The organism is Pseudomonas sp. B21-023 (assembly GCF_024749165.1).
In the GTDB taxonomy this organism is placed as follows: domain Bacteria; phylum Pseudomonadota; class Gammaproteobacteria; order Pseudomonadales; family Pseudomonadaceae; genus Aquipseudomonas.
The window spans coordinates 279692-389752 of the sequence record NZ_CP087190.1; the positions used below are offsets into that span (position 1 = coordinate 279692).

Here is a 110061-nt window from a genome sequence, read left to right on the forward strand (position 1 = left end):
CCCTCACCCCGGGCAAGCACACCCTGCAGCTGGTGCTGGGCGACAAGTACCACGTGCCGTTCAAACCGAGCGTCGAGTCGCAGAAGATCACCGTCACCGTCAAATGACGCTTGCTCTGTAGACGCACGCAACGAAAAAGGGAGGCCGCCAGGGCCTCCCTTTCTCATGCAGCTGTCCCGTCCTGAATAAGGTTTACACCTCCCATCCCGAATTTCCGGAGAGTCAGATGGATCAAGGTGTAAAGCGCACACAGCGTGATTACTCGCTGTCTTTTAAATTGGCAGTGGTCGATCAGATCGAAAAAGGCGAGCTGACCTGCACCCAGGCCCGGGAGCGGTACGGCATCCAAGGAAAATCTACGGTTCTGGTATGGTTGCGTAAGCACGGTCGGCAGGATTGGAGCCAGGGGGCCTCGATCCGCGACGAGAGGAGCTGCGCGATGTCTGACCCCAAAACGCTCACTCCAGAGCAGCGAATCAAAGAGCTTGAGCAGCAGCTTGAGCTGATGAGTCAGAAGGCTCAGTTCTTTGAGACGGTCGTTGATGTTCTGAAAAATGACTACGGTGTATCGGTCGTAAAAAAGCGATCCGGCAAGTCCTCACGCAAGGTCAAGTCGCAGGACTGAGCATTGCCAGGGCTTGTCAGTTTCTAGGCATCAGTCGACAGGCATACTACAAGCGCAACCAAGCCGCTGATGACAAAGAGCGCCAGACGGATCGAGTGGTTGAGTTCGTACAGCAAATCCGGATGCGCCAGCCTCGTCTGGGTACACGCAAGCTGCACTATCTGCTGCATTGCCAACCTGACAGACGAGTCCAGCTCGGCCGAGACAGGCTTTTCCAGGTCTTGGGTGAGCGCCGCTTGCTAGTGCTGCCTAAGCGGGCGTATCACAAGACAACGCAGAGCTTTCATCGCTTCTACCGTCATCCCAACTTACTTAAGCCCGGCCCAAGCCAAGTCGTACCGACAAGGCCAGAGCACGTCTGGGTTGCCGACATTACTTATCTGCCCGCACGTAACGGCCCGCTGTATCTGAGCCTGGTAACGGATGCGTACTCCAGGAAAATTGTTGGCCACCACGTCCATGAAAGCCTGCATGCCGAGTCAGTGGCGCAAGCCTTCAAGCAGGCCTTACGAAAGCGACGTCGTCGCCAGCCATTAGTCCATCATTCGGATCGAGGCATCCAATACTGCTCGACGCTGTACCAGTCACTGCACCAACGGCACGACGTTCAGTGCTCCATGACTGATGGGTATGACTGTTATCAGAACGCGCTGGCGGAGCGCATCAACGGAATCCTCAAGACGGAGCTGTTGTTGAGGATCCCTGAAGATCTTGAGCAGGCGAGGAAGATGGTTGATGAGGCAGTGCAGATCTACAACACAGAACGGTCTCATATGGCCCTGAAAAACAAAACGCCCGATGCGGTGCATCGGGCGTTTTGAGGTCTGTCGGCCTACCTGAACAGGTGTAAACCTATTTCAGGACTAGACAAGCCGGCAAACTTAGAACAGTACGCGCGAGCGAATAGTGCCCTTCACATGCTGCAGTTTTTCCTGGGCCAGATCGGAGTACTCGGCATCGACGTCGATGACCACGTAACCCACTTTCTCGTCGGTCTGCAGGAACTGACCGGAGATGTTGATACCGTTCTCGGCGAACACTTTGTTGATCTCGCTGAGTACGCCCGGGATGTTTTCGTGGATGTGCAGCAGGCGGTGCTTGCCTGGGTGGGCCGGCAGCGCGACTTCCGGGAAGTTGACCGACGACACCGAGGTACCGTTGTCGCTGTACTTGACCAGCTTCTCGGCCACTTCCAGGCCGATGTTGGCCTGGGCTTCGGCGGTGGAACCACCGATGTGCGGGGTCAGGATCACGTTGTCCAGGCCACGCAGCGGGCTTTCGAACTCTTCGTCGTTGGAGCGTGGCTCGACCGGGAACACGTCGATGGCGGCGCCGATCAGGTGCTTGTCCTTGATCGCGGCGGCCAGGTGGTCCAGCTCGACCACGGTGCCACGGGCGGCGTTGATCAGGATCGCGCCCTTCTTCATCGCGCGGATTTCCTTCTCGCCGATCATCCACTGGGTGGATGGCAGCTCGGGCACGTGCAGCGAGACGATGTCGGCCAGGCCCAGCAGCTCGTTCAGGCTGGTGACCTGGGTGGCGTTGCCCAGCGGCAGCTTGGTCAGCGGGTCGTAGAAGTAGACCTGCATGCCCAGGCTTTCGGCCAGCACCGACAGCTGGGTACCGATCGAGCCGTAGCCGACGATGCCCAGTTTCTTGCCGCGGATCTCGAAGGAGTTGGCCGCGCTCTTGATCCAGCCACCGCGGTGGCAGGAGGCGTTCTTCTCGGGGATGCCGCGCAGCAACAGGATGGCTTCGGCCAGCACCAGTTCGGCCACCGAACGGGTGTTGGAGTACGGCGCGTTGAACACCGCAATGCCGCGGTTGCGGGCCGCGCTCAGGTCGACCTGGTTGGTGCCGATGCAGAAACAGCCGACCGCGACCAGTTTCTTCGCACAGTCGAAGACCTCTTCGGTCAGCTGGGTGCGCGAGCGGATGCCGATGAAGTGGGCATCGGCGATCTTTTCCTTCAGCTCTGCATCCGGCAGCGAGCCGGTGAGGTACTCGATGTTGCTGTACCCGGCAGCCTTGAGGATATCCACCGCATTCTGGTGGACGCCTTCAAGAAGAAGGAACCTGATCTTGCTCTTGTCGAGAGAAGTCTTGCTCATCTGCGTAAACCTGTATCCCGGAGAAAAATGGCGAGGGGGGTGAAGCGGCGCGGCGTCGGCCTTAGCACGAACAGCGGGAGGGCTATGCTAGCATACGCGACACAATCTGAGCCCATCCCGACAGGTGAAGCGTGCTCAGGGTGACTATGAATAAGTCGAGAGTTCCAGCGATGACCCAGTCCGTGGTAATTGATGAACTGATGACCCTGGTCGACCCTGGCAAGGTCCTCACCGACCCTGCCTCGCTCGACGCCTACGGCAAGGACTGGACCAAGCACTACCCGCCTGCGCCAAGCGCGATCGTCTTCCCCAAAACCATCGATCAAGTCCAGGCCATCGTGCGCTGGGCCAACCGGCACAAGGTCGCCTTGGTGCCATCGGGCGGGCGTACAGGATTGTCGGGCGCTGCCGTGGCCGCCCATGGCGAGGTGGTGGTCGCCTTCGACTACATGAACCAGATCCTGGCCTTCAATGAGTTCGATCGAACCGTCGTGTGCCAGCCGGGCGTGGTGACCCGCCAGCTTCAGCAGTTCGCCGAGGACCAGGGGCTTTACTATCCGGTGGACTTCGCCTCCTCCGGCTCCAGCCAGATCGGCGGTAATATCGGCACCAATGCCGGCGGAATCAAGGTGATCCGCTACGGCATGACCCGCAACTGGGTGGCTGGGCTGAAGGTGGTCACCGGCAAGGGCGAGCTGCTCGAGCTGAACAAGGACCTGATCAAGAACGCCACCGGCTACGACCTGCGCCAACTGTTCATCGGCGCCGAAGGCACCCTGGGGTTCGTGGTGGAGGCGACCATGCGCCTGGACCGTGCGCCGCGCAACCTTACGGCGATGGTGCTGGGCACGCCTGACTTCGACGCGATCATGCCAGTGCTGCACGCTTTCCAGGGCAAGCTCGACCTCACCGCATTCGAGTTCTTTTCCGACAAGGGCCTGGCCAAGATCCTCGCCCGGGGCGATGTGCCCGCGCCATTTGAAACCGACTGCCCGTTCTATGCCCTGCTGGAGTTCGAAGCCAGCACCGAGGAGGTGGCCAACGAGGCGCTCGCCACCTTCGAGCACTGCGTCGAGCAGGGCTGGGTGCTGGACGGGGTGATGAGCCAGAGCGACACCCAGCTGAAGAACCTGTGGAAGCTGCGCGAGTACCTGTCCGAGACCATCTCCCACTGGACGCCCTACAAGAACGACATCTCTGTCACCGTCTCGAAAGTGCCGGCGTTTCTGCGCGACATCGATGCCATCGTCGGCGAGCACTATCCGGACTACGAGGTGGTCTGGTACGGCCATATCGGCGACGGCAACCTGCACCTGAACATCCTCAAGCCCGACCACATGAGCAAGGACGACTTCTTCGCCTCCTGCGCCAAGGTCAACAAGTGGGTGTTCGAGATCGTCGAGCGTTACAACGGCTCGATCTCCGCCGAGCACGGCGTGGGCATGACCAAACGCGATTACCTGGGCTACAGCCGCTCACCGGAAGAAATCGCCTGCATGAAGGCGATCAAGGCGGTGTTCGACCCGAACGGCATCATGAATCCGGGTAAGATCTTCGCTCCCGAATAAAAAAGCAGTGTTCACAGGAGTCGGCCATGAGTTACCAGCACCAGTACGTAGACGGCACGCGCATCCACTTCCCGCTGGGCAAGGTGGTGTGCATTGGCCGCAACTACGCCGAGCATGCCAAGGAACTGGACAACCCCATCCCCAGCGAGCCGCTGCTGTTTATCAAGCCCGGCAGTTGCGTGGTGCCCCTGGAAGGTGGCTTCAAGATTCCGACCGAGCGTGGCTCGGTGCACTACGAGGCGGAAATCGCGGTGTTGCTGGGCAAGCCGTTGTCGACCAAGCCGACCGAGGAAGAGGTGCTCGACGCCATTTCCGGCTATGCCCCGGCTTTGGACCTCACCCTGCGCGACCTGCAGAGCAAACTGAAGGAAAAGGGCCTGCCGTGGGAGCTGTGCAAAAGCTTCGATGGTGCTTGCGTGCTGCCGCCTTTTGTCTCGGCAGGCGCCTTCGAGGATGTGAAGGACATCGGTATACGCCTGACCATCAACGGCGAGGTGCGCCAGGACGGCAACAGCGCGATGATGCTCAACCCCATCGTGCCGATGATCCAGCATATGGCCGCGTGCTTCTCGTTGCTGGCGGGTGATGTGATCCTCACCGGCACTCCGGCGGGCGTGGGGCCGTTCAAGGTTGGCGACGAGCTGGTGCTGGAGCTTCCAGGCGTCAGCCGGTTCGAGAGCCGGGTGCTCTGAGCCGAAGGTTCGCGCCTTTCCTGGAAAAAGTGCAGAGACGTTTACCGTTTTTTCACACCCTTTGCGGATAATGCGCGAACCTACGCCTATCCTCAGGACCCTTGCATGCCCTCTCCCTCCCGCGCTTCCGTGTCTCCCAAGCGCCCCTTTTACCGGCGCTGGCCGTTCGGCCTGGCAGCAGCAGCGGTTATCGGCTATGGCGTCATATCTGCCATGCACTGGGACGACCGCGGCCTGCTGTGGATAAAGGAAGGTTTCGAAAGCCAGGCTGAACGCCAGGAAAGCATCTGGTTGCCCAGCTACGTGGTCGACATCGATGCCAAACCGTTGCCCGGCATGGAGCGTGACGAGGCGTCGGACCTGGCGTTCAACCCGCACACCCGGTCGTTGTTCGCAGTCATGGGCAAGCACCCGTTCCTGGTCGAGCTCACCCTGGATGGCGACGTGTTGCGCAAGATTCCCCTGGTGGGCTGGTCCAACCCGGAAGGTGTGGCGGTGCTTGAGGATGGCCAGATCGCCATCGTCGATGAGCGCAACCATGACCTGACGCTGGTCAAGGTGGATGCCGGCACCACGTCGCTGAACCGCGCCGACTACCAGCCCTACGACCTGGGCGACGCTGATGAAGGCAACAAGGGCTTCGAGGCCATTGCCTGGGACCTGATGCGCCAGCGCCTGGTCATAGGCGCCGAGCGGCCGCCCAGGATGTTCACCTGGAACACCGATGGGCGCAGCCCGCTCAAGGGCCAGAAGCAGCCGCTGGCCAGCGACGAACTGGATCTGCGCAACTTGTCCGCGCTGGGTATCGACCCGCGCACAGGGCATCTGCTGGCATTGTCGGCAGACTCCAACATGCTGCTCGAGCTTGACGAAAAGGGTGAGCAGGTCAGCTTCATGACCCTGCTGGGCGGCTTCAATGGCCTGGCTGACACCATTCCGCGGGCCGAGGGAGTGGCAATGGACGATCAGGGCAACCTGTACATGGTCAGCGAGCCGAATCTGTTCTATCGCTTCAAAAAGAACTGACCGATCAGCCATTTCTGATGATGGCATTAAGCTTTGCTTCAGTTGATAGTGGTTAGCTACGCGCTCCTATTGCCGAGTCTGCCCGCATGCGCCGCCACGTTCGCCTGATCTTCGCCCTCTTCGTGTTTGTCTGCCTGCTCGTGCTGGGGGCTGCCGGGCACGAGTTCCGCTTGTTCGAGCGGGGCTGGTTCAACCTCAAGACCTGGTGGCAGCCGGCTGAGCAGAGCATCGGCCTGGATCGTTACCAGGTGGTGCTCGAGGCCAGGCCTATCGAGGGCCTGGACGACGACATCTCGGCGTTGACCTACGACCCCGATCGCAAGAGCCTGTTCACCGTCACCAATGCTCGGTCGGAGCTGATCGAGTTGTCACTGGATGGCCGTATCCTGCGCCGTGTCCCGCTGACCGGCTTCGGCGACCCCGAGGCGGTGGAGTACATCGGGCCCAACAGCTACGTGATCACCGATGAGCGCCAGCAGCGGCTGATTCGTGTGCGCCTGGACGATGACACCCTGTTCCTCGACGCCAGCGATGCCGAGCAGCTGTCCCTGGGCATCGGCCTGAACGGCAACAAGGGGTTCGAGGGTCTGGCCTACGACTCGGCAGGCAAGCGCCTGTTCGTGGCCAAGGAACGGGACCCGATGATGATCTACGAGGTGCACGGCTTTCCCCACGACAATCCCGACAAACCCTACGCTGTGCATGTGGTGCAGGATCGCAAGCGCGACCGGCGGTTGTTCGTGAGGGATCTGTCGAGCCTGCAGTTCGACGAACGCAGCGGGCACCTGCTGGCGCTGTCCGACGAGTCGCGGCTGGTGCTGGAGCTTGATGTGAAGGGGCGGCCGCTGAGTACCCTGTCATTGCGCAAGGGTTTCCAGGGGTTGAAGCAGACCGTTCCACAAGCGGAGGGGATTGCGATGGACGATGCCGGGACCATCTATCTGGTCAGTGAGCCGAACCTGTTCTATGTGTTCAAGCAGCCTTGATGGGTAGAGGATGGCACCGGCTTCGCCGGTATTCGCTGGCAAGCCAGCTCCCACAGTGGGAGCTGGCTTGCCAGCGATTCGAGGGCGCAGCCCTCGCTGGCGATTACTCGGCCTTCAGGCTCTTCACGCCTTCAGCGGTCCCCAACAACAGCACATCCGCCGGCCGCGCCGCGAACAGACCATTGGTAACCACGCCGACGATCGCGTTGATCTGGCTTTCCAGCTCCACCGGGTTGGTGATCTGCAGGTTGTGCACGTCGAGGATGACGTTGCCGTTGTCGGTTACCACGCCTTCGCGATAGACCGGGTCGCCGCCCAGCTTGACCAGCTGGCGCGCCACGTGGCTGCGGGCCATCGGGATGACCTCGACCGGCAGAGGGAAGGCACCCAGCACCGGCACCAGCTTGCTGGCGTCGGCGATGCAGATGAAGGTCTTGGCCACTGCCGCGACGATCTTCTCGCGGGTCAGGGCCGCGCCGCCGCCCTTGATCAGGTTGAGATGGGCATCGCTCTCGTCGGCGCCGTCCACGTAGAACTCCAGCTCGCTGACGCTGTTCAGCTCGTAAACCGGGATGCCATGGCCCTTCAGGCGCTGTGCGGTGGCTTCGGAGCTGGCGACGGCGCCGTCGAAGGCGGTCTTGTGCTGGGCCAGGGCGTCGATGAAGAAGTTGGCGGTCGAGCCTGTGCCAACGCCGACGACGCTTTTCTCATCCAGTTTCGGCAGGATGAGGTCGACGGCGGCCTGGGCGACGGCCTGTTTGAGTTGGTCCTGGGTCATGCGGGCTCCGGGAGGGGCAGGGCGGATATCGAAAGTTGCCTAGTATAACGGCTCCCGCGGCTTTGCTGTGGTCGCCCGACGTGGCGCTGCGGTAGACTCCCAGCCCTTGTCCCGCGGCCCAGTGATGCTTTCCGATGCTCGAACAGTACGTCAAGAAGATCCTCACCTCGCGCGTCTACGACGTTGCTGTCGAAACCCCGCTGCACACTGCCGGGCAACTGAGCAAGCGCCTGGGCAACACGGTGCTGCTCAAGCGCGAGGACCTGCAGCCGGTGTTCTCGTTCAAGATCCGCGGGGCCTACAACAAGCTGGCGCAACTGAGCGCCGAGGAACTGGCCCGTGGGGTGGTCACCGCCTCCGCCGGCAACCACGCCCAGGGCCTGGCCCTGGCGGCGCGGGAGCTGGGTATCAAGGCGACCATCGTCATGCCCAAGACCACCCCGGAGATCAAGATCGAAGGCGTGCGCTCGCGGGGCGGCAAGGTGCTGTTGCATGGTGACAGCTTCCCCGAGGCGCTGGCCTACTCGCTGAAGCTGGTGGAGGAGAAAGGCTTCGTCTATATCCACCCCTACGATGATCCACACACAATTGCCGGACAGGGCACGGTGGCCATGGAAATCCTGCGCCAGCACCCGGGCCAGCTGGACGCGATCTTCGTGCCGGTCGGCGGCGGCGGTCTGATCGCCGGTATCGCTGCCTACGTGAAATACCTGCGCCCGGAAATCAAGGTCATCGGCGTCGAGCCAGACGATTCCAACTGCCTGCAGGCCGCGATGGCCGCCGGTGAGCGCGTGGTGCTGCCGCAGGTCGGGCTGTTCGCCGACGGCGTGGCGGTGGCGCAGATCGGCCAGCACACCTTCGATATCTGCCGTCATCATGTGGATGAAGTGATCACCGTCAGCACCGATGAGATCTGTGCAGCAATCAAGGATATCTACGACGATACCCGCTCGATCACCGAACCTGCCGGTGCTCTCGGTGTTGCCGGGATCAAGAAGTACGTCGAGCTCAAGGGTGTGGCCGGACAGACCCTGGTAGCCATCGACTCGGGCGCCAACGTCAACTTCGACCGCCTGCGGCATGTGGCCGAGCGCGCCGAGCTGGGCGAGAAGCGCGAGGCGATCATCGCCGTGACCATCCCCGAGCGCCCGGGCAGCTTCAAGGCCTTCTGCGAGGCTATCGGCAAGCGCCAGATCACTGAATTCAACTACCGCAAGCACACTTCTGACGAGGCGCACATCTTCGTCGGCGTGCAGACTCACCCGGAAACCGACCCGCGTGCGGCATTGGTACAACAGCTGACGGAGCAAGGTTTCCCAGTCACAGACCTGACCGACAACGAATTGGCCAAGCTGCATATCCGCCACATGGTGGGTGGCCATTCGGCCGGCGCCAGCGACGAAATGGTGCTGCGCTTCGAGTTTCCGGAGCGGCCCGGTGCCCTGTTCAATTTCCTCAACAAGCTGGGCGGGCGTTGGAACATCTCGATGTTCCACTACCGCAACCACGGCGCCGCCGACGGGCGCGTGGTCGCGGGCCTGCAGGTGCCGGAGGATGAGCGTCACCTGGTGCCGGCGGCCCTGGCCAAGATCGGCTATCCATACTGGGACGAGACCGAGAACCCGGCTTACCGGCTATTCTTGGGCTGAACACGCTTCACCTCGCGGGAGCAGGCTTGCCCCGCGATGAGGCCGAAAGCGAAAAAGCCTGCTGAAGGATGATTTTCACATGGAACACCTGACCACCCTCAAGACCCTGCACATCCTCGCCACGGCCCTGTTGCTGCTTGGCGCCCTGGGCCTGGCGGGCTGGACCTGGCATGCCCGGCGCAAGGGCGACGCCGAGGCCTATGCCAAGTTGTTGCGCCGCCCGCTGGTGTTCGTCTGGCTGCTGCTGGGGCTGTGCCTGCTGAGCATGCCGTTCACCGGCTGGTGGCTGGTGCATCTGGTCGGCTGGCCGCTGGGGCAGACCTGGGTGCTGGCCTCCAGCGTCATCTATACCCTTGGCGCGTTTGCCGTGTGGTGGCTGGTGGCGCGCCTCAACCGGCTGCGCAAGGCCGAAGCCGTCGGCTTGAAGTTCACCTTGGCGCTGGCGGTGTTCAGCGGTGTGTGCTTACTGTCCATCGCCGGCCTGATGGGCGCCAAGCCGGTCTGATGACACCCGCCAGCCCGCTCCCATTGGTAAACCTTGGGGGCGAGCGGGGCTCGCGAGGGGGTTAACGCAGTTGCGTCACCTTGCCTTCATGCAAACCCTGTATACCAGTGCCACGCCCGGTGTGGCGACGCTCGCTCAATACGCAGTCTTCACCTCGCCGCACATAAGCGTGGCGGGCGCGTTGCTGCGCGCTCAGGCTTTGTGGAACAATGCGGCGACATGCGTTTGCGAGGTTGCTGCCGTGATCGACCCGGATGGTTTTCGCCCCAATGTCGGGATCATTCTCACGAATGATGCCGGGCAGGTGCTATGGGCTCGGCGGATCAACCAGGATGCCTGGCAGTTTCCACAGGGGGGTATCAACCCTGACGAAACGCCGGAAGATGCCCTGTACCGCGAGCTGAACGAAGAAGTAGGCCTGGAACGCCAGGATGTGGAAATTCTTGCCTGCACCCGTGGCTGGTTGCGTTATCGTTTACCCCAGCGCCTGGTGCGCACCCACAGCCAGCCGTTGTGTATCGGCCAGAAACAGAAGTGGTTCCTGCTACGCCTGGTGAGCAATGAGCAACGGGTGCGCATGGACCTGACCGGCAAGCCGGAATTCGATGGCTGGCGCTGGGTCAGCTACTGGTATCCGCTGGGCCAGGTGGTGACATTCAAGCGCGAGGTATACCGCCGCGCCCTGAAAGAGCTAGCCCCGCGCCTGCTGACGCGCGACTGACGACGGAGTCCGACCCCGAGCCATGCTCAATACGCTGCGCAAGATCGTCCAGGAAGTGAACTCCGCCAAAGATCTCAAGACGGCGTTGGGGATCATTGTCTTGCGCGTCAAGGAGGCAATGGGCAGCCAGGTCTGCTCCGTCTACCTGCTCGACCCGGACACCAACCGCTTTGTGCTGATGGCCACCGAGGGCCTGAACAAGCGCTCCATCGGCAAGGTCAGCATGGCGCCCAACGAGGGCCTGGTCGGCCTGGTCGGCACCCGCGAGGAGCCGCTTAACCTCGAGAACGCCGCCGATCACCCCCGTTACCGCTACTTCGCCGAAACCGGCGAAGAGAAATTCGCCTCTTTCCTCGGCGCACCGATCATCCACCATCGTCGCGTGGTCGGCGTGCTGGTCATCCAGCAGAAGGAACGCCGCCAGTTCGACGAAGGCGAAGAGGCCTTCCTGGTCACCATGAGCGCGCAGCTCGCCGGGGTTATCGCCCACGCCGAGGCGACGGGTTCGATCCGTGGCCTGGGCCGTCAGGGCAAGGGCATCCAGGAAGCCCGTTTCGTCGGGGTGCCGGGTTCGCCGGGCGCGGCGGTCGGTCGATCGGTGGTGATGCTGCCGCCCGCCGACCTGGAAGTGGTGCCCGACCGCACTGTCGAGGACATCGACAACGAACTCAAGCTGTTCAACAACGCGCTCGAAGGCGTGCGCGAGGACATGCGCAAGCTGTCGGCCAAGCTCGCCACCCAGCTGCGCCCCGAAGAACGTGCGTTGTTCGACGTGTACCTGATGATGCTCGAGGACGCCGCCCTCGGTGGCGAGGTGGTCGAAGTCATCAAGACTGGCCAGTGGGCCCAGGGCGCCTTGCGCCAGGTGGTCGGCGAACACGTCAATCGCTTCGAGCTGATGGATGACGACTACCTGCGCGAGCGGGCATCGGACGTCAAGGACCTGGGTCGGCGCCTGCTGGCGTATCTGCAGGAGGCCCGTTCGCAGTCGCTGGTCTACCAGGACAATACCATTCTGGTCAGTGAAGAACTGACCCCCGCCATGCTCGGCGAGGTGCCGGAGGGCAAGCTGGTGGGCCTGGTTTCGGTACTCGGCTCGGGCAACTCCCACGTGGCGATCCTGGCCCGGGCCATGGGCATTCCCACGGTCATGGGGGTGGTCGACCTGCCTTACTCGAAGGCCGACGGCATCGAGATGATCGTCGACGGCTACAAGGGCGAAGTCTTCACCAACCCTGGCGAAGTGCTGCGCAAGCAGTACAGCGACGTGGTCGAGGAAGAGCGCCAGCTGGCCAAGGGGCTCGATGCCCTGCGCGAGCTGCCGTGCATCACCCCGGACGGCCACCGCATGCCGCTGTGGGTCAATACCGGCCTGCTCGCCGATGTGGCCCGCGCCCAGCAGCGCGGCGCCGAAGGTGTGGGCCTGTACCGTACCGAAGTGCCGTTCATGATCAACCAGCGCTTCCCCAGCGAAAAGGAGCAGCTGGCGATCTACCGTGAGCAGCTGCAGGCGTTTCATCCGCTGCCGGTGACCATGCGCAGCCTCGACATCGGCGGGGACAAGTCGCTGTCGTATTTCCCGATCAAGGAAGAGAACCCGTTCCTCGGCTGGCGCGGCATTCGCGTCACCCTCGACCACCCGGAAATCTTCCTGGTGCAGACCCGCGCCATGCTCAAGGCCAGCGAAGGGTTGAACAACCTGCGCATTCTGCTGCCGATGATTTCCGGCATCCACGAGCTCGAAGAAGCCCAGCACCTGATCCACCGCGCCTGGGGCGAAGTGCGCGACGAAGGCACCGATGTACCGATGCCGCCGGTCGGGGTGATGGTGGAGATCCCCGCCGCGGTGTACCAGACCCGCGAACTGGCGCGCCAGGTTGACTTCCTCTCGGTCGGTTCCAACGACCTCACGCAATACCTGCTGGCCGTCGACCGCAACAACCCGCGGGTCGCCGACCTCTACGACTACCTGCACCCGGCAGTGCTGCAAGCCCTGCAGACCGTGGTCAGCGTGGCCCACGAGGAAGGCAAGCCCGTCAGTATCTGCGGCGAGATGGCCGGTGACCCGGCCGCGGCAATCCTGCTCATGGCCATGGGCTTCGACAGTCTGTCGATGAACGCCACCAACCTGCCGAAGGTGAAGTGGATGCTGCGCCAGATCAACCTGAGCAAGGCCAGGGAGCTGCTGGCCGATGCCATGAGTCATGACAACCCGCAAGTTATCCACAGCTCGTTGCAGCTGGCGCTGAAGAATCTTGGGCTGGCGCGGATGATCGGGCCGAACAAGACTCTCTGATCGTCAGTTCCGACCTCATCGCGGCGCTTGCCCCGCGATGAGGTCAATTCAGATCTCCAGGCTAACCTCGCCCAGATGCCCCCCAAACGGCCCGAAACTGCGCTCGATCATGCGCCGACGGCCGTGGCCATCGACGATCAGCACCGTGCTCGCCCGCGTTCCGTAGTTCTGGCTGGCGATGAATACACTCGATAGCAGCCGCTCGGTGGCCAGCCCCACGCCGGTCTCGGGCAGTTCGCCGTCCGGCGCGGGCTGTGCATCACCCAGCAGCGTCAATAGTTGCTGTGGATCGGCGTTTTCGAGCAATTTCTCAAGCCCGCTGCGCGCTTTGATCAGCTTCGGCCATGGCGTATCCAAGCCGGCATTTGACAGCCCGTACACCCCCGATTCAAGCAGGCGTGGCGCCGGCTCACGGGCATGCAGGTAGCCCAAGCGCTTGTCATCGCCGACCAGCAGGTTGAACCCTGAATACTGGTCACTGCGGCTGGCTACCCGGTCCAGATAGGCCTCGACCCCCAGTTCGCCCTGCAGGTAGGCTGCCACCAGTTCACCGCGGGACCGCGGCCCCAAAGGCTGGCGTGGATCACGGATATTGGTCAGCGCCGCAAAACGCCCGTTCGGCCCGACACCCAGCCAGGTGCCACCGGCTTCCAGGTCACGCCCGGCGTGCACACCCGTCGCGTCCTCCCAGGCCTTCAAGGCCTGGGTCGGCCGCGCATAGAACTCATCGCGGTTGGCCGCGACGATCAGTGGCCGGGCTGTCCCCGGCCGCCAGGCGAATACGATCAGGCACATAGGTTGTCCCCTTGTGTATTGGGCCACTCTACCCGCGCCGCTGGCCGCTATCCATCTTCTGACACAGAGTTCACTAGAGCGCCGGGCGTGGGTTCCGTTACCATGCCGGATTGTTTTCCACTGGGGCCACGAATGGAATTCGCTCTCTATCTGCTGTTGGGCGCCTGCGCCGGCGTGCTGGCCGGGCTGTTCGGCGTCGGTGGCGGCATCATCATCGTGCCGGTGCTGGTGTTCAGCTTCACCTTGCAGGGCTTCGACCCTTCGGTGCTGACCCACCTGGCGGTCGGCACCTCGTTGGCGACCATCGTCTTCACCTCGATCAATGCCGTGCGCGAGCACCAGCGCAAGGGCGCCGTGCAATGGCCGATCTTCGCCTGGATGACCGTGGGCATCCTGCTCGGCGCGCTGGTCGGGGCCAAGACCGCCTCGCTGATACAGGGCCCGATGCTGCAGAAGATCATCGGTGTGTTCGCCCTGGTGATCGCCGCGCAGATGGCCCTGGACCTCAAGCCCAAGGCCAGCCGCGGCATTCCCGGCAAGCCCGGATTGACCGCCGCCGGTGGGGTGATCGGTTGGGCCTCGGCCATTTTCGGCATCGGCGGTGGCTCATTGACCGTGCCGTTCCTTACCTGGCGTAGCCTGCCCATGCAGCAGGCAGTGGCGACTTCGTCGGCCTGTGGCCTGCCGATCGCCCTGGCCAGTGCCCTGGGCTTCATGTGGCTGGGTTGGCATGAGGAGCATCTGCCGGCCCACAGCCTGGGCTACGTCTATCTTCCGGCGCTGGTCGGCATCGCTGCCACCAGCATGTTCTTCGCCCGCTACGGCGCGCGTCTGGCGCACAAGCTGTCGCCACGCGTGCTCAAGCGTCTGTTCGCCGCACTGCTGTTCTGCGTCGGACTCAGCTTCCTTATCTGAACCTAGAGGAAAGACAATGCTGCCTTACCCGCAGATCGACCCGGTGGCCGTGGCCCTCGGTCCACTGAAAATCCACTGGTACGGCCTGATGTACCTGATCGGCATCGGCGGCGCTTGGCTGCTGGCCTCGCGCCGATTGAACCGCTTCGACCCCACCTGGACCCGCGAGAAACTCTCCGACCTGGTGTTCTGGCTGTCGATGGGCGTGATCGTCGGCGGGCGCCTGGGTTACGTGCTGTTCTACGACCTGCACCAGTACCTGGCCAACCCGACGCTGATCTTCGAGGTATGGAAGGGCGGCATGTCGTTCCATGGAGGTTTCATCGGTGTGATGCTCGCCGCGCTGTGGTTCGGCAAACGCAACAACAAGTCGTTCTTCGAGCTGATGGACTTCGTCGCGCCGCTGGTGCCGATCGGCCTTGGCGCCGGGCGTATCGGCAACTTCATCAACGCCGAACTGTGGGGCAAGGCCACCGACGTGCCGTGGGCAATGATCTTCCCGCCGTTCAGCGACCCGGCGCAATTGCCGCGTCACCCGTCGCAGCTGTACCAGTTCGCCCTCGAAGGTGTGGCATTATTCGTCATCCTTTGGCTGTACTCGCGCAAGCCGCGCCCGACCATGGCCGTTTCCGGCATGTTCGCGCTGTTCTATGGCATCTTCCGCTTCATCGTGGAGTTCGTGCGCGTACCCGACGCCCAGCTTGGCTACATCGCCTTCGGCTGGTTGACCATGGGTCAGTTGCTCTGCGTGCCGATGATTCTCGGCGGCATCTTCCTGATCTGGTGGGCCTACAACCGCAAACCGTCGGCCAAGGCCACCGTCTGATTTCCACGGCAGGGGCGCTCCCCCTGCCGTTCTTGTTACAGGTAAGCCATGAAACAGTATCTAGATCTGGTCCGTGACGTCATCGACAACGGCACGCTGCAGGAAAACCGCACCGGTATCCGCACCATCAGCCTGCCGGGCGCGATGCTGCGTTTCGACCTGCAGAAGGGCTTCCCGGCCATCACCACGCGCAAGCTGGCGTTCAAGTCGGCGATCGGCGAGATGGTCGGCTTCCTGCGCGGCGTGAAGAACGCCGGCGAGTTCCGCGAGCTGGGCTGCAAGGTCTGGGACCAGAACGCCAACGAAAACGCCCAGTGGCTGGCCAACCCGTTCCGCCAGGGGCATGACGACCTCGGCGAAATCTACGGCGTGCAATGGCGCCAGTGGCCCGGCTACAAGCGCATACCGCTGAGCAACCCGGCCGCCATCGAGATGGCCGAGAAGGCCGGCTTCCGCCGTATCGCCCAGGACGAGGAGGACGGCCAGGCGTTCGTCATCCTCTACAAGGCCATCGACCAGGTGCGCCAGTGCCTGGACACCATCGCCAACGACCCGGGCAGCCGCCGCATCCTGTTCCACGGCTGGAACTGCGCCCAGCTCGACGAGATGGCCCTGCCACCGTGCCACTTGCTGTACCAGTTCCACCCGAATGTCGAAACCCGGGAAATTTCCCTGACCCTCTACATCCGCTCCAACGACCTGGGCCTGGGCACGCCGTTCAACCTCACCGAGGGCGCGGCGCTGCTGTCGCTGTTCGGCCGCCTGACCGGCTACACCCCGCGCTGGTTCACCTACTTCATCGGCGATGCCCATGTGTACGAGAACCACCTGGATATGCTGGGCGAGCAGATGAAGCGTGAACCGCTGGCGGCACCGAAGCTGGTGATCAGCGACCGCGTGCCGGCGTTCGCCGAGACCGGCAAGTACGAGCCGGAGTGGCTGGAGAAGATCGAGCCGAGCGACTTCTGGCTGGAAGGCTACGAGCACCATGCGCCGATGACGGCGCCGATGGCGGTCTAACTCAAGGAAGTCGGGGGCTGCTTCGCAGCCCATCGCCGGCAAGCCGGCTCCTACAGGGGGACGCGTGACTCTGTGGGAGCCGGCTTGCCGGCGATGGGCCGCAAAGCGGCCCCAAGTCTCTAATGCCCGTGGCTACGCCCCACGTGGGAATGCTCCAGCTCTGGCATGCTCACCGCCCCATTCGTCTCCAACTGCTGCAAGATCGCGCACTCCGCCCCCTGCGCATTGCACTGCTGCCGCAGTTCCACCAGCTGTGCCTGGAGCGCTACCAATCCATCGATCCTCGCCTGCACATGCTCGATATGCTCGTCGATCAGCGCGTTGACGCTGCCGCATGAGCCGTCGGGGCTGTCGCGCAGGTTCAACAGGCTGCGGATTTCGTCCAGGGTCATGTCCAGAGTGCGGCAGTTGCGGATGAAGGTCAGGCGCTCGACGTGGGCCTGGGTGTAGAGCCGGTAGTTACCGTCGCTGCGGGCAGGTTCCGGCAGCAGCTGTTCGCGCTCGTAGTAGCGGATGGTCTCCACGGCGCAGTCGGTGGCCTTGGCCAGTTCTCCGATCTTCATGGCAAATCTCCTGCAAAGGGCTTGACCCTATAGTGGCTACAGGGTGTTCACTTGGCAACAACCCACTCTGTGGATCTCTACAGAGGCCAGCGCTCAGTTAAGGATGATTCCATGAACCAGCCTGTCAGCCCCGACCACAAGCATGATCACGCCCATGACCTCGATCATGGCCTCGATCATGGCCTCGATCATGGCCACGCGCCCCACGCCCACGGCTGCTGCGCCAGCAAGGCCGCCCCGGCCCTGGTGCAGCTGACCGAAAAGGCCAGTGGCCAGGCGCAGCTCAGCCGCTTCCGCATCGAGGCCATGGACTGCCCTACCGAGCAGACCCTGATCCAGGACAAGCTGGGCAAGCTGGCCGGTATCGAGCAACTGGAATTCAACCTGATCAATCGTGTGCTCGGCGTGCGCCATACGCTCGAGGGCACCGCCGAGATCGAGCGGGCCATCGATAGCCTGGGCATGAAGGCCGAACCCATGGCCGCCGAGGATGATGGCGCCGCCAGCGCGCCCCAGGCCAGCAAGACACGCTGGTGGCCGCTGGCGCTGTCCGGTGTTGCGGCAATTGCCGCCGAAATCGTGCACTTCTCCGGCAAGGCACCGGAGTGGGTGGTCGCCGCGCTGGCCCTGGCGGCCATCCTCGGGTGCGGCCTCGGTACCTACAAGAAGGGCTGGATTGCCCTGAAAAACCGCAACCTCAATATCAATGCACTGATGAGTATTGCCGTGACCGGCGCCGTGCTGATCGGCCAATGGCCTGAAGCGGCCATGGTCATGGTGCTGTTCACCGTTGCCGAACTGATCGAAGCCCGTTCCCTGGACCGCGCGCGCAATGCCATCGGCGGGCTGATGCAGCTGGCCCCGGACATGGCCACCGTGCAACAGGCCGATGGTCAGTGGCGTGAGGTCGAAGTGCGCGAGGTCGCAATCGGCGCACGGGTGCGGGTGCGCCCGGGCGAGCGCATTGGCCTGGACGGCGAGGTGGTCGGTGGCCAGTCCAGTGTCGACCAGGCGCCGATCACCGGGGAAAGCCTGCCGGTCGAGAAGGCGGTCGGCGACAAGCTGTTCGCCGGCACCATCAACCAGGCCGGCGCGATGGAATACCGCGTCACGGCCGCCGCCGGTCAATCGACCCTGGCCCGCATCATCAAGGCCGTCGAAGAAGCCCAGGGCGCCCGTGCGCCGACCCAGCGCTTCGTCGACCAGTTCTCGCGCATCTACACCCCCGTGGTGTTCGCGGTAGCGCTCGCCGTGGCGCTCATCCCGCCGCTGTTCATGGCCGGTGCCTGGTTCGACTGGATCTATCGTGCCCTGGTGCTGCTGGTGGTGGCCTGCCCGTGCGCGCTGGTGATCTCCACTCCGGTGACCATCGTCAGCGGCCTGGCCGCGGCGGCACGCAAAGGCATCCTGATCAAGGGCGGTGTGTACCTGGAGGGCGGGCGCAAGCTGGACTTCCTGGCCCTGGACAAGACCGGCACCATCACCCACGGCAAGCCGGTGCAGACCGACAGCAAGGTGCTCGACCCACTGTTCGAAGGGCGCGCCCAGGCCCTGGCCGCGAGCCTGGCTGCCCGTTCCGACCACCCGGTGTCGGGTGCCATCGCCCTGTTCGCCAAGGGCCAGGATCTGGTTCTGAGCGAAGTCACCGAGTTCGCCGCCCTGGCCGGTCGCGGTGTGCGCGGTGATATCGAGGGTCAGACCTACCACTTGGGCAACCATCGCCTGGTGGAAGAGCTCGGCCTGTGCTCCCCAGAGCTGGAAGCGCAACTGGATGTGCTGGAGCGCCAGGGCAAGACCGTGGTGCTGCTGCTCGACCGCTCAGGTCCGCTGGCGTTGTTCGCCGTGGCCGACACGGTCAAGGACAGCAGCCGCCAGGCGATTGCCGAGCTGCACGCGCTGGGTATCAAGACGGTCATGTTGACCGGCGACAATCCCCACACCGCCCAGGCCATTGCGGCCCAGGTGGGGATCGACCGCGCCGAGGGAAACCTGCTGCCCGCGGACAAGCTCGCCAGCATCGAGAACCTGTACGCCCAGAGGCATCGTGTCGGCATGGTCGGCGATGGCATCAACGACGCGCCGGCCCTGGCCCGCGCCGAGATCGGCTTTGCCATGGCCGCCGCCGGTACCGACACCGCCATCGAGACCGCCGATGTGGCGTTGATGGACGACGACTTGCGCAAAATCCCGGCCTTCGTCAGGCTGTCGCGCCAAAGCGCGGCGATCCTCACCCAGAACATCGTGCTGGCCCTGGGGATCAAGGCAATCTTCCTGGCTATCACCTTCGCCGGCATGGCCACCATGTGGATGGCGGTATTCGCCGACATGGGCGTGAGCCTGCTGGTGGTGTTCAACGGTCTGCGCCTGTTGCGCAAATAACGCCTGCGGCGTGATAAAGAGGTCCTGCCAATGCTGAGCGCCGAGCTCAAAGCCTTCTACATGGTGGCCCGCCTGGGCAGCATCACCCTGGCGGCGAAGAAGCTCGGGCTCAGCCAGCCCACGGTGACCACGCAGATCCGCAACCTCGAGGGCCAGTACAACGTCGAGCTGTTCTACCGCGGCGGCCGGCGCCTGGTGTTGAGCGAGGAGGGCGTGCGCCTGCTGCCGATGGTCAAGGCGCTGCTGCAGCAGGAAGCCGACATCGAGTTCGAGTTGCGCAACAGCGGCCAGGCCCAGGGCAGCCTGCGCATCGCCGCCACCGCGCCGTACTACATCCTCGACCTGGTGAAGATCTTCCGCGAGCGCCTGCCGCAGGTGGAGGTGGCGGTGGAGATCGGCAACTCGCAGCAGGTGCTGGAAATGCTCGAGGACTACCGGGTGGATATCGCCGCCTCGTCGCAATTGCTCGAAGACGCACGCCTGGTACGCCGGGTGCTGGGCAGCGACCCGCTGGTACTGGCGGTGCACCGCAATCATCCCTTGGCGCAACGCCAGGCAGTGTCGATCGAGGTGGTGGCCGGGCATTGCCTGCTGATGCGCGAGAAGGGCTCGACCACCCGCAAGCTCACCGAGCAGATGATGCAGGACGCCGGGGTGAAGGCCGGGGCGCTGCTGGAGATCGGCAGCCGCGAGTCGATCCGCGAGGCGGTGCTGCGCAACATCGGGATCAGCATCATTGCTCGCCATGAGGTGCCGCATAATCCCGAGCTGCGGGTGCTGGCGCTGGACGACGCGCCGGTGATGCACGAGTACCTGTACTGCCTGAAGGAGCGGCGCCAGGCGCGGTTGCCGGCGGCGTTCCTGGGGGTGGCGCAGGAGGTGGTTGGATCGCAATTCTGACAGTTCTCTACTGGTTGCACCGGCCTCATCGCCGGCAAGCCGGCTCCCACAGGGTTGGCGCCGACTTGCTTTTGTGGGAGCTGGCTTGCCAGCGATAGGGCCCTCAAGGCCACTACAAAATCTGCCTATACCACTATCACCGGCTTTTGCCCCAACGCCACAGAACCTTCGCACAGCCTGCCTAGCATGGCCCCCATCGCTTCGATGAGGACCTGCCATGAACCACGTCACCCCGGGCGCACAGATGAAAGTGCGCGGCATCCACAAACGCTTTGGCGCTTTCGCCGCGCTCAACGACGTGTCCCTCGACATCGCCGCTGGCGAGCTGGTGTGCCTGCTCGGCCCCTCGGGCTGCGGCAAGACCACCCTGCTGCGCTGCATCGCCGGCCTGGAGCGCCAGGACCGCGGCACGCTGTACATCGGCGACCGCGATATCTCCGAGCTGCCGCCCCAGGCCCGTGACTACGGCATCCTGTTCCAGTCCTACGCGCTGTTCCCCAACCTCACCGTCGAAGCCAACATCGCCTATGGCCTGACCGGCAGCAACCGCGAGGCCTCGCGCCAGCGGGTGAGCGAGATGCTCGAGCTGGTGGGCCTGGCCGGCAGTGAGAAGAAATACCCCGGCCAGCTCTCCGGCGGCCAGCAGCAGCGCGTGGCCCTGGCCCGCGCCTTGGCGCCGTCGCCCTCGCTGCTGCTGCTCGACGAGCCCATGTCGGCCCTCGACGCCCGTGTTCGCGAGCACCTGTGCACCGAGCTGCGCCAGCTGCAACGCCAGCTGGGCATCACCACGCTGATGGTCACCCACAACCAGGACGAGGCCATGCTGATGGCTGACCGCATAGCCGTGATGAACAACGGCCAGGTCGAGCAATACGCCACGCCCCAGGAAATCTACGACCAGCCGGCCACACCCTTCGTCGCGGAGTTCGTCGGCCAGGGCAACTGGCTGCCGTTCCAGCGCAGCAGCAATAGCCACGCCCAGGTCGGTGGCATGCACATGCGCCTGGCCGACAACGCCAGCGCCGTCAGCAGCGGCCGACTGTTCTGCCGGCCCGAGGCGATCACCGTCAACCCGGTGGTGCACGAGGAAAACCTGTTCCCGGCCAAGGTTCGGGAAGTCACCTTCCTCGGCAACCGATGCCGCATGAGCTTCGAGCTCGAAGCCCTGCCGGGCCATGCGCTACTCGCGGAGCTTGCGCCCGAAGCCATGCCGCGCCTGGGTTCGCAGGACATCTGGGTGGCCCTGCCGCCGCAGAGCCTGCAGGTGTTCGCCTGAGATGGCCGCGCCCATGACCCTGCCGCTCACTCACGGCAACGACAGGCCACGCACCGGCGTCGCCCTGGGGGACCGACTGTTCGTCGTCGGTGGCAAGAGCCTGTTGCTGGGCCTGCTGGTGCTGGCGGTGCTGCTGCCGTTGCTGGCGATCTTCTGGCGTGGCTTCAGCGCTGAAGCCGGGCAGGGCGGGGGACTGCTGGCCGCCCGCGAACTGTTTGCCAGCGCGAACTTCCACTGGCTGCTCGGCAACAGCCTGTCGGTAGCCCTCACCGTTGCCGCCATCGTCGTGCCGCTCGCCTACCTGTTCGCCTATGCCCTGCAACGCACGCTGATCCCGGCCAAGGGGCTGTGGCGCGGCATTTCGCTGCTGCCGTTGTTGGCGCCGTCGATGCTGCCGGCGATCGCGCTGGTCTATCTGTTCGGTAACCAGGGCCTGCTGCGCGGGCTGCTCAGCGACAACATCTACGGCTTCTGGGGCATCGTGCTTGGCGAGGCCATCTACACCTTCCCCCATGCGTTGATGATCCTGCTCTCGGCGCTGTCACTGGCCGACGCACGGCTGTTCGATGCCGCTTCGAGCATGGGCGCGGGACCTGCCCGGGCATTCTTCAGCATCACCTGGCCGGCCACGCGCCAGGCGGTGTTCGCGGCGTTCTGCCTGGTGTTCACCCTGACCATCACCGACTTCGGCGTGCCGGTAGTGGTCGGTGGTGATTACCAGGTGCTGGCGCTGGAAGCCTACAAGGCGGTGGTCGGCCAGCAGCAGTTCGGCCGTGGTGCGCTGATCGGCATGGTGCTGCTGGTGCCGGCGCTGCTCAGTTTTACCGTGGATGCCTGGCTGCGCCGCCGCCAGGGCGAGGCCATGAGCGGCCGCGCCCAGGTGTTCGAGCCCAAGCCGTCGAGGCTGCGTGATGGCTGCTACCTGGCGATCGTGTTGCTGGTCTGCACGGCGCTGCTGGCGGTGATCGGCATGGCGGTGTACTCGTCGCTGGTCAAGTTCTGGCCGTACAACCTGTCGCTGTCGCTCAAGCACTACATGTTCGAAGACACTGCCGGCGGCGGCTGGCTGGCCTATCGCAACAGCGTGACCATGGCCATCGGCACCGCGCTGATCGGCAGCGTGGTGATCTTCACCGGTGCCTACCTGATGGAGAAGACCCAAGGCCAGCGCCTGCTCAATCAGCTGCTGCGCCTGCTCAGCTTCATCCCCATGGCGGTGCCCGGCCTGGTGCTGGGCCTGGGCTACGTGTTCTTCTTCAACCTCAACGGCAACCCGTTACACGTGTTCTACGGCAGCATGGCGCTGCTGGTGGTGTGTACCATCGCCCACTACCTGACCACCGCGCAGATGACCGCCACCACCGCCCTGCGCCAGCTCGACGGTGAGTTCGAAGCCGCCGCGCTGTCGCTCAAGGCGCCGCTGTACAAGCACTTCGTGCGGGTCACCGTGCCGATCTGCCTGCCCGCGCTGCTGGACATCATCCGCTACCTGTTCGTCTCGGCGATGACCACCGTGTCGGCGGCGATCTTCCTCTACAGCCCCGACACCATCCTCGCCGCCGTTGCCGTGCTGAACATGGATGACGCCGGCAACGTTGGCGGCGCCGCTGCCATGTCGACCCTGATCCTTTTGACCAGCGCCGCCGCCTCCCTGCTGTTGGCCGGCGCTTCGCGCGGCCTGCTGCGCCGCTCCCAGGCCTGGCGCCAACGCGCTCCCGGCCATTGACCGACTGCCCATACCAATAGGAACCGCATCATGTTCAAGCCCCTCGCACTTGCCGCTGCCGTATCCGCCGTGTTCAGCCTGCAGGCTTCGGCCGCGACCCAGCTGACCGTCTACACCGCCCTGGAGGCCGAGCAGCTCAAGAGCTACAAGCAGGCCTTCGAGAAGGCCAACCCGGACATCGAGATCAAATGGGTGCGCGACTCCACCGGCATCATCACGGCCAAGCTGCTGGCCGAAAAAGAGCGCCCACAGGCTGACGCCGTGTGGGGCCTGGCGGCCTCCAGCCTGGCCATCCTCGACCAGAACGGCATGCTTGAAGCCTATGCGCCGAAGGACCTGGGCAAGATCTCGCCCAACTACCGCGACGCCGCCAATCCACCGGCCTGGGTGGGCATGGACGTGTGGGCCGCGACGATCTGCTTCAACACTGTCGAAGCCGAGAAGCAGGGCCTGAGCAAGCCGGTGAGCTGGCAGGACCTGACCAAGCCTGAGTACAAGGGCGAGATCGTCATGCCCAACCCGGCCTCGTCCGGTACGGGCTTCCTCGATGTGAGCGCCTGGTTGCAAACCTTCGGCGAGCCTCAGGGCTGGGCCTACATGGACGCACTGCACCAGAACATCGGCCAGTATGTTCATTCCGGCTCCAAGCCATGCAAGCTGGCGGCGGCAGGTGAGTTCCCGATCGGCATCTCGTTCGAGTACCCGGCCGTGCAGCTCAAGCGCCAGGGCGCCCCGCTGGACATTGTCCTGCCCAAGGAGGGCCTGGGCTGGGAGATCGAGGCCACGGCGGTGATCAAGGGCTCGCCGAAAGCCGATGCCGCCAAGCGCCTGGCCGACTTCTCCGCCAGCCCTGCCGCCATGGAGCTGTACAAGGAGAACTTCGCGGTGCTCGCCGCCCCCGGCATCGCCAAGCCGCAGACCGAACTGCCGGCCGACTATGAGCAGCGCCTGATCAAGAACGACTTCGCCTGGGCCTCGAAGAACCGCGACCAGATTCTCGCTGAGTGGCGCAAGCGCTACGACGGCAAGTCGGAGAAAGTCGCCCAGCAGTAAGGCCCTCATCGCGGGGCAAGCCGGCTTCTACACTCAAGAAGCGGGCCTGCCCCGCGATAGCGTCAGCCCAGGCAACGCAGGAGTCCACGCAATGCCAACTTCTTCCCGGATCATCGACGACACCTTCGCCCTGTACGAGCGTCATGGCAGCGCCGACTACATCGGCGAGGCCATCACCCAGCTCGAGCACATGTCCCAGGCAGCCCAACTGGCCATGGCCGAAGGCTACGACGACGAAGTGATCCTAGCCGCCTTCTTCCACGACATCGGCCACCTGTGCGAGGGCGAGGACATGGGTGGTTATGGCGTCGTCAGCCATGAGCGCATTGGTGCCGAATATTTGCGCCGGTGTGGTTTCAGCGAGCGGCTGGCCAGGCTGGTGCAGTACCACGTCGAGGCCAAGCGCTACCTGACCTTGCGCCAGCCCGGATACTACGACCGTTTGAGTGAAGCCAGCCGACGCACCTTGGCGTACCAGGGTGGAGTGATGAACGATGCCGAAGCCGATGCGTTCGAGGCCGACCCGCTGTTCGGGGTCAGCCTGCGCCTGCGCGAGTGGGACGAGATGGCCAAGCAGGTCGGGGTGCCAGTGATGGATCTGCAAGTGTTGAAGGCAAAGGCATTGGCCGTGCTCTGAACAATCTGGCGATTCTCCCTGCTGCAAGATCCCGCATCACTTCTCCCGGTGTTTGCTCCGTTCCTCTCCCCATACTTCTCATCCTGGCAGCCCGCTTGTCGTAATGGTGGGTATGGTGTTGATAATTGTCTTTCGGTGGTTATACTAACCACCGATCGGCCGGCCCAAGGAATGGGTGAATGAACAGCCGTGAAATGATTGCTGTGATCGAGGCGGATGGCTGGTATCTGGTGCGCTCCAAAGGCAGCCACCATCATTTCAAGCATCCTGAAAAAGCCGGGCTGGTCACCATCCCGCATCCCAAGAAAGACCTGCTGCCCGCGACTGCGGCCAGCATTCTGCGCCAGGCACGCATCAGCTACGCCAGCTGACGAGGAGACCATCACCATGTTGTTCCCCATCGCGATCCTCCCCGGTGACGACCAGCACGCCTGGGGCGTGGAAGTCCCGGATATCCCCGGCTGCTTTTCGGCGGGCGAAGACCTCGACGACGCTATCGCCATGGCGCGTGAAGCGATCGAAGGCCACCTCGAACTGCTGGCCCAGGACCAGCAGGAAATCCCCAGGGCCAGCAAGGTCGGCGTGCATGCGGCCAATCCCGCCTATGCCGGCTGCACCTGGGCATTGATCGATATCGACATCACCCGCTACCTGGGCAAGGCCGAGAAGCTCAACATCACCTTGCCGGCGTACCTGCTCACCCGCATCGACAGCTACGTACAGAACCACCCGGAGCACAAGAGCCGTTCGGGCTTCCTGGCCGAAGCGGCGCTCAGGATCCTGCAGGGTGACGGCAAATGATCAGGCGATCTTGCCCTTGGGCAATCGCACGCTGACCCGCAACCCGCCCCCTTGCCGATTCACCAGCGTGAGTTCGCCGCCATGGCTGGAAACGATGCGCTGGGCGATGCTCAGCCCCAGCCCATAGCCGCCAGAGGCCTGGTTGCGTGAGCCCTCGCCGCGCACGAAAGGCTCGGTGACAGTCGCCAGCAAGCCCGGGTCGATGCCCGGGCCGCGATCGTCGATATGGATGTACCCATCGGTTGGCGTGCTTTCCAGCTCCACCGCGACCTCCCTGGCATAGCGCAGGGCATTGACCAGCAGGTTTTGCAGGCACCGTTGCAGCAGCAGGGCGTCTACCTGGGCCAGGCCCACCTGACCATGGATCGGCAAGGGCTCTTCGGCGCTGGCCAAATCCGCGCATTGGCGTGCCACCAGGCGGTCGAGGTCGACCGCTTGCAGGTTCTGCTGCTCGCCCGCCCGCAAGTAGTCGAGCACCTGGCCGATCATGCCGTCCATCTGCGCGATGTTCTGGCGCAGGCGTTCCTTGTGTTCGCTGTCCTCCAGCCGTTCCAGGCGCAGGCGCATGCGCGTCAGCGGTGTACGCAGGTCGTGGGACACGGCGGCGAGGAAGTAGGCCTTGTCGTTGAGCATGCGGATCAGCCGCTGCTGCATGGCGTTGAAGGCCTGGGCGGCGTGCCGCACTTCCTCGGGGCCGTCCAGCGGCAACGGCGCCTGTTCCAGATTGCCTCCCAGGCCACGGGCGGCATCGGCCAGGCGGCGCAGCGGGCGCAGGCACAGACGTACCGCCACCAGGCACACCACCAGCACGGCGGCGATGCGCAGGGCATAGACCCGCAGCAGGTAGTCGCTGATCAGCACCCACGCCGACTCGCCACTCCAGCCCTGCAACTCCTGGCCATCGATGACCAGCCAGTGGCCATCGGCGAGGGGTACGGCAAACTCGATATGCGCCTGGGCGGTGCGCAAGCCGAACAGGCTGCGCCAGACGATGGGCTGGCCCAGTTCGTCGGTGAGCCGGACCTTGAGCAACCTCGGCCGCGCATCGCCCCCCAGTTCGTAGGCCAGTGCCTGATGCAGCAACAGCTCGATGCGTCGCCAGCCTCGCCGTTGGTCATGCTCACCTTCGGGCGGCGCTTCGGCGCAACGTAGCTGGTAATGCTTCGGTACCTGGCGTGCCGCGCCATGGCACTCGGCCTGGGCGATCAGGGGGGCGCTGCGCGCCGCGATCAATCGCACCGGCGCTTCCAGCACCTGGGCGAAGCGAACGTCGAACCAGATGCTGCTGGACATCAGCTGGATCACCAGGGTGCCGCTGATCATGATCAGCAGCAGTTGGCCGAACAGCGTGCGCGGCCACAGCCGGCGAAGCAGCCGCACCTCAGGCGCCCAGCGCTTCGCGGGCCAGGCTCAGCAGATAGCCTTCGTTGCGGATGGTGAGGATCTGCGCGCCTTGGCCTGGCGCCCGGCGCAGTTGCTGGCGCAGGCGGCTGATGCACATGTCCACCGAGCGGTCGTCGGGCAGATGGTCGCGGCCGAACGCGCTGCGTGTCAGGTGGTCCCTCGAGACCACGCGGTTGTTGGCGTCCAGCAGTTCACGCAGCACACGGTAGTCGGAGCGTGGCAGGTTGAAGGCTTGGCCGTCCGGGTGAACGAGCAACCGTTTGACGTGATCGAGACGCAAGCCTGCAAACAGTTGTGCCTCGCTGGCCGACGTTTCGGGCTCTGCCTCCAGACGCTGGGGGCGGCGCAGCACAGCCTTGATCCGGGCGACCAGTTCGCGCGGCTCGAAGGGTTTGGCCAGGTAATCATCGGCGCCTACTTCCAGGCCGATGATGCGGTCCAGGGTGCTGCCCCTGGCCGACAGCATCACCACCGCCAAGCCCGGCTGCGCCTGCAACTGCCGGCACAGGCTCAGGCCGTCCTCGCCGGGCAGCATCAGGTCGAGTACCACCAGGTCGACCTTGTGCCGGGTCAACTGCGCGTGCATCTGCTCTCCATCGGCGGCTGCGATTACCTGGTAGCCGGCGTCTGTCAGGTAATCGCAGAGAAGTTCGCGGATCTCGTCGTCATCGTCGACGACCAGCAAGGTCGTGCTCATGGTTGTGGGGTACCTGTGCAAAGGGGAACCGTGAGGCTCATTACGTTCGATTACATCCCCGTACATCCCGTCCATGGAGCCGAAGGGGCAGATGCCTAGAATCGTAACAAAAAATCATCTGCGAATACGAAGCCTTCCCAAATGGTATGCAAGAGCATCATGACTGACACAACCCCCTGGGTCCGAGGCGGCAGTCGCCTCTCCCCGCTTGCCTTCTTCGTGGCCCTCGGGCTTAGCGGCACAGCCTTCGCTGACGGTCCGGTGCTGGAACTGGGCGCCACCAACATCGACAGCAGTGCGCTGCCACTGGCCGACGACAGCGGCCAGATCGGCTACACCGTGCAGAACACACGCAGCTCCACAGGCTTGCAGCTGACACCCCGGCAGACGCCGCAGTCGGTCACCAGCATCACCCGCCAGCAAATGGAAGACCGTGATATCCACACCCTCGAGCAGGCCCTGGACACCACGCCGGGCGTGAGCATGAGCAAGATGGAAGTGGGCGGGCGCACCGACTTCCGCGCCCGTGGCTACTCGATCAGCAACTGGAAGATCGACGGCTTGCAGTTCCCCGGCGGTTCGGACTTCAGTGGCGGCGGCAATGCGCTGAACATGGACCTGTACGAGCGCATCGACATCGTCCGTGGCGCCAACGGCCTGCTCGGTGGCACCGGCGACCCCTCGGCCACCGTCAACCTGATCCGCAAGGCGCCGACCCGGACCTTCGGCGGCAGCGCCTACGCCACCTACGGCAGCTGGGACAAGCGCCGCCTGGGTGCCGACCTGAACCTGCCGCTGTCCGAGGACGGCCGCCTGCGTTCGCGTCTGGTCATGACCCAGCAGGACGCCGGCTCGTTCCGCGACAACCAGTCCGAACGCTCCCGCGCGGCCCTGGCCAACTTCGAATTCGACCTGGACGATGCCACCACCCTGGGTGCGGGCTACCAGTACGAGTACAGCAAAGTGGTCGGCGGCGGCTGGGGCGCCAACATCCCGATCTGGTACGGCGACGGCAGCAAGACCGACCTGCCGCGCAGCACCAACGTGGTACCCAGCTGGAGCTTTGGCGAGTACATCACCCGCACCGCCTTCGGCTCGCTGGCGCACCGTTTCGACAACGACTGGAGTCTGGACCTGAAGGTTGCGCAGAGCAGTGGCGAGGCGCTCAACCACCGTGGCCTGGCCAAGGTCAACTCGTCCGGTCGCGGTGTCTACGGCGGCTACTGGAACCAGGACGGCAGCGGCGCTGTGCTCAACGGCCTGCACAGCTCCACCGACACCACCCAGCAATCGGCGCAGATCGACCTGTCCGGCCCATTCCAACTGTTCGGGCGCACCCATCAGGCGATGGTCGGCTACAACGACAGCCGCACCGTGGCCTGGTCACCGCAGTACACCTGCAGTATGGTTGGCGGCGGCAAGGCAGTGAACAGTGGCGTGGGTTGCCAGTACCGGGCGAACAATGGCCTGGGGCTGGGCAACTGGCTCGACGGCGTGGACGACGACTACGCCATGCTGGCCTCGAAAACCGGCCTGCACAGCAAGACCACCACCCGTCTGCAGGGCATGTATGCCGCCACCCGCCTGAGCGTCACCGACCCCCTGTCGCTCATCCTCGGTGTGCGCAGCACCGACTATTCGGCCACTACCGTCAGCGTCAACGGTGCGCGCAGCAACCAGCAGAACAATGGCATCGTCACCCCTTACCTGGGCGCGGTGTACGACCTGGACGACAACTACTCGCTGTACGCCAGCTACACCGACATCTTCAACCCGCAGAGCGAAGAGAGCGCCAGCGGCACCAAGGTCGAGCCGATCCGTGGCCAGAGCTACGAAACCGGGATCAAGGGTGAATGGTTCGATGGTCGCCTGAACGCGTCCGCGGCCTACTTCCGCACCAGGCAGGAAAACAAGGCGGTGATGGACGGCGACCTGCTGACGCCGACCGGCGCCACTGCCTACAAGGCCGGTTCCGGCCAGGAAACCGACGGTATCGACCTGGAAGTCGCCGGCGCCCTGACCCCGAACTGGAACGTCTATGCCGGCTACACCTACCTGCACTTCCGCCGCCTGGACAGCGACGGGCGCAGCGATCCTTCGCACCTGTTCAAGGCCTCGACCACCTATAGCCTGTCTGGCCCGCTGGACCGCCTGACCCTGGGCGCTGGCGTGAGTGCGCAAAGCAACATCCGCGCGGTGTCCACCCCTGCCGGGCAGCCGAGCAACGGCGTCAGCCGCAGCGCCACCGACGTCAACTGGTCGGGCTATGCGATCTGGAATGCCATGGCCAAGTACCAACTGACCGACGACACCAGCGTCAGCCTCAACGCCAACAACCTGTTCGACAAGCATTACTACACCCGTTACGGGTTCTATGCCGGGGCAATCTATGGCGACCCGCGCAACCTGGCGGTGACGGTGAGCACGGCGTTCTAGAACAGCTTTTGATACCGTTGATGCTGGTTGATTTTTGATCATGTTCCTTATACGTTACATTCATATAAATTTGTCACGTATAAAGAACATGGACCACTCATTGATCGTTGAGCGCCTGGGCGCGCAGGTTCGCACGCGAAGGCTTAACCGGGGATTGACCCAGCAGGCGCTCGCAACCTTGGCCGGTATCACCCGGCAAAAGATCATTGCCATGGAGAAAGGTAGCCTGTCAGTGGCCATCGGGGCATATGCACGTGCATTGGCGGCGCTCGGCTGCGAACTGCAGGTCATAGCGGCGGTGATGCCGACGCTTGACGAAATCGAGGGGATGTTCGAATGACGCCGCTGATAGTCGCGACACCCGAGGGTGACAGTGGAGCATTGCTGACCAGTGCAGGCGACTACCTCTTCCGCTATGGCCCGCACACCGTTGCTGATGCGGCGATCAGCCTGTTGATGCCGGTCCGCACCGAGGAATACAGGCATCGCGAGCTGCATCCGGTGTTCCAGATGAACTTGCCCGAAGGGTATGTGCTCGAGCAATTGCGCAACCGCCTGGCGAAGATCGTTCAGGTCGACCCCATGCTTCTCCTGGCGTTGTCCGGCAGCAGTTCGCCGATCGGGCGTGTGCATGTCAGTTCGCAGGTAGTGGACACATTGCTGCGGCGGCAGACGTTTCCGGGAGAGAAGCTGGCGAACATCCTTTCATGGGATGGGGGAGAGGATATCTTCGCCGATCTGGTGGATCGCTACATTCTGCGCGCAGTATCGTCGGAAATGGTGATGCCCACCTGAAAAATTTCGGGTTGTTGTACACCGATCCTCTTCGAGGCGATGCGCGCCTGGCTCCGGCGTACGACATCGTCAATACCACGGCTTACATACCGGAAGACGTGCTGGCGCTTTCGCTATCCGGCAACAAATCCTTGTTTGCGTCGCGGCAAGGCTTGCTGGACTTCGCACCGCTTTGCGACGTGAGCAACCCGGCTGAAGTCATTCGCAATCAGCTTGAAGCATTGGAGCGAACACTGGCCAGGGAGTCCGCGCTTTGCGATCAGGCACCCAAGGTGGTTGCCGCCATCAAGGCGAGCGCGGCGCCGTTCATTCAGACTTTTGGTTGAGCGGCGTTTCCTGTCCGGGCGCGGCATGCGAAGTGGCCATGGTCACATCCAGATGATCATCGAGCTGTTCCCAATCCTCGCCGAACAACTCCACCGGGTGCATGGTCCGGTCCGCGCCATTGCCGCAGGCCAGCGCCTTGGCTGGGCAGTACAGGTCGCAGCCCCAGCAGATCCGTTCGGGATGGCTGGGGTTCGTGGGAAATCGCTTGGCCATGGTCTCCCTCCATGAAGTGGATGCCTGCGCTCAGGCTATGCCGCGCATGGCCAAGGGGTTTGATCCGGATCAATACCGCTAGCGGATCGGCCCGGGCGCCTGCACCTGCTTCATCAAGTCGTCATTCCACTGCCCCTCCACCTGCACATGCGCGGCGGCGCCGAGCATCACCGCCTCGATCAGGTTGTGGTTGAGGTAGGTGTACACGCCGGGCTGGCGGAAGGTGTACAACGCCGCCCCCGCCGCGCCGCCGGGGATGAACCAGGTCTCCAGGTTGCGCTGCGGCGGGTTGGCGAACTTGCCCGAGGCCCAGACGTAGTCGCCGTGGCCGCCGATCAGGTGCGGGCGAGTATCACGGTTGGCCTGGGAATGGACGATCAGCACGGTCTCGCCCACCTTGGCGGTGAGCGCCTGCTTGCCGGTCAGGGCGCCGACGCTGCCGTTGAACACCACATGGCTGGGCACCAGCCCCTTCATCAGCTGGCTCATGTCACCGAAGCTGGCCATGGGGTTGGCGTAGCGCTTGTACTTGCCGTCCTTGTCGCGGGGGATGTAGTAGTCCTGCTCGCCGATATACCAGACCTTGTCGTACTGCAATGGGCGGCCCTCGGGGTCTTTCAGGCCGTCGCGGGGCAGCACCATGATCGCGCCGTTCATGCCGCACACCACATGCCAGGGAATCATCGCCCCGCCCGGCGCGCAGTGATACACGAACACCCCGGCACGGTCGGCCTTGAAGCGCAGCACCACCTGCTCGCCAGGCTTCACATGGGTCAGCTCACCGCCGCCGAGGGCGCCGGTGGAGGCGTGGAAGTCGATGTTGTGCATCATGCTGTTGCTGGCCGGGTTGACCAGCGTCAGCTCCACGTAGTCGCCTTCGTGCACCACCATCAGCGGGCCGGGCACCGAGCCGTTGAAGGTCATGGCGTGGATATAGGCACCGGCGCTGTCGACGGCCAGTTCCTTCTCCTCGATGACCATGCGGAACTCGACAATGCGCGGCTTGCCGGGAGCGCGCTGGCTGTGGGGGTGCACCTGTGGCGGTGCCACCAGTTCGACGCTCACCCGCTCCAGTTTCGCCAGGTCAGGCACCGGGCCGGCGGGGGGCGAAGCGGTCGCGGCCTGGGCCAGGCCACTGCCAAGCGCCGAGGCACCGACGCCCAGCAACACAGTGCCGGCCAGCATGCCACGCCGGGTCAGGGACACGCCTTCTTGCTCGTTCATGGGACTTCTCCTTAAGTCGACGAAAGTCGTCGGACGCAGGAATAGCCTTTTTGAGCGCAAGGTTTATTGAGCGAAAACAAAAAGAGAAGGGGCTGGACGATCTGTCGCACGGTGGGCGGTCCCCCGTAGCCATGGTATCCGACGGAAGAAGTGGCGATTCGCCTTGGCTTCCTGTAAAACCGCGCGAGCATTTCAAGGGCTTGAGTCGTTGTCGGGAGCGTAATGAGCATAATCAACAGACAGAGAGATGACATTCAAGGGCTCAGGGCCCTGGCTGTGCTCGCGGTAGTAATCTTTCACATCAACCATGGCTGGTTGCCAGGGGGATTCATCGGGGTAGACATATTTTTTGTCATTTCAGGCTACCTTATAACTGGCATCGTAATGGCGCAGAAGGAAAAAGGGACGTTCAGCTTCCTGTCGTTCTACAGTTCGCGCGTGCGACGTATAGCCCCGGCTTACTTCTTCTTATTGGCCGTTACCGCGATGGTCATGGCGGCGTTGCTCACGCCCAGAGATTTTAGCTCCTTCCATGACTCACTGAAGTCGGCAGCCTATTTCAACAGCAATAATTACTTCAGTCGCCAGAGTGATTATTTTGCCCCTTTGGCTCATGAGTTGCCGTTGCTTCATACCTGGTCTCTCGCCATAGAAATGCAGTTCTATCTTTTCTTGCCTGCATTGATCCTGCTGGTGCCGAGGCGTTATTTAAAAACTGTCCTTATCCTCTCCGTACTTGGGCTGTTCGGATACTCGGAGTTCCTCCTGCAGCAGGGCGAGCGGCAAGGTGTATATTTCTCCTTGTTGGCGCGTTTTCCTGAGTTCCTGATCGGCAGCCTACTGGCTACCTGGAGGGAGGCTGACAAATCCCGCAATCATGCCAACATAAGAGCAGGCGTTGGTCTGGCATTGCTATTGCTGGGCTTGGCTTTCATCTCCGAGGCCTCGCCTTTCCCTGGGTTGCTTGCATTATTGCCGTGCGTGGGCACTGCGCTGCTGATCAGAGCAAGGGGTAGTCTGGTCAACCGCTGGCTGTCAGGCAAAGCGATGGTCTTCATCGGTGGCTTGTCCTATTCGCTGTACCTTTGGCACTGGCCTGTACTGGCAGGGTTCCGCTACTTCTATGAGCGCTACGAGTTACCTTGGCTGGCACTGATGGTTTGCGCCATTCTGATCGTCGGTCTTTCCCTGATTTCTTATTACTGCGTAGAGCAGCCATTACGTCGGGCTTCAGGCCGACGGGGTGTTGTTAAACTGGTTGCCTGTTTCATTGTTGTCGTGGCATGTGTCCTGGGCGCCAAAGCGATAAATCCGCTGATCGTCGCGCCATTACCCGTTGAGCTTACGCGCTACGCACAACCTGAAACTATTTGCCATGGTCAGATCGTGGGCGAGTGCCTGCGTGGTGATCTGCAAGGTTCAACTGAAATTCTCTTGCTGGGCGACAGTCATGCCGCGCAGTTGAACAACTTCGCTGATGTGCTGGGGAAGTCGATTCATGCGCGAATCAGAGTCATCACAGCGAGTAGCTGTGTGCCGATAGCCGGATTCGACGAAGAGCGGATTTCAGAGTGGGCGAGAAAACCGTGTGCCAATCAGATCCTGCATGTCCAGAAACACTTGAACTCGGCCGATGCGGTAATTCTTGCGGGGATGTGGCAATACCATGCCTCCAGCGAGAAATTCATCAGTGCGCTTGAGCAATTCCTCGCAGATGCTGCGCTACGCGAGCAGCCGCTGATCGTGCTGGCACAAGTCCCAATGCTGACATCGAACGTGCAGCGAATGTATCGCTTCAACGAACTGGGCGCTTCAAGGGCAGCGCTTCTGGAGAAAACGTGGGCTCCCGCCAACGCGAAGATCAAGGAGTTGCTATCCAAGCACCCGGCCCAGGTTTTCTTTGAGCCGACAAAGCTCGCCTTGTTTGCCAGCCCGCCCTTTGCCAATGGGCAGTTGATCTATCAGGACGACCACCATTTGAACGAGGTCGGTTCCAAAGCCTATGGCGTGGCCGCGGCTGATGTGTTGGCCAAGGAACTGAGCCACCTCCAGCAGGTGGTCCAGCAGCAGAAACTCGCACGAGCACACCAGTAAGCCAAGCACTCACCAGTGCGGTGCAAGACACCGCACTGGTGGTGAGCCCGTGTGCCAAACGAGGGTAGAGCCCACTTTTCAGACGGGCAACAAAAAAGGCCTGCATCGCTGCAAGCCTTTGATTTATATGGTGCCGGCACCAGGAATCGAACCCGGGACCTACTGATTACAAGTCAGTTGCTCTACCATCTGAGCTATACCGGCACAGGGGCGTCATTATAGCGATGGATTCGGCGCTGTAAACCACTTCGTTGCATCCAGCGCACAAAACCCTAAGTCACCGAACTGAAAGGAGAATTTTCCTACCAGCCGCGGTGCATGGAGTTGACGCTTGGCTCGGGCTGGCCGGGGTTGAAGAACAGCTTGCCGTTGTCGCAGCCGCGCTTGCGGCAGCTGCCGTCGGCGTTGTGCAGGGGCAGGCCGCGGTCACCGCCCAGCTGCATGCCGGGCATGTTCCAGTTCAACGGGGCCGGCTTGCTGCTTGGCAGGCTGTTGGCGCAGCCGGTCATGGTCAGGGCGAGGGTCAGCAGGGCGAAAGGCTTGGTGTGTTTCACGATGTTCGAGTCCGTTCCGGGATCAGTCTTTGTTCAGGATGCGCTGGATGGTGCCGCCGCAGGCCATGTAGCAGGAGTCGTAGTCATTGCCGCAACTGTAGCTGCTCCCTGTGTTGAAGGGGTAGCTCGGGTAGTGGCAACTGTGACGCGCTTCCTTCTTGCTCTTGCCGTTCTGGCAGTACTGGTAGGCCCTCATCTCGGCCTGGTACAGCGCACGTTCGCTGTTGTCCTGCAGGCGGGCCATCTGCTGGCAGTGGTTGCGCTCCGTCGAACAGCTGTTGATGCAGTTCATGCCATGCGCGCTGGGCGGTGGCGAGTATCTATAGGTGTAGCTCGGGCCGCAGCCGGTCAGAGCCAGGGCCAGGCAGGCCAGCACGAGGGCGGCCAGACCATTGTGGAAAAGTGCCATGGGTGTTGCAGTCCTTGATCATTCGTCACTGAACTCCAGCAAATCGCCGGGCTGGCAGTTCAGGGCGCGACACAGCTTCTCCAGGGTCTCGATCTTGAAACCCTTGATCTTGCCGTTCTTCAGCAGCGACAGGTTCGCTTCCGTGATACCGATGATTTCCGCCAGGTCCTTGGAACGCATTTTGTTCCGGGCCATGACGACGTCGAGGCGGATGATTATCGGCATAGGAAGCAGTCAGACATAACAGTTGTGTTCATCGCTGATGGTCTTGGCGTCACGCATGAGCAGCGAGAAGGCACACAGCAGGATGCCTTTCATGATCTCGTAGACAGCCTGCGATGATACACCGATCGAGAAGCTGAAGCTCCTTTCGCCGGCCGGCAGGTCGATGGCCAGGGCCAGGCCCTGCAAGGTGTAGGTCACCGGCCACAGCAGCGGGGTGAAGATGCACAGCAGGCCGACCCACCACAGTAGCTTGATGTTGGCCGAGGTCCAGGTCTGCCCGCGCGAGAGGCGGTGGAAGAACAGGCCGGTCAGGCTGAGGGCCACAACGGAAATCAGCGTGGGAATCATGTCCACCGCCAGTACCAGGCCGATGGCCAGGGTGGATGCCTGGTAGCCGGGTTCGAGCAGCAGCGGCATCTGGTCGCCGTAGGCTTGCAGGTAGCCGTTGAAAATCTCGGGGAAGTCGAAGATGAAGAGCAAGGGCGTGATGGTCAGCTCGACGACCGCGGTTGTCCAGGCCAGGTAGGCGGCGAATGCGCCGATGGTGCGTAGGCGCGAACGCGCATAGGCCACGGATCTACTGTTCATGGGGTGCCTCCGTACAGTGATGAACGGAGCGGATTATTCTTGAATAATTATCGTAAAACAATAATTAATTTTGAGTTTGTCTCAATGGCGACGGTTTGTCGCAGGGGTGGCTTTGCTGGCTATTGCGGGGCAAACTGGCTCCTGCATGAACAGTGTGGGGATTATAATTTACGAAGCTTTCACCAAGCTTTACGGGGTCTTTCTTGTGAAGTCCATTTTCTCGAGAAATGATTAGTCTCAATCTATCATTTTGACTAAATCGATCAGCTAAGCTAATCTTGTGTTCATTATGTTGAACAGTAAAGCTTTCAAGCTCCTCTCCTCCTCCCGCCTGGTTTCCCGTGAACGTCACTGGACCGGCGACCTCTAGCGCCACCCTCCCTCTACAGCCGTAAACGTCTCTGTCTGGCGCCGATGCCTGTGCGCTCGGCCGCTGTCGCCCATGGGAGGGCACCATGCGTTCCTGGATCTACCTGATCGTCGCCATCACCTTCGAGGTGATCGGCACGGCGTCGATGAAACTCGCCGCCACTCATTTCCCCTTGATGGGGTATGCCGTCATGTACGTCATGATCTGTCTGTCGTATTTCTTCCTGGCCCTGGCGGTCAAGCGCGTGCCGGTGGGTGTGGCCTACGCGCTGTGGGAAGGGTTCGGTATCGTGCTGATCACCTTGATCAGTGTGCTCTGGCTCGGCGAAAACCTGGGCTGGACCAAGGCCCTGGGTCTGGCGGTGATGATCGCCGGCATCCTGCTGGTCAAGGCCGGTACCCGCGCCAAGCCCGTCGAGCGTGAAGGGGAGGCCGTGCCATGTTGATTCCATTTGCCTGGCTGGGCCTGGCCATCGTGCTGGAGGTATTGGCCAACCTGCTGCTCAAGTACTCCGACGGATTCCGCCGCAAGGGCTTGGGCCTGGCCTCGATCCTCTGCGTGCTGGCGGCGTTCACCGCCCTGGCGCAGGCGGTGAAGGACATCGACCTGTCGCTGGCCTACGCCATCTGGGGCGGTTTTGGCATCCTTGCCACCGTGGCCATGGGCTGGGCCTTGTTCGGTCAGCGTCTGGCCGGGCGTGGTTGGTTGGGTCTTGCGTTGCTGCTGGTAGGCATGGGCTTGCTCAAACTGGCTTGACAACTACCCCGCCAAAGCGCTTGGCAAAATTGCTTATGCACAAGTGGCATTGACCGCTTGCGCGAAAGGCATGCCGACAGGCGCTACCACCGGTCTTTGCGCAAAGGCCTGTTTTTACTGGCTTTGAGGCCCACGACGGAATAAGCAAAGCAGCGCAAATAGCCCAAGGATCCAAGATTTCGTGATTTTCATCACAAGCTTGTACACAGAGTTATCCACAGGCTGTCAACCGCGCTGCGGCGTTGCGTCGCGCTCACCCAGCAGCAACAGGTTGCGCGGGGTCAGCGGGTAATCGCAGAACACGCCTAGCCGTACCGAATAGCCTTGCTCCTGCAGGAACAGGGCGCGATCGAGCACCAGCCACATCTCCAGTGGGCGGCGGAACAGGTTGCGTACCTGTTCGAGGTTGCGTACCTGGGCCAGGCGTTGCTGGCCGGCTGCCTCCAGGGCAACCCAGTCGGGTTGGCCGTTGATCGTCAGCTGCTTGAGTTCGGCCAGGTCGCGACAGTAGTGCTCGAAAGGCTTTGCCAGCCAGCTGACCGGCAGCGAAGGGGTGGGCAGATATTCGTCCACGTCCCGTTGCTGGCGCTGCAGCAGGTCGAACCCGAGGCGGCGGGCCATGGACTGGTCGCGCTGGCGCCGAGTGCGCTGGCTGGAGGTGACCGCTTCGCTCAGTGGCAGGCCCAGGTCTTCCTGGGTCAATGCCAGGGCCGAGGCCTGGGCGGCACCGGAGAGCGGTTGATAGCGCTTGCCCTGGATGCGGTTGTAGCAGCAGGGCGCGACGGCGATCTGTCGGCATCCCTTCTGGCTTGCCAGTTGCAGCAGCCGCACATGCAGGTCGCCGCAGGCGTGCAGAGCGACCGCGCTCTTGTCGCCATCCAGATGCCGGGCGCTGTCCATGGCCATGACGTCCTGGTGGACATGGGTGGCAGCCAGGTGGTGATGCTCGCTCAGGGCCTTGCCGGCACTGACCAGCTCGGCATCGTACTCCAGGCAGGTCAGCTGCTGGCCGGGTTGCAGCAGGCGCCTGCCCAGGTGGCCTTTGCCGGAGCACCAGTCGAGCCAGTGCCGGGCAGGCTGGCTGAATGCCAGGCGGCGGCTGAAGGCTTCGATCTGCTGCCACTTGCGGCCAGGGACGTTGACGTCGAGACGGTGGCCAGCGGGGTGCAGGCCGGCATCGGGCAGCTCGCCGACGGTGGACAGGGCCAACGCTTGGGCCGCCAGTTGCGGAAATGGGGCTGGGGCTGCAGGTTGCTCGGGTGCTTCAGCTTGCTCAAGGGTACGTTGGCGCAGCCAGTGGGACAGCTCGACGTGCTTGTCTTCCCAGCCCAGGCGCAAGTGGTTGAACGGGCGCGGGCGCCACAACTGCTGGTGCTGGAGCAGGAAGTGGTCGAGGGCCTGGAAGCGCTCGAACAGGTGCTGGTCGTGGAGGTAAGGCGTGGTCGGCATGCAGGTACCGCAGCACTATCGATGGGGGCCGCCATGCGGCCCCGATGTTGTTTACAGCCTCAACGCCCTTGGCAGGCATCCACGCGCAGCCAGCGCTCCAGCACTTTGAAACCCTGAACCAGCACAAACGAGATCAACAGGTAGAACACCCCGGCGGCAAAGAAGATCTCCACCGGCAGGTAGGTGCGGGCAATGATGGTCCGTGCCATGCCGGTCAATTCCAGCAAGGTGACGGTACTGGCCAGCGCACTGGCCTTGAGCATCAGGATTACTTCGTTGCTGTAGGCCGGCAGGCCGATGCGCGCGGCGCGCGGCAGCATGATGTAGAGCAGCGTCTTGCCCCGTGACATGCCCAGCGCCCGGGCCGCTTCGATCTCGCCCTTGGGGATCGCCTGCAAAGCACCGCGCAGGATCTCGGCGATGTAGGCGGCGGTGTGCAGGGTCATGGTCAGCACCGTGCACCAGAACGGATCGCGCAGGTACGGCCACAGCGAGCTGTTGCGCACCACGTCGAACTGGGCCAGGCCGTAGTACACCAGGAACAGCTGCACCAGCAGCGGCGTGCCGCGGAAGAAGAAGATGTAACCGAAGGGCAGGGCGCGCACATACCAGTGTCGCGACGAGCGCGCCACGCCCAACGGTATGGCCAGGATCAGGCCGGCGATGACGGCGATGGCCACCAGCTCCAGGGTCAGGGTGGCACCCTGGGCCAGGCGTGGCAGCCACTTGATGATGACTTCCCAGTTCATTTATTCGGCCCTCATGAAGCCGCGAGCGGCGCGCTTTTCCAGGAAGTGCATGCCGGTCATGGCAATCACGGTCAGGCCCAGGTAGATGCAGGCGGCCACGGCGTAGAAGGTGAACGGCTCCTTGGTGACGGTCACGCCGATCTGCGCGTGGCGCATGATCTCTTCCAGGCCGATCACCGACACCAGCGCAGTGTCCTTCATCAGGATCATGAACAGGTTGCCCAGGCCCGGCAGGGCGATGCGCCACATCTGCGGCAGGATGATCCGCGACAGGATGCGACCCTTGGACAGGCCCAGGGCCAGGCCCGCTTCACGATGCCCCTTGGGGATGGCCAGGATCGCGCCGCGGAACACTTCCGTGGCGTAGGCGCCGAAGCACAGGCCGAGGGCGATCACGCCGGCAGTGAAGGCACTGAGCTCCAGGCCAGGCATGTTCAGCAGTTCGCCAAGGCTGTTCATCAGCCCGACGGTGCCGAAGTAGATGAGTAGCACCCAGAGCAGTTCGGGAACGCCGCGCACCAGTGTGGAATAAGTGCCGCCAAGCCATTGCAAGGGCTTGACCGGCGAGGTCTTGGCCAGGGCGCCGAGCAGGCCCAGGACCAGCCCCAGCAGCAAGGCGCAGAGCGCCAGTTTTACGGTCATCAGGGTACCGGCCATCATGGCCGGGCCGAATCCGTGCAGGTCGATATTCATGGGTAAGTTTGTTCAAGGGACAGGCACCGCCAAGGCGGCGATGCCTGTCGGGGCGAATCAATAGATGCTGAACGGGAAGTACTTGTCGTTGATCTTCTTGTAGGTGCCGTCGGCGACGATTTCCTTCAGTGCAGCGTTGAGCTTGTTGCGCAGCTCGTTGTCGCCTTTGCGTACTGCGATGCCGACCTTGTCGCTTTCGTTCACCGGGTCGCCTTTGAACTCGTAGTTCTTGCCGGCTTCGGATTTCAGCCAGTCGTAGTTGGCGTACTTGTCGGCGAGGATGGCATCGACGCGGCCGGAGGTCAGGTCGAGGTAGGCATTTTCCTGGCCGTCATACAGGTTGACCTTGAACTCGCCGTCCATGCCGCCGTTGTCGTCCAGCCAGGTAGCCGCCTGAGTGGCGCGCTGGGTGCCGATGGTCTTGCCCTTGAGCGAAGCACGGTCGGTCTTGAAGTCGACGTTTTTCGGTGCGATGAACTGCTGCTTGTTCGAGTAGTAGGGGTCGGTGAAGTCAACGGCCTGCTTGCGTTCGTCGGTGATCGACAGCGAGGAGATGATGAAATCGGACTTCTTGGCGTTCAGCGCTGGGATGATGCCGTCCCAGTCGGAAACGGCCACTTCGCACTCGACTTTCATCTTGGCGCACAGGGCGTCGCCGATGTCTTTGTCGAAGCCCACGACCTGGCCGCTGGCATCTTTGTTGTTGAACGGCGGGTAGGCCGCCTCGATGCCCATTTTCAGTTTCTCGGCTGCCATGGCATTGGCCGAGAACACCAGGGTGGCGGCAGCGGCCAGGAGGACTTTTTTATAGGTCTGCATTCGTGTTGCTCCGTTAGCGGTGGCTGGACATGAATTGCTTGCAACGCGCCGAGGTCGGGTTCTCGAAGACCTGCTGCGGCGATCCTTGCTCTTCGACCAGGCCCTGGTGCAGGAAGACCACTTCACTGGACACCTGGCGGGCAAAGTTCATCTCGTGCGTCACCAGCAGCATGGTACGGCCTTCGTCGGCCAATGCGCGGATGACGTTAAGCACTTCCTGGACCATTTCCGGATCGAGCGCCGAGGTTGGCTCGTCGAACAGGATGACCTTGGGTTTCATGGCCAGGGTACGGGCGATGGCGGCACGTTGCTGCTGGCCACCGGAAAGCTGGGCGGGATAGCTGTGGCGCTTGTCGAAGATGCCGACCTTGTTCAGCAGCGCCTCGGCATGCTCGATGGCCTCGGCCTTGCTCTGGCCAAGTACGCGGCGCGGCGCCTCGATGATGTTGTCGAGGATCGACATGTGCGGCCACAGGTTGAAATTCTGGAAGACAAAGCCGATCTCGCTGCGCAGGCGGTTGATCTGGCGGTTGTCGGCGGCGATCAGGTCGCCGTTTTTCTGCGCCTTGAGCTTGAGGGCTTCGCCGGCGATCAGGATCTCGCCCTGGTGCGGGTTCTCCAGCAGGTTGATGCAGCGCAGCAGGGTGGACTTGCCAGAGCCGGACGAGCCGAGGATGGAGATCACGTCACCGTCGCGCGCGGTCAGCGAAATGCCCTTGAGAATTTCCTGCTCGCCATAGCGTTTGTGCAGGTTGCGGATTTCCAGCGCGGGCGTGGCCTGAGCCATTTGCGGTCCTCATGTGTTCGGGTGCGTTCCCAGCTGTTGGCGGCCTTCCTGGCGAGCGCCACGCTAGCATAGCGGCGCAACGGCGGCCAACCGGGTCGCGGGGTGCTCGGGTCGCTGGTGGGACAGTTTGTCGCATCGCTGCAGTGGACTGTCGCCAGGATGTCCGCAATAGCGTTTTGCCCAGCACCGGAGCCTTGATGAAAAAAGGCGCGATGGTGCCAGCTTTGGCCCGGTCTGGGAAGCCGTTTTTAGCCGGGTGGCACTGTGTCGCGGACTTGGCGGGGGCAAGGTTGCGCCTGTTGGTTGCGCTTTTTGTTGCGCAAAATTCGTGCACAGGTGTTACCGAGGAGCACCTTTGGTGCATTTGTAAGTGGGTATTTCCGTAATCCAGACTTGGCATGGGGATTTGGCGACCTTTCGGTCAAAGCTTGGCACAATGCCCTGCAAGCCGCGCCGTTATTGGAGGCAGAAACATTTCAGACGAAAGTCATTCTCACCTGGCCCGCTTATTGCCCTCTGCAAACCACTGAATGCGGCGACGCCTATCCACACCTCGGCGCGCTGGCCAGTCATTCGTGTAGTCCACCTCCTTACAAAGGTAGTTTTATGAGCGGTAACAATTCCAATGACCTCGCTCAGGGGCTCAAGCAACGGCATGTGACCATGCTGTCCATCGCCGGCGTGATCGGTGCCGGGCTGTTCGTCGGCTCCGGCCACGCCATCGCCGCCGCCGGCCCCGCCGTGCTGCTGGCCTACGCCGCGGCCGGTACCCTGGTCGTTTTGGTGATGCGCATGCTCGGCGAAATGGCTGTCGCCTCGCCTGACACCGGTTCCTTCTCCACCTACGCCGACCGCGCCATCGGGCGCTGGGCCGGTTTCACCATCGGCTGGCTGTACTGGTGGTTCTGGGTGCTGGTGATTCCGCTGGAGGCCAACGCCGCCGCCGCCATCCTGCATGCCTGGTTCCCCTCGGTGGACCTGTGGGCGTTCTCGTTGATCATTACCCTGGCGCTGACCATCACCAACCTGTTCAGCGTGAAGAACTACGGTGAGTTCGAGTTCTGGTTCGCCCTGCTCAAGGTGCTGGCAATCATCGGCTTCATCGTTGTCGGCTGCGCGGCCATGTTCGGCATGGTGCCGAGCAGCCAGATCAGCGGCGTCAGCCACTTGTTCGATACCCAGGGCTTCATGCCCAATGGCCTGGGCGCCGTGCTGGCCGCCATGCTGACCACCATGTTCTCGTTCATGGGGACCGAGATCGTCACCATCGCCGCCGCCGAGTCGAAGGATCCGGGCAAGCAGATCAGCCGCGCCACCAACTCGGTGATCTGGCGTATCTGCCTGTTCTATCTGGTGTCGATCTTCCTGGTCGTGGCCATGGTGCCGTGGAACGATCCGACCCTGGCCGAGAAAGGCTCCTACCAGACTGTCCTCAGCCTGATCGGTGTGCCGAACGCCAAGCTGATCGTCGACATCGTCGTGCTGATCGCCGTGACCAGCTGCCTGAACTCGGCGCTTTACACCTCTTCGCGCATGCTCTTCTCCCTGAGCAAGCGTGGCGACGCCCCGGCCATTGCCCAGCGCACCACCAAGGCCGGCACCCCGCACTGGGCCGTGCTGTTGTCCACCGCCGCAGCCTTCCTGTGCGTGTTCGCCAACTTCCTGGCCCCGGCCGAGGTGTTCGAGTTCCTGCTGGCCAGCTCCGGCGCCATCGCCCTGCTGGTGTACCTGGTGATCGCCGTGTCGCAACTGCGCATGCGTGCCCAGCGTGAAGCCACGGGCGAGAAGATCTCGTTCAAGATGTGGATGTTCCCGGGCCTGACCTGGGCGACCATCGCCTTCATTATCGCCGTGCTGGCGGTGATGGCGCTGCGCGAAGATCACCGTGCCGAGATCATCGCCACGGCAATCCTGAGCATTGGTGTGGTGGCAGCTGGTCTGCTGGTACACCGCAAGCGTGGCGCTGCTGCGCGTGTGGCGCTGGATAGCTGATCCACAAGTGAACTGAAAAGGCCGCGTCCTGTGAAGGGCGCGGCCTTTTTGTTTGCCTTTGGGGCTGGTTGTGGGAGCGGCGGTGCGCCGTTGCGACTTGCCCCGCGATAGCGTCAGTGAATCCAGCAGCGCTTTCGCGGGGCAAGCCCACACACACACTGTTCGGTCAGCCGAACTGCTTCTGCTGTTGCTGCTGCTTGGCCACGACCTCCGAGGCGGTGACATAGGCGTCCTGGAACTCGTCGCTCTCCAGCCACGCCATGGTCGCGTCCTCGTCAATGCCGTCGAGCCATGCGCGGTAGGCGGTGAACACCATGACGATGTAGTCGGTGGCGTGCTCTTCCTTGTGGCCCTTGAGCACCAACGCCAGCAGCGGGTCGACCAGGAACACCGAGATCATCGGCACCAGGCCGTTTTCCTGGGCTTCCTTCATTTTTTCGAACAGGCTGTCGTAGCTGCCCGACTCCATGGCCTTGTTGAACACCTGCTCGACACTGGCACTGTCGCCAGCGCTGGCCTTGACCGCCTGGCCGCTGCGCACCATGCGATTCTGCTTGGCCTTGGTGGCGGCGCGCTTGGCGCGTTTCTGTTGCTTGGTGTTGGTGGCCATGGGTGGATCCTTGGGCTGACTGGTAAAGGCGCGTATTGAAGCGTAGTTGCGCGAGAAACCCAAGAGGCCGCCCAGCGGCCCCAAAGTATTCAGCTCACCAGCGCCTCCGGCTCATCTTCCTCGAACCCCCGCGACGCCCGCCCGACCAGCAATGGATCCGGCGCATGTGCCACGCTGTGGTCCTTGCCTGGATAATCCAGCGAGTGCAGGAAGTGACGAATGCAGTTGATCCGCGCGCGTTTCTTGTCGTCCGACTTGATCACCGTCCATGGCGCATCGGCCGTGTCGGTATGGAAGAACATCGCTTCCTTGGCAGCGGTGTAGTCCTCCCACTTGTCCAGCGACTTGATGTCGATAGGCGAGAGTTTCCAGTGCTTGAGCGGGTCGTCGCGGCGGGAGATGAAACGGCGCAGTTGCTCTTCGCGGTTCACCGAGAACCAGAACTTGAACAACAGGATGCCGCTGTTACACAGCATGCGTTCGAGGTCAGGTGCCTGGCGCATGAACTCCAGGTATTGCAGTGGCGAGCAGAAGTCCATCACCTTCTCGACCCCGGCGCGGTTGTACCAGGAGCGATCGAAGAACACCATTTCACCGGCGGTGGGAAGGTGTTGCACATAACGCTGGAAGTACCACTGGCCCTTTTCCTGCTCTGACGGTTTCTCCAGCGCCACGATCCGCGCGCCGCGCGGGTTCAGGTGTTCCATGAAGCGCTTGATGGTGCCACCTTTGCCAGCGGCGTCGCGCCCCTCGAACAGCACGACGATGCGCTGGCCGGTTTCCTTCACCCAGTTCTGCACCTTGAGTAGCTCGATCTGCAGGTCGTGCTTGGCCTTCTCGTAGTCCTGGCGGCGCATGCGCGTGCGGTAGGGGTAGCTGGCCGGCAGGCGTGCCGAGGTGCTGTCCTCGCTGCTGCCCTTGCGCGCGTTGGCCACTTCCAGGGCGGCGGGCTGCTGGCTGACCTGGGTGATGATCTCTGGCGCGGCGGCGCTGGCGGCCGGCTTGCGCTGGCGCGGACGGCGGGTACGAGGGGTGGGCTTGGCGCTGCTGCCGGTTTCGGCAGGCGACGGCAGGAGAAGGGTGGCGGATTCTTCGCTCATGGAGGTCCTTGCGGGGTCGTTCGAATGTCCACCTTCCATCCTATGAGCGCATGGCAAGTGGCTTTTTGATATCGATCAACCGGGCATGAAGGAGCTAGAAGAAAAATCGCAGGCAACAAAAAACCCGCACTAGGCGGGTTTCTTGTGTCGCTTCGGGTAACTTTGCAACCACCAGAAGCTGAAGGTGGTGCCCAGAGACGGAGTCGAACCGCCGACACGAGGATTTTCAATCCTCTGCTCTACCGACTGAGCTATCTGGGCGACGAGGTGCATTAAATAGATTTCCGAACCGATCGTCAACGACTTTTTTGAAAAAATTTAAATTAATTCCGTCGCTTACGGTTTTCGGGGTCAATTCGAGGGTGGCACGTAGCCTTCGGCCTGGGCGTAGTCTTGGCCTGCGAAGAACTTGTCCATCTCGGCCTGGATGAATTTGCGGTCCTCGGCATTCATCATGTTCAGGCGCTTCTCGTTGATCAGCATGGTCTGGTGGTCCTGCCACTCCTTCCAGGCTTTCTGCGAGATGTGCTCGAAGATGTCCTGGCCCCCGGCGCCCGGGTAGGGTGGGCGGTCGAGGCCTGGGAGCTCTTCGTTGTACTTGCGGCACTTCACGGTGCGGGTCATCGCTTCTCTCCTGCAATCAGTTCGTCGGCCGCGCGTTGCAGCAGCTTCTTGACCGGGGCGGCGAGGCCCAGGCGCGGCGGGGTGGCGAGGTTATACCAGAGCCAGTCGGGCTCGGCCACGTGCGCGCCGACGGGGTCGACACGCACCAGCCAAGGCTCGATGGCCAGCTGGAAATGGCTGAAGGTGTGGGTCAGGCCTGCCAGGGCCTGGCTGCCGGTCAGACGCAGGCCGTGCTGGTAGGCGAGGTCTTCGAGCTGCTCGAGGCTGTCCAGCTCTGGCAGGCTCCACAGGCCGCCCCACAGGCCGGTGGAGGGCCGACGATAGAGCAGGATCGCGCCTTCGTGGTTGGTCAGCAGCGGCATCAGGGTCTTGCGCTGGGGCAGGGCCTTGCGCGGCTTGGGCTCGGGGTAGCGGGTCTCCTCGCCGTGCAGGTGCGCTTCGCAACCGCGTTGCAACGGGCAGATCAGGCAGCTGGGCTTGCTGCGCGTGCACAGCGTCGCGCCCATGTCCATCATCGCCTGGGTGTAGTGGTTGGCCCGGGTCATCGGCGTGAAGCGCTCGGCGCTGGCCCACAGCTGGTTGGCCACCTTCGGCTCGCCTGGGTAGCCGGCCTGGGCGGTGAAGCGGGCCAGTACGCGCTTGACGTTGCCGTCGAGGATCGGCGCGCGGATGCCCATGCTGATGCTGGCGATGGCCCCGGCAGTGGAGCGGCCGATACCGGGCAGCTCGGTGAGCTGCTCGACGCTGCGCGGGAACTCGCCGCCATGCCGTTCGACGACGATCTTCGCGGCTTTCTGCAGGTTACGGGCACGGGTGTAGTAGCCCAGGCCCGTCCACAGGTGCAGCACCTCGTCCTCCGGCGCCTCGGCCAGCGCCTGCACGGTGGGCAGCGCCTGCATGAAGCGGTCGAAGTAGTTGAGCACGGTGCTGACCTGGGTCTGCTGCAGCATGATTTCCGACACCCACACCCGATACGGGGTGATGCCCTGTTGCCAGGGCAGGTCATGGCGACCGTGCTGGTCGTACCAGTCCAGCACGGCGCTGGAGAACTGCTGGGGTGTCATCGCTTGAACAGCCCCTTCAATGCATCTTTGAGTTCAGGGCTCACCTTGTCTCCGAGTTTCTCTTCGAGCTTTTCATCGATCTTGTCTTTCAGGCGATTGCCGGCCAGCTTCGCGGCCACCTTGCCCAGGCCGTCCTGGTCCAGGCGGCACGCCTTGGCGCCCAGCTCCAGCGGGCCGCGGCAGCGCAGCGGCACTTCGACGCCGACATAGCGCTCGTTGACCTGGCAGGCCGGGTCGGGCATGGCGCGCTGGTCGCCTTCGACGACCACGCCGACGTTGTAGTCCATGCCCAGCACGCGCAGGTCGAGGTCGCCGTGACCGTTGACGGTCAGGCCTGGGATGCGCACCTTGAGGTCCGGGTTGCTGGCCACGCCGTTACGCAATACCAAGCTGCCGCGCAACTCCTGGAACGGCGTGTCCTTGCCACGGGGCTCACCGCTGAGCTGCTTGCGGTTGAGGGTGGCGATGGCCTGGCAGAGTTGCTGTTCCAGGTTGGCGTTGACCAGCACGCCGTCGTTGATGGTGAAGCTGGCATTGCCATTGAGCGTATCGACCAGCGCCTTCTGGCTGTTGCCAGTGGCGGTAAGGTCGCTGTTCAGGGTCAGCAGGCCCTTGACCGGCGGCGCCTGCTCCGGGGATTCGCGCTTGATGAAGTGTTCCACTGGCACGCGGTTGATCTTGGTGTTCACGCCGATCTGCGGTACGGCAGGGCGCACATCCACGGTGCCCTTGGCCTCGAAGGTGCCGTTGTACAGGCCGCCGCGCAAGGTCTGCAGGGTGACCAGGCCGCCTTGGCCGCTGGCGGTCAGCTGTGCATCGCTGATCGGCAGCTTGTCCAGTGTCAGCGCGCCGAACGACAGGTCGGCCTGTAGATCGAGGGCGCGCAGGCGGTCGACCGGCAGCAGCTTGTCACTGCTCCAGGCAACTTGCGTCGGTGCGTCGGGTAGCGGCGTGGAGCCGGCGCCGGCGACGGCAGTGGCTTCCTGCTGCTTGACCTCGGCCTGGCGCGCTGCGGTGGCACCCTTGGCTTCCTCGCTCTTGGCCGGCAGGTAGCGGTCGGCGTCGAACTTGTCGCCCTTGAGGCGCACGCGCAGGGCCTGCTTGGCGAAATCTTCCACGGCGACACGGCCGGTGAAGGTGCTGTCGTCCAGCTTCACCGCCAGGTCTTCGAGGGCGAGGCTGTTCGGCGTGCCTTGCAGGCGGGTGACCAGTTCCAGCTTCTTGAACGCTGCCGCGTCCGCAGTGGCGAGCAGCGGGTGGCCGATACCGTCGAGGAAGGTGCGCAGGTCGAACTGGGCGATGGACAGGCCGCCGCTGACCTGCGGAGCCTTGTCGAGGTCGCGCACGTTCAGCTCGCCCAGGGCGCGCAACTGGTTGGCCGAGACCTTAAGGCCGCTCCAGGAGGCGACATTGGCCGCCAGGTCGACCAGCACCTGGCCTTGGGCGGCGAAGGTCATGGTCTTGCCGGCCAGTGGCTCGCCCGAGGTCTCGCCAGACAGGCGCATGTCCTCTAGGTTGTAGCGCTTGAGACGGCGATCGAAGCGCAGTTCGCCGGTCAACTCGGTACGCGCCTTCAGGTTCGGTTGGCTGGCGCTGAGGAAGGCGCTGGCCTTGAGCGGGATGTTCACGCCTTCGTGCACGGGGCCGGTGCTCAACTGAATGCTTTCGGCGCCGTAGGTCTGGCCGGCTTTCTCGTCGGTGTACAGCACCCGGGCGTTGTTGACGGTCAGGCTGTCGATGTCGAGCTTGACCGAGCGCTCGTTGCCTTGCGGTTTTTCCGCTTCGGCGGCTGCTGCTTCGCCCGGCGTGGCGGTCGGGGCATTGGCCACGGCCGGGTCGGGCAATGGCTTGCCGATGTCTTCCCAGTTGCCATGGCCGTTGGCATCGCGGGTCAGCGTCAGGTTGAGGCCTTCGACCCGCACGTCGCTCATCTGCACTTCACGGCGCAGCAGCGGCAGCACGCGTACCGACAGGCCGAGCATCTGCAGGTCGGCGAAAGGCACCTTGGGGTTGTTCAGCGTGGCGATGCTGGCCTCGTGCAGCTCCAGGCCCAGCCATGGGAACAGGCTCCAGCCGATATCGCCATTGAGGGTGAGCTCCACGTGGGCCTTGTCGCGGGCCAACTGGCGGATTTCTTCTTTGTAGTCGTTGGGATCGAAGAGGTGGGTCAGGGCGAAGCCCAGCGCCACGATGATCAGCAACAACCCGAGAAGCCCCAGCCCCAGGATTTTGCCGAACGCTTTCATGGGCGAGTCCTTGTAGTCCGATTATGAATTTCAGCGGCGAGTATAGCGCCGTGGGTATAGGCACTGCTTATCCGACATTTCGACAATGGGATTGACGGCAGTTCATTTGTTGCCTGCTCTGGCCTCATCGCGGGGCAAGTCGCAGCGGCGCACCGCCGCTCCCACGCAGATAGCACGCCTGCCTCGGCAATGCGTGGGAGCGGGCTTGCCCCGCGATGAGGCCAGAACAGGCGACACAACCTCACCTGAATACGCGAAATACCGATTCAGCTGACGAAAAAAACACGATATCAGATTGCTTCCATGTCACCCGCTGCTGGTAATCTTGCGCCCGCCCGTGGCGCCCCGCGACCCATTGTCGCGGGTGATGCCTGAAACGGCCGGGCTGCCTTGCGTGCAGCCATACAGAGCCGTCCACGCGCACAGCCCACCTACAAAAGGATCAATCCATGAACAGCAGTATCACGGCGGGAGCGGCGGCGAGCACGCCGGGCTTCCTGTCGAAGGAGCGCATCATCGCCCGCCCGGGCTTCAACCGCTGGCTGGTGCCGCCGGCGGCCCTGGCCATTCACCTGTGCATCGGCATGGCCTATGGCTTCTCGGTTTTCTGGCTGCCGCTGTCCCAGGCCCTGGGTGTCAGCGCTCCGGTGGCCTGCGCCGCCGACATGGGCTTCGTCGCCCGCCTGTTCAGCGCCGAGTGCGACTGGCCGATCTCCATGCTCAGCTGGATCTACACCCTGTTCTTCGTGTTCCTCGGCTGCTCTGCCGCGGTGCTCGGCGGCTGGCTGGAGCACGCCGGCCCGCGCAAGGCCGGCCTGGTCTCGGCATTGTGCTGGTGCGGCGGCCTGCTGATCTCGGCGATTGGCGTGAAAACCCACCAGCTGTGGTTGATGTGGCTGGGCTCGGGGGTGATCGGCGGGATCGGCCTGGGCCTGGGCTACATTTCGCCGGTCTCGACCCTGATCAAGTGGTTCCCGGACAAGCGCGGCATGGCAACCGGCATGGCGATCATGGGCTTTGGTGGAGGTGCCATGGTGGGCGCTCCTCTGGCCACCGCGCTCATGGGCCACTTCGGCAGCGCGACCGAGGTGGGTGTATGGCAGAGTTTTGTCGCCATGGCCGCGATCTACTTCGTGTTCATGACCGCGGGCGCCCTGGCCTACCGCGTGCCGCCGACCGGCTGGAAGCCCGAAGGCTGGACACCGCCGGCGAAGAAAGCCAACGCCATGGTTACCGACCGTCACGTGCATGTGAGCGTGGCCTGGAAAACCCCGCAGTTCGCCCTGGTGTGGCTGGTGCTGTGCCTGAACGTCTCGGCCGGTATCGGCATTCTCGGCATGGCTTCGCCACTGCTGCAGGAAGTGTTCGCCGGCAAGTTGCTGGGCAACGAGCTGACATTCAGTGAGCTGAATGCCGCGCAACTGGCGCAGATTGCCGCGATCGCCGCCGGTTTCACTGGTCTGCTGAGCCTGTTCAACATCGGCGGGCGCTTCTTCTGGGCGTCGTTCTCCGACTATATCGGCCGCAAGAATACCTACTTCGCCTTCTTCGCCCTGGGCGTGGGCCTCTACAGCCTGGTGCCGAACATGGGCCACATTGGCAACGTGGCGCTATTCGTGGCGGCGTTCTGCATCATCCTGTCGATGTATGGCGGCGGCTTCGCCACGGTGCCGGCATACTTGGCCGACCTGTTCGGCACGCAGATGGTCGGTGCCATCCATGGTCGTCTGCTGACTGCCTGGGCGGCGGCCGGCGTGCTCGGCCCGGTGCTGATCACCTACCTACGCGAAGCGCAGCTGGCGGCGGGCGTGGAGCGGGCCGCGGCCTACGACATGACCCTGTACATCCTGGCCGGCCTGCTGGTGCTGGGGTTTATCTGCAACATGCTGGTGCGCCCGGTGGCGGACAAGTACTTCATGAGCGACGCCGAACTGGCGGCCGAGCGCGCACTGAGCCATGACAAGGGCGCTGACTCCGCGCGTTCGCTGGAGTGGCACGCGGCACCGGGCAGCCTGCCGCTGGTGCTGGTGGCCTGGGCGGTGGTGGTGATTCCGCTGGCCTGGGGGGTGTGGATCACCCTGCAGAAGACGGCCGTTCTGTTCCATTGATATAGCTGTACTGGCCTCATCGCCGGCAAGCCGGCTCCCGCAGGTATTGCACTGCCGCGATCTCTGTGGGGGCCGGCTTGTCGTGGCGAAAGGGCTGCAAAGCAGCCCCAACTACACGCTTGTATAGACCTGTAAGCCTGTTATCCCCCCGTAATTGCTTGCCCTGCCATATGTCATCCGCGTTTCAAGCCGGCGCGTTCTGGGCCTATAATGGAGCCCTTTTCGCCCAATGATTTTGCGGAGCTGGTGATGGTCGAACGTAAGGCTTCCGTCGAGCGCAATACCCTGGAAACCCAGGTCAAGTGCTCGATCAACCTCGATGGCAGCGGCAAGGCCCGATTCGAAATCGGTGTGCCTTTCCTTGAACACATGCTCGACCAGATCGCCCGGCATGGGCTGATCGACCTGGATATCGAGTGCAAGGGCGACCTGCATATCGACGACCACCATACCGTCGAGGACGTCGGCATCACCCTGGGCATGGCGTTCGCCCAGGCCATCGGCGACAAGAAAGGCATCTTCCGCTACGGCCATGCCTATGTGCCGCTGGACGAGGCCCTGTCGCGGGTGGTCATCGACTTCTCCGGCCGTCCGGGCCTGCAGATGCATGTGCCGTATACCCGTGCCACCGTGGGCGGCTTCGATGTCGACCTGTTCCAGGAGTTCTTCCAGGGCTTCGTCAACCATGCCCTGGTGACGCTGCATATCGACAACCTGCGTGGCCACAACACCCACCACCAGATCGAGACCGTGTTCAAGGCGTTCGGCCGCGCGCTGCGCATGGCCGTTACCCTCGACGAGCGCATGGCCGGGCAGATGCCTTCCACCAAAGGGTGCCTGTAAATGCAGACGGTAGCCGTGATCGACTATGGCATGGGCAACCTGCACTCGGTGGCCAAGGCCCTGGAGCATGTGGGCGCCGGCAAGGTATTGGTGACCAGCGATGCCGCGGTGATTCGTGAAGCCGACCGCGTGGTGTTCCCAGGCGTCGGCGCGATCCGCGACTGCATGGCAGAGATTCGCCGCCTGGGCTTCGACAGCCTGGTGCGCGAAGTCAGCCAGGACCGCCCGTTTCTCGGCATCTGCGTAGGCATGCAGGCGCTGCTCGAGCGCAGCGAGGAGAACGACGGTGTCGACTGCATCGGCCTGTTCCCAGGCCAGGTGCGCTTCTTCGGTAAAGACCTGAAGGAAGACGGCGAGCACCTGAAGGTGCCGCACATGGGCTGGAACGAAGTCGGCCAGACCATCGACCACCCGCTGTGGCATGACATCCCCGACCGTGCGCGTTTCTACTTCGTGCACAGCTACTTCATCGAGGCCGGCAAGCCGGGCCAGGTGGTCGGTCGCGGCCACTACGGCGTCGATTTCGCCGCGGCGCTGGCCGAAGGCTCGCGTTTCGCCGTGCAGTTCCACCCGGAGAAGAGCCATACCCATGGCCTGCAACTGTTGCAGAACTTCGTCGCCTGGGACGGGCGCTGGTAAATGAGCAGGTCGCGGACCAAGGCGCCAGTCATCACCCTGGCCCCGGAGCAAGAGCGCGAGGCGCTCGATACGCTCAAGCGCTTTCTCGAAGACCGCTTCGAGCTGGAGCTGGGGTCGTTCGAGGTGGCCGAGGTCCTCGAGTTGTTCAGCAAAGAGATTGCACCGCACTACTACAACAGGGCGATTGCCGATGTTCAGCTGCACCTCAAGGAGCGGTTCGAGAGCATCGAAAGCGACCTGTGGGCGCTCGAGAAGCCCTGAATTCCAACGATTAGACAGGTTGCCAAGATGCTGATTATCCCCGCTATCGATCTGAAGGACGGCGCTTGCGTGCGCCTGCGCCAGGGCCGCATGGAAGACTCCACGGTATTCTCCGACGACCCGGTGAGCATGGCCGCCAAGTGGGTCGAGGGTGGTTGCCGCCGCCTGCACCTGGTCGACCTCAACGGCGCCTTCGAAGGCCAACCGGTCAACGGTGAAGTGGTCACCGCCATCGCCAGGCGCTACCCGAACCTGCCGATCCAGATCGGCGGTGGCATCCGTTCGCTGGAAACCATCGAGCACTATGTCAAGGCTGGCGTCAGCCACGTGATCATCGGCACCAAGGCAGTCAAGCAGCCGGAGTTCGTTGCCGAGGCGTGCAAGGCCTTCCCGGGCAAGATCATCGTTGGCCTGGACGCCAAGGACGGCTTCGTCGCCACCGACGGCTGGGCCGAAGTGAGCAGCGTGCAGGTCATCGACCTGGCCAAGCGTTTCGAGGCCGATGGCGTCTCGTCGATCGTCTACACCGACATTGCCAAGGACGGCATGATGCAGGGCTGCAACGTGCCCTTCACCAAGGCCCTGGCCGAAGCCACGCGCATTCCGGTGATCGCCTCGGGCGGCATCCACAACCTGGGCGACATCAAGGCCCTGCTGGACGCCAAGGCTCCGGGCATTATCGGCGCCATCACCGGCCGTGCCATCTACGAAGGCACCCTCGACGTCGCCGAGGCCCAGGCCTTCTGCGACAACTACCAAGGCTGAGGAGCGACCATGGCACTGGCCAAGCGCATCATCCCTTGCCTGGACGTGGACAACGGCCGGGTGGTCAAGGGCGTCAAGTTCGAGAACATCCGCGATGCCGGCGACCCGGTGGAGATCGCCCGGCGCTACGACGAACAGGGCGCCGACGAGATCACCTTCCTCGACATCACCGCCAGCGTCGATGGCCGGGACACCACCCTGCATACCGTCGAGCGCATGGCCAGCCAGGTGTTCATCCCGCTGACCGTGGGCGGTGGCGTGCGCACCGTGCAGGACATCCGCAACCTGCTCAACGCCGGTGCCGACAAGGTGTCGATCAACACCGCCGCGGTGTTCAACCCGGAGTTCGTCGGCGAGGCGGCTGACCGTTTCGGTTCGCAGTGCATCGTGGTTGCCATCGACGCCAAGAAAGTCTCTGGCCCCGGTGAAACGCCGCGCTGGGAGATCTTCACCCATGGCGGGCGCAAGCCCACCGGGCTGGATGCGGTGGAGTGGGCGAAGAAGATGGAAGGCCTGGGGGCTGGCGAGATCCTGCTGACCAGCATGGACCAGGACGGCATGAAGAATGGCTTCGACCTGGGCGTGACCCGCGCCATCAGCGATGCGCTGGGGATTCCGGTGATTGCTTCCGGTGGCGTGGGTAACCTGCAGCACCTGGCCGACGGCATCCTGGAAGGGCATGCCAGCGCGGTGCTGGCGGCGAGCATCTTCCACTTCGGCGAGTACACGGTGCCGGAAGCCAAGGCCTACATGGCTTCGCGGGGGATCGTCGTACGCTGAACCCCTGATTGGGGCTGCGTTGCAGCCCATCGCGGCTGAAGCAGCTCCTACAAGGATTACACGTTTCCTGTAGGAGCGGCTTCAGCCGCGATGGGCCGCAAGGCGGCCCCAGTTAAATCATCCGTGATTCTTGCCGAGCAACGCGTGATACAACTCGGTATCCCCGAGTATCCCCACCACCTTGTCGTTATCCTGCAGCACCAGCTTGTTGCCGGTCTGGTAACGAATCTGCAGCGCTTCGCGCATGCCGATATCGGCGTGTACCACGGTTGGCCTGCGCTCCAGCAAGCCGACGTCCTGCCCCGGCGCCCAGTTCTGCATGTCCAGGCCATTCTGGCCCTGGCGTGCGCGCTTGAGCGAACCGCCTTCGCCAAGGTCCAGCCATGAGTCGATGCCCGGGTCCAGGCACACCGAACCGTTGACTCGCCGGCAATTGTCCAGGCTGCGCATCAGGCTGCGGCCACACAGCACGTTGAGCGGGTTGGTGTGGGCGACGAAGGTGCGCACGTATTCGTCGGCCGGGTTGAGCACGATCTCTTCCGGCTTGCTGTACTGGATGATGCGCCCGTCCTTCATGATGGCGATGCGGCTGCCCAGTTTCAGCGCCTCGTCCAGGTCATGACTGACGAACACGATGGTCTTGCTGAGTTTGCTCTGCAGGGCCAGCAGTTCGTCCTGCAGGCCCTGGCGGATCAGCGGATCGAGGGCCGAGAACGGCTCGTCCATCAGCAGGATATCGGCGTCCATCGCCAGCGCCCGGGCCAGCCCCACGCGCTGCTGCATGCCACCGGAGAGTTCGTCCGGTTTCTTGTTGCGCCACTGGGTCAAGCCCACCAGCTCGAGCTTTTCATCCACCAGCTTGCGCCGTTCCTTCTCCGGCCGGCCCTGCATCTCCAGGCCGAAGCTGATGTTCTCGCGCACCGTCAGCCAGGGCATCAGGGCAAACTTCTGGAACACCATGGCGATGCGCTTGGTGCGCATCATCTTCAGCTCTGCCGGGGTGCAGTGGGCGATATCGATGTGCTTGCCTTCGTGCTCGACGAACAGCTTGCCGCGGCTCACGGTGTTGAGGCCGTTGATGCAGCGCAGCAGGCTGGATTTGCCCGAGCCGGACAGGCCCATGAGCACGCATATCTCGCCCTTGTTGATGTCCAGGTTGGCCTTTTCGACGCCGACCACCAGGCCCGTCTGCTTGAGGATCTGCTCGCGGGTCTGGCCTTGGTCGAGCAGGGCCAGCGCCTCGCGCGGCTTGCTGGAGAAGATGACGTCGACGTCTTCGAAACGAATGATGCTCATGCCTCACCCCTTACCGGCAGCTCCGGTTGCTTGCAGATACGGTCGAGCATGATCGCCAGCAGGACGATGGCCAGGCCCGCTTCGAAGCCCAGGGAGATATCGGCGGTGTTCAGTGCGTTGACCACGGGTTTGCCCAGGCCGTCGGCGCCGACCAGGGCGGCAATCACCACCATCGATAGCGACAGCATGATGCATTGCGTCACCCCGGCAGCGATGCTCGGCATGGCGTGTGGCAGTTCGATGCGGGTCAGCAGTTGGCGACGCGAGCAACCGAAGGCCTTGCCGGCGTCCATCAGCTCCTGCGGCACGTCGCAGATGCCCAGGTAAGTGAGGCGGATGGGTGCTGCGATGGCGAACACCACGGTGGAGATCAGCCCCGGCACCACGCCCAGGCCAAACAGGGTCAGGGTCGGGATCAGGTAGACGAAGGTGGGCACGGTCTGCATCAGGTCCAGCACCGGACGCATGGCGGTGTAGAACATCGGCTTGTGCGCGGCGGCGATGCCCAGCGGCACGCCGATGACCACGCAGACCACCGTGGCGAAAGTGACCTGCGCCAGGGTTTCCATGGTTTCCTGCCAGTAGCCCAGGTTGAGGATCAGCAGGAACGAAAGGGCGACGAAGACGGTGAGCGCCCACTTGCGCTGTATCAGGTGCGCGAGGCCGGCGAACAGGGCGATGAGTACGAATGGGTTGAACCAGGTCAGGGCGCTGGTGACCCCATGGATCATGAATTCCAGGCCTGCGGCGATGGCGTCGAAGTAGCTGGCGCCATTCTGGGTCAACCATTCGACGAATGAGGCGATGTACTGCCCCAGGGGTATTTTCTGATCGATAAGCATGATAGCGAGCTTCCACCTGCAAAGATTGAAATCAGTCCGGGGTGGGCACGGTCCCACCCCGCGGTGTTGCCATGGCGTCTTGCGTTATTGCGTCAGTTTGGCCTTGGCCGCCTCAAGGCCGGGTTTGCCGTCCACGGTGGTCACGCCGGCGAGCCAGGCTTCGAGCTTGCCGGGGTTGTCCTTCAGCCATTTTTTCGCGGCCGCCTCGGGCTTCATCTTGTCGTCCAGGACATAGCCCATCATGGTGCTTTCATCCTTGAGCTCGAACGACAGGTTCTTCAACAGCTGGCCAACGTTGCCGCATTCCTGGGCGTAGCCCTTGCGGGTGTTGGTCAGCACGGTGGCCTTGCCGAAGTCGGGACCGAAGTAGGCATCCCCACCGGTCAGGTACTGCATCTTGAAGCGGGTGTTCATCGGGTGCGGTTCCCAGCCGAGGAAGACGATCGCGTCTTCACGCTTCTGCGCCCGGTCGACCTGCGCCAGCATGCCCGCCTCACTGGACTGCACGATCTGGAAGCCGGCGTCCTTCAGGCCGAAGGCGTTGTCGTCGATCATCTTCTGGATGGTGCGGTTGCCATCGTTGCCCGGTTCGATGCCGTAGATCTTGCCCTTGAGATCCTGCTTGAACTTGGGAATGTCGGCGAAGTCCTTCAGGCCCTTGTCATACAGGGCCTGGGGCACGGCCAGCGTGTACTTGGCATTTTCCAGGTTGGCGCGCACGGTCTCGACGGTGCCGGCATCGCGGTACTGCTTGATGTCGTTCTCCATGGTCGGCATCCAGTTGCCGAGAAACACGTCCAGGTCCTTGCCGGTGGCCAGCGACTTGTAGGTCACCGGTACCGAGATCATGGTGGTGTGGGTCTTGTAGCCCAGGGCTTCGAGCACGACGCTGGTGGTCGCGGTGGTGACCGTGATGTCGGTCCAGCCGACATCGGAGAACCGTACCGTCTGGCACTGCTCGGGTTCGGCGGCCTGGGCCAACAGCGGAGCGGACAGCAACGCGACCAGCAACAGCGAGGGTGAACCTTTCATGGATGGACTCCTGTGATTTTATCTTCGGGTTCGCGTGGGTCGCCGAGCGTTCTCAGGGCTCCGGTCGACCAGGCCTGCAGAGGGCAGGATGCGAGGCCGTGCAATACGAGTCGCTTTCGATAATCCTCCAGCGTTCGGCAATCGCCTACTGGTGGCGTCGTATCCAGTACAGGACGGGTCGTATCCAGTACGGACAATGTCGCAACTGGGTTTTTCCACCCTCATACCTCGGTTTTTGCGTCGTCTTGCCGCTGGAAAACGGCGCACGAAGGGCCAGTTCAGCGGCGGCGCTGCTGGACAAAAGTACGTCGGTTGCAGACGGCGAGGGGCTGGGCAAAAGCCCGATGATGCGAGCATTCAAGGCGGCTCGACTGTTTCAGCCTAGCAGTTGCTCCGCCCTGCGCCCGGCGCGCAGAGACAAGCCCAGCAAGAGGTGATTCGACAATGGCCATCAGCGTGTTCGACCTGTTCAAGATCGGTGTCGGGCCCTCCAGCTCCCACACCGTCGGCCCCATGCGTGCTGGCGCGCTGTTCGTCCAGGGGCTGCGTGAGCGCGGCGAACTGGAGCAGGTGCGGCGTATCGAAGTGAGGCTGTATGGCTCGCTGTCGGCCACCGGCGTCGGCCACGGCACCGACAACGCAACGATCATGGGCCTGATGGGCGAATGGCCGGACGCCATCGACCCTGGCCAGATCACCCCACGTATCGCCGACCTGCGCGAAACCAACGTGCTCAGGCTCGACAACCGCCTGCCCATCGAGTTCGTCTGGGCCCGCGACATGCTGCTGCTGGACGAGAACCTGCCGTACCACCCCAATGCCATGACGCTGATTGCCGAAGGCGAGGCGGGCGAGCTGCACCGCGACACCTATTACTCGGTGGGCGGCGGTTTCGTGGTCGATGCCGCCCAGGCCGCCAGCGGCGTGCTGGACGCCGACCAGACCGTGCTGCCCTACGACTTCGACAGTGCCGCCGAACTGCTGCGCCTGTGCAGGCAAAACGACCTGCGCGTGTCGCAATTGATGCTGGAGAACGAAAAGGTCTGGCGCAGCGAAGCCGAGATCCGCGCCGGCCTGCTCAAGCTCTGGCAAGCCATGCAGGAGTGCGTGAACAACGGCCTCAAGCATGAAGGCATCCTGCCCGGCGGGCTCAATGTGCGCCGCCGCGCCGCCCGGCTGCACCGCAGCCTGCAGGAGCTGGGCAAGCCCAACGTGATCGGCTCGACCATGAGCGCCATGGAGTGGGTCAACCTGTTCGCCCTGGCGGTCAACGAAGAGAACGCCGCCGGCGGGCGCATGGTCACTGCGCCCACCAACGGCGCGGCGGGGATCATCCCGGCGGTGTTGCACTACTACATGCGTTTCTCCGACGCGGTGGACGAGTCCAATGTGGTGGACTTCTTCCTCGGCGCGGCGGCGGTGGGCATCCTGTGCAAGAAGAACGCCTCGATCTCCGGCGCCGAGGTTGGTTGCCAGGGCGAGGTCGGCTCGGCTTGCGCCATGGCCGCCGCAGGCTTGGCCGATGTCCTCGGCGCCACCCCGGCGCAGTTGGAAAACGCCGCCGAGATCGCCCTGGAACATAACCTCGGCCTGACCTGCGACCCGGTTGGTGGCCTGGTGCAGGTCCCGTGCATCGAGCGCAACGCCATCGCTGCGGTAAAGGCGATCAATGCTGTGCAGATGGCCCTGCGCGGTGATGGCGAACACTTCATCTCGTTGGACCAGGTGATCCGCACCATGCGCGACACCGGCGCCGACATGCACGACAAGTACAAGGAAACCTCCCGCGGAGGCCTGGCGGTCAGCGTCATCGAATGCTGATGCGCCGTTCTGGCCCGTGCGTGACCAATGCGCCACATTCTGGCGCATTGGTTGTCATCTACCGGCCGTCGCCTGTCGTTACCAGCAGGACCGTTGTCGGTGACACTTAAGTCTGTCGCATCTGGGCAAGCTTCCCACAAGTGCTACCGATTTGCTCAGGGGTGACGCGCAGAGGCGCTGGCTCGCCTGTTTGCGTTTGACGCAAGGCTGATTGCCCAGGCCGCTGGAAGGCGCGTGCCGACGTCGCTTTTGGGTTTTATTGGATGGGCGTTCAAATTCAGGCATGCCATTTGCGTTGAGATTGGCAAAGCCCCTGCATACGAAACGGGGCCATTACAAGAACAGTGCTCGCCTGAGGCACACCCTGCATTGTGTGAGGAGAAATCGCGATGACGTCGTACACCTCCGGGACCCCAACCCAGAACCGCACAGCACCCCAGTCCATCGGCTTTCTCCTGCTGGACAACTTCACCCTCATTTCCCTGGCGTCGGCGGTCGAACCGCTGCGCATGGCCAACCAGCTGTCCGGGCGCGAGCTGTATCGCTGGCACACCCTGACCGTCGACGGTGGCCAGGTGTGGGCCAGCGACGGCCTGCAGATTACCCCCGACGCGGCCATGCACAGTGCCCCGCCGATAGACACCGTGATCGTTTGCGGTGGCGTCGGCATCCAGCGCACCGTCACCCGTGAGCACGTCACCTGGCTGCAAGCCCAGGCCCGCCAGTCGCGTCGCCTTGGCGCGGTGTGTACCGGCAGCTGGGCGCTGGCCTGCGCCGGGTTGCTCGACGGCTTCGATTGCAGCGTGCACTGGGAATGCCTGGCGGCAATGCAGGAGGCCTACCCGCGGGTGAACATGAGCACCCGCCTGTTCACCCTCGACCGCAACCGCTTCACCAGCTCCGGCGGTACCGCGCCGCTGGACATGATGCTGCACCTGATCAGCCGCGATCACGGCCGCGAGCTGTCGGCGGCGATCTCCGAGATGTTCGTCTACGAGCGCATCCGCAACGAGCAGGACCACCAGCGCGTGCCGCTCAAGCACATGCTCGGCACCAACCAGCCGAAGTTGCAGGAAATCGTCGCGCTGATGGAAGCCAACCTCGAGGAGCCGATCGACCTCGACGAGCTGGCGGTCTATGTGGCGGTGTCGCGGCGCCAGCTCGAGCGCCTGTTCCAGAAGTACCTGCACTGCTCGCCGTCGCGCTACTACCTCAAGCTGCGGCTGATCCGCGCCCGGCAACTGCTCAAGCAGACGCCGATGTCGATCATCGAGGTGGCCTCTGTGTGCGGTTTCGTCTCCACGCCGCATTTCTCCAAGTGCTACCGCGAATACTTCGGCATTCCACCGCGTGACGAGCGGGTGGGTTCGAACACCACCCAGCAGGTGGCGATGATGCCCATCCCTCAGGCCATGGCCTTGTCGCCGCACAGCGGGCCGATGGCCTCCCTTAGTCAGGCGCGCAATGAGTCGACGTTCGCCAGTGTGAGGCTCTGAACGCGCGCCCTCTTCGCGGGATATCCGCGAGGAGGGCAGTCATAGAGTGGGGCTAATTGTAATTGCCCGGTCGCCTACAGCGGCTGGGCTTTTTGTTTTTACATACCTGGTAATTTTGCTAGTTGTGGAATGTGGTCGCTGCATGAAACATATATGCGGTGTGTTGAGTGAGGCTGCGTAAAGTGGGGATTTTTATTGATTTAATTAAAAGTTAGATTTTCGATGGAGGTGGAGAGTATGAAATTCAAGGTGTCTCGAGGTGTTCGAGGGTTTCTTTTGCTCGCGCCAGTACTGTGTTGTGCGATGCTTTCAGCCAAGGTGTCAGCGGCCGAGTTGCTTTATTCAATGAAGGTGATCACGTATACAGGTCGTTACTTTCAAGGAGAGAACTGCGCTACAATGGTGTATAAAAATGATTTTAGCGATATGTGTCGATCAACGAGGGACAAGGTAATTGGGGCGCTGAGACTGACAATGCTTCCCCAGGAACCTATTAGCATCGCTTTTCTGGTGGACCCTGGCGAAAATGGGGGGGGTGATTCGGGAGCTTATGCCATTAGCGGGTCGATGGAGGGGGATTCCCGAATTGAGAGAAGTATTATTGATATGCATAACCCTGTCGATGAAACTCTTCTCCCCTACCGGCTTCAGAGGCTCGGGGCCGGTGTTGACGGTAAGATTAGATGGTTGGTTGCTGGCACTCCTGGTGCTGCGGCGGTTCAGATGACGGCGAAGGGTGAAGCAGCTCCTGTCTGCCAATTTGTAGTTGAGAAAGAGAGTGAGGTTGAATTAGGAAAGGTGTGCCCTACTGTAGATTTCTCAAGGGAAGATTTGGGCGTGAAGGTAATCGGGCTAGGGTCAAGCCCCAGGCTGTGTTTTGAGGGGCGTACCGGATCGGATAGCAGTTGTTACAGCGCCAGTAGCATGGAATTTTTCGTACCGAAGTTAGGTGGGGCTGATGGGGCGGCTAATGTGACCGTGGAGAGTAAAGGTAATGTCAGAGGTAAAGTACAGAAGGTGAAGTACTACAGTGTGCACTGACGGCATGACGCTTTGCCCTGCACACGCTGCCCGCTGGTAAACATGCCCGCCGTGCAGTCAGTTCCCGCTGAGATCTTTTGAACTCACTGAGGGTGGGCTTGACCAGCGATTCCATATGAAGGGGTCGCTGGTCAAGCCACGTCTGAACGCCCCCTTCAGAAGTCGCTCAAGAAAGGGGATGCCTCATTCGATGATTTCAAGCGCGCTTGCTGTACTGTGCCAACGCCGGCAACAACTGCTTGTCGAGGGCCTCGCGCACTGCCGGCAGGATCGTCGCACTGCCGCTATACATTTGCTCCACCATGCCCTTGAGCGCCCGAACATTAGGTTCGGTCAGCCCTCGCACCACCACTTCGCAGGCCTGCTCGGGGTTGGCGTCGGCCGGAATGTCGAAGCCTCGCGAACGCAGCTGGCCCAGGAGATCGTCTTGGTCAATCAGGTCCGTATGCATCATGGTTGTACTCCTTCGCTTGGGGTGGGTTGCGATTGATTCTGTGACGGGGGCGCCAGGGCCGCAAGAACAGAAAACCACCATGGCCACTTTGGCTAAGAACAGGTCGTTTACGGCTAAATCGCCGAGCCAGAAAGCCGGCGCTGAGATCACTTACAGCATCGGGGGCTGGGTCTCACTTATTAAGCACTGGTAGATGTCGCCCATGCCTGATCCCGGATGCTCATGGCTTTCCGGTTTTTTATGGGGCGCGTTACCTGATAATTCTGTCAGTTGTCTTGTCGGTGTGGGGATGTAATTAATACCTCCTATTTTAAGGGAGGTGCATATGAAAGGCTCTATGTTTAGAGGTGTTGCATGGGCAACGGGAATTGTGTCGTTGTCATTGCTTTCATTGGCTAGCGCGTTTGCAGGGGAGATATCCCGCTTGGCTGAGCTTGAACCACCCGTAGACCGGCGGACGCTAGAGCAAGCCCAGTTTACTGGCAGGGAGGGGCTGAAAGTATTGCTGGATAACCCTGCGGGCCAAAGTATCCAGTTGATGCGTGCCCACCCAACGATCGTGAACGAGTCGACACAGCTACTCGCGATGCCACTGGCGGATGGGCGAGTGCTGAAGTTTCGGCTGCGCAACTACACCGCACCTGAACCGTCTGATAATAGTGGTGTTGCAGGGGGAGAGTATACACCTGCCGCATACTGGTTTGGCGAAGGGGTATTGGATGACGAGCCTCGCGCTACTGTGACGTCGAAAGACACCTTCGCTGCTTCGAACTTTATATTTTTAGCACGCCGCGGTGATTCACTCAGGGGGCGGATGGTTGTCAATGGGAAACTCTACTTGCTGGAGAATGCTGGTAATGGGCAGCATGGATTAATGGAGGTAAACGAAGCGCAGGGTTTGCCCTGTCTGCTAGTGGACGATGCAACGGTCAAGCAAGCAGACATTGCTAAAGCCAGTTTACCAAGGCCAGCTTCTCAAAGGGAACATGAGATCCATGTACTCCTTCTTACGACCTGGCGAACTAGCCAGATGACCAACCCATCGGCGTTTGACATTATGACGGACGAAATAATGTTTTTCAGTCAAGTGAGTGATCAAGGTGATGGCTTGTCTCTAAAGCTTAAAGTGGTTCATCGGCTTGCGACTAATGCGGCAGACGGTTTATTGAGTCAGGGTGAAAAAATTCTGGACGATTTTAGAAATGGAAAAACAGCAGCGACAAGCGGAGTGGCTCGTCTGCGTGAGCAGTACAAAGCTGACGTGGTAATTGTGGGTGGTGAATTTGTGCCGGCCAAGGCGGTGACGTATAAAAGTATAAGGCCCGAGAACGCGTACTATGTGTTTGCTATGCATGGGCCCCAGTATTTTTTGCATAGTTTCGGCCATCTGATGGGCCTTCGTGATGGGTGGAAGCCCGGCGGTCCGGGACTTATTCCTCCTTATCAATTCGGCTTCCTATCCAAAGAATATAACAGTAAGCAGTATGCCTCAATTGGCTTTGACCTGAAAGATTGTCCAGAGGAAGCAGAATGCGAAACTGTTTATCGGTGGTCTGACCCTGATGTTAACTTAGAGTTTGGGCGTTTCGGCGATCCCGAATATTCCAATGAAATTCGCCGCCTGAACGAACGGGCTGCTGAAATAAAGAACTATTACTAACCATGGAGCACGCCGCTAACGGCCCTGGGTGCCTGCGACATCCCAGGGCATTTGTGGTGAACAGCCATTTGGTCCTCAGCTATGCAACCGAATTGTCCGCCCTGCCATTTCTGGCGGTGGCTGATCGCGCTGTTGCTTTTCCAACGCCCCTAACAAAACGAGGGTGTGTTCGCCGAACGGTGCCGAGCGAGGACCCGAGACGTCGACATGCAGCAGCATCTGTTCACTGGCTGACAGTTCTCCGTCGAACCCATCGCTATGCAGGCTGTGATACAAATGCAGGCGTTTTTTATCGAAACCTATTATTTGTGTCTGCACCCACACATCGGCGTCAAGTTTCACTTCGTGCAGATAATTGATATGCGCCTCCAGGGTGAACAGCGAATGCCCGCTCTGGCCCCGTGCATCGGCATCCAGGCCGATGCGCTCCATCAAGGCATCGGTGGCATGGCTGAAGATCAGCAGGTAATAGGCGTCGCGCAGGTGGCCGTTATAGTCGACCCACTCCGGCAACACTCGGGTGCGGTAGGTGATCAGGGCGGGCATTGTTTTCTCCTTAGTCGCCGAAGGCCATACCGTGCTTGGCTTTGCTGGTTTTCACCGCTTCCAGTACCGCCAGCAGTGTGTCATCACGATAGCGCTCCAGAGCGGCAATGCTGTGCTCGCCCAATTGTTGCGAGGTGCCCTCGACCACGTCGTCAATCAGCTTGTCGGTCAGCTCAGGCGCAGGGAGGTAGGTCCAGGGCAGATTCAGCGCCGGCCCGAACTGGGCCATGAAGTGGCGCATGCCGGCATCGCCTCCAGCCAGGGTGTAGGTGAGGAAGGTGCCCATGAACGACCAGCGCAGCCCGGCGCCAAAGCGGATCGCATCGTCGATCTCGCCGGTGCTGGCCACACCGTCGTTGACCAGGTGCAGGGCTTCGCGCCATAGCGCTTCGAGCAGTCGGTCGGCGATGAAGCCGGGGACTTCCTTGCGCACATGCAACGGGCGCATGCCCAGGCTGGTGTAGATGCTTTTCGCAGCTTCGATGGCTTCAGGGCTGGTGTTGCGACCGCCGACGATTTCCACCAGTGGCAGCAGGTAGACCGGGTTGAACGGGTGCCCCACCACGCAGCGTTCGGGGTGGGTCGCCGACGCGTAGAACTCGCTGGGCAGCAGACCCGAGGTGCTGGAGCCGATGATTGCGTCGGGCTTGGCGGCGGCGCTGATCTTCGCGTGCAGGTCGAGCTTGAGGTCCAGTCGTTCGGGGGCGCTCTCCTGGATGAAATCGGCGTCGCGCACGCATTCCTTGATAGTGGTCACGAACCTCAGGCGATCCTGCGATGCGCCGGGCGTCAGGCCCTGTTTTTCCAGCGCTGGCCAGGCATTGGCGATGCGTTTGCGCAGTGCGGCCTCGGCACCGGGGGCCGGGTCCCAGGCAATCACGTCGAGGCCGTGGGCCAGGGCGCGGGCGACCCAGCCGCTGCCGATCACGCCGCTACCCAGCGCGGCGAAAGTCTTGATGTCGGTGATGAAAGGCATATCTGGCTCCTGCGGGGACATTAGCGACGCTTGAGGTTCATCTTTTCCCGGCCTTCGGCCGGGGTGAGCACACGGCCACCCATGCGGGTGATGATCTCTGCGGCCCGCTCGACCAGTTGGCCGTTGCTGGCCAGCACGCCACGGTCCAGGTACAGGTTGTCTTCCAGCCCGACCCGCACGTTGCCGCCAAGCAGCACCGCCTGGGCAGCCATCGGCATCTGCATGCGGCCGATGCCGAAACCGGCCCAGGTGACGTTGGCAGGCAGGTTGTCGACCATGGCCTTCATGGTGGTGGTGTCGGCCGGGGCGCCCCACGGGATGCCCAGGCACAGCTGGAACAGCGGGTCTTGCAGCAGGCCTTCCTTGATCATCTGTTTGGCGAACCACAGGTGACCGGTGTCGAAGATCTCCAGCTCGGCCTTCACGCCCAGCTCGGTGATGCGCTTGGCGCCGGCACGCAGTTGGGCGGGGGTGGAGACATAGATGGCGTTGCCATCGCCAAAGTTGAGGGTGCCGCAGTCCAGGGTGCAGATCTCCGGCAGCAGCGCTTCGACATGGGCCAGGCGCTCCAGCGGGCCGATCAGGTCGGTGCCCGGGCCGAATTCCATGGGTGATTCGCCTGGGCCGATCTCCAGGTCGCCGCCCATGCCTGCGGTGAGGTTGACGATGATGTCCACGTCAGCCTCGCGGATGCGTTCCATCACCTCGCGGTAGAGGTTGACATCGCGGCTGAAGCGGCCAGTTTGTGGATCGCGAACGTGGCAGTGGACCACCGTGGCGCCGGCCTTGGCGGCTTCGACGGCGGACTCGGCGATCTGTTTCGGCGTGACCGGGACCAGGTGGCTCTTGGCGACCGTGTCGCCGGCACCGGTGAGGGCGCAGGTGATGATGACGTCGTGGTTCATGGTGGGTTCCTTGTGTATCTGTCAGGTCGCTATCGCGGGGCAAGCCCGCTCCCACAGAGAGACCGTGTGCTGGCGTGGGAGCGGGCTTGCCCCGCGATGGAGGAATGTCAGTTGGCGGTGAGCTTGAGGTTGTCTGCGGCTGGCTTGCCGTCGAAAGTGGTCACCCCGTCAAGCCAGCGGGCCTTGTCCTCGGGGTGGTCCTTGAGCCACTGTCGCGCCGACTCCAGCGCGTCCTTGTGGTCGAGCAACGGCTGCATCATCCGGCTCTCGTCCTCGGCGCTGAAGCTGAGGTTGGCCAGCAGGCGATGGGCGTTGGGGCAGCGCTGGGCATAGTCCGGCGCGGTCACCGTCCACACCGTGGCACGGCCCTCGTCCGGGCCGAGGGCGTCCTGGCTGTCGCCGAGGTAGACCATGTCGATGTTCACGTTCATCGGGTGCGGCGCCCAGCCGAAGAACACCACCGCCTCCTTGCGCCGCACGGCGCGGTCGACGGCGGCGAGCATGCCGGCTTCGCTGGACTCGACCAACTGGAACTTGCCGAGGTCGAACTGGTTCTTGCTGATCATCGCCTTGATCTGGGTATTGGCGCCGGAACCGGGCTCGATGCCGTAGAGCTTGCCGCCCAGCTCCTTGTGGAACTTGTGGATGTCGGCAAACGTCTTCAGGCCCTTGTCGGCCAGGTATTTCGGCACGGCGAGGGTGGCGCGGGCGTCTTCCAGGCTGGGCTTGTCGAGCACCTTCACCTGGCCGGCCTGGACGAACGGGGTGATGGTCTGGGTCATGATCGGGTTCCAGTACCCGAGGAACATGTCCAGGCGCTTGTCGCGGATGCCGGCGAAGATGATCTGCTGCGAGGCGCTGGTCTGCTTGGTCTGGTAGCCCAGGCCGTCGAGCAGCACCTGGGCCATGGCGCTGGTGGCGATCACATCGGTCCAGTTGACCACGCCCAGGCGCACATCCTTGCAGGCGGCGGGTTCGGCGGCGAAAAGCGGCGTGGCTACGGTAGAGCTGAGCGCGAGGGACAACAGGCTGCGGCGGATAAAGCGATGCATGGTGGCTCTCCATCGGCAGTGCGTATTGTTATCGGATCCGGCCTCTGCGGGCCGTGAGAACACGCTACGCTGGCAGCAGGGTGGAAAATCGCACCCTGGCGACCAACACTTGCACGGAGGCGACCACCTTTGCCGCGGAGCACGCGATGCTGCAAACCATAGACTTCCTGTTGCTGCCAGGCTTCTCCGCCATGGGCTTCATCAGTGCCATCGAGCCGCTGCGCGTGGCCAATCGCTTCCGTGGCCCCCTGTACCGTTGGCGTGTGCTGAGCCTGGACGGTGGTGCGGTGCAGGCCAGCAATGGCATGTCGGTGAATGCCGACGGTGCGTTGGGGGAGGGTGAACACGGGCGACTGCTGCTGCTGGTGGCCGGTTTCGAGCCACTGGCGTGCTATGGGTTGAAGTTGCAGCACATGCTGCGTCGTCTCGACCACGAGGGCGTGGTGCTGGGCGGGATCGACACGGGCGCCATGGTACTGGCCGAGGCCGGCCTGCTCGATGGTCACCGGGCCACCCTGCATTGGGAAGCACTGGAGGCGTTCAAGGAACGTTATCCACGCCTGCAGGCGACCCAGGAGCTGTTCGAGATCGACCGCCGACGCATCACCTGTGCCGGCGGCACGGCTTCCATCGACCTGATGCTCGACCTGATCGCCCAGGCCCACGGCAGCGAACTGGCAGTGCAGGTGTCCGAGCAGTTCGTGCTCGGGCGCATCCGCCCGCGCCAGGATCACCAGCGCATGGAAATTGCCACGCGCTATGGGCTGCGCAACAAGAAGCTGGTGAAGGTGATCGGCGAGATGGAGCGCAATACCGAGCTGCCACTCAACACCCAGGTGCTGGCTGAAGGCGTGCAGGTGACCCGGAGGCAGCTGGAGAGGCTGTTTCGCCTGCACCTGGACGACACGTCCAGTGGCTTCTATCTGCGGCTGAGGCTGGACAAGGCACGGCAACTGCTGCGCCAGACCGACATGAGCGTACTGGAGGTGGGCGTCGCATGTGGCTTCGAATCGGCATCGTACTTCACCCGCTGTTATCGGGCACGGTTCGAGCGTTGTCCCAGGGAGGATCGGCGGCTGGCGGTGCCGTCATGATGCCTGGACCGGGTCGAGCCTCGGCAAGCCGGCTTCCACAGGTGCCGCGTAGCGCGAAACCTGTGGAAGCCTGTGAGGCTTAGCTGTTGGGCAGCAAGCGGCAGGTGATGCTCTTGATGTAGCGGGTCTCGGCGATGGCCGGGTGCACTGGGTGGTCCGGGCCCTGGCCGCCGCGCTCGAGCAGTTGCAGGTTGCGGTCCAGGTGGCGGGCGCTGGTCAGCAGGATGTTGTGCAGGTCGTCTTCGGGCAGGTGCATCGAGCACGAGGCGCTGACCAGGATGCCGTCCTTGGTCAGCATGCGCATGGCCTGTTCGTTGAGACGACGGTAGGCGGCCTCGCCGTTCTTCAGGTCTTTCTTGCGTTTGATGAAGGCGGGTGGGTCGGCGATGATCACGTCGAAGCGCTCTTCGGCGGCTTTCAGCTCGCGCAGGGCTTCAAACACGTCGCCTTCGATGCAGGTCAGTTTTTCGCCGATGCCATTGAGCGCGGCATTGCGCTCTACGCCGTCGAGGGCGAAGCCCGAGGCGTCCACGCAGAACACTTCGCTGGCGCCGAACGCGCCGGCCTGCACGCCCCAGCCACCGATGTAGCTGAACAGATCGAGCACGCGCTTGCCCTTGACGTAGGGGGCCAGGCGGGCGCGGTTCATGCGGTGGTCGTAGAACCAGCCGGTCTTCTGGCCTTCACGCACCGGGGCTTCGAACTTGACGCCGTTCTCTTCCAGCGCGACCCAGTCCGGCACTTCGCCGTAGACGGTCTCGACATAACGCTCCAGGCCTTCAGCATCGCGGGCGGCGGAGTCGTTCTTGAACAGGATGCCACTGGGTTTGAGCACCTGCACCAGCGCGGCGATCACCTCATCCTTGTGCGCTTCCATGGTGGCCGAGGCCAGCTGGACCACGAGGATGTCGAAGAAGCGGTCGACCACCAGGCCTGGGAGCAGGTCGGAGTCGCCATACACCAGGCGGTAGCACGGCTTGTCGAACAGGCGCTCACGCAGCGACAGGGCCACGTTCAGGCGGTGTACGAGCAGCGACTTGTCCAGCGGCAGCTTGGCATCGCGCGACAGCAGGCGGGCGCAGATCAGGTTGTTCGGGCTCATGGCCACAACCCCCAGCGGCTTGCCGTTGGCAGCTTCGAGAATGGCCTGCTGGCCGGCCTTCAGGCCTTGCAGCGGGGTCGCGGCAACATCGACTTCATTGCTGTAGACCCACAGGTGGCCGGCGCGCAGGCGGCGGTCGGCATTGGCTTTGAGGCGAAGGCTGGGCAGGGACATGACGTCGCTCCGGGAAAAAAGAGCGGGAGTATACCGTGTTGGCCCCAGATTCGCTGGTGGGTGCGACCAAGTGGTCTGCGCCAACGGCTAAAGAAATTCTGGGATCCAACGATCCACTGCTAGTTACCCTGCCGGCGTACAGGGTTAGAATCTCCCGTCCCCAGCGAGAATGCACGTATGTCCCAGGAACTCACCGCCGAACAGATCCAGCAAGCCCTGCAGGGCATCACCATCCCGCCACAGCCGCAGATCATGGTCGACCTGCAGTTCGAGCAGTACATGCCCGACCCGGACCTGGAGACCATCGCCAAGCTGATCGCGCAGGACCCGGGCCTGTCCGGCGCCCTGCTCAAGCTGGTCAATTCGGCGCAGTTCGGCCTGGCGAACAAGATCGGCTCGATCCAGCGCGCGGTAAACCTGCTGGGCAGCCGCTCGATCATCAACCTGATCAATGCCCAGTCGATCAAAGGCGAGATGAGCGACGAGACCATCGTCACCCTCAACCGTTTCTGGGACACCGCCCAGGACGTGGCCATGACCTGCCTCACCCTGGCCAAGCGCACCGGCATCCAGGCCGTGGACGAGGCCTACACCCTGGGCCTGTTCCACGATTGCGGCGTGCCGTTGATGCACAAGCGCTTCCCCAACTACATGGAGGTGCTGGAAGAGTCCTACGCCAAGGCCAATGACGAGATCCGCGTGGTGGACACCGAAAACCGCGTGTTCAACACCAACCATTCGGTAGTCGGCTACTTCACTGCCAAGTCCTGGCGCCTGCCGGAACACATCAGCGCGGCCATCGCCAACCACCACAACGCCCTGGCGGTGTTCCGCGACGAGTCTTCGCGCAATACCCAGACCCAACTGAAGAACCTGCTGGCGGTGCTGAAGATGTCCGAGCACATCTGTGCCTCCTACCGCGTGCTGGGCAACCAGGCCGTGGACCACGAGTGGGACGTGGTCGGCCCGCTGGTGCTGGACTACATCGGCCTGACCGAATACGACTTCGAGCAGCTCAAGCAGAACATCCGCGAACTGGGCGGGCACTGAGCCATGCCGGAACTGCCAGAGGTCGAGACCACGCGGCGCGGCATCGCGCCTCATTTGCAAGGCCAGCGGGTCAGCCGCGTGGTGGTGCGTGACCGGCGCCTGCGCTGGCCGATCCCGGAAGACCTGGACGTGCGCCTGTCGGGGCAGCGCATCGTCAGTGTCGAGCGCCGTGCCAAGTACCTGCTGATCAACGCCGAGGTCGGTACCCTGATCAGTCACCTGGGCATGTCGGGCAACCTGCGCCTGGTCGAGCTGGGTTTGCCGGCGGCAAGGCACGAACATGTGGACATCGAGCTCGAGTCGGGCCTGATGCTGCGCTACACCGACCCGCGCCGCTTCGGGGCGATGCTGTGGAGCCTCGATCCACTCAATCATGAGCTGCTGATCCGCCTGGGACCTGAGCCGCTGACCGACCTGTTCGACGGTGAGCGCCTGTTCCAGCTGTCCCGGGGGCGCTCGATGGCGGTCAAGCCGTTCATCATGGACAACGCGGTGGTGGTCGGCGTGGGCAACATCTACGCCACCGAGGCCTTGTTCGCCGCCGGGATCGACCCGCGCCGCGAAGCAGGCGGGATTTCACGGGCGCGCTATCTGAAGCTGGCGATCGAGATCAAGCGAGTATTGGCGGCGGCCATCGAACAGGGCGGGACCACCTTGCGGGACTTCATCGGTGGCGATGGCCAGCCGGGCTACTTCCAGCAGGAGCTGTTCGTGTATGGGCGTCGTGGGCAGCCGTGCAAACTGTGCGGGACCGAGCTGCGCGAAGTGAAGCTGGGCCAGCGGGCGAGCGTGTTCTGCCCGAAATGCCAGCGTTGAGTTCCGAGGCCGCGTTGCGGCCTATCGCCGGCAAGCCGGCTCCCACAAGTTGAAGGCATGCTTGGCCCCTGTGGGAGCCGGCTTGCCGGCGATAGGGCCGGTACAGGCGAGAGCGGATCAGTCGACGATCGCCGCCCGCCCCACGCCCCGCGGGTCGCTGGCCGCCTCCACAGTCCCGCCAGCCTTGTCCCAATAAAGCACCTGCTGATTGCCGTACTGACGCCCGACATCCTTCAACCGATACCCGCGCCCTTCAAGCTCGGCCTTCTGCCGCGCACTGAACGTGCCCGGCTCATGTTCCACCACATCCGGCAGGTACTGATGGTGATAGCGCGGTGTCGCCGGCCACTCGGCCACCGGCCGGCCCTCCAGGAACCCCAGCACCGACAGCAGCACCATGCTGGGTATGCGGCTGCCGCCCGGAGTGCCAAAGGTGGCGAACTGGCTGGGGCTTTCGATGAAGGTCGGGCTCATGCTCGACAGGGGACGCTTGCCCGCCGCCACCGCATTGGCCTGGCTGCCGGCCAGGCCATAGCTGTTGCTGCCGCCAGGGTCGGCGGCGAAATCGTCCATCTCGTTGTTCAGCACCACACCAGTCCCAGGCACGCTGAACGCCGCGCCAAATGGCAGGTTGACCGACAGCGTGGCGGACACGGCGTTGCCGTCACCATCGATCACCGCGAAATGAGTGGTGTGGTCGCCTTCTCGCCAGGCCGGTGAGGGCGGCAGCGCGGTGCTGGGGGTGGCCTGGTGCACATCGATACTGTCGGCCAGCCCAGTCAGGTACTGGCGCGCCAGTAGCCGGTTGATCGGGTTGCTCACATAGTCCGGGTCGCCGAGCAGGCCGCGGTCGCGGTAGGCGCGGCGCAGCACTTCGATCACATAGTGGCTGCGTTGCACGGGCTCGGCGCTCTGCCAGGGCAGGCGCTGGAGCATGGCCAGGCTTTGTGCCAGGGCCACGCCGCCGGCCGAAGGCGGCGGGCTGCTGATCAGTTCACGCTGGTCGGCCAGTGGATAACGCAGCGGTTCACGCCACGCCGTACGGTATCCGGCGAGGTCGTCGAGGGTCCAGATACCGCCGCCCTGGCGCACGCCTTCGACCAGGCGGCGGGCCATCGGGCCACGGTAGAAACCGTCGCGGCCCTGCTCGGCCATGGCTTGCAGGGTGGCGGCCAGTTCGGGTTGGCGGATCAGCGTGCCCAGGGCTGGCACGTCGTGGTCACTGAGGAACAGCCGTGCGCTTTCGGCATCGTCGCGCAGGGCGCTCAGGCGCATGGTGGCGCGATCGCGATAGATACGGTCGACGGCGAAGCCCTGGTTGGCCAGGCGGATGGCCGGGGCCAGGCTGTCCTTGAGCGGTAGCTTGCCATGGGTGCTGGCGAGGTCGGCCAGGGCCTGGGGCAGGCCGGGGATCGCGGCGGCCAGCGGCCCGTTGATCGACAGGCCGGGCTGCACCTTGCCGTCCTTGAGGTACATGTCCGCCCTGGCCGCGGCCGGGGCGCGTTCGCGCGCATCGAGGAAGGTATACCGGGGCGTGACGCCGCTCTCGCGCAGGAGGAAGAAACCACCGCCACCCAGGCCCGAGCCATAGGGCTCGACCACGGCCAGCGTGGCGCTGATGGCCACGGCGGCGTCGAAGGCGTTGCCGCCTTGTTGCAGGATCTGTCGCGCCGCCGAGGTCGCCTCGCTGTGCGGGCTGGCGATGGCTGAACGCCCGGGGCCTTGCGCCTGGGCGGCGCAGGCCAGCAGGGCCAGGCAGGCGCCGAGGGCTGCGCGCTGTAACGCCGCGACGAACGGCATCAGGCCTTGCCGGTGATCCGGCGGTACTTGGCCATCAGCTCGTCTTCGGTTTCCGGGTGGGCTTCATCCAGGGGGATGCAGTCTACCGGGCAAACCTGCTGGCACTGTGGCTCGTCGTAGTGGCCCACGCACTGGGTGCACAGGTTCGGGTCGATCACGTAGATCTCTTCGCCTTGCGAGATGGCGGCGTTCGGGCACTCGGGTTCGCAGACGTCGCAGTTGATGCAATCGTCGGTGATGATCAGGGACATGGGGACTCCGGCCAGGGCATCGGGCCCGGGCATGTTTCAAAGCGATGGGCGCAATTGTGCCGGATTCGCGCCCGCAGTGCACGCGGGCGCGACGTCGTGACCGCGAGGGTTACTTGCGGAAGCGCTCGGTCAGCGCGTCGGCCACGGCCGGGTGCACAAATTTGCTGATATCACCGCCCAACGCGGCGATTTCCCGAACCAACGTCGAGGAAATGAACGAATAGCGCTCCGACGGCGTGAGGAACAGGCTCTCGACGTCCGGCGCGAGCTGGCGGTTCATGTTGGCCAACTGGAACTCGTATTCGAAGTCGGACACGGCACGCAGGCCGCGCAGGAATACGTTGGCGCCTTTTTCCTTGGCGAAATGCGCCAGCAGGGAGGAGAAGCCGATGACTTCGACATTGGGCAGGTGCTTGGTGACCTCGCGGGCCAGTTCGACCCGCTGTTCCAGGGGGAACAGCGGGTTTTTCTTCGGGCTGGCCGCCACGGCGATGATCACATGGTCGAACAGGCGCGAGGCGCGCTCGACCAGGTCTCCATGGCCTTTGGTAATGGGGTCGAAAGTACCCGGGTACAACACTCGGTTCATCGCGTCATCCTGGCTGGAGTGCGTTGGGGAGTCGGATGGTAGCGCAGCGATTGCGCCCGGCCAAGTCGTGAGGCCGGCTGATGGCACTATAGACAGCGTGGCTATTGGCTGTCATGCGCCACGTGCCAGGCGGCCGATCAGCGCATCGCTGAGCAGGGCCGTCAGGGCGTACACCGACAGCTGCGGGTTGGCGCCAATGCTGGTGGGGAACAGCGAACCGTCGTGGATCGACAGGTTTTCCAGCTGGTGATGCCGGCCCAGGCTGTCGCACACGGCCTGGCGCGGATCCTCGCCCAGGGCGCAGCCGCCCATGACGTGGGCGCTGCCCAGGCGCATGCGCAGCAGTTCCAGGGGCAGGCCGTCGATCAGCGCCTGGGCTTGTGCCGGGTCGCTGACATAGCGAGCATCGCCATGCACCGGCATCACATGGCGGGCACCGGCGGCGAACTGGATCTGCGCCATGCTGTGCCAGGCCCGGCGCAGGCCGTCGCGCAGATAGTCGGTGACGGGGTAGTCCAGCACAGGCGAGCCATCGCCGCGCAGCTCTACCTGGCCGCCGGGGCTGTCGGGGTGGAAGCCGTCGCGCAACAGCGCCAGCATCACATGGGTGTGGGGCAGTTCGGCCATGCGCTGGGCATTGTCCTGGCCATGGCCGCCGAGCAGGGTGCTGGCCAGGGCCGGGTGCAACGGTGGTACTTCGAGTTTGTAGCCCACCGGGCCGGTGACACCGTCCTGCCACTGGAACTGGTCGCTGTAGATCGATTGCGGCGCCCCGTAGTACGGGTCGATCTTCGCTTCGAACTGTGCTGCGCTGAAGTTGACCAGGTGCAGGAAGGTGCGCTTGCCCAGCCGCTGGTGCGGGTCAGGCGCGTCTGAGCGCAGCAGCAGTGCCGGGCTGTTGATACCGCCGCCGGCAAGTACATAGTGGCGGGCGCGTACGCGAACCTGGCGGCCTGTGGGCTGGATACCCCGAGCGTCCAGGGCCTGGCATTGCAAGTGGTCGATGCGCTGGCCGTCATGATTGAACCGCTCGGCACGGGCCAGGTAGAGCAGCTCGCCGCCGTGCTCCAGGGTAGCCGGGATGCTGGTGACCAGCATCGACTGCTTGGCGTTGACCGGGCAGCCCATGCCGCAGTAACCCAGGTTCCAGCAGCCGCGCACGTTGCGCGGAATCACCGCCCAGCGGTGACCAAGCGCCTCGCAGCCGCGACGCAACACGTCGTTGTTGGCATTGGGCGGCATCGCCCAGGGGCTGATGCCCAGATGCTGCTCCATGCGCTCGAACCACGGCTTCAGGGTGTCGTTGTCCAGGCCCTTGACCCCATGCTCGCGAGCCCAGTGTTCCAGGGTCTGTGGCGGTGTGCGAAAGCTCGATGTCCAATTGACCAGGGTAGTGCCGCCCACCGCCCGGCCCTGCAGAATGGTAATGGCGCCGTCTTTGCTCAGACGGCCCAGGCCCTCCTGGTAGAGGTCGGCGTAGGCTTCGTGCTCGAGCAGGTGGAAGTCGCTGCTGGTCTTCAGCGGCCCTTCCTCGATCAGCAGCACCTTCAAGCCAGCGGCGCTGAGCCCTTCGGCGGTGGTGGCGCCGCCTGCGCCGCTGCCGATGACGGCGACGTCGGCAGTGAGGGTCAGGTCCTGTTCCAGGCGTGAGCCATCGTGGGTGATCCAGCCTCTTTCGAGGCCTAGGCGGAATGGGTCGGGGGCGGGCATTTGGCGGTGCTCTTGTCTGGTGTTCAGATCTTTGGTGGGCCGGGGTAGCCGCACGCCGCCCAGGCTTCGGGGCGTTCGTACCAGGCCATCAGCAGCAGTTGCAGCAACGAGGCGTGACCCTGGCGCAGCAGGTTCAACGAGCTGTCGCGCCAGCGTTCGAGGAAACGTTCAACCTCGGCACCGGTGGCATCGGCCCAGCCGCCCCAGACCCCGGTCAGTGGTCCGCGAGTGAGGGACAGGGTGAGCACGTCGAACAATTGCCGTGTCAGCTTGAGCATGGCGGGCGACAGCGCCGCCAGCTTGTGGTCGAGGCTTTGCAGCACAGACGCCGTGGACGCCTGGGTACCGGCCAGCACGACGGGAATCAGTGCCTGCAACAGCGGCAGGTCGTCGTCGCGCAGCACCTGGTAACCAGCCGACGGCCTCTGCTGGCTACAGCCGATCAGGCTGGTCGCCCCCAGAAACAGGCTGGCGCCCAGGCCAAAGCGCAGCAGGTCGCGGCGCTGCATCAGCGGATGAACAGCTTGTAGACCAGCCGTTGCAAGGCCTTGCCATAAGGCGGGTAGATCACCTTGGCGGCATTGATGCGTTGCTTGGCCAACACGGCCTTGGCCTTGCTGAAGGTCAGGAAACCTTCGTGACCGTGGTAGTGGCCCATACCGGACGGGCCGATGCCGCCAAATGGCAGGTCATCCTGGGCCACATGCAGCAGGGTGTCGTTGAGGCAGACACCGCCGGAGTGGGTGTCGCGCAGTACCCGGGCCTGCTCGCCACGGTCATAGCCGAAGTAGTAGAGCGCCAGGGGGCGAGGTCGCTGGTTGATGTAGGCCAGGGCGTCGCCCAGGCGCTCGTAGGGCACCACGGGTAGCAGGGGGCCGAATATCTCGTCCTGCGTCACCTGCATGCTGTCGTTTACGTCCAGCAGCAGGTGAGGGGGCAGCCGGCGACCCTGGCGCGGCTCGTCGGGATAGAGGTCGATCACCTGGGCTCCCTGCTCGCGGGCATCGTCCAGCAACCGGTTCAGGCGGCCAAGCTGGCGCTCGTTGATGATCGCGCTGTAGTCGGGGTTGCCGGTCAGGCGCGGATAGAGGCGGCGCACAGCGCGCTGGTAGGCGTCGGCGAAGGCGCCCAGGCGCTCGCGGGGCACCAGCACGTAATCGGGGGCGACGCAGGTCTGGCCGGCGTTGAGGGTCTTGCCGAAGGCGATGCGTTCGGCGGCGGTGTCCAACGGCACGTCGGCCGATACGATAGCCGGCGACTTGCCGCCCAGCTCAAGGGTCACTGGCGTGAGGTTTTGCGCGGCGGCCAGCATCACATGGCGGCCGACGCTGGTGGCGCCGGTGAACAGCAGGTGGTCGAAGGGCAGGCGGGCAAAAGCCTGGCCGACTTCCACCTCGCCCAGCACCACGCTCACCAGATCATTGGGGAACACGCGCTCGAGCAGGTTCTTGAGGGCCTGGCCACTGGCCGGGGTCGACTCGCTGAGCTTGAGCATCACCCGGTTGCCGGCGGCCAGGGCGCCGGTCAGTGGGCCGATGGCGAGAAACAGCGGGTAGTTCCACGGCACGATGATCCCCACCACGCCCAGTGGCTGGTATTGCACCCGGGCGCTGGCGGGGTGGAAGGCCAGGCCGACCTTGCGCCGCGATGGACGCATCCAGCGGCCCAGCTGTTTCTCCGCGTCGCGCAGGCCCATGACCGACGGCATCAGTTCGGCGAGCAGGGTTTCGTCACGGCTGCGGCCACTGAAGTCGGCATCGATAGCTGTAATCAGGTGCTCCTGGTCCGCCAGCAGCGCCTCGCGCAGGCTTTTCAACCACTGCCGGCGTTGCGTGGCCGGGGGCATCGGGTTGCCGGAGAACGCCTGTCGTTGAGCGTCGAACGTCGCTTGCAGGTCGAGGTCGGATTGTACGGGGGGAAGTACGGCAGGCGAGGTCATGGCGGCTCCGGGGCTGACGAGTGAGTAGAGCATATACTCTAATTGGTACCATCGTGCACCTTTTTCACTTGATCGGCGGTGCACCCGACGGGCTGGAAGCCGTAAGATGGGCCCGATCCTTACACGCTGGAGACTGGAGCTGAGCATGGCCCCGCGCATGAAGACCCGAGAGCGCATCGTGCAGAGCAGCCTGGAGCTGTTCAACCAGCAGGGCGAGCGTTGCGTCAGCACCAACCACATTGCCGCGCACATGGAAATCTCGCCCGGCAACCTGTACTACCACTTCCCCAACAAGCAGGCGATCATCGCCGTGCTGTTCAATCAGTACGAAGCGCTGGTCGACAGCTTCCTGCGCCCGCCCCAGGGCCGCACCGCCACCGTCGAAGACAAGCGCTTCTACCTCAAGGCGCTGCTGGCGGCGATGTGGAACTACCGCTTCCTGCACCGCGACCTCGAGCACCTGCTCGACAGCGACCCGGAACTGGCGGCCCGCTATCGGCGCTTCTCGCAGCGCTGTCTGCAGCAGGGGCAGGCCATTTACCGCGGCTTTGTCGAGGCCGGCATCCTGAACATGGATGCCGCGCAGGTGGAGTCGCTGACCATCAACGCCTGGATCGTGCTGACTTCCTGGGTGCGTTTTCTCAGCACCACCCGCGAGCATTCCGCGCACCTGGGTGAAGAAGCGTTCAAGCGCGGCGTCTATCAGGTGGTGGTGCTGGAGCTGGGGTATGTCACCCCGACCGCGCGTGCCGCGGTACAGGCGCTGTGCGCTGAGTTCCATGTCCCGTTCAACCAGGCCCTGGAGCATTGATCCGGGGTTTCGAGCCATTCATCAGGAGATTGTCATGCCCCTCGCGCAATTGATCACCCCGCAACAGCTGGCCGAACGCCTGGGCGCGCCCGGCCTGGTGATCCTCGACTGCCGCTTTGCCTTGGAAGATGTCGACTACGGCCAACGCAGCTACGCCGAAGGGCATATTGCCGGGGCGCACTTCGCCGACCTCGAACGCGACCTGAGCGGGCCGGTGCTCAAGGGCAGCACAGGCCGCCACCCGCTGCCCGACCCACAGCGGCTGGTGGAGCGCCTTCGCGAGTGGGGTGTGGACAACGACAGCCAGGTGGTGCTCTACGACGACGGCCCCGGCGCCTTTGCCGCCCGTGCCTGGTGGCTGCTGGCCTGGCTGGGCAAGCGCGACGCGGTGTTCATCCTCGATGGCGGCCTGAAGGCCTGGCACGCCGCCCACCTGCCGCTGAGCCTCGACCCGCCGGTACGGCGCGAAGGCAATTTCAGCGGTGGGCCGGACATGGCGCTGCTGGTCGATGCCGCCCACCTGGCCAAGCGCCTGGACGACCCCGCGATGACCTTGATCGACGCGCGCGGCCTGCCGCGCTTCCGTGGCGAGGTCGAGCCGATCGACCCGGTGGCCGGGCATATCCCTGGCGCCCGATGCGCGGCATTCACCGACAACCTTGGCGCGGACGGGCGGTTCCTGCCGGCCGCCCAGCTGAAACAGCGTTTTGCCGAAAAACTGGGCGATCGGGCGCCGGAGGACCTGGTGGCTTATTGCGGCTCTGGCGTGACGGCTTGCCACAACCTGTTTGCCCTGTCGCTGGCGGGTTATCCGCTGGGGCGGTTGTATGCCGGGTCGTGGAGTGAGTGGATCAATGATCCGAGGCGCGGCGTAGCCACTGGCGATTGAGTCCTGATGTGGGATCGGCGCACCGCCGCGCCCACAAAGCCTTCCTTCACCTGATGATCCTGGATGGGGCCTATCGCCCTTCCATCAGCCACTGCGGAATCCGCCGTTCCAGGTAGTACTCCGGATTGCGCAGGCTGCCCTCGACGAACCCCACATGCCCACCCCGGCTGTGCAGTTCGAACTGCGTCTGTGCCGCCAGCTCACCGGCATTGGGCAGACTGTGACCAAACACGAACGGATCATCGTTGGCGTGGATGATCAGCGTCGGTGTGCGGTTCTCGCCCAGGTAGTAGCGGCTGGAGGCGCGCCGGTAGTAGTCATGGGCATCGCTGAAGCCATTGAGGGGCGCGGTCACCTTGCCATCGAAGTCCCAGAACGTGCGCAGGTTGCGCAGCGAGCCCAGGCGTTCGAGGGTGGCCAGCCCTTCATGGTGGCCCTTGTCGCGGAAGTGCTGTTGCTTGTCCTGCACGTAGGCCAGCATCTGGCGCATGAAATGCGCCTGGTAGACCTTCGAGAAACCCAGGCCGATACGGTCGGCGCACTGGTCCAGGCGAAACGGCACCGACACCGCTACCGCTGCCTCCAGCTGGCTGGCCGCGCCGCTTTCACCCAGGTACTTGAGCAGCACATTGCCGCCCAGCGAATAGCCCACGGCATACAGCGGCGCCAGCGGCCGCTGCGCCCGCAGGTGACGGATGGTTTCGGCCAGGTCTTCGCTGGCCCCGGAATGGTAGCTGCGCGCCAATAGGTTGGGTTCGCCCGAGCAGCCGCGCCAGTTCACCGCGACACTGGCCCAGCTGCGTGCCTGCAGGGCCAGTTGCAGGCCTTTGACATATGGTGAATTGGACGACCCGGTCAGGCCGTGAAGTACCAGCACCAAGGGCGCATCGGCCTGGTGCGGGCCGTGCCAGTCGAGGTCGAGAAAATCGCCGTCCGCCAGCCATAGACGCTCGCGATTGCGCGGCAGGTCCGGGAGCTTGCGCCAGAGTGGCCCCCACAATGTCTGCAAGTGGGGGTTGGACAGGCCGGCGGCCGGGCGGAAGGTGGCGGTGTGGCTGGGCATGCTGGGCGGCTCGTGATGTGCCTGCCTAGAGTGCCATGAAACACCGCCCTCGCGCCTGTGCTATTGGTCGCCAGCCGCGCGCCGCCATAGGGCGTAATGCACCTGGCCGGTCTTCTTCTCGCGGTGCAGGCGCCAGTTGCCTGGCATTGGCAGCGAAGAGGGCACGGCTTCGCTTTCGGTGTAGATCCACGCCTGCTCGCGCAGCCACTGGCCCTGCTCCAGCAGGTTGCAGGTATTGGCCAGCAAGTCCTGGTGGAACGGCGGGTCGAGGAACACCACATCGAATTGCTGCTTGGCCGGGCCTTGCAGGTAGCGCAGGGCGTCGGTCTGCAGGATCTGCCCGCGCGGGCAGCGCAACACTTCGAGGTTGTCCTTGAGGTTGGTGGTGGCCGCAGGGTTGCTGTCCAGCGCCACGGCATCCTTCGCGCCACGGGACAGCGCTTCGAGCACCAGGGCGCCGCTGCCGGTGAAGGCATCGAGCACCAGGGCGCCCTCGATGTAGGGCGCCAGCCAGTTGAACAGGGTTTCGCGCACGCGGTCTGGGGTCGGCCGCAGGCCTTCGCCTTCCGGCACGGCCAGGCGACGGCTGCGCCACTCGCCGGCGATGATGCGCAACTGGCCGGGGCCCTTGCTGGCGCCCGAGGCCGGGCGCGCGGGAGTGTTGGGTCTTGCCATTAGTGCTCCGGTACGCCGAGCGGCTGCTCGGCGGGTTTGTCAGTGGGGGCCGGCAGCGGTTGCTGCGCCACCTTCGGGCCGACGGTGACGATCACCAGCTTGTCCGCCGCGAGATGCTTGTTCATGGCGGCCTTGACCTGCTCGACGCTCAGTGCCTGGGACTGCTGCATGAAGTCCTCCAGCCAGCTCAGCGGCAGGTTGTAGAAGCCGATCGCGCCCAGCTGCCCGACAATGCTGGCGTTGCTGGCATTGGACAGCGGGAAGCTGCCGGCCAGCTCGCGCTTGGCATCGTCCAGTTCCTGCTGGGTCGGGCCGCTCTTCAGGTAGTCGGCCAGGATATCCTGGACCAGCTTGAGCGTGGCCTCGCTGAGTTCGGCGCGGGTCTGCAGGTTGATCATGAACGGGCCGCGCACCTGCATCGGGCTGAAGACCGAGTACACGCCGTATGTCAGGCCGCGTTTCTCGCGAACCTCGCTCATCAGGCGGGTGCCGAAGGCGCCACCGCCGAGGATCTGGTTGCCCAGCGACAGGGCCGGCCAGTCCGGGTCGTTGCGGTCGATGCCCAGCTCGGCCAGCATCAGGTGAGTCTGCTTGGACGGGAAGTCGATATGCGTAATCCCCGGCTTGGGCTCGACCGGTTGCTCCGGCTTGGCCAGTGCCGCGCCCTTGGGCAGGCCGGCGGAGACCTGCGCGGCGATGGCCTCGGCCTCGCCGCGGCTGAGGTCGCCAACCAGGGCGATCACCGCGTTGCCGGCGGCGTAGGCCTTGCCGTGGAAAGTGCGCAGCTGGGCCAGGGTGATGCCCGGGATGGACTCGGCGGTACCGTCGCTGGGGCTGGCATAGGGGTGCTGGCCATAGAGATTGGCGAACAGCGTCTTGCCGGCAATCTTGCCCGGGTTCTGCTTCTCGTACTCGAAGCCCGCCAGCAACTGGTTCTTGATGCGCTTGAGGGCGTCCTCGGGGAAGGTCGGCTGGCCCACCACCTCGGTGAACAGTTTCAACGCCGGCTCGCGTTTTTCCGTGGCGCTGAGGCTGCGCAGCGAGGCCACGGCCATGTCGCGGTAGGAACCGTTGCCGAAATCGGCGCCCAGGTCTTCGAAGCCTTCGGCAATGGCGGTGACGTCCTTGCCGGCCACGCCCTCGTTGAGCATGGCGTTGGTCAGAGTGGCCAGGCCTGGGGTGCCGCCGTCCTGGCTGCTGCCGGCGGCGAAGGTCACGCGCAGGTCGAACATCGGCAACTCGCGGGCCTCGACGAACAGCACCCGGGCGCCTTCGGCAGTGGTCCAGTGCTGGATGTTCAACTGGCGTCGGCTGGGGGCCTTGCCGTCCAGTTCGGCCAGCGATTGCAGGGTGTTGGCCGGGCGGGCCGCGGCGTCGGCCTGGCTTTGGCTGTCGGACTGGGCAGGGCGCGCCAGCAGCGCGGCGATGGCCACCACCAGCACGATGATCGCCAGGCCGAACAGGGTGTAACGGGGTGCGCTGCGATCACTCATGAGCGGACTCCTCGGGCAGTACATGGGCAACGCTCAGGCGTTCGCGGGTGAAATAGGTGCGGGCGGCGACCTGGATGTCCTCCGGGGTCACGCGCTTGAGGTCGTCGAGTTCGCTGTCGATCAGCTTCCAGGACAGGCCGACCGTTTCCAGTTGCCCGATGGTGGTGGCCTGGCTGCTGATCGAGTCGCGGTCGTAGACCAGGCCGGCGATCACCTGGGCGCGTACGCGCTCGAGCTCTTCGGCGGTCGGTGGCGTGGTCTTGAGCTCGTCGAGCAACTGCCAGATGCCTTTCTCTACTTCGGCCAGGGTCTTGTGTTTCTGCACGTTGGGCGTGGCCGAGATCATGAACAGGCTGTCGCCGCGGGTGAAGGCGTTGTAGCTGGAGGAGGCACCGGCCACCAATTCCTGGCCGCGCTCCAGGCGTGCCGGCATGCGGGCGCTATAGCCGCCGTCGAGCAGGGCCGAGATCAGCCGCAGGGCGTTGACGCTGCGCGGGTCCTTGGCGGTGGCCAGGGCCGGGACATTGAAGCCGTAGATCAGGCTGGGCAATTGCGTGCGCAGGTGCAGGGTGAGCAGGCGCCGGCCCGGCTCGGCCAGTTCCAGCGGCAGTTTGCTCGGCGGCACGGCGCGTTTGGGGATGGGGCCGAAGTACTTCTGCGCCAAGGCCCTGACCTCGTCCGGCTTGACGTCGCCGACCACCACCAGGGTGGCGTTGTTCGGGGCGTACCAGGACTCGTACCAGTGACGCAGTTCCTCGACCTTCATGCGCTCGAGGTCGGCCATCCAGCCGATGGTCGGCGTGTGGTAGCCGCTGGCCGGGTAGGCCATGGCGCGGAACAGCTCGAAGGCCTTGGCGTTGGGCTGGTCGTCGGTGCGCAGGCGGCGCTCTTCCTTGATCACCTCGATCTCGCGGCTGAATTCGTCGGCTGGCAGGCGCAGGCTGGCCAAGCGGTCGGCTTCGAGCTCCAGGGCCACCGGCAGGCGATCGCGGGCCAGCACCTGGTAGTAAGCGGTGTAGTCGTCGCTGGTGAAGGCGTTTTCCTCGGCGCCGAGATCGCGCAGGATGCGCGAGGCCTCGCCGGGGCCGATCTTGGCGCTGCCCTTGAACATCATGTGTTCCAGGGCATGGGACAGGCCGGTCTGGCCCGGTGTCTCGTAGCTGGAACCGACCTTGTACCAGATCTGCGAAACCACCACCGGCGCCCGGTGGTCCTCGCGCACGACCACTTTCAGGCCGTTGTCGAGGATGAATTCGTGGGTGGGTTGCACATCGGCGGCGAAAGCCGCCAGCGGCAGGCACAGCGTGCCGAGCAACAGGCCAGCGGCGCGGCGGGCTAGAGCATTCATACGGTGTTCAACCTGTTCGGCGGCCCGCTTGGGTTTAGCGTCGGCGGGCCAGGAGGTGCTAGGATACTGATCCGGTTGCCTGGCGACCATGCCTGTCGCCGTTCTGGCCTGCAGGCCCTTACGACAAAACGTTGCGCATGAACCCGCTGGCTTCACAGTAGTCTGTTCTGCGTGAGTTAAGAATTCCCGATGCGCCGCTGCTGGCCCATCGCTACCCTGAGATAGCCGTCTTCCATGTTTGGTTCCAACGACGACAAAAAAGCGCCGGCCGCGGCTGGCGAGAAGAAAGGCCTGTTCAGCTGGTTCCGCAAGAAGCCGGAACAACCTGCCGCCGAACAGCCGCAAGCCCCTGCACCGCAAGCGCCCGTCGAGCAGACCGCACCGGTTGCCGAGCCGTCGCAGGCACCTGTTCCTGAACCGGTGGTTGCCACGCCGCAGCTGGAGCCCGTGCCAGAGCCGGTGGTTGTAGCGCCGCAGCCGGAGCCTGTGCCAGAGCCGGTGGTTGTAGCTCCGCAGTCGGAGCCCGTGCCAGAGCCGGTGGTTGTAGCGCCGCAGCCGGAGCCCGTGCCAGAGCCGGTGGTTGCTGCACCGCAGCCGGAGCTCGCTCCAGAGCCGGTGGTTGCAACGCTGCAACCGGTCGAGGCCGAAGTAACTGCGGCCCCGGTCAGCAACCTGGTCTTGCCTGTCGCTGAAGAGCCGGTGGCATTGGTCGAGGACCTGGAACCCAAGGCGCCGCCCGTCATCCCTGCCCGGCCGTCCGTCGAAACGGTAGCCGCTGCCATTGTCGCTCCAGCACCGGTTGTCGAAACCGCGCCGGTCGTTGTGCCGGCTCCAGTCGACCCTGAGCCTGTCGTCGTGGCGGCCGCCGAGCCGGCCAAACCTGGTTTCTTCGCCCGCCTCAAGCAGGGCCTGTCGAAGACCAGCGCCAGCATCGGCGAAGGCATGGCCAGCCTGTTCCTCGGCAAGAAGGTCATCGACGACGACCTGCTCGATGAAATCGAGACCCGGTTGCTGACCGCCGACGTCGGCGTCGAGGCCACCTCGACCATCGTCCAGAACCTGACCCAGAAAGTTGCCCGCAAGCAGTTGGCAGACGCCGATGCGCTGTACAAGTCGCTGCAGGAAGAACTGGCCGCGCTGCTGCGCCCGGTCGAGCAGCCGCTGAAGATCGAGGCGCAGAAAAAGCCCTACGTGATCCTTGTGGTTGGCGTGAACGGGGCTGGCAAGACCACCACCATCGGCAAGCTGGCGAAGAAGCTGCAGCTTGAGGGCAAGAAAGTCATGCTCGCGGCCGGCGACACCTTCCGCGCCGCCGCGGTAGAGCAGTTGCAGGTGTGGGGCGAGCGTAACCAGATCCCGGTGATTGCCCAGCACACCGGTGCCGACTCGGCTTCGGTGATCTTCGATGCGGTGCAGGCCGCCAAGGCCCGGAACGTCGATGTGCTGATCGCCGATACCGCTGGTCGTCTGCACACCAAGGACAACCTGATGGAAGAGCTGAAGAAGGTCCGTCGGGTCATGGGCAAGCTTGATGTCGAGGCGCCGCACGAGGTGCTGCTGGTGCTCGATGCCGGAACCGGACAGAACGCTATCAGCCAGGCCAAGTATTTCAACCAGAGCGTCGAGCTGACGGGCCTGGCCCTGACCAAGCTGGATGGTACCGCCAAGGGCGGCGTGATCTTCGCCCTGGCCAAGCAGTTCAACATCCCGATCCGCTTCATCGGTGTGGGCGAGGGTATCGACGACCTGCGCACCTTCGAAGCCGAACCTTTCGTCAAGGCGCTGTTCGCCGAGCGTGAACCTTCATGATCCGATTCGAACAGGTAGCCAAGCGCTATCCCAACGGCCATGTCGGCCTGCACGAACTGAGCTTCCGGGCGCGTCGTGGCGAGTTCCTGTTCGTCACCGGTCATTCTGGCGCCGGCAAGAGCACCCTGCTGCGGCTGCTGCTGGCCATGGAGCGTCCGACCAGCGGCAAGCTGCTGCTGGCCGGACAGGACCTGGGCCAGATCAGCAACGCGCAGATTCCGTTCCTGCGCCGGCAGATCGGCGTGGTGTTCCAGAACCACCAGTTGCTGTTTGACCGCACGGTGTTCAACAACATCGCCCTGCCGTTGCAGATTCTCGGGCTGTCCAAGGCCGAGATCGCCAAACGCGTCGACTCGGCGCTGGAGCGTGTGTCGCTGAGCGACAAGGGCGAACTGTTCCCGGCCGACCTGTCCACCGGCCAGCAACAGCGGGTCGGCATTGCCCGGGCCATCGTGCATCAGCCGGCCCTGCTGCTGGCGGATGAACCCACCGGTAACCTCGACCCGCGCCTGGCCGCCGAGATCATGGGCGTGTTCGAGGACATCAACCGCCTGGGCACCACGGTACTGATCGCCAGTCACGACCTGGCGCTGATCGCGCGCATGCGCCACCGCATGCTGACGCTGCAACGCGGCCGCTTGATCGGCGATGGGGAGGCCGGGCAATGAGCACCACACGTACACCGAAGGTTTCCGAACGCGTCGCGCCGAAAGCCGCCGATCCGCAGCCGTCGAAGAAGAAACGTGGCGATCACGATGACGATGGCCCGGACTTCCGCAGCCTCCTGCACGCCTGGCTGGAAAGCCACCGTGCCAGTTTGGCCGACAGCTTGCGCCGCCTGGGCAAGCAGCCGATCGGCAGTTTCTTCACCTGCCTGGTGATGGCCGTGGCGCTGAGCATGCCCATGGGCCTGTCGTTGTTGCTCAAGAATGTCGAGAAACTCGGCGGCTCCTGGCAGCGCGCGGCGCAGATCTCGCTGTACCTCAAGCTCGATGCCAGCAGCCGCGACGGGGAGGCCCTGCGTGACGAGATCAAAGGCATGCCGGGCGTCGCCGAGGCCCAATACGTCAGCCGCGAGCAGGCCCTGGAAGAGTTCCAGCAACAGTCAGGCCTGGGCGAGGCGTTGCGTGAACTGCCGGACAACCCACTGCCCGGCGTGGTGGTGGTGACCCCGACCGAGGTCGACAAGCCGGCCCTGGAAGCCTTGCGTCAGCGCCTCTCCGAGCTGCCGCGAGTGGAAGCGGCGCAATTGGACCTGGTGTGGGTCGAGCGCCTGGCGGCGATCCTCAAGTTGGGTGACCGGTTCGTCTTCGGTCTGGCGGTGATGCTGATTTCTGCGCTGCTGTTAGTAATCGGTAACACAATTCGTCTACATATCGAAAACCGTCGGGTCGAGATCGAAGTGATCAAGCTCGTCGGTGGCACCGACAGCTACGTACGCCGGCCTTTCCTATACATGGGCGCCCTGTATGGGCTGGGTGCGGGCGTGCTGGCCTGGGGCATCCTGGCGTTTGGCCTGAACTGGCTGAACGACGCGGTGGTCGGGCTTTCCGGCCTGTATGGCAGTGATTTCGCCCTGGGTGGCGTACCGGCCTCGGATGGCTTTTCACTCTTGATCGGGGCGGTACTGTTGGGGTATATCGGTGCATGGATCGCAGTCGCTCGTCACCTGAACGAGCTTGCACCGCGATAAATGTTTCATGGCCAGTATTGACAAATTTTTCATTCTGGAACTTGTACAACGGTTCCTTGTCTATGCTGGCAGTGCCCAAAAGGCATGAGTCTGTAAGCCGGAGGTACTTGAATGACCAATTCGTTGCAACCTGCCTATGCCCTGGTTCCCGGTGCAAACCTGGAAGCCTATGTGCACACGGTCAACAGCATCCCCTTGCTGACGCCGGAGCAGGAGCGTGAACTGGCCGAGCGTCTCTATTACGAGCAGGATCTCGAGGCCGCTCGGCAAATGGTGATGGCCCACCTGCGTTTCGTCGTACATATCGCGCGTAGCTATGCGGGCTACGGGCTGGCCCAGGCCGACCTGATCCAGGAAGGCAACGTTGGCCTGATGAAGGCGGTAAAGCGCTTCAACCCGGAAATGGGCGTGCGTCTGGTGTCCTTCGCCGTGCACTGGATCAAGGCCGAGATCCACGAGTTCATCCTGCGCAACTGGCGCATCGTCAAGGTGGCCACCACCAAGGCCCAGCGCAAGCTGTTCTTCAACCTGCGCAGCCAGAAAAAGCGCCTGGCCTGGTTGAACAATGACGAAGTGCATCGCGTGGCCGAGAGCCTGGGTGTCGAGCCGCGTGAAGTGCGCGAGATGGAAAGCCGCTTGAGCGGCCAGGACATGGCCTTCGACCCGGCGGCGGAAGCCGACGACGACAGCGCCTTCCAGTCGCCTGCGCACTACCTGGAAGACCACCGTTACAACCCGGCCGTGCAACTGGAGGACGCTGACTGGAGCGACAACTCCACCAGCAACCTGCATGAAGCGCTGCAGGGTCTGGACGATCGCAGCCGCGACATCCTCTACCAGCGTTGGCTGGCCGAAGAAAAGGCGACGCTGCATGAGCTGGCAGAGAAGTACAGTGTGTCGGCCGAGCGTATTCGTCAGCTGGAGAAGAACGCGATGAACAAGGTCAAGGCATTGATCACGATCTGATCGGCGCCCTGGCTAGCTTGAAAAGCCGCTGCTCTCGAAAGAGACAGCGGCTTTTTTGTGTTGATTGTCCGGACCTGTTGCGGCTTGGCAGCTCATGGCCTGAGCTGCATCAGGTAGCTCGGCCCACCCAGCTGGCTCATCTGCCGCCTGATCCATCCCGCCCGGCTTGCCACATAGGCGCTGGGCCGGCTGGCACTCCACTTGATCGGGCTTGGCAGCACCGCCGCGAGCTGTGCGGCCTGTTGTCGCGTCAGGCGGCTCGCATCCACGCCGAAGTGATAACGCGCCGCCGCCTGGGCACCGAACACGCCCTTGCCCCATTCGGCACTGTTCAGATACACCTCGAGTATCCGCTCCTTCGACCAGAACAGCTCGATCAGTGCGGTGAACCAGGCTTCCAGCCCCTTGCGCAGCCAGCTGCGGCCAGACCACAGGAACAGGTTCTTGGCCACTTGCTGGGTCAGCGTGCTGGCGCCACGCACCTTGCCGCCACGCTCGTTGTAGGCCAGCGCCGCCTGTATTGCCGGGATATCGAAGCCCCAGTGGCTGGCGAACTTCTGGTCTTCGCCGGCGATGACCGCCACCTTGAGCTCGTCGGAGATTCCCTCCCACGGCGTCCAGTCACGTTGCAGGTCGATCGGCTCGCCGCTGGCCCATGACTGCACCTTGCGCTCGACCATCAGCGCGGTGCCGGGCGGCGGCACCCAGCGCAACACCAGGACCACGGCGATGCTGCCAGCTGCGAACCAGAGCAGGGCGCGGGAAAGGCGGCGAAGAAGGGATGACAGCATGGTGATGGCTTGGCCGGACCGTTGGAACGGGCCATTATACAGACCCCTCCCGAGGAGTCGTCCCATGCTTCGCAGCTTCCTGATGCTCGCCGCGTTCTTCGGCTTTACCGGCGTTGCCCTCGGCGCCTTCGCCGCCCATGGCCTGAAAAACCGCCTCAGCACCGACTACCTGGCGATCTTTCATACCGGTGTCACCTATCAACTGGTGCATGCCCTGGCGATCCTGGGCGTGGCGGTGCTGTCGGCGCACCTGCCCGGGCGCCTGGTCGGCTGGGCCGGTGGCTTGTTCGCCGTGGGTATCCTGCTGTTCTCCGGTAGCCTCTACGCCCTCACGCTCAGCGGCCTGGGCAAGCTCGGCATGATCACCCCGGTGGGCGGCCTGTGCTTCCTTGCTGGCTGGTTATGCCTGGGGCTGGCCGCCTGGCGGCTGGGCTGACCGGTCGGTCCACAATCGCGACTAATGGCGTGTGTCGCCCTTGGGTTGCAGGGCGGATCGGGGCTAGAATGCGGGCCCCAAAGAACAATGGTGGCCGTGCGCATGCGCATTCAATTGAACGGTGAACCTTACGAACTGCCCGCGGGCGAGAGCGTCGCGGCGCTGCTGGGCCGGCTGGAGCTGGCCGGCCGCCGGGTGGCGGTGGAACTGAACCTGGACATCGTGCCGCGCAGCCAGCATGAGAGCACGCAGCTCAAGGACGGCGACCAGGTCGAGGTAGTCCACGCCATCGGTGGCGGCTAACCGCCCCTGAAACCTCGCCAGCAAAGTCCCGCAATCTTTCCTGAGGAACAACGATGAGCAACGTTCGCAGCGACAAGCCCTTCATCCTGGCCGGGCGCACTTTCCAGTCGCGCCTGCTGGTCGGCACCGGCAAGTACCGTGACATGGAAGAAACCCGCCTGGCCACCGAGGCCTCGGGTGCCGAGATCGTCACCGTCGCCGTGCGCCGTACCAACCTGGGCCAGAACGCGGGCGAGCCGAACCTGCTCGACGTGCTGTCGCCAGACAAGTACACCATCCTGCCGAACACCGCAGGTTGCTTCGATGCGACGGAAGCGGTGCGCACCTGCCGCCTGGCCCGTGAACTGCTCGATGGCCGCAAGTCTCATGAGTCCAGGACGCTGGTGAAGCTGGAAGTGCTGGCCGACCAGAAAACCCTGTTCCCCAATGTGATCGAAACCCTCAAGGCCGCCGAAGTGCTGGTCAAGGAAGGTTTCGATGTGATGGTCTACACCAGCGATGACCCGATCATCGCCCGTCAGCTGGCCGAGGCCGGCTGTATCGCCGTCATGCCGCTGGCCGGCCTGATCGGCACCGGCCTTGGCATCTGCAACCCGTACAACCTGCAGATCATCCTGGAAGAATCCAGGGTACCGGTGCTGGTCGATGCCGGCGTGGGTACAGCCTCCGACGCGACCATCGCCATGGAAATGGGTTGCGAAGCGGTGCTGATGAACTCGGCCATCGCCCATGCCCAGCAGCCGGTACTGATGGCCGAAGCCATGAAACACGCCATCGTTGCCGGTCGCATGGCCTATCTGGCCGGTCGCATGCCGAAAAAACTCTATGCCAGCGCCTCTTCGCCGCTGGATGGTCTGATCAAGTAAGAGCTCCTGATGACTGAATCGCAAGAAACGCCGATCTCCGAAGACGGCGAAACCCGCCCGCACCGCCGTATCAAGAGCTTCGTGATGCGCGCTGGGCGCATGACCGAAGGCCAGCAGCGCGGCCTGGACCAGGGCGGCCCGCAGTTCATCCTGCCGCTGGCCGACAGCCCGGTGGACTATGACCAGGTGTTCGGCCGTTCGGCGCCGCGCACCCTGGAGATCGGCTTCGGCATGGGCCACTCGCTGCTGGAAATGGCTGCCGCATCGCCTGAGCTGGACTTCATTGGTGTCGAAGTGCACCGCCCGGGTGTCGGCGCGCTGCTCAATGGCGTGCTGACACAGGGGCTGAAGAACCTGCGGGTGTACGACTGCGATGCCATCGAAGTGCTCAACCGCTGCGTGGCGGACAACAGCCTTGACCGTCTGATGCTGTTCTTCCCCGATCCTTGGCACAAGGCGCGTCACCACAAGCGCCGGATCGTTCAGCCGGAGTTCGCCGAGCTGGTGCGCAGCAAGCTGAAAGTCGGCGGTGTGTTCCATATGGCCACCGACTGGGAGCCCTATGCCGAGCACATGCTTGAAGTAATGAAAGTGGCGCCAGGCTATCGCAACCAGGCGGCTGATGGCGCCTACGTGCCGCGTCCGGAAGAACGTCCGATCACCAAGTTCGAGCGTCGCGGTGAGCGCCTTGGACATGGGGTGTGGGATCTGAAGTTCGAGAAGGTGAGCTGAGCCGGGTTCGTTCGGTGCAGCCCTTCGAACCTGCGAAATTGCAGGTACAAAAAAACCGCCTTGAGAAGGGCGGTTTTTTTATGCGGGCTTCGGGTTACGAATCCTTGGCCTGCGTGTTTCAGTTTTCACTGGAGACAGTTCACGGCTTAAATACTAGGGTTGCCTGGAGATCACGTCAATCGTGGAAATATCCAGCATTACGTGTGACTGGGCGAGTAACAGCTTCACCTTCCCAGTAAGCGTAAGATCGCGCCGCTCTCGTGTGATTTTTCCAGTGTCGGGCCGGGAACAAATTCAATCCGTTGTCTCGGCCCCTTCGACGCGGCCCACGAACCGCGCCGGTGGTGTTTTCGAAGGGTCACTCACCTGGCCACTTCACTGGAGATGGTTCACGCGATTTCCGAAGGCGTCGAAGTGCCGGTCAGACGCTGGAAGATTGGCCCAGCCAACACGGAGGCCAAGGCATATGAAGCGTTTGCTGAATACGCTGAGCCGCGTCTGGAAGCTCATTCGGATCCTGATCGTTTTCAGGACCGTCAGGGACTTCCTGCGTGATCACTTCGACGATGCCCGTTAAGGGGTTAGTCGGGTGAGAAGCCGCCCTGGCCTGCCAGGGCGGCTTTTAGCGGACGCTCACCCCCGCCGATCAGCGACCACGCCGATCAAAACCAGCACCACCAGCAGCACCGGTGCCAGCGCATAGTTGTTGAACTGCCCCAGCCCCTTGACGATCCACGGCGTCGCATAGATCAGCGCCGCGCCGCTGCCGATCATCACCAGCAGTGCCATGAATGGCACGCGCAGGGCGCCGGCCAGGCCGCCCAGGCGCCCCTCGACCCAGCCTTTGATATCGGTGCCGAACAGCACCAGCAGGCAGCCCACCAGGGCCAGCGAAATCTCTGAGAGGTTGCTGCGGCTCCAGCGGGAAACGGTCGAGAGCAGGTCAAGTACCAGGTCCATGGGTCATCCTTAATTCAAGAAGTACTGCAGCAGGTCGTTGAGGAACAGCTGGCCGCGTGGCGTGGCGGCCAGACGATCCGGTTCGACCCGCAAAAGGCCTTTTTGTTCGGCTTCACGGCGGGCTTCGGACAGTTGTGCAAGAGGCAGGCCGGTACGCAGGTTGAACAGCTCGGCCTCAACTCCGTCGGTGAGGCGCAGCGCGTTCATCAGGAACTCGAAGGGTAGCTCATCGGCCGGCAACAGCTTCTCGCCGGCCTTGAACGGCTTGGACGGGTTCAGGTAGTCCTTGGGCAGGCGGGTCTTCCAGGTGCGTAGGATGCGCCCGTCCGGGAACGACAGCTTGCCATGGGCGCCGGCACCGATGCCGATGAAGTCGCCGAAGCGCCAGTAGTTCAGGTTGTGCCGCGCAGCACGACCGGCTTGGGCGTAGGCCGAGACTTCATACTGGCGGTAACCGTGGTCCGCCATCAGCGCCTGGCCGGCTTCCTGGATATCCCAGAGGATGTCGTCCTCGGGCAGCTCAGGCGGCTGGTTCCAGAACACCGTGTTGGGTTCCACCGTCAGCTGGTACCAGGACAGGTGCGTCGGCGCCAGCTCGATGGCCTGGCGCAGGTCGCCCAAGGCGTCGTCGAGCGACTGGTCTGGCAAGCCGTGCATCAGGTCCATGTTGAAGTTGTCGAAGCCCGCGGCGCGGGCCATATCGGCGGCGCGCACCGCTTCGGCGCCATTGTGGATGCGCCCGAGTCGTTCGAGCTTGGCGGGCTGGAAACTCTGCACGCCGATGGACAGCCGATTGATGCCGGTCTGGCGGTAGGCCTTGAACTTCCCCTGCTCGAAGGTACCCGGGTTGGCCTCGAGGGTGATCTCGATGTCCGGGGCGAACGGGATGCGTTGCTCGATACCGCGCAGCAGGCGCCCAAGCGCGTCGGCGCTGAACAGGCTCGGGGTGCCGCCGCCGAAGAAGATCGTGCTGATCGGACGGCCCTGCACGGCATGCATTTCCTGGTCGAGGTCGGCGAGCAGGGCGTCGATGTACTCGGCTTCCGGCAGGGTCGGGCCGGCCTGGTGCGAGTTGAAGTCGCAGTACGGGCATTTACGCACGCACCAGGGGATATGGATATAGAGCGACAGCGGCGGGAGTTCGGGAAGGATCAGGCCCGCCGGCTGTACCAACAGCTTTTCGCTCATGCCAGGCCCAGACGCTGACGCAGCAGGGCCATGGCGCGAGCGCGGTGGCTGAGTTGGTTCTTGTCGACAGGGTCAAGGTCGGCGCTGGAGCATTTGCGTTCCGGCACCCAGAACAGCGGGTCGTAGCCGAAGCCATGTTCGCCGCTGGCCTCGAACAGGATGCTGCCGTGCCACAGGCCTTCGCAGAGGATCGGCAGCGGGTCGTCGGCGTGCCGCACCAGTGCCAGAACGCAGACGAACTGCGCGCCGCGCTGGCCTTCAGGCACGTCCTTGAGCGCATCGAGCAGCTTGGCGTTGTTCGCCGCGTCGCCCTTGCCGTCGGCATAGCGCGCCGAGTAGATACCCGGCGCGCCGCCGAGGAAGTCCACCGCCAGGCCCGAGTCGTCGGCCAGGGCCGGCAGGCCGGAAATGCGCGCTGCGTTGCGCGCCTTGAGGATGGCGTTCTCGACGAACGACAGGCCAGTCTCCTCCGGCTCAACCTGGCTGAATTCACCAATCGAGCGCAGGTTCACGGACTCGCCGAGCATGGCCTGCAGTTCCTTGAGTTTGCCGGCGTTATGGCTGGCCAATACGAGTTGCTGGAAATTCATCATTCGCCTGGGAACACTTCCTGGTTGAAGCTGAGTTTATTGCTGACGCCGCCGGTCTCGACGTTGAGGTCGAAGGTGACGGTCTCGGCCTGGTCGATCTTGAACTGTGCGATGTAGTACACCGCACCCTGATCGGTAATCTGCTTGAACGACAACGGACTGCTGCGCCCGGTGAGATCTTTCACTGTGCCGCTGACTACCGCCATCGCGGGTTTGCCGGCCTTGAGCACGGCGATGTTGAGCACGCCCTGGTTCTTGCTGCGGGTCAGGCCCGTGGCGGCAGCAATGTCGGGTTGCAGCATGCTTGAGGTGAAGGCGCTGTAGTGGACCGTCACATCACCGAACACTTCCTTGCGCTCGGGCCTGGCGGCATCGGCAGCCAGTACCGGCAAGGCCAGGCACAGGCTGATCAGAAACAGTGCTAGTCGACGCATGATGCCATTCCTCCGTTGAGGGTCAGACCGCGAGCTGATGCTCCTGCAGGCCCGGGCTGCTGACCCGATAGATACCGATCTCACCTAGAAGATTAGGCCAAAGCCGGCCGCCCAACCCGTTACGGTGCAGGTGGTCGACGGCAAGGCGGTCGAGGACCTTGGCCTTGCGCTCATGGCACAGGTTCTCGAAGTCCTCGAAGGTGCAGAAGTGGATGTTCGGCGTGTTGTACCAGGTATACGGCATGAAGTCCGAGACTGGCATGCGACCCTTGGTCGCCAGGTACCAGCGGCAGCGCCAGTGACCAAAGTTGGGGAAGGTGATGATGCACTGGCGGCCCACCCGCAGCATTTCGTCGAGGATCCGGTCGGGGTACTCCACGGCCTGCAGGGCCTGGGTCATGACCACCACGTCGAAGCTGTTGCTGGCGAAGTTGCCCAGGCCCTTGTCCAGGTCCTGCTCGATGACGTTGACGCCCTTGGCCACGCAGGCGGCGATGTTGTCGGCGTCGATCTCCAGGCCGTAGCCGGTGACGTTCTTGCGTTCACGCAGCGAGGCCAGCAGTTCGCCGTTGCCGCAGCCCAGGTCGAGTACCCGGCTGCCGGCGGGGATCCAGTCTTGGATGATTTCCAGGTCGGCTCTCATGGGGTCCTCAAACGGCGATGCGGTTCATGTAGTTGGCGAAACCCTGCATGTAGCGGGGGGTCGGGATGAGGAAGGCGTCGTGGCCGTAAGGCGAGTCGATGTCCAGGTAGCAGACGTTCTTGCGCGCGGCCATCAGGGCGTCGACGATCTCCCGTGAACGGGCCGGCGAGAAGCGCCAGTCGGTGGTGAACGACATGATGCAGTAGTCCGCCGTGACGTGGGCCAGGGTTGCCGCCAGGTCACCGCCGTGGGCGGCGGCCGGGTCGTAGTAGTCCAGGGCCTTGGTCATCAACAGGTAGGTGTTGGCGTCGAAGCGGCCGGAGAATTCCTCCCCCTGGTAGCGCAGGTAGCTTTCGACCTGGAATTCGACGCTGTGGAAGTCGTAGTTGAGCTTGTCGCTCTTGAGCTCTCGGCCGAACTTCTCGCCCATCGAGTCGTCGGACAGGTAGGTGATGTGGCCGACCATGCGCGCCAGCATCAGGCCGCGCTTGGGGATCACGCCCTGGTCCTGGAACGAGCCGCCGTGGAACTCGGGGTCGGTGAGGATAGCCTGGCGCGCCACTTCGTTGAAGGCGATGTTCTGCGCCGACAGCTTGGGCGCCGAGGCGATGTCCACGCAATGGCGCACCCGATCCGGGTAGGTGATGGTCCATTGCAGCGCCTGCATGCCACCCAGGCTGCCGCCGACGATGGCGGCCCAGGTATGGATCCCCAGGCGATCGGCCAGGCGCGCCTGGCTGTGCACCCAGTCTTCCACGGTCAGCACCGGGAAATCGGCGCCGTAGGGCTTGCCGGTGGCCGGGTTGAGGCTGCTGGGGCCGGTGCTGCCATTGCAACCGCCGAGGTTGTTCAGGCTGACCACGAAGAAGCGGTTGGTGTCGATCGGCTTGCCGGGGCCGATGCAACTGTCCCACCAGCCCGGCTTGCGGTCGGTGGCGGCATGGTAGCCAGCGGCATGATGGTGGCCGGACAGCGCATGGCAGATCAGCACGGCATTGCTGGCGCTGCTGTTGAGGGTGCCATAGGTTTCGTAGATCAGCTCGTACGAGGCCAGGGCGCGGCCACAGGCCAGGGCCAGCGGTTCATCGAACCGGGCGATCTGCGGTGTTACCAGACCGACGGAATCTTCGGGAAGGACAGTGGACATCGACCCTGCTCACGCTTGACGGAGGCGTAAGTCTAAAGAGCGCTACCCCCAGCGGCAAGCAAAGGCTTGCCGCCGGATGCAGGCCGGGTCAGATCATCCGCCACAGCTCTTGCGGCATGCCGGCGTAGGCCGCCAGCTGGGGCATGAGGAACGACTGGATCACCTGGATGGCGATGAAGGCGAAGATCGGCGAGATGTCCATGCCGCCGAGGTTCGGCACCAGGCGGCGGAACGGCGCCAGCACCGGTTCGCTGATCTGGTAGGCCAGTTCTGCAGCCGGGTTGTGGCTGTTCGGCGCGACCCAGGAGACGATCACCATGACGATCATGGCCACCCAGAAGATTTTCAGGAACAGCGAGGTGATGCCCAGGATCGACCACATCAGCAGGTGCAGGACGTCGCCGAAGGTGCCGTAGGTGACCATCAGCACGAAGGCCATCAACAGCGCCTGGATGATGATCGACAGCAGCAGCGATGAGGTATCCAGGCCAGCGATGCTGGGGACCACGCGGCGCAGCGGCTTGAGCAATGGCTGGGTGGCGCGCACGGCGAACTGGCTCAGCGGGTTGTAGAAGTCGGCCTTGACCAGCTGCAGCACGAAACGCAGCAGGACGATCACCAGGTACAGGCTGACCAGGGTTTGCACCACGAAGATCGCGGCGCCGGACAGTGCATTCATCAAAAGCTCCTTATTTGCCCAGTTTCTCGGCCAGCTCGGCCGAGCGTTTCGCCGCGGCCTGCAGGGCCTGTTCGACGATGGCCTCGAAGCCGTTGGCCTGGAACGATTTGATCGCCGCTTCCGTGGTGCCGGCCGGCGAGGTCACGCGGCGACGCAGCTCGGCGGCGTCGACGTCGCTGGAGACCGCCATGCGGGCGGCGCCCAGGGCAGTCTGCAGGGTCAGTTGCGAGGCGGTCTCGCGCGGCAGGCCGAGTTTTTCGCCGGCAGCGGTCATGGCTTCGATCAGCAGGAAGAAATACGCCGGGCCACTACCGGAAACGGCTGTGACGGCGTCCAGTTGCTGTTCGTGCTCCAGCCACAGGGCGGTGCCCACGGCCGACAGCAGTTGTTCGGCCTGGCGGCGTTGTTCCATGGAGACTTCCCGGGTTGCGTACAGACCGCTGACGCCCTGGCGCAGCAGCGCCGGTGTGTTCGGCATGCAGCGTACCACCGGGGTCGCGCCCAGCCAGGCCTGCAGGCTGGCACAGGTGATGCCGGCGGCGATGGAAACCACCAGTTGGCCGGGTTTCAGGCTCGGCTTCAGCGTTTCGCAGACCGCTTTCATGACTTGCGGTTTGACCGCCAGGACGATCACGTCCACGCCATCGATGGCCTGGGCGTTGTTTTCGAAGGCTTCGATTCCGTGCTCGGCAGTGATGCGTGCGCGGGTTTCGGCACCCGGGTCGCTGGCGCGAATCAGTGCGGTGTCCAGGCCCTGGGCGCGCAGGCCGCCGATCAGGCTGGCGGCCATGTTGCCGGCGCCGATAAAGGCAATACGAGTCTTGCTCATGTCGGGTCCTTGTGGGGGAAGAGTGAGTTAAGCATGGAATCAGGCCTGGCCGTAGTCGCGGGCGCCGAACAAGGCGGTGCCGATGCGGACCCAGGTCGCACCTTGGGCGATGGCGGCTTCCAGGTCATGGCTCATGCCCATGGACAGGGTGTCCAGGCCGAGGCCGAGCTGTGCCTGCAGTTCACGCAACGTGGCGAAAGCAGCCTCCTGTTCGGCGCGGTCCTCGGTGGGCTCAGGGATCGCCATCAGCCCGCGCAGGCGCAGGCCGGGCAGGACGTTCACCGCCTGGGCCAGGGCTGGCAGTTCGGCGGGCGAGCAACCGGACTTGCTGGCCTCGCCGCTGACATTCACCTGCAGGCAAATGTTCAGCGGTGGCAGCTCGGTGGGGCGCTGCTCCGAGAGGCGTTGGGCGATCTTCAGGCGGTCCACGGAATGTACCCAGTCGAAGTGCTCGGCGATGGCCTTGGTCTTGTTCGACTGAATGGGGCCGATGAAGTGCCAGATCAAGGGCAGGTCGGAAAGCGCCTGTTGTTTTGTCAGGGCTTCCTGAAGGTAGTTCTCACCCATGTGGCGAAGGCCAGCGGCATGAGCCTCGCGGATGGCGCTGGCGGGCTTGGTCTTGCTGACAGCCAGCAACTGGATGTCGGCCGGATCGCGTCCGGCTGCCAGGGCCGCGGTGTTGATGCGGGTGGCAATGGCGCCAATGTTGTCTGCTAGGGTGGACATGGTTCGTCGCCGACGGTTCTGGGGTCTGCGGCATTCTACCTGCTTGATCGCCGTTGGGGAGTCTCATGGATGTGACCGACCTGCTGGGCCGGGCCGTGGCCGCGGGCGCCAGCGACCTGCACCTGGCCGTGGGCGAGCCGCCGTTGCTGCGCCTGGATGGCGAGCTGCAGCGCCTGGCGGTGCCGGTGCTGACCTGCGCAGCTCTGGAGCATGGAATGGCCGGCCTGCTCGATGACCGGCAGCGGCGGCAATGGCTGAGCGGTGATGAACTGGACCTGGCGCTGAGCTTGCCCGGCGTGGGCCGCCTGCGCTTGAACCTGTTCCGCCAGCGCAATGGGCTGGGCGCAAGCGTGCGGCTGATCCCGGCGCGGGTCCCTAGCCTCGATGAACTTGATCTGAACGATGTGTATCAAGTCGTTGCGCAATGCCGGGATGGCCTGGTGCTGGTGGGCGGGCCGACGGGTAGCGGCAAGTCCAGCACCCTGGCGGCGCTGCTCGATCAGATCAATCGCGAACGCGCGTTACAGGTCATCACCCTTGAAGACCCTATCGAATTTATCCACAGCGGCCAGGCTTGCCTGGTCAACCAGCGGGAGATCGGCGTGCACAGCCGTGACTTAGCCCAAGGGCTGCGCAGTGCCCTGCGCCAGGACCCGGATGTGATCATGGTGGGTGAGTTGCGTGATCTGGAGAGTATCCGTCTGGCGTTGCGCGCGGCAGAAACCGGGCACCTGGTGCTGGCAACGGTGCACACCCGCTCGGCGGTGAGCAGCATCGACCGGCTGGTGGAGGTGTTCGCGGCCGAGGAGAAGCCGCTGGTGCGCATGATGCTGGCCGAATCACTGCGCCTGGTGGTGGCTCAGGTGCTGGTCAGGCGGGTGGGCGGCGGCAGGGTCGCGGCACGGGAGGTGCTGATAGCGACGCTGGCGGTGCGCAACCTGATTCGCGAGGGGCGCATGGCACAGGTGCAGTCGGTGATGCAGGCGGGTGCTGCGCTGGGAATGCGGACGATGGAAGGGGCGATGCAGGCGCTCAGGCAGAAAGGGCTGGTTGATTAGCACTGCTGCATGCTGGGGGGCAATCGCGGAGCAAGTCCGCGATTGAGGGTCTAGCGCTTGGCCAGGGCCAGCGTCTGCTGGTTTTTGGGCAGGACGCGCTTGGCGACCACGTAGTGCTTTTGCCAATAGGGTTTTTCCAGGCTGTCGATACTCACCCGCTTGCCAGTGCGTGGCGCGTGGATGAAGCGATCGTTGCCCAGGTAGATGGCTACGTGATTGACCCGGCGACTCTTGATGTTGAAGAAGATCAGGTCGCCCGGCTTGAGATCGCTCTTGGCCACCTTGACGCCCTGGCCCTGAGCCATCGCGTTGGAGGTGCGCGGCAGGTCGACATCGGCCACATCGTTGAACGCGTACTTGACCAGGCCGCTGCAATCGAAGCCCTTCTTCGGGCTGCTGCCACCCCAGCGATAGGGCGTACCCAGTACGTTCACGGCACGGCTGAGCACTTCGCTGCTCTGTTTGGGTGACATGGCCACGGCCTGCATGCCCACAGCTTGTTGCTGCTTGGCGGCGTTGGCCGGGCGAGCGCGCACGGAACTGCTGCGATACTGGATCGGGGTGCGTTTCACCGTGGCATCGGCGTTGGTCGTATAGCCGGTGAATCCGCTGGGAAGTCGTTGCTCACGGTTGGTGGCTTGGGCGGCCAGGGGTAACAAAAGGCAGAGGGTCAGCCATGTCTTGATAAAAGGTGGCATAGATGAAGCTCTTATAAGTGTTGGCGCGCAACTTTATAACAGCTTTTTGATCAGATTCTGATCCGTTGGTCGCTCAAGCACGTACCATATGTCGGGTCAAAACGAAAAAGTCACATTTTTCCTTAGAAAATTTTCGGCTATCCCACGAGGGCTTCGAATGAATGGTTATCAACAGGGTGCCCCCTCGCACGACACCCATAGCAAGGTTCTCGGCTACCTGCTGTGGATCTTCGGCTTTACCGGCTCGCACCGCTTCTACTATGGCAAACCGATCACCGGAACCCTGTGGTTCTTCACCCTGGGCCTGTTGGGCATCGGCTGGCTGATCGACCTGTTCCTGATCCCTTCGATGGACCGTGAGGCCGACATGCGTTTCGAGTCGGGCGGCGTGGACTACAACCTGGCGTGGATACTCCTGACCTTCCTCGGCATCTTCGGCGTGCATCGGCTGTATCAGGGCAAGTGGATCAGCGCGCTGATCTACCTGTTCACCGGCGGGTTGTTCCTGTTGGGCGTGCTGTATGACTTCTGGACGCTCAACAGCCAGATTTCCCAGGTCAACGCCGAGCGTCGCCGGGTATGAAAAAAGGCCTTGTCGCTACGAGCGGCAAGGCCTTTTTCATTACTGACGCCGCTGTTGCAGCAGCAGGTTGCTGAAACCTGCCCCGGCCAGTTGTTTCTGCGCCACGGTCAACTGTTCGCGGTTGCTGAACGGGCCGACCATCACGCGGTACCAGGTCTCTTCCTTCACCGTGCCCGACTCAACCTTGACCGCCTGGCCAAGCAGGATGATCTGCGCACGGACCTTGTCGGCATCGGCCTGCTTGCGGAATGATCCGGCCTGCAGGAAGAACTGGGTCGTGGCCGCTGGCTTGATCACCGGTGGTGCCGGTGGCGGTGTCTGGCCCAGCAGCGCGGCCTGGGCGCGGGCGGTGTCGATCTTCGCCGCTTCCGCAGGGGTGACCGGCGTGCTTGGCACGGGCGGTTGCGCCGGCACCGGCGGGGTTTTCTCCGGCACGGCCTCGGGCGGCACGATTACTTCCGACTCCGGCAGCAGGGTGTAGAAGTCATACTTCGGCTTCACTGGTTGCTGGGGCGTCGGTGTGGTGGTCTTGCTCGCTTCGGCGACCTTCTCCTGTTTATGTTGCTCGGGCTTGGTGCGCTTGATATCAGCGCCACCGGGCTCGAGTTTCATCAAGAAGACGATGAACGCCCCTACGGTCAGGCCGACCGCCAGCCACACCCAGCCGGGGATCGGCTGCTTGGCGGGTGGCTGGTGGCGGCTGGCGCCGCGCTTGGGCGCGGGCTTTTTCTTTGCAGCCAACTTACATGCGCTCCAGGGTTTCCAGGCCAAGCAGCTCCAGGCCCTGCTTGAGGGTGCGACCGGTCAGGGCAGCCAGGCGCAGGCGGCTTTGCTGTTGTTCGGCGGTTTCGGCAGAAAGGATCGGGCAGTTCTCGTAGAAGCTGGAGAACAGGCCGGCGAGGTCGTACAGGTAGGTACACAGCACGTGAGGCGTGCCTTTTTCGGCGACGTTATTGAGGATTTCGCCGAACTGCGCCAGGCGCGCGGCCAGGTCCTGCTCGTGCGCTGCCTGCAGGACGATGCTGCCATCGACTTCGTCGAAGCCCTTGCCGAGCTTGCGGAACACGCCGGCCACGCGGGTGTAGGCGTACAGCAGGTACGGCGCGGTGTTGCCCTCGAAGTTCAACATCAGTTCGAAGTTGAAGCTGTAGTCGCTGGTGCGGTGCTTCGACAGGTCGGCGTACTTGACCGCGCCGATGCCGACCACTTCACCGATGTGGCGCAGCTCGTCCTCGGCCAGCGAGGGGTTCTTCTCCTTGACCAGCGCATAGGCGCGGTCCTTGGCCTCGGTGAGCAGGTCGATCAGCTTGACGGTACCGCCATCGCGGGTCTTGAACGGGCGGCCATCGGCGCCGTTCATGGTGCCGAAGCCCATGTGTTCCATCTTCATCGGGTGGCCGACAAAACCTGCGCGGCGGGCCACTTCGAACACCTGGTTGAAGTGCAGGGCCTGGCGCTGGTCGACGAAGTACAGGGCGCGGTCGGCCTGCAGCTTGGTGCTGCGGTAGCGCACGGCGGCCAGGTCGGTGGTGGCGTACAGATAGCCGCCATCGGCCTTCTGCACGATCACCGGCAGTGGCTCGCCTTCGGCATTCTTGAACTCTTCGAGGAACACGCATTGGGCGCCTTGGTCCTCGACCAGCAGACCCTTGGCCTTGAGGTCGGCGACCACGTTGGCCAGGTCGGCGTTGTAGGCGCTCTCACCCATCACGTCGGCCATGGTCAGCTTGACGTTGAGCAATTCGTAGGTCTTCTGGCAGTGCGACAGGGAGATGTCCTTGAAGCGCGTCCACAGCGCCAGGCACTCGGGATCACCGGCCTGCAGCTTGACCACCAGCCCGCGGGCGCGGGTGGCGAACTCTTCGGACTCGTCGAAGCGTTTCTTCGCCGCGCGGTAGAAGTTCTCCAGATCCGACAGCTCGTCACTGGTGATCGGGTTTTCCTGGAGGTAGGCCATGAGCATGCCGAACTGGGTACCCCAGTCACCCACGTGGTTCTGGCGGATGACGTCGTCACCGAGGAACTCCAGTACCCGTGCAACGCTGTCGCCGATGATGGTCGAGCGCAGGTGGCCGACGTGCATCTCCTTCGCCAGGTTCGGTGCCGACATGTCGATCACCACCTTTTCCGCCGGGCCGGCCTTGCGCACGCCCAGATGGCCATCGGCCAGGGCAGCGTCGAGGCGGCCTGCCAGCGCTTCGGTGTTCTGGAAGAAGTTGAGGAAGCCGGGGCCGGCGATCTCGGCCTTGCTTATGTCGGCGCTGGCCGGCAGGGCGGCGATGATCTTCTCGGCCAGGTCGCGCGGCTTCATGCCGGCCGGCTTGGCCAGCATCATGGCGATGTTGCTGGCGAAATCGCCGTGGGTCTTGTCCCGGGCGTTTTCCACCTGGATCGCCGGCGTCAGCCCTTCAGGCAGCACACCGTCGGCGACGAGTTGGGTGAGGGCTTGCTGGATCAGCTGGCGAATGGTGTCTTTCATGGGGTTCTCTTTTCGACCGCAAGCGCGGTGGAGCGCTTCGATGCGCAGGTGGAAAAACTGGGTATTATCCGTTGCCGGGGGCGGGTTGCCAACCTTTTGGGGCGAGCCCGCTCCTACGCCAAACCTCAAACAGTCAGTAAAGGTCGACCGGATCGACGTCCAGCGACCAGCGCACTTGCCGCCCCGATGGCATCTGCTCCAACACTAGCAACCAGGCACTGATCAGTCGATGCAGGGGGGCACGGGCATTGGCTTGGAGCAATAGTTGCGCACGGAATCTGCCCGCCCGTCGCTCCATGGGGGCCGGCACCGGGCCGAGCAACTCGATGCCGTGCAGGCCCTGCTCGGCAAGTATGCGCTCGGCAGCGGCGCAGGCTTCGTCAAGGAAGCCTTCCGCCTGGCCCGGCTTGTGCGCGTCGGCGCGCAGCAGTGCCAGGTGGGCGAACGGCGGCAGTCCGGCCGCACGGCGCTCGCTCAAGGCCTGTTCGGCAAAGGCGAAGTAGCCCTGTTCGGTCAATTGCACCAGTAACGGGTGGTCTGCCAGGTGGGTTTGCACGATGACTTTGCCCGGTTCCTCGGCGCGCCCGGCCCTGCCGGCCACCTGGACGATCAGCTGGGCCATGTGTTCGCCGGCGCGAAAGTCGCCGGAGAACAGCCCGCCGTCGGCATCGAGGATCGCGACCAGGGTGACGCGAGGGAAATGATGCCCCTTGGCCAGCATCTGGGTGCCGACCAGGATGCTCGGCTGACCACGCTGGATAGTGGCGAACAGGTTGTGCATGGCGTCCTTGCGCGAGGTGCTGTCGCGGTCCACACGCAGGATCGGGTAATCCGGGAACAGCACCTTCAGACGCTCCTCGGCACGCTCGGTACCGGCGCCCACGGGACGCAGGTCGACGTGGGCGCATTGCGGGCACTGCAGCGGCAGGCGCTCGTCGTAGCCGCAATGGTGGCAGCGCAGCACGGCGGAGCGCTGGTGCACGGTCATGCGCGCATCGCAACGTGGGCATTCGGAGAGCCAGCCGCAGTCGTGGCACAGCAATGTGGGGGCGAAACCGCGGCGGTTGAGGAACACCAGCACCTGCTGGCCGGCCTCGAGTGTCTGGCGGATGGCCTGCTGCAAGGGGCCGCTGATGCCGCTGTCCAGTGGCAGGCTGCGTACGTCCAGGCGCAGGAAGCGGGGCGCCTTGGCGCCGCCGGCGCGTTGGTTCATGCGCAGCAGGCCGTAGCGGCCACTGTGGGCGTTGTGCAGGCTTTCCAGCGACGGTGTGGCCGAGCCCAGCAGGATCGGGATGTTCTCCTGGTGCGCACGCACCACGGCCAGGTCGCGGGCGTGGTAGCGCAGGCCTTCCTGCTGTTTATAGGAGCCGTCGTGCTCTTCGTCGATGATGATCAGGCCCGGGTTCTTCATCGGGGTGAACAGTGCCGAACGGGTGCCGATGATGATGTCCGCATCGCCATCACGTGCCGCCAGCCAGGCGTCCAGGCGCTCGCGATCGCCCACCGCCGAATGCAGCAGGGCGATGCGCGCGTTGAAGCGCTGCTCGAAGCGTTGCAGGGTCTGCGGGCCGAGATTGATCTCGGGAATCAGGATCAGGGCTTGCTTGCCGGCCTCGAGCGTTTCGCGGATCAGCTGCAGGTAGACCTCGGTCTTGCCGCTACCGGTGACGCCGGCCAACAGGTAGGCATGGAAGGCATCGAAGCCCGAGCGCACAGCCTCGAAAGCAGCGCGCTGTTCTTCGTTGAGCGGTAGTTCCGGTTGGGCCAGCCAGTGCTCGTGGCGCGCGGCCGGCAGGTGGCGGCGTACTTCGACTTCCACCATCTCCTTGGCCAGCAGCAGGTCGAGGCTGTCTTTGTTCAGGCCAAGCTTGCTCAACAGGCTGTGGGCCACGCCGTGGGGGTGCTGCGACAGGGTCTTGAGGGCGTCGCGCTGGCGCGGGGCACGGGCGATGCGGGGGTCTTCCAGGCGCGCACCGGGCGCGACATGCCAGAAGCGTTCCTGGCGTGCCTCGGCCGGTTCGCCCTGGCGCAGCAGCGTCGGTAGGGCCCAGTTGAGGGTGTCGCCCAGGCTGTGCTGGTAGTACTGGGCCGTCCACAGGCACAGCTTGAACAATGCCGGCGGCAGGGGTGAGACAGGGTCGAGCAGGGCGCTGGCTGGCTTGAGCTTGTCGGCAGGCACTTCGCTGTGCTCGGCGACTTCTACCAGCACCCCGATCATCTCGCGGCGGCCGAACGGCACGCGGATGCGCATGCCGGGCGTCAGTGCCTGGCGCGCCATGCTCGCGGGCGCCCGGTAGTCGAACAGGCGACGCAGGGGCGAGGGCAGGGCAAGGCGCAGAATGACGTCGGACACGCGGAAGGTCTCTGGAGGGCGTTTCACAAATCAGGCGAGCCTAGCAGACGACGGTCGGTGCAAGCGACAACTTGCGCTACGGCCGCTCTCTGGTATTATTCGCCGCCTAATTACGTGCGGTATTCAACAATAGGTGTTGGGTGGCGGCACGCAGCTCGAGGAAGTGACCATGAAAGCAGATATTCATCCGAACTACGAAGTAGTTGCAGTCACCTGCAGCTGCGGCAACAAGTTTGAAACTCGTTCGACCATGGGCAGCGTCCTGGCGATCGACGTTTGCAACCTGTGCCACCCGTTCTACACCGGTAAGCAGAAAGTCCTGGACACCGGCGGCCGCGTACAGAAGTTCGCCGATCGCTTCGGCATGTTCGGTGCCAAGAAGTAATCATGCACATGGCGAAGCCTTCGGGGTTCGCGCTGTTGCAAAAGAAGGCGCCCCTTGTGGGCGCCTTTTTTGTGGCCGCGATCTGGCATTTCCCGGCCCTGGCCTTCTGCCCGATGCCCGACAGGGTGCAAGCGGTGGCGGTACGTCACGTGGTCGATGGCGACACCTTGCGCCTGAGCGATGGGCGCAGCGTGCGGTTGATCGGTATCAACGCCCCCGAAATCGGCCGCAAGGGGCGCTCCAGCGAACCTTATGCCGAGGCTGCCAAAAAGCGCCTGCAGGCGCTGGTGAAGGCCAGCGATGGCCGTGTCGGGCTGGTTCCGGGCGTCGAACCCAAGGACAAGTACGGCCGTATCCTGGCGCATATCTATGGCCGCACTGGTAACAATCTGGAAGCACAACTGCTCAGCGAGGGCCTGGGCTACCAGGTGGCCATTGCACCCAACGTGCAGCTGTCGGGCTGCCAGCAGCAGGCCGAGCATCAGGCACGCCAGGCCAGGGCAGGGCTGTGGAGACAATCACCGGTCACGCCTGGACGCGAGGTGCGGCAATCCGGATTCGCGGTGATCGGCGGCAGGATCAACGGGATCGAGCGTAATCGCAGCGGCATCTGGCTGGAGCTTGACGAGAACGTGGTCCTGCAGGTTCCCGCTCGTCTGCAGCGCCACTTCCCCGCCAGCTTCTTCGCTAACCTCAAGGGACGCCAGGTCGAGGCGCGTGGCTGGGTGCTGGATCGTTCCCGCAAGGGCGGGCTCAAGCCTGGGCAGCGACGCTGGCTGTTGCCATTGACCGATCCGAGCATGTTGGCGCTTGTTTCTGGCTAAATAGTTGTAGACATTTTGCTATTGGATTGTACACACTGGCTCCCGTAAGCCCCGTGGGTTATAGCGTAAAGTCGTAGGCCAAAGGCCTTGACACATAGTGACCGGGCAGTCTTGTCGCCCCCCGGCTCTTTGCGTATCCTCGGCGGTCCGTCAGAACAGTAAATAGCGGAATGCCCATCATGTCAGACCTGAAAACCGCCGCTCTCGAATACCACGCTCAGCCTCGTCCGGGGAAACTGAGCGTCGAGCTCTCCAAGCCAACCGCCACCGCCCGTGACCTCGCCCTGGCCTACAGCCCGGGTGTCGCCGAGCCTGTGCGCGAGATCGGCCGTGATCCGGAGCTGGCCTACAAGTACACCGGCAAGGGCAACCTGGTTGCGGTGATCTCCGATGGCACCGCCATCCTCGGTCTGGGTGATCTCGGCCCGCTGGCCTCCAAGCCGGTCATGGAAGGCAAGGGTGTTCTGTTCAAGCGTTTCGCCGGTATCGACGTGTTCGATATCGAAGTCGAGTCGGAGAGCCCGCAAGCCTTCATCGACACCGTTCGCCGCATCTCCATCACCTTCGGCGGCATCAACCTGGAAGACATCAAGGCACCTGAGTGCTTCGAGATCGAGCGCACGCTGATCGAGCAGTGCGACATTCCGGTCTTCCACGATGACCAGCACGGCACCGCGATCGTTACCGCGGCCGGCATGATCAACGCCCTGGAAATCGCCGGCAAGAAGCTCGAAGACGCCAAGATCGTCTGCCTGGGCGCCGGTGCCGCGGCCATCTCCTGCATGAAACTGCTGGTGAGCATGGGTGCCAAGGTCGAGAACATCTTCATGATCGACCGCAGCGGCGTGATCCACGCTGGCCGCGACGACCTGAACCAGTACAAGGCCCAGTTCGCCCACGCCACCGACAAGCGCACCCTGGCTGATGCCCTGGACGGCGCAGACGTGTTCGTCGGCTTGTCCGGTCCGAACCTGCTGAGCGCCGAAGGCCTGAAGTCGATGGCCGCCAACCCGATCGTGTTCGCCTGCTCGAACCCGGACCCGGAAATCGCCCCGGAGCTGGCTCACGCTACCCGCAGCGACGTGATCATGGCCACCGGTCGTTCCGACTACCCGAACCAGGTCAACAACGTACTGGGCTTCCCGTTCATCTTCCGTGGTGCCCTGGACGTTCGCGCCAAGCGTATCAACGAAGAGATGAAGATCGCTGCCGCCATCGCCCTGAAGGACCTGGCCAAGCTGCCGGTGCCGAAGGAAGTCTGCGAAGCCTATGGCGTGCAAGCCCTGGAGTTCGGCCGTGAGTACATCATTCCGAAGCCGCTGGATGCCCGCCTGATCACCGTGGTTTCCGATGCCGTGGCCAAGGCCGCCATCGAGTCCGGTGTGGCTACCCTGCCGTATCCGAAGCACTACCCGCTCAAGAGCGTGGATGACGTGTTCAACGGCTGATCCAGTCGTAGCGTCATGAAAAAGCCCCGGCTCGCAGGAGTCGGGGC

The 110061-nt window shown here is 63.5% G+C and carries 110 protein-coding genes, 2 tRNA genes and 1 pseudogene (1 of these 113 running past the window's edge); 56 read left to right on the plus strand and 57 right to left on the minus strand.

Annotated features, from left to right (window positions below; all coding sequences use genetic code 11):
- Both LOY42_RS01325 and LOY42_RS01330 read left to right on the plus strand, forming a co-directional pair.
- Positions 1-107, plus strand: partial view of a DUF4399 domain-containing protein gene (locus LOY42_RS01325; RefSeq protein WP_139674331.1) — the final stretch only. 370 nt of this gene lie to the left of the window's left edge; the window shows 107 of its 477 coding nt (coding positions 371-477); its start codon lies off the left edge, out of view; the stop codon is at positions 105-107.
- A 119-nt stretch (positions 108-226) separates the two neighbouring features.
- Positions 227-1446, plus strand: a protein-coding gene (locus LOY42_RS01330) for an IS3 family transposase (RefSeq protein ID WP_258598537.1) whose coding sequence is annotated in 2 segments (ribosomal slippage) — positions 227-575 and positions 575-1446 — 1221 coding nt in all. Because the reading frame shifts where the segments join, the coding sequence is not laid out codon by codon here.
- A 60-nt stretch (positions 1447-1506) separates the two neighbouring features.
- Here the strand turns inward: LOY42_RS01330 and serA are convergent.
- Positions 1507-2736 carry a phosphoglycerate dehydrogenase gene (gene serA / locus LOY42_RS01335; protein ID WP_110697229.1) on the minus strand — a complete coding sequence of 410 codons (1230 nt, stop codon included), beginning with the start codon at positions 2734-2736 and terminating at the stop codon, positions 1507-1509.
- 170 nt (positions 2737-2906) lie between these two features.
- Here serA and LOY42_RS01340 point away from each other — a divergent pair, with 170 nt between their 5' ends.
- The 4 genes from LOY42_RS01340 (at position 2907) to LOY42_RS01355 (ending at position 7008) form a co-directional block, all read left to right on the plus strand.
- A complete protein-coding gene (locus tag LOY42_RS01340) occupies positions 2907-4304 on the plus strand; it encodes an FAD-binding oxidoreductase (protein WP_110697231.1) in 1398 nt (465 codons plus the stop codon).
- A gap of 26 nt (positions 4305-4330) precedes the next feature.
- Positions 4331-4996 (plus strand): fumarylacetoacetate hydrolase family protein, encoded by a 666-nt coding sequence (locus LOY42_RS01345; protein WP_139674327.1) that lies wholly within the window; start codon positions 4331-4333, stop codon positions 4994-4996.
- A gap of 105 nt (positions 4997-5101) precedes the next feature.
- On the plus strand, positions 5102-6022 hold the full coding sequence (locus LOY42_RS01350) for an SdiA-regulated domain-containing protein (RefSeq protein WP_139674325.1): 921 nt from the start codon (positions 5102-5104) through the stop codon (positions 6020-6022).
- Positions 6023-6108: 86 nt separating this feature from the next.
- Positions 6109-7008 (plus strand): SdiA-regulated domain-containing protein, encoded by a 900-nt coding sequence (locus LOY42_RS01355; protein WP_139674322.1) that lies wholly within the window; start codon positions 6109-6111, stop codon positions 7006-7008.
- A gap of 103 nt (positions 7009-7111) precedes the next feature.
- On the opposite strand, the gene rpiA is transcribed toward LOY42_RS01355, so the two are convergent.
- On the minus strand, positions 7112-7786 hold the full coding sequence (gene rpiA / locus LOY42_RS01360) for a ribose-5-phosphate isomerase RpiA (protein WP_038707000.1): 675 nt from the start codon (positions 7784-7786) through the stop codon (positions 7112-7114).
- Positions 7787-7920: 134 nt separating this feature from the next.
- On the opposite strand from rpiA, the gene ilvA reads away from it, so the two are divergent.
- The 4 genes from ilvA (at position 7921) to ptsP (ending at position 12957) form a co-directional block, all read left to right on the plus strand.
- Positions 7921-9435 (plus strand): threonine ammonia-lyase, biosynthetic, encoded by a 1515-nt coding sequence (gene ilvA / locus LOY42_RS01365; RefSeq protein WP_102684731.1) that lies wholly within the window; start codon positions 7921-7923, stop codon positions 9433-9435.
- Positions 9436-9514: 79 nt separating this feature from the next.
- A complete protein-coding gene (locus LOY42_RS01370) occupies positions 9515-9940 on the plus strand; it encodes a DUF2269 family protein (RefSeq protein WP_139674316.1) in 426 nt (141 codons plus the stop codon).
- 241 nt (positions 9941-10181) lie between these two features.
- A complete protein-coding gene (locus LOY42_RS01375; protein WP_028688498.1) occupies positions 10182-10661 on the plus strand; it encodes an RNA pyrophosphohydrolase in 480 nt (159 codons plus the stop codon).
- Positions 10662-10683: 22 nt separating this feature from the next.
- Positions 10684-12957, plus strand: coding sequence for a phosphoenolpyruvate--protein phosphotransferase (ptsP, locus tag LOY42_RS01380; protein ID WP_046853769.1), 2274 nt, complete (start codon positions 10684-10686; stop codon positions 12955-12957).
- Between the two features lie 48 nt (positions 12958-13005).
- Here the strand turns inward: ptsP and LOY42_RS01385 are convergent, their stop codons facing one another.
- A complete protein-coding gene (locus LOY42_RS01385) occupies positions 13006-13752 on the minus strand; it encodes an NRDE family protein (protein ID WP_198755017.1) in 747 nt (248 codons plus the stop codon).
- A gap of 132 nt (positions 13753-13884) precedes the next feature.
- Here LOY42_RS01385 and LOY42_RS01390 point away from each other — a divergent pair, with 132 nt between their 5' ends.
- From LOY42_RS01390 to LOY42_RS01400, 3 genes are read left to right on the plus strand one after another with little or no spacing between them, the layout of a single operon-like run.
- A complete protein-coding gene (locus LOY42_RS01390) occupies positions 13885-14667 on the plus strand; it encodes a sulfite exporter TauE/SafE family protein (protein ID WP_028688501.1) in 783 nt (260 codons plus the stop codon).
- A 16-nt stretch (positions 14668-14683) separates the two neighbouring features.
- Complete coding sequence (gene lgt, locus LOY42_RS01395) at positions 14684-15493, plus strand: prolipoprotein diacylglyceryl transferase (protein WP_110697244.1); 810 nt, start codon at positions 14684-14686, stop codon at positions 15491-15493.
- A gap of 48 nt (positions 15494-15541) precedes the next feature.
- Entirely contained in the window at positions 15542-16513 is a 972-nt protein-coding gene (locus tag LOY42_RS01400; RefSeq protein ID WP_046853772.1) for a thymidylate synthase, read from the plus strand.
- A 119-nt stretch (positions 16514-16632) separates the two neighbouring features.
- Here the strand turns inward: LOY42_RS01400 and cadR are convergent, their stop codons facing one another.
- The gene (gene cadR, locus LOY42_RS01405) at positions 16633-17076 is read right to left on the minus strand and encodes a cadmium resistance transcriptional regulator CadR (RefSeq protein ID WP_139674311.1); all 444 of its coding nucleotides are present in this window, start codon (positions 17074-17076) and stop codon (positions 16633-16635) included.
- Between the two features lie 111 nt (positions 17077-17187).
- On the opposite strand from cadR, the gene LOY42_RS01410 reads away from it, so the two are divergent.
- From LOY42_RS01410 to LOY42_RS01445, 8 genes are all read left to right on the plus strand, one after another.
- Positions 17188-19455 carry a heavy metal translocating P-type ATPase gene (locus tag LOY42_RS01410; protein WP_258599705.1) on the plus strand — a complete coding sequence of 756 codons (2268 nt, stop codon included), beginning with the start codon at positions 17188-17190 and terminating at the stop codon, positions 19453-19455.
- A gap of 30 nt (positions 19456-19485) precedes the next feature.
- Positions 19486-20355: a LysR family transcriptional regulator gene (locus LOY42_RS01415; protein WP_139674305.1), complete on the plus strand. Its 870-nt coding sequence runs from the start codon at positions 19486-19488 to the stop codon at positions 20353-20355.
- Between the two features lie 217 nt (positions 20356-20572).
- Entirely contained in the window at positions 20573-21631 is a 1059-nt protein-coding gene (locus tag LOY42_RS01420) for a putative 2-aminoethylphosphonate ABC transporter ATP-binding protein (RefSeq protein ID WP_139674302.1), read from the plus strand.
- 1 nt (position 21632) lies between these two features.
- Positions 21633-23357 carry a putative 2-aminoethylphosphonate ABC transporter permease subunit gene (locus LOY42_RS01425; protein ID WP_198755328.1) on the plus strand — a complete coding sequence of 575 codons (1725 nt, stop codon included), beginning with the start codon at positions 21633-21635 and terminating at the stop codon, positions 23355-23357.
- A 30-nt stretch (positions 23358-23387) separates the two neighbouring features.
- On the plus strand, positions 23388-24410 hold the full coding sequence (locus tag LOY42_RS01430; protein WP_258599706.1) for a putative 2-aminoethylphosphonate ABC transporter substrate-binding protein: 1023 nt from the start codon (positions 23388-23390) through the stop codon (positions 24408-24410).
- Positions 24411-24501: 91 nt separating this feature from the next.
- Positions 24502-25047 carry a phosphonate degradation HD-domain oxygenase gene (locus LOY42_RS01435; RefSeq protein ID WP_102681828.1) on the plus strand — a complete coding sequence of 182 codons (546 nt, stop codon included), beginning with the start codon at positions 24502-24504 and terminating at the stop codon, positions 25045-25047.
- Positions 25048-25226: 179 nt separating this feature from the next.
- Positions 25227-25418, plus strand: a complete 192-nt coding sequence (locus LOY42_RS01440; RefSeq protein ID WP_102681827.1) for a type II toxin-antitoxin system HicA family toxin — start codon at positions 25227-25229, stop codon at positions 25416-25418.
- Between the two features lie 16 nt (positions 25419-25434).
- Positions 25435-25848 (plus strand): type II toxin-antitoxin system HicB family antitoxin, encoded by a 414-nt coding sequence (locus tag LOY42_RS01445; RefSeq protein WP_110697254.1) that lies wholly within the window; start codon positions 25435-25437, stop codon positions 25846-25848.
- On the opposite strand, the gene LOY42_RS01450 is transcribed toward LOY42_RS01445, so the two are convergent.
- The gene (locus tag LOY42_RS01450; protein WP_258599707.1) at positions 25849-27228 is read right to left on the minus strand and encodes an ATP-binding protein; all 1380 of its coding nucleotides are present in this window, start codon (positions 27226-27228) and stop codon (positions 25849-25851) included.
- A gap of 1 nt (position 27229) precedes the next feature.
- The gene (locus tag LOY42_RS01455) at positions 27230-27949 is read right to left on the minus strand and encodes a response regulator (protein WP_258599708.1); all 720 of its coding nucleotides are present in this window, start codon (positions 27947-27949) and stop codon (positions 27230-27232) included.
- 159 nt (positions 27950-28108) lie between these two features.
- On the opposite strand from LOY42_RS01455, the gene LOY42_RS01460 reads away from it, so the two are divergent.
- The 3 genes and pseudogenes from LOY42_RS01460 to LOY42_RS01470 all read left to right on the plus strand — a co-directional run bounded on the left by LOY42_RS01460 (position 28109) and on the right by LOY42_RS01470 (position 31506).
- Complete coding sequence (locus LOY42_RS01460) at positions 28109-30385, plus strand: TonB-dependent siderophore receptor (RefSeq protein WP_408981067.1); 2277 nt, start codon at positions 28109-28111, stop codon at positions 30383-30385.
- An 88-nt stretch (positions 30386-30473) separates the two neighbouring features.
- Complete coding sequence (locus LOY42_RS01465) at positions 30474-30725, plus strand: helix-turn-helix domain-containing protein (protein ID WP_094010985.1); 252 nt, start codon at positions 30474-30476, stop codon at positions 30723-30725.
- Positions 30722-31506 (plus strand): annotated as a pseudogene (locus LOY42_RS01470) (HipA N-terminal domain-containing protein). Before LOY42_RS01465 ends, LOY42_RS01470 begins: the two are co-directional and overlap by 4 nt.
- Here LOY42_RS01470 and LOY42_RS01475 read toward each other — a convergent pair.
- Positions 31487-31720: a DUF3079 domain-containing protein gene (locus LOY42_RS01475; protein ID WP_258599710.1), complete on the minus strand. Its 234-nt coding sequence runs from the start codon at positions 31718-31720 to the stop codon at positions 31487-31489. The pseudogene LOY42_RS01470 and the gene LOY42_RS01475 sit on opposite strands and share 20 nt — an antisense overlap.
- Positions 31721-31798: 78 nt before the next feature.
- The gene (gene nirK, locus LOY42_RS01480; RefSeq protein ID WP_258599711.1) at positions 31799-32944 is read right to left on the minus strand and encodes a copper-containing nitrite reductase; all 1146 of its coding nucleotides are present in this window, start codon (positions 32942-32944) and stop codon (positions 31799-31801) included.
- Between the two features lie 222 nt (positions 32945-33166).
- Between nirK and LOY42_RS01485 the strand changes: the two genes are divergently transcribed.
- Positions 33167-35038: an acyltransferase family protein gene (locus LOY42_RS01485; protein ID WP_258599712.1), complete on the plus strand. Its 1872-nt coding sequence runs from the start codon at positions 33167-33169 to the stop codon at positions 35036-35038.
- A gap of 128 nt (positions 35039-35166) precedes the next feature.
- On the opposite strand, the gene LOY42_RS01490 is transcribed toward LOY42_RS01485, so the two are convergent.
- From LOY42_RS01490 to LOY42_RS01510, 5 genes are all read right to left on the minus strand, one after another.
- Positions 35167-35242, minus strand: a tRNA-Thr gene (locus LOY42_RS01490).
- A 98-nt stretch (positions 35243-35340) separates the two neighbouring features.
- Entirely contained in the window at positions 35341-35592 is a 252-nt protein-coding gene (locus LOY42_RS01495; protein WP_372241255.1) for a hypothetical protein, read from the minus strand.
- A 22-nt stretch (positions 35593-35614) separates the two neighbouring features.
- The gene (locus LOY42_RS01500) at positions 35615-36001 is read right to left on the minus strand and encodes a hypothetical protein (RefSeq protein WP_046853791.1); all 387 of its coding nucleotides are present in this window, start codon (positions 35999-36001) and stop codon (positions 35615-35617) included.
- An 18-nt stretch (positions 36002-36019) separates the two neighbouring features.
- Complete coding sequence (locus LOY42_RS01505; RefSeq protein ID WP_023629980.1) at positions 36020-36226, minus strand: helix-turn-helix transcriptional regulator; 207 nt, start codon at positions 36224-36226, stop codon at positions 36020-36022.
- Between the two features lie 9 nt (positions 36227-36235).
- On the minus strand, positions 36236-36814 hold the full coding sequence (locus LOY42_RS01510) for a hypothetical protein (protein WP_139674280.1): 579 nt from the start codon (positions 36812-36814) through the stop codon (positions 36236-36238).
- Between the two features lie 455 nt (positions 36815-37269).
- On the opposite strand from LOY42_RS01510, the gene LOY42_RS01515 reads away from it, so the two are divergent.
- Together LOY42_RS01515 and mdtI are read left to right on the plus strand one after the other, a co-directional pair.
- Positions 37270-37629 carry an SMR family transporter gene (locus LOY42_RS01515; protein WP_139674277.1) on the plus strand — a complete coding sequence of 120 codons (360 nt, stop codon included), beginning with the start codon at positions 37270-37272 and terminating at the stop codon, positions 37627-37629.
- Positions 37623-37940 (plus strand): multidrug/spermidine efflux SMR transporter subunit MdtI, encoded by a 318-nt coding sequence (mdtI, locus tag LOY42_RS01520; protein WP_023629978.1) that lies wholly within the window; start codon positions 37623-37625, stop codon positions 37938-37940. The genes LOY42_RS01515 and mdtI overlap by 7 nt, the downstream gene beginning before the upstream one ends.
- Before the next feature lie 225 nt (positions 37941-38165).
- Here mdtI and LOY42_RS01525 read toward each other — a convergent pair whose 3' ends face one another.
- From LOY42_RS01525 to LOY42_RS01545, 5 genes are read right to left on the minus strand one after another with little or no spacing between them, the layout of a single operon-like run.
- On the minus strand, positions 38166-39389 hold the full coding sequence (locus LOY42_RS01525; RefSeq protein ID WP_139674274.1) for a methyltransferase: 1224 nt from the start codon (positions 39387-39389) through the stop codon (positions 38166-38168).
- 59 nt (positions 39390-39448) lie between these two features.
- A complete protein-coding gene (locus tag LOY42_RS01530; RefSeq protein ID WP_110697277.1) occupies positions 39449-40138 on the minus strand; it encodes an ABC transporter permease in 690 nt (229 codons plus the stop codon).
- Positions 40139-40831 (minus strand): ABC transporter permease, encoded by a 693-nt coding sequence (locus LOY42_RS01535; protein ID WP_094010996.1) that lies wholly within the window; start codon positions 40829-40831, stop codon positions 40139-40141.
- A 57-nt stretch (positions 40832-40888) separates the two neighbouring features.
- Positions 40889-41650 (minus strand): ABC transporter substrate-binding protein, encoded by a 762-nt coding sequence (locus LOY42_RS01540; protein WP_110604171.1) that lies wholly within the window; start codon positions 41648-41650, stop codon positions 40889-40891.
- Positions 41651-41663: 13 nt separating this feature from the next.
- Positions 41664-42437 carry an ABC transporter ATP-binding protein gene (locus LOY42_RS01545; RefSeq protein WP_139674271.1) on the minus strand — a complete coding sequence of 258 codons (774 nt, stop codon included), beginning with the start codon at positions 42435-42437 and terminating at the stop codon, positions 41664-41666.
- Between the two features lie 606 nt (positions 42438-43043).
- Here LOY42_RS01545 and gabP point away from each other — a divergent pair.
- The gene (gene gabP, locus LOY42_RS01550; RefSeq protein ID WP_139674268.1) at positions 43044-44429 is read left to right on the plus strand and encodes a GABA permease; all 1386 of its coding nucleotides are present in this window, start codon (positions 43044-43046) and stop codon (positions 44427-44429) included.
- A gap of 166 nt (positions 44430-44595) precedes the next feature.
- Here gabP and LOY42_RS01555 read toward each other — a convergent pair whose 3' ends face one another.
- The 6 genes from LOY42_RS01555 to LOY42_RS01580 form a co-directional block, all read right to left on the minus strand.
- Entirely contained in the window at positions 44596-45039 is a 444-nt protein-coding gene (locus tag LOY42_RS01555) for a hypothetical protein (RefSeq protein ID WP_102681815.1), read from the minus strand.
- 89 nt (positions 45040-45128) lie between these two features.
- Positions 45129-46139 carry a polyphosphate kinase 2 gene (gene ppk2 / locus LOY42_RS01560; RefSeq protein WP_258599713.1) on the minus strand — a complete coding sequence of 337 codons (1011 nt, stop codon included), beginning with the start codon at positions 46137-46139 and terminating at the stop codon, positions 45129-45131.
- 185 nt (positions 46140-46324) lie between these two features.
- Positions 46325-46400 (minus strand) — tRNA-Phe (locus LOY42_RS01565).
- A gap of 90 nt (positions 46401-46490) precedes the next feature.
- Entirely contained in the window at positions 46491-46763 is a 273-nt protein-coding gene (locus LOY42_RS01570; RefSeq protein ID WP_258599714.1) for an oxidative damage protection protein, read from the minus strand.
- On the minus strand, positions 46760-47827 hold the full coding sequence (gene mutY / locus LOY42_RS01575; RefSeq protein ID WP_139674260.1) for an A/G-specific adenine glycosylase: 1068 nt from the start codon (positions 47825-47827) through the stop codon (positions 46760-46762). The genes LOY42_RS01570 and mutY overlap by 4 nt, the downstream gene beginning before the upstream one ends.
- Positions 47824-50073, minus strand: a complete 2250-nt coding sequence (locus LOY42_RS01580; protein ID WP_258599715.1) for an AsmA family protein — start codon at positions 50071-50073, stop codon at positions 47824-47826. Before LOY42_RS01580 ends, mutY begins: the two co-directional genes overlap by 4 nt.
- 449 nt (positions 50074-50522) lie before the next feature.
- On the opposite strand from LOY42_RS01580, the gene LOY42_RS01585 reads away from it, so the two are divergent.
- The 6 genes from LOY42_RS01585 to hisF all read left to right on the plus strand — a co-directional run bounded on the left by LOY42_RS01585 (position 50523) and on the right by hisF (position 55469).
- The gene (locus LOY42_RS01585) at positions 50523-52181 is read left to right on the plus strand and encodes an OFA family MFS transporter (RefSeq protein WP_139674255.1); all 1659 of its coding nucleotides are present in this window, start codon (positions 50523-50525) and stop codon (positions 52179-52181) included.
- A 249-nt stretch (positions 52182-52430) separates the two neighbouring features.
- Entirely contained in the window at positions 52431-53024 is a 594-nt protein-coding gene (gene hisB / locus LOY42_RS01590; RefSeq protein ID WP_028688464.1) for an imidazoleglycerol-phosphate dehydratase HisB, read from the plus strand.
- Positions 53025-53663, plus strand: a complete 639-nt coding sequence (gene hisH / locus LOY42_RS01595) for an imidazole glycerol phosphate synthase subunit HisH (RefSeq protein ID WP_046853802.1) — start codon at positions 53025-53027, stop codon at positions 53661-53663. It abuts the gene before it with no gap.
- Entirely contained in the window at positions 53664-53924 is a 261-nt protein-coding gene (locus LOY42_RS01600; RefSeq protein ID WP_139674252.1) for a DUF2164 domain-containing protein, read from the plus strand.
- 27 nt (positions 53925-53951) lie between these two features.
- A complete protein-coding gene (gene hisA, locus LOY42_RS01605) occupies positions 53952-54689 on the plus strand; it encodes a 1-(5-phosphoribosyl)-5-[(5-phosphoribosylamino)methylideneamino]imidazole-4-carboxamide isomerase (RefSeq protein ID WP_102681808.1) in 738 nt (245 codons plus the stop codon).
- A gap of 9 nt (positions 54690-54698) precedes the next feature.
- Complete coding sequence (gene hisF, locus LOY42_RS01610) at positions 54699-55469, plus strand: imidazole glycerol phosphate synthase subunit HisF (RefSeq protein ID WP_023629858.1); 771 nt, start codon at positions 54699-54701, stop codon at positions 55467-55469.
- Between the two features lie 117 nt (positions 55470-55586).
- Here hisF and choV read toward each other — a convergent pair whose 3' ends face one another.
- From choV to LOY42_RS01625, 3 genes are all read right to left on the minus strand, one after another.
- Positions 55587-56765 carry a choline ABC transporter ATP-binding protein gene (gene choV / locus LOY42_RS01615; protein ID WP_102681807.1) on the minus strand — a complete coding sequence of 393 codons (1179 nt, stop codon included), beginning with the start codon at positions 56763-56765 and terminating at the stop codon, positions 55587-55589.
- On the minus strand, positions 56762-57610 hold the full coding sequence (choW, locus tag LOY42_RS01620) for a choline ABC transporter permease subunit (RefSeq protein ID WP_172670914.1): 849 nt from the start codon (positions 57608-57610) through the stop codon (positions 56762-56764). Before choW ends, choV begins: the two co-directional genes overlap by 4 nt.
- An 81-nt stretch (positions 57611-57691) precedes the next feature.
- Positions 57692-58639: a choline ABC transporter substrate-binding protein gene (locus tag LOY42_RS01625; protein WP_139674249.1), complete on the minus strand. Its 948-nt coding sequence runs from the start codon at positions 58637-58639 to the stop codon at positions 57692-57694.
- Positions 58640-59083: 444 nt separating this feature from the next.
- Here LOY42_RS01625 and LOY42_RS01630 point away from each other — a divergent pair, with 444 nt between their 5' ends.
- The 3 genes from LOY42_RS01630 to LOY42_RS01640 all read left to right on the plus strand — a co-directional run bounded on the left by LOY42_RS01630 (position 59084) and on the right by LOY42_RS01640 (position 62997).
- Positions 59084-60460 (plus strand): L-serine ammonia-lyase, encoded by a 1377-nt coding sequence (locus tag LOY42_RS01630; RefSeq protein ID WP_139674246.1) that lies wholly within the window; start codon positions 59084-59086, stop codon positions 60458-60460.
- A 389-nt stretch (positions 60461-60849) separates the two neighbouring features.
- The gene (locus LOY42_RS01635; RefSeq protein WP_139674243.1) at positions 60850-61956 is read left to right on the plus strand and encodes a GlxA family transcriptional regulator; all 1107 of its coding nucleotides are present in this window, start codon (positions 60850-60852) and stop codon (positions 61954-61956) included.
- A 237-nt stretch (positions 61957-62193) separates the two neighbouring features.
- Positions 62194-62997, plus strand: a complete 804-nt coding sequence (locus tag LOY42_RS01640; protein WP_139674240.1) for a hypothetical protein — start codon at positions 62194-62196, stop codon at positions 62995-62997.
- A 196-nt stretch (positions 62998-63193) separates the two neighbouring features.
- Here the strand turns inward: LOY42_RS01640 and LOY42_RS01645 are convergent, their stop codons facing one another.
- Entirely contained in the window at positions 63194-63451 is a 258-nt protein-coding gene (locus tag LOY42_RS01645; protein WP_139674237.1) for a hypothetical protein, read from the minus strand.
- Positions 63452-63776: 325 nt separating this feature from the next.
- Here LOY42_RS01645 and LOY42_RS01650 point away from each other — a divergent pair, with 325 nt between their 5' ends.
- A complete protein-coding gene (locus tag LOY42_RS01650) occupies positions 63777-65111 on the plus strand; it encodes a hypothetical protein (RefSeq protein WP_139674234.1) in 1335 nt (444 codons plus the stop codon).
- Between the two features lie 75 nt (positions 65112-65186).
- Here the strand turns inward: LOY42_RS01650 and LOY42_RS01655 are convergent, their stop codons facing one another.
- From LOY42_RS01655 to choX, 4 genes are all read right to left on the minus strand, one after another.
- Complete coding sequence (locus tag LOY42_RS01655; RefSeq protein ID WP_139674231.1) at positions 65187-65657, minus strand: thioesterase family protein; 471 nt, start codon at positions 65655-65657, stop codon at positions 65187-65189.
- Positions 65658-65667: 10 nt separating this feature from the next.
- A complete protein-coding gene (locus tag LOY42_RS01660) occupies positions 65668-66633 on the minus strand; it encodes an L-carnitine dehydrogenase (RefSeq protein ID WP_139674228.1) in 966 nt (321 codons plus the stop codon).
- A gap of 20 nt (positions 66634-66653) precedes the next feature.
- Complete coding sequence (locus LOY42_RS01665; protein WP_139674226.1) at positions 66654-67538, minus strand: 3-keto-5-aminohexanoate cleavage protein; 885 nt, start codon at positions 67536-67538, stop codon at positions 66654-66656.
- A gap of 107 nt (positions 67539-67645) precedes the next feature.
- Positions 67646-68590 (minus strand): choline ABC transporter substrate-binding protein, encoded by a 945-nt coding sequence (gene choX, locus LOY42_RS01670; RefSeq protein ID WP_139674224.1) that lies wholly within the window; start codon positions 68588-68590, stop codon positions 67646-67648.
- Positions 68591-68736: 146 nt separating this feature from the next.
- Between choX and LOY42_RS01675 the strand changes: the two genes are divergently transcribed.
- Positions 68737-69684 carry a GlxA family transcriptional regulator gene (locus LOY42_RS01675; protein ID WP_258599716.1) on the plus strand — a complete coding sequence of 316 codons (948 nt, stop codon included), beginning with the start codon at positions 68737-68739 and terminating at the stop codon, positions 69682-69684.
- A gap of 79 nt (positions 69685-69763) precedes the next feature.
- On the opposite strand, the gene LOY42_RS01680 is transcribed toward LOY42_RS01675, so the two are convergent.
- Positions 69764-70960, minus strand: coding sequence for a class I SAM-dependent rRNA methyltransferase (locus tag LOY42_RS01680; protein ID WP_046853814.1), 1197 nt, complete (start codon positions 70958-70960; stop codon positions 69764-69766).
- 231 nt (positions 70961-71191) lie between these two features.
- Between LOY42_RS01680 and LOY42_RS01685 the strand changes: the two genes are divergently transcribed.
- Both LOY42_RS01685 and mutM read left to right on the plus strand, forming a co-directional pair.
- Positions 71192-72010, plus strand: a complete 819-nt coding sequence (locus LOY42_RS01685) for an HDOD domain-containing protein (protein WP_173862409.1) — start codon at positions 71192-71194, stop codon at positions 72008-72010.
- Between the two features lie 3 nt (positions 72011-72013).
- Positions 72014-72826: a bifunctional DNA-formamidopyrimidine glycosylase/DNA-(apurinic or apyrimidinic site) lyase gene (gene mutM / locus LOY42_RS01690; RefSeq protein ID WP_023631621.1), complete on the plus strand. Its 813-nt coding sequence runs from the start codon at positions 72014-72016 to the stop codon at positions 72824-72826.
- 117 nt (positions 72827-72943) lie between these two features.
- Here mutM and ggt read toward each other — a convergent pair whose 3' ends face one another.
- From ggt to LOY42_RS01720, 6 genes are all read right to left on the minus strand, one after another.
- A complete protein-coding gene (ggt, locus tag LOY42_RS01695) occupies positions 72944-74626 on the minus strand; it encodes a gamma-glutamyltransferase (protein WP_177486068.1) in 1683 nt (560 codons plus the stop codon).
- Positions 74626-74877, minus strand: a complete 252-nt coding sequence (locus LOY42_RS01700) for a YfhL family 4Fe-4S dicluster ferredoxin (RefSeq protein ID WP_011531711.1) — start codon at positions 74875-74877, stop codon at positions 74626-74628. The genes ggt and LOY42_RS01700 overlap by 1 nt, the downstream gene beginning before the upstream one ends.
- Positions 74878-74986: 109 nt before the next feature.
- On the minus strand, positions 74987-75466 hold the full coding sequence (coaD, locus tag LOY42_RS01705) for a pantetheine-phosphate adenylyltransferase (RefSeq protein WP_023631729.1): 480 nt from the start codon (positions 75464-75466) through the stop codon (positions 74987-74989).
- Positions 75467-75577: 111 nt separating this feature from the next.
- Positions 75578-77176, minus strand: coding sequence for a GMC family oxidoreductase (locus tag LOY42_RS01710; protein WP_139674217.1), 1599 nt, complete (start codon positions 77174-77176; stop codon positions 75578-75580).
- 23 nt (positions 77177-77199) lie between these two features.
- Complete coding sequence (locus LOY42_RS01715; RefSeq protein ID WP_139674215.1) at positions 77200-77685, minus strand: twin-arginine translocation pathway signal protein; 486 nt, start codon at positions 77683-77685, stop codon at positions 77200-77202.
- A complete protein-coding gene (locus LOY42_RS01720) occupies positions 77685-79115 on the minus strand; it encodes a coniferyl aldehyde dehydrogenase (protein ID WP_258599717.1) in 1431 nt (476 codons plus the stop codon). The genes LOY42_RS01715 and LOY42_RS01720 overlap by 1 nt, the downstream gene beginning before the upstream one ends.
- A gap of 145 nt (positions 79116-79260) precedes the next feature.
- On the opposite strand from LOY42_RS01720, the gene LOY42_RS01725 reads away from it, so the two are divergent.
- The gene (locus LOY42_RS01725; protein ID WP_102681794.1) at positions 79261-79926 is read left to right on the plus strand and encodes a TetR/AcrR family transcriptional regulator; all 666 of its coding nucleotides are present in this window, start codon (positions 79261-79263) and stop codon (positions 79924-79926) included.
- Positions 79927-79960: 34 nt separating this feature from the next.
- Complete coding sequence (locus LOY42_RS01730; protein WP_258599718.1) at positions 79961-80815, plus strand: sulfurtransferase; 855 nt, start codon at positions 79961-79963, stop codon at positions 80813-80815.
- Between the two features lie 70 nt (positions 80816-80885).
- On the opposite strand, the gene LOY42_RS01735 is transcribed toward LOY42_RS01730, so the two are convergent.
- Genes LOY42_RS01735 through LOY42_RS01750 form a run of 4 tightly spaced genes read right to left on the minus strand, consistent with a single transcriptional unit; the run spans position 80886 to position 85394 of the window.
- Positions 80886-81878 (minus strand): hydrolase, encoded by a 993-nt coding sequence (locus tag LOY42_RS01735; protein ID WP_139674209.1) that lies wholly within the window; start codon positions 81876-81878, stop codon positions 80886-80888.
- 60 nt (positions 81879-81938) lie between these two features.
- Positions 81939-82553 carry a 16S rRNA (guanine(966)-N(2))-methyltransferase RsmD gene (gene rsmD, locus LOY42_RS01740; RefSeq protein ID WP_139674207.1) on the minus strand — a complete coding sequence of 205 codons (615 nt, stop codon included), beginning with the start codon at positions 82551-82553 and terminating at the stop codon, positions 81939-81941.
- The gene (locus LOY42_RS01745; protein WP_139674206.1) at positions 82553-84046 is read right to left on the minus strand and encodes a pitrilysin family protein; all 1494 of its coding nucleotides are present in this window, start codon (positions 84044-84046) and stop codon (positions 82553-82555) included. Before LOY42_RS01745 ends, rsmD begins: the two co-directional genes overlap by 1 nt.
- Complete coding sequence (locus LOY42_RS01750; RefSeq protein WP_139674204.1) at positions 84039-85394, minus strand: pitrilysin family protein; 1356 nt, start codon at positions 85392-85394, stop codon at positions 84039-84041. Before LOY42_RS01750 ends, LOY42_RS01745 begins: the two co-directional genes overlap by 8 nt.
- A 234-nt stretch (positions 85395-85628) precedes the next feature.
- Here LOY42_RS01750 and ftsY point away from each other — a divergent pair, with 234 nt between their 5' ends.
- From ftsY to rpoH, 4 genes are all read left to right on the plus strand, one after another.
- Positions 85629-87203, plus strand: a complete 1575-nt coding sequence (gene ftsY / locus LOY42_RS01755; RefSeq protein ID WP_139674201.1) for a signal recognition particle-docking protein FtsY — start codon at positions 85629-85631, stop codon at positions 87201-87203.
- The gene (ftsE, locus tag LOY42_RS01760) at positions 87200-87871 is read left to right on the plus strand and encodes a cell division ATP-binding protein FtsE (protein WP_011531723.1); all 672 of its coding nucleotides are present in this window, start codon (positions 87200-87202) and stop codon (positions 87869-87871) included. Before ftsY ends, ftsE begins: the two co-directional genes overlap by 4 nt.
- Complete coding sequence (ftsX, locus tag LOY42_RS01765; protein ID WP_111532000.1) at positions 87868-88896, plus strand: permease-like cell division protein FtsX; 1029 nt, start codon at positions 87868-87870, stop codon at positions 88894-88896. Before ftsE ends, ftsX begins: the two co-directional genes overlap by 4 nt.
- Positions 88897-89007: 111 nt before the next feature.
- Positions 89008-89862, plus strand: a complete 855-nt coding sequence (gene rpoH / locus LOY42_RS01770; protein WP_023630664.1) for an RNA polymerase sigma factor RpoH — start codon at positions 89008-89010, stop codon at positions 89860-89862.
- Between the two features lie 92 nt (positions 89863-89954).
- Here the strand turns inward: rpoH and mtgA are convergent, their stop codons facing one another.
- On the minus strand, positions 89955-90653 hold the full coding sequence (gene mtgA, locus LOY42_RS01775; protein WP_198754713.1) for a monofunctional biosynthetic peptidoglycan transglycosylase: 699 nt from the start codon (positions 90651-90653) through the stop codon (positions 89955-89957).
- Positions 90654-90717: 64 nt separating this feature from the next.
- On the opposite strand from mtgA, the gene LOY42_RS01780 reads away from it, so the two are divergent.
- The 4 genes from LOY42_RS01780 (at position 90718) to trmB (ending at position 92990) form a co-directional block, all read left to right on the plus strand.
- Entirely contained in the window at positions 90718-91089 is a 372-nt protein-coding gene (locus tag LOY42_RS01780; protein ID WP_139674194.1) for a DUF423 domain-containing protein, read from the plus strand.
- A gap of 102 nt (positions 91090-91191) precedes the next feature.
- The gene (thiS, locus tag LOY42_RS01785; RefSeq protein WP_038707614.1) at positions 91192-91392 is read left to right on the plus strand and encodes a sulfur carrier protein ThiS; all 201 of its coding nucleotides are present in this window, start codon (positions 91192-91194) and stop codon (positions 91390-91392) included.
- A 53-nt stretch (positions 91393-91445) separates the two neighbouring features.
- Positions 91446-92258, plus strand: coding sequence for a thiazole synthase (locus LOY42_RS01790; RefSeq protein WP_139674191.1), 813 nt, complete (start codon positions 91446-91448; stop codon positions 92256-92258).
- A 9-nt stretch (positions 92259-92267) separates the two neighbouring features.
- Complete coding sequence (trmB, locus tag LOY42_RS01795) at positions 92268-92990, plus strand: tRNA (guanosine(46)-N7)-methyltransferase TrmB (protein ID WP_139674188.1); 723 nt, start codon at positions 92268-92270, stop codon at positions 92988-92990.
- Between the two features lie 633 nt (positions 92991-93623).
- Here trmB and LOY42_RS01800 read toward each other — a convergent pair.
- From LOY42_RS01800 to LOY42_RS01840, 9 genes are all read right to left on the minus strand, one after another.
- Positions 93624-93950 (minus strand): DUF3392 family protein, encoded by a 327-nt coding sequence (locus tag LOY42_RS01800; protein WP_011531731.1) that lies wholly within the window; start codon positions 93948-93950, stop codon positions 93624-93626.
- Positions 93951-93959: 9 nt separating this feature from the next.
- The gene (hemW, locus tag LOY42_RS01805; RefSeq protein ID WP_258599719.1) at positions 93960-95138 is read right to left on the minus strand and encodes a radical SAM family heme chaperone HemW; all 1179 of its coding nucleotides are present in this window, start codon (positions 95136-95138) and stop codon (positions 93960-93962) included.
- The gene (gene rdgB / locus LOY42_RS01810) at positions 95135-95731 is read right to left on the minus strand and encodes an RdgB/HAM1 family non-canonical purine NTP pyrophosphatase (protein ID WP_139674183.1); all 597 of its coding nucleotides are present in this window, start codon (positions 95729-95731) and stop codon (positions 95135-95137) included. Before rdgB ends, hemW begins: the two co-directional genes overlap by 4 nt.
- On the minus strand, positions 95728-96162 hold the full coding sequence (locus LOY42_RS01815) for a DUF4426 domain-containing protein (RefSeq protein WP_023630878.1): 435 nt from the start codon (positions 96160-96162) through the stop codon (positions 95728-95730). The genes rdgB and LOY42_RS01815 overlap by 4 nt, the downstream gene beginning before the upstream one ends.
- A 22-nt stretch (positions 96163-96184) precedes the next feature.
- Positions 96185-96805, minus strand: a complete 621-nt coding sequence (metW, locus tag LOY42_RS01820) for a methionine biosynthesis protein MetW (protein WP_110697353.1) — start codon at positions 96803-96805, stop codon at positions 96185-96187.
- 7 nt (positions 96806-96812) lie between these two features.
- On the minus strand, positions 96813-97952 hold the full coding sequence (locus LOY42_RS01825; protein ID WP_094011022.1) for a homoserine O-acetyltransferase: 1140 nt from the start codon (positions 97950-97952) through the stop codon (positions 96813-96815).
- Positions 97953-98040: 88 nt separating this feature from the next.
- Positions 98041-98631, minus strand: coding sequence for a YggT family protein (locus LOY42_RS01830; RefSeq protein ID WP_023630880.1), 591 nt, complete (start codon positions 98629-98631; stop codon positions 98041-98043).
- A 10-nt stretch (positions 98632-98641) separates the two neighbouring features.
- Positions 98642-99460 carry a pyrroline-5-carboxylate reductase gene (proC, locus tag LOY42_RS01835; RefSeq protein ID WP_139674180.1) on the minus strand — a complete coding sequence of 273 codons (819 nt, stop codon included), beginning with the start codon at positions 99458-99460 and terminating at the stop codon, positions 98642-98644.
- A gap of 39 nt (positions 99461-99499) precedes the next feature.
- Positions 99500-100186 (minus strand): YggS family pyridoxal phosphate-dependent enzyme, encoded by a 687-nt coding sequence (locus LOY42_RS01840; RefSeq protein WP_139674178.1) that lies wholly within the window; start codon positions 100184-100186, stop codon positions 99500-99502.
- A 65-nt stretch (positions 100187-100251) separates the two neighbouring features.
- On the opposite strand from LOY42_RS01840, the gene LOY42_RS01845 reads away from it, so the two are divergent.
- Positions 100252-101244 (plus strand): type IV pilus twitching motility protein PilT, encoded by a 993-nt coding sequence (locus LOY42_RS01845; RefSeq protein WP_258599720.1) that lies wholly within the window; start codon positions 100252-100254, stop codon positions 101242-101244.
- 50 nt (positions 101245-101294) lie between these two features.
- Here the strand turns inward: LOY42_RS01845 and LOY42_RS01850 are convergent, their stop codons facing one another.
- Positions 101295-101942 (minus strand): C40 family peptidase, encoded by a 648-nt coding sequence (locus tag LOY42_RS01850; protein ID WP_258599721.1) that lies wholly within the window; start codon positions 101940-101942, stop codon positions 101295-101297.
- A 157-nt stretch (positions 101943-102099) separates the two neighbouring features.
- On the opposite strand from LOY42_RS01850, the gene LOY42_RS01855 reads away from it, so the two are divergent.
- Complete coding sequence (locus tag LOY42_RS01855; RefSeq protein WP_102681780.1) at positions 102100-102525, plus strand: TM2 domain-containing protein; 426 nt, start codon at positions 102100-102102, stop codon at positions 102523-102525.
- Between the two features lie 39 nt (positions 102526-102564).
- Here the strand turns inward: LOY42_RS01855 and LOY42_RS01860 are convergent, their stop codons facing one another.
- From LOY42_RS01860 to LOY42_RS01870, 3 genes are all read right to left on the minus strand, one after another.
- Positions 102565-103266, minus strand: a complete 702-nt coding sequence (locus LOY42_RS01860) for an SPOR domain-containing protein (protein WP_102681779.1) — start codon at positions 103264-103266, stop codon at positions 102565-102567.
- Between the two features lies 1 nt (position 103267).
- A complete protein-coding gene (gene argS, locus LOY42_RS01865; protein WP_258599722.1) occupies positions 103268-105004 on the minus strand; it encodes an arginine--tRNA ligase in 1737 nt (578 codons plus the stop codon).
- A gap of 133 nt (positions 105005-105137) precedes the next feature.
- Complete coding sequence (locus LOY42_RS01870) at positions 105138-107357, minus strand: primosomal protein N' (RefSeq protein ID WP_198754704.1); 2220 nt, start codon at positions 107355-107357, stop codon at positions 105138-105140.
- A gap of 169 nt (positions 107358-107526) precedes the next feature.
- Here LOY42_RS01870 and rpmE point away from each other — a divergent pair, with 169 nt between their 5' ends.
- The 3 genes from rpmE to LOY42_RS01885 all read left to right on the plus strand — a co-directional run bounded on the left by rpmE (position 107527) and on the right by LOY42_RS01885 (position 110014).
- Complete coding sequence (gene rpmE, locus LOY42_RS01875) at positions 107527-107742, plus strand: 50S ribosomal protein L31 (RefSeq protein WP_031315083.1); 216 nt, start codon at positions 107527-107529, stop codon at positions 107740-107742.
- 2 nt (positions 107743-107744) lie between these two features.
- Positions 107745-108566 (plus strand): thermonuclease family protein, encoded by an 822-nt coding sequence (locus LOY42_RS01880; protein ID WP_139674166.1) that lies wholly within the window; start codon positions 107745-107747, stop codon positions 108564-108566.
- Between the two features lie 179 nt (positions 108567-108745).
- Positions 108746-110014, plus strand: coding sequence for a malic enzyme-like NAD(P)-binding protein (locus LOY42_RS01885; protein ID WP_046853841.1), 1269 nt, complete (start codon positions 108746-108748; stop codon positions 110012-110014).
- The last annotated feature ends 47 nt before the right edge of the window (positions 110015-110061 follow it).

What these genes read in the sequence shown, in the direction of transcription:
- LOY42_RS01350 (WP_139674325.1), top strand. Translation starts at nt 5,102, where the DNA reads ATGCCCTCTCCCTCCCGCGCTTCCGTGTCTCCCAAGCGCCCCTTTTAC.
- LOY42_RS01525 (WP_139674274.1), bottom strand. Translation starts at nt 39,389, where the DNA reads ATGCCGACCACGCCTTACCTCCACGACCAGCACCTGTTCGAGCGCTTC.
- LOY42_RS01700 (WP_011531711.1), bottom strand. Translation starts at nt 74,877, where the DNA reads ATGTCCCTGATCATCACCGACGATTGCATCAACTGCGACGTCTGCGAA.
- LOY42_RS01655 (WP_139674231.1), bottom strand. Translation starts at nt 65,657, where the DNA reads ATGCCCGCCCTGATCACCTACCGCACCCGAGTGTTGCCGGAGTGGGTC.
- LOY42_RS01535 (WP_094010996.1), bottom strand. Translation starts at nt 40,831, where the DNA reads ATGAATATCGACCTGCACGGATTCGGCCCGGCCATGATGGCCGGTACC.
- LOY42_RS01585 (WP_139674255.1), top strand. Translation starts at nt 50,523, where the DNA reads ATGAACAGCAGTATCACGGCGGGAGCGGCGGCGAGCACGCCGGGCTTC.
- LOY42_RS01830 (WP_023630880.1), bottom strand. Translation starts at nt 98,631, where the DNA reads ATGAATGCACTGTCCGGCGCCGCGATCTTCGTGGTGCAAACCCTGGTC.
- rsmD (WP_139674207.1), bottom strand. Translation starts at nt 82,553, where the DNA reads ATGGCAAGACCCAACACTCCCGCGCGCCCGGCCTCGGGCGCCAGCAAG.
- coaD (WP_023631729.1), bottom strand. Translation starts at nt 75,466, where the DNA reads ATGAACCGAGTGTTGTACCCGGGTACTTTCGACCCCATTACCAAAGGC.
- LOY42_RS01625 (WP_139674249.1), bottom strand. Translation starts at nt 58,639, where the DNA reads ATGAAAGGTTCACCCTCGCTGTTGCTGGTCGCGTTGCTGTCCGCTCCG.
- LOY42_RS01850 (WP_258599721.1), bottom strand. Translation starts at nt 101,942, where the DNA reads ATGCCACCTTTTATCAAGACATGGCTGACCCTCTGCCTTTTGTTACCC.
- LOY42_RS01720 (WP_258599717.1), bottom strand. Translation starts at nt 79,115, where the DNA reads ATGACCTCGCCTGCCGTACTTCCCCCCGTACAATCCGACCTCGACCTG.
- gabP (WP_139674268.1), top strand. Translation starts at nt 43,044, where the DNA reads ATGAGCGGTAACAATTCCAATGACCTCGCTCAGGGGCTCAAGCAACGG.
- LOY42_RS01400 (WP_046853772.1), top strand. Translation starts at nt 15,542, where the DNA reads ATGAAACAGTATCTAGATCTGGTCCGTGACGTCATCGACAACGGCACG.
- mdtI (WP_023629978.1), top strand. Translation starts at nt 37,623, where the DNA reads ATGTTGATTCCATTTGCCTGGCTGGGCCTGGCCATCGTGCTGGAGGTA.
- LOY42_RS01825 (WP_094011022.1), bottom strand. Translation starts at nt 97,952, where the DNA reads ATGTCCACTGTCCTTCCCGAAGATTCCGTCGGTCTGGTAACACCGCAG.
- LOY42_RS01880 (WP_139674166.1), top strand. Translation starts at nt 107,745, where the DNA reads ATGCACATGGCGAAGCCTTCGGGGTTCGCGCTGTTGCAAAAGAAGGCG.
- LOY42_RS01530 (WP_110697277.1), bottom strand. Translation starts at nt 40,138, where the DNA reads ATGAACTGGGAAGTCATCATCAAGTGGCTGCCACGCCTGGCCCAGGGT.
- LOY42_RS01345 (WP_139674327.1), top strand. Translation starts at nt 4,331, where the DNA reads ATGAGTTACCAGCACCAGTACGTAGACGGCACGCGCATCCACTTCCCG.
- mutM (WP_023631621.1), top strand. Translation starts at nt 72,014, where the DNA reads ATGCCGGAACTGCCAGAGGTCGAGACCACGCGGCGCGGCATCGCGCCT.
- mutY (WP_139674260.1), bottom strand. Translation starts at nt 47,827, where the DNA reads ATGACACCCCAGCAGTTCTCCAGCGCCGTGCTGGACTGGTACGACCAG.
- hisH (WP_046853802.1), top strand. Translation starts at nt 53,025, where the DNA reads ATGCAGACGGTAGCCGTGATCGACTATGGCATGGGCAACCTGCACTCG.
- LOY42_RS01485 (WP_258599712.1), top strand. Translation starts at nt 33,167, where the DNA reads ATGAGCATAATCAACAGACAGAGAGATGACATTCAAGGGCTCAGGGCC.
- LOY42_RS01540 (WP_110604171.1), bottom strand. Translation starts at nt 41,650, where the DNA reads ATGCAGACCTATAAAAAAGTCCTCCTGGCCGCTGCCGCCACCCTGGTG.
- LOY42_RS01840 (WP_139674178.1), bottom strand. Translation starts at nt 100,186, where the DNA reads ATGTCCACCCTAGCAGACAACATTGGCGCCATTGCCACCCGCATCAAC.
- LOY42_RS01665 (WP_139674226.1), bottom strand. Translation starts at nt 67,538, where the DNA reads ATGAACCACGACGTCATCATCACCTGCGCCCTCACCGGTGCCGGCGAC.
- LOY42_RS01355 (WP_139674322.1), top strand. Translation starts at nt 6,109, where the DNA reads ATGCGCCGCCACGTTCGCCTGATCTTCGCCCTCTTCGTGTTTGTCTGC.
- LOY42_RS01505 (WP_023629980.1), bottom strand. Translation starts at nt 36,226, where the DNA reads ATGCCGATAATCATCCGCCTCGACGTCGTCATGGCCCGGAACAAAATG.
- LOY42_RS01815 (WP_023630878.1), bottom strand. Translation starts at nt 96,162, where the DNA reads ATGCGTCGACTAGCACTGTTTCTGATCAGCCTGTGCCTGGCCTTGCCG.
- cadR (WP_139674311.1), bottom strand. Translation starts at nt 17,076, where the DNA reads ATGAAGATCGGAGAACTGGCCAAGGCCACCGACTGCGCCGTGGAGACC.
- LOY42_RS01790 (WP_139674191.1), top strand. Translation starts at nt 91,446, where the DNA reads ATGAGCAACGTTCGCAGCGACAAGCCCTTCATCCTGGCCGGGCGCACT.
- LOY42_RS01600 (WP_139674252.1), top strand. Translation starts at nt 53,664, where the DNA reads ATGAGCAGGTCGCGGACCAAGGCGCCAGTCATCACCCTGGCCCCGGAG.
- hisB (WP_028688464.1), top strand. Translation starts at nt 52,431, where the DNA reads ATGGTCGAACGTAAGGCTTCCGTCGAGCGCAATACCCTGGAAACCCAG.
- LOY42_RS01635 (WP_139674243.1), top strand. Translation starts at nt 60,850, where the DNA reads ATGACGTCGTACACCTCCGGGACCCCAACCCAGAACCGCACAGCACCC.
- hisF (WP_023629858.1), top strand. Translation starts at nt 54,699, where the DNA reads ATGGCACTGGCCAAGCGCATCATCCCTTGCCTGGACGTGGACAACGGC.
- LOY42_RS01415 (WP_139674305.1), top strand. Translation starts at nt 19,486, where the DNA reads ATGCTGAGCGCCGAGCTCAAAGCCTTCTACATGGTGGCCCGCCTGGGC.
- LOY42_RS01420 (WP_139674302.1), top strand. Translation starts at nt 20,573, where the DNA reads ATGAACCACGTCACCCCGGGCGCACAGATGAAAGTGCGCGGCATCCAC.
- ilvA (WP_102684731.1), top strand. Translation starts at nt 7,921, where the DNA reads ATGCTCGAACAGTACGTCAAGAAGATCCTCACCTCGCGCGTCTACGAC.
- rpiA (WP_038707000.1), bottom strand. Translation starts at nt 7,786, where the DNA reads ATGACCCAGGACCAACTCAAACAGGCCGTCGCCCAGGCCGCCGTCGAC.
- LOY42_RS01500 (WP_046853791.1), bottom strand. Translation starts at nt 36,001, where the DNA reads ATGGCACTTTTCCACAATGGTCTGGCCGCCCTCGTGCTGGCCTGCCTG.
- LOY42_RS01425 (WP_198755328.1), top strand. Translation starts at nt 21,633, where the DNA reads ATGGCCGCGCCCATGACCCTGCCGCTCACTCACGGCAACGACAGGCCA.
- thiS (WP_038707614.1), top strand. Translation starts at nt 91,192, where the DNA reads ATGCGCATTCAATTGAACGGTGAACCTTACGAACTGCCCGCGGGCGAG.
- LOY42_RS01730 (WP_258599718.1), top strand. Translation starts at nt 79,961, where the DNA reads ATGCCCCTCGCGCAATTGATCACCCCGCAACAGCTGGCCGAACGCCTG.
- choV (WP_102681807.1), bottom strand. Translation starts at nt 56,765, where the DNA reads ATGAGCATCATTCGTTTCGAAGACGTCGACGTCATCTTCTCCAGCAAG.
- LOY42_RS01660 (WP_139674228.1), bottom strand. Translation starts at nt 66,633, where the DNA reads ATGCCTTTCATCACCGACATCAAGACTTTCGCCGCGCTGGGTAGCGGC.
- LOY42_RS01340 (WP_110697231.1), top strand. Translation starts at nt 2,907, where the DNA reads ATGACCCAGTCCGTGGTAATTGATGAACTGATGACCCTGGTCGACCCT.
- LOY42_RS01570 (WP_258599714.1), bottom strand. Translation starts at nt 46,763, where the DNA reads ATGACCCGCACCGTGAAGTGCCGCAAGTACAACGAAGAGCTCCCAGGC.
- nirK (WP_258599711.1), bottom strand. Translation starts at nt 32,944, where the DNA reads ATGAACGAGCAAGAAGGCGTGTCCCTGACCCGGCGTGGCATGCTGGCC.
- LOY42_RS01510 (WP_139674280.1), bottom strand. Translation starts at nt 36,814, where the DNA reads ATGAACAGTAGATCCGTGGCCTATGCGCGTTCGCGCCTACGCACCATC.
- LOY42_RS01645 (WP_139674237.1), bottom strand. Translation starts at nt 63,451, where the DNA reads ATGATGCATACGGACCTGATTGACCAAGACGATCTCCTGGGCCAGCTG.
- LOY42_RS01460 (WP_408981067.1), top strand. Translation starts at nt 28,109, where the DNA reads ATGACTGACACAACCCCCTGGGTCCGAGGCGGCAGTCGCCTCTCCCCG.
- ftsE (WP_011531723.1), top strand. Translation starts at nt 87,200, where the DNA reads ATGATCCGATTCGAACAGGTAGCCAAGCGCTATCCCAACGGCCATGTC.
- LOY42_RS01435 (WP_102681828.1), top strand. Translation starts at nt 24,502, where the DNA reads ATGCCAACTTCTTCCCGGATCATCGACGACACCTTCGCCCTGTACGAG.
- LOY42_RS01390 (WP_028688501.1), top strand. Translation starts at nt 13,885, where the DNA reads ATGGAATTCGCTCTCTATCTGCTGTTGGGCGCCTGCGCCGGCGTGCTG.
- ftsY (WP_139674201.1), top strand. Translation starts at nt 85,629, where the DNA reads ATGTTTGGTTCCAACGACGACAAAAAAGCGCCGGCCGCGGCTGGCGAG.
- ftsX (WP_111532000.1), top strand. Translation starts at nt 87,868, where the DNA reads ATGAGCACCACACGTACACCGAAGGTTTCCGAACGCGTCGCGCCGAAA.
- lgt (WP_110697244.1), top strand. Translation starts at nt 14,684, where the DNA reads ATGCTGCCTTACCCGCAGATCGACCCGGTGGCCGTGGCCCTCGGTCCA.
- mtgA (WP_198754713.1), bottom strand. Translation starts at nt 90,653, where the DNA reads ATGCTGTCATCCCTTCTTCGCCGCCTTTCCCGCGCCCTGCTCTGGTTC.
- LOY42_RS01440 (WP_102681827.1), top strand. Translation starts at nt 25,227, where the DNA reads ATGAACAGCCGTGAAATGATTGCTGTGATCGAGGCGGATGGCTGGTAT.
- choX (WP_139674224.1), bottom strand. Translation starts at nt 68,590, where the DNA reads ATGCATCGCTTTATCCGCCGCAGCCTGTTGTCCCTCGCGCTCAGCTCT.
- LOY42_RS01410 (WP_258599705.1), top strand. Translation starts at nt 17,188, where the DNA reads ATGAACCAGCCTGTCAGCCCCGACCACAAGCATGATCACGCCCATGAC.
- LOY42_RS01725 (WP_102681794.1), top strand. Translation starts at nt 79,261, where the DNA reads ATGGCCCCGCGCATGAAGACCCGAGAGCGCATCGTGCAGAGCAGCCTG.
- LOY42_RS01430 (WP_258599706.1), top strand. Translation starts at nt 23,388, where the DNA reads ATGTTCAAGCCCCTCGCACTTGCCGCTGCCGTATCCGCCGTGTTCAGC.
- hemW (WP_258599719.1), bottom strand. Translation starts at nt 95,138, where the DNA reads ATGAGCGAAAAGCTGTTGGTACAGCCGGCGGGCCTGATCCTTCCCGAA.
- LOY42_RS01745 (WP_139674206.1), bottom strand. Translation starts at nt 84,046, where the DNA reads ATGAGTGATCGCAGCGCACCCCGTTACACCCTGTTCGGCCTGGCGATC.
- metW (WP_110697353.1), bottom strand. Translation starts at nt 96,805, where the DNA reads ATGAGAGCCGACCTGGAAATCATCCAAGACTGGATCCCCGCCGGCAGC.
- LOY42_RS01385 (WP_198755017.1), bottom strand. Translation starts at nt 13,752, where the DNA reads ATGTGCCTGATCGTATTCGCCTGGCGGCCGGGGACAGCCCGGCCACTG.
- ggt (WP_177486068.1), bottom strand. Translation starts at nt 74,626, where the DNA reads ATGCCGTTCGTCGCGGCGTTACAGCGCGCAGCCCTCGGCGCCTGCCTG.
- hisA (WP_102681808.1), top strand. Translation starts at nt 53,952, where the DNA reads ATGCTGATTATCCCCGCTATCGATCTGAAGGACGGCGCTTGCGTGCGC.
- LOY42_RS01845 (WP_258599720.1), top strand. Translation starts at nt 100,252, where the DNA reads ATGGATGTGACCGACCTGCTGGGCCGGGCCGTGGCCGCGGGCGCCAGC.
- LOY42_RS01445 (WP_110697254.1), top strand. Translation starts at nt 25,435, where the DNA reads ATGTTGTTCCCCATCGCGATCCTCCCCGGTGACGACCAGCACGCCTGG.
- LOY42_RS01885 (WP_046853841.1), top strand. Translation starts at nt 108,746, where the DNA reads ATGTCAGACCTGAAAACCGCCGCTCTCGAATACCACGCTCAGCCTCGT.
- LOY42_RS01800 (WP_011531731.1), bottom strand. Translation starts at nt 93,950, where the DNA reads ATGGACCTGGTACTTGACCTGCTCTCGACCGTTTCCCGCTGGAGCCGC.
- ppk2 (WP_258599713.1), bottom strand. Translation starts at nt 46,139, where the DNA reads ATGAGCGAAGAATCCGCCACCCTTCTCCTGCCGTCGCCTGCCGAAACC.
- LOY42_RS01475 (WP_258599710.1), bottom strand. Translation starts at nt 31,720, where the DNA reads ATGGCCAAGCGATTTCCCACGAACCCCAGCCATCCCGAACGGATCTGC.
- LOY42_RS01680 (WP_046853814.1), bottom strand. Translation starts at nt 70,960, where the DNA reads ATGTCCCTGCCCAGCCTTCGCCTCAAAGCCAATGCCGACCGCCGCCTG.
- LOY42_RS01515 (WP_139674277.1), top strand. Translation starts at nt 37,270, where the DNA reads ATGCGTTCCTGGATCTACCTGATCGTCGCCATCACCTTCGAGGTGATC.
- LOY42_RS01455 (WP_258599708.1), bottom strand. Translation starts at nt 27,949, where the DNA reads ATGAGCACGACCTTGCTGGTCGTCGACGATGACGACGAGATCCGCGAA.
- serA (WP_110697229.1), bottom strand. Translation starts at nt 2,736, where the DNA reads ATGAGCAAGACTTCTCTCGACAAGAGCAAGATCAGGTTCCTTCTTCTT.
- LOY42_RS01580 (WP_258599715.1), bottom strand. Translation starts at nt 50,073, where the DNA reads ATGAAAGCGTTCGGCAAAATCCTGGGGCTGGGGCTTCTCGGGTTGTTG.
- LOY42_RS01855 (WP_102681780.1), top strand. Translation starts at nt 102,100, where the DNA reads ATGAATGGTTATCAACAGGGTGCCCCCTCGCACGACACCCATAGCAAG.
- ptsP (WP_046853769.1), top strand. Translation starts at nt 10,684, where the DNA reads ATGCTCAATACGCTGCGCAAGATCGTCCAGGAAGTGAACTCCGCCAAA.
- LOY42_RS01675 (WP_258599716.1), top strand. Translation starts at nt 68,737, where the DNA reads ATGCTGCAAACCATAGACTTCCTGTTGCTGCCAGGCTTCTCCGCCATG.
- LOY42_RS01780 (WP_139674194.1), top strand. Translation starts at nt 90,718, where the DNA reads ATGCTTCGCAGCTTCCTGATGCTCGCCGCGTTCTTCGGCTTTACCGGC.
- LOY42_RS01650 (WP_139674234.1), top strand. Translation starts at nt 63,777, where the DNA reads ATGAAAGGCTCTATGTTTAGAGGTGTTGCATGGGCAACGGGAATTGTG.
- LOY42_RS01715 (WP_139674215.1), bottom strand. Translation starts at nt 77,685, where the DNA reads ATGCAGCGCCGCGACCTGCTGCGCTTTGGCCTGGGCGCCAGCCTGTTT.
- rdgB (WP_139674183.1), bottom strand. Translation starts at nt 95,731, where the DNA reads ATGATGAATTTCCAGCAACTCGTATTGGCCAGCCATAACGCCGGCAAA.
- LOY42_RS01750 (WP_139674204.1), bottom strand. Translation starts at nt 85,394, where the DNA reads ATGAATGCTCTAGCCCGCCGCGCCGCTGGCCTGTTGCTCGGCACGCTG.
- LOY42_RS01465 (WP_094010985.1), top strand. Translation starts at nt 30,474, where the DNA reads ATGGACCACTCATTGATCGTTGAGCGCCTGGGCGCGCAGGTTCGCACG.
- LOY42_RS01555 (WP_102681815.1), bottom strand. Translation starts at nt 45,039, where the DNA reads ATGGCCACCAACACCAAGCAACAGAAACGCGCCAAGCGCGCCGCCACC.
- argS (WP_258599722.1), bottom strand. Translation starts at nt 105,004, where the DNA reads ATGAAAGACACCATTCGCCAGCTGATCCAGCAAGCCCTCACCCAACTC.
- proC (WP_139674180.1), bottom strand. Translation starts at nt 99,460, where the DNA reads ATGAGCAAGACTCGTATTGCCTTTATCGGCGCCGGCAACATGGCCGCC.
- LOY42_RS01545 (WP_139674271.1), bottom strand. Translation starts at nt 42,437, where the DNA reads ATGGCTCAGGCCACGCCCGCGCTGGAAATCCGCAACCTGCACAAACGC.
- LOY42_RS01630 (WP_139674246.1), top strand. Translation starts at nt 59,084, where the DNA reads ATGGCCATCAGCGTGTTCGACCTGTTCAAGATCGGTGTCGGGCCCTCC.
- rpmE (WP_031315083.1), top strand. Translation starts at nt 107,527, where the DNA reads ATGAAAGCAGATATTCATCCGAACTACGAAGTAGTTGCAGTCACCTGC.
- LOY42_RS01640 (WP_139674240.1), top strand. Translation starts at nt 62,194, where the DNA reads ATGAAATTCAAGGTGTCTCGAGGTGTTCGAGGGTTTCTTTTGCTCGCG.
- rpoH (WP_023630664.1), top strand. Translation starts at nt 89,008, where the DNA reads ATGACCAATTCGTTGCAACCTGCCTATGCCCTGGTTCCCGGTGCAAAC.
- LOY42_RS01735 (WP_139674209.1), bottom strand. Translation starts at nt 81,878, where the DNA reads ATGCCCAGCCACACCGCCACCTTCCGCCCGGCCGCCGGCCTGTCCAAC.
- LOY42_RS01370 (WP_139674316.1), top strand. Translation starts at nt 9,515, where the DNA reads ATGGAACACCTGACCACCCTCAAGACCCTGCACATCCTCGCCACGGCC.
- trmB (WP_139674188.1), top strand. Translation starts at nt 92,268, where the DNA reads ATGACTGAATCGCAAGAAACGCCGATCTCCGAAGACGGCGAAACCCGC.
- LOY42_RS01710 (WP_139674217.1), bottom strand. Translation starts at nt 77,176, where the DNA reads ATGCCCGCCCCCGACCCATTCCGCCTAGGCCTCGAAAGAGGCTGGATC.